Origin of the sequence: Mesorhizobium sp. M0701, assembly GCF_040320365.1 — a bacterium.
Lineage (GTDB): Bacteria > Pseudomonadota > Alphaproteobacteria > Rhizobiales > Rhizobiaceae > Mesorhizobium.
In genome coordinates this window covers 50404-161162 of the sequence record NZ_JAMYPO010000008.1, presented here as the reverse complement: position 1 = coordinate 161162, position 110759 = coordinate 50404, and the positions used below count along the sequence as shown (strand labels likewise).

Here is a 110759-nt window from a genome sequence, read left to right as displayed (position 1 = left end):
AGCGGATGTGGTCGTCGGCCATGTGGCTGTCGGGTTCCGTTGAATCGTCCTGATAGCTGTAATCAAGCTTGAGCGCGGCGTAAACCGGATATAGATCGCCGGCGTGCGGAAGCGAAGCCCATTGGCGACGATTTGATCGTCAAACGGCTTTGATCGTCAAGCGCTGGCGAGCGCGCCCTGTTTGCTCGCCCGGGCCAAAGGCTGCCGCTTGCCGAAGGCGCGCAGGAAGGTGCGCACGCCATTTGTCGCCGATTGCACCACCTCGTCCTCGGTCGGTGTACCGCCGAGCATGAACGTCGTCTGCAACTCGGCATTGGCAAGCGCCATGAACTGGCGCGCTGCGACATCGGGATCGTCGATATCAAGGAAGCCGGCATGAGCGAGGCGGGCGAAGCGGGCGGCGATCGCCGGCCATGTCCTGCCCGGTCCTTCTTCGCGCCATTCGGCGAACAACTCGGGATAGCGCCCGCCCTCGGTCTGGATCAGCTTGCGCAGGAATTTGCCGTCGCGGTTGCAGATGCAGTTGTGGTTCATCCGCACAGCAAAGGCGATGAGGTCGGCCTCGAGATCCTTCGGCTGATCGGGAAAAGTGGAAATCGTGGCAAAGATGCCGGCATTGCAACGTTCGGTGAGGTCGCGGACGATGGCAACGAAGAGTTTCTCCTTGTCGCCGTGATGATTGTAGATGGTCTGGCGGGAGACGCCGGCCTCGGCGGCAATCATGTCGATATTGGCACCGGCAAAGCTTTCGCGGCAGAAGACCGAGGCGGCGGCATCGACAATCGACATGCGCTTGGCCTCGTGGCCTCGCGGCGGGAAAATGTCAGGAGAGACGTTGGCCTTCATGCAAAACTATATAGAGGTGGTTGACGAATTAGACAAGCCTGTCTAAATTTGTGGACTTGTACGAAGGGGGTTTCGTTCCGCAGAAGAGTCGGAACTCCACGGGATGGAACGTCCTAGGGTTACACGTCGGTCCTCGGCGGCAACCAGAATTCGAAAGAGCCTGCTATCATGAACGCCAAATTCCTCCGCATTGCGGTCGTGCTCGGCCTATTGTCCGCGATCGGCCCGTTTGCCATCGACATGTATCTTCCGGCCCTGCCTTCAATCGGTGAGGATCTGCATGCCGGCACTGCCGCGGTGCAGATGAGCCTGCTGATCTTCTTTCTTTCCATGGGCTTCGGCCAGATCGTCGTCGGACCGATCTCCGACATGGTCGGCCGCAAGCTGCCACTCTACGGCGGCCTGGCGCTGTTCATGGTCGGCGGCGTCGGCTCGGCGCTGGCTCCCTCGATCGAATGGCTGATCGCCTTCCGCTTCCTGCAAGGGCTCGGCGCCAGCGCCGGCATGGCCGTGCCGCGCGCGATCGTGCGCGATCTGCATACCGGCACCGAGGCCGCCAAGCTGATGTCGCTGCTGATGCTGGTGTTTTCGGTGTCGCCGATCCTGGCGCCGCTGACCGGTAGCCAGATCATCGAGGACTTCGGCTGGCGCGCCGTGTTCTGGACGGTGACGGGCGCGGCCGTGCTCGCCACCATCCTGCTGGCGACCTCGCTCAAGGAGACACGGCCGGTCGAGGAGCGCGCCGGGTCGTCCTTCGGGACGGCACTTTCCGGCTACCGCTTCCTGATGGGCGACCGCAACTTCCTTGGCCTGACGGCCATCGCCGGCTTCGGCATTGCGAGCTTCTTCGTCTATCTGTCGAGCTCGTCCTTCATCCTGATCGACCATTATGGCCTGTCGCCTTCGGTCTATAGCGTGTTCTTCTCGATCAATGCGGTTGCCTTTATCGGCATGTCGCAGCTGACCGGGTTGCTGTCGGAGCGGTTCGGGCTGCAGCGCGTGGTGCGCGTCGCGGTGACCGGCTATGCGACGACGATGGTGGTGCTGTTCGCGGTGATGGCATCGGGTGTCGACCGGCTCGACGTGATGGCGGCGCTGCTGTTCATCGGCTACGGCTTTCTCGGCCTGGTCATCCCGACGACGTCGGTGCTGGCCATGGAAGAGCATGGCGAGATCGCCGGTACCGCGTCGGCGCTGATGGGCACGCTGCACTTCGCCATCGGCGCGGTCGCCATGGGCGTCGCCGGCGTGTTTTTCGACGGCACGCCGCTGCCGATGGTGGCGGGCATCACGCTCTGCGCGGCGATCTCCTTCACACTGGCCAAAATAACGCTCGGCCGCAGCCGGGACGTCGCGGAAGCGCCGGCGGAGTAAACTTCGCCTATCGAGACAAAAAGGCCGGGCGATGTTCCCGGCCTTTTCACGTTTGCGGTCCCGGTTCAAAGCAGCCTATGCCTATATGACGGGTTCAGGACATGCAGCTTCGACATCTCAAAACCTTCGTGGCGGTCGCCACCACCTTGAACATCACACGCGCCTCCGAGCGGGTTCATCTTGCCCAATCGAGCGTGACCGAACAGATCCAGGCGCTGGAAAGCGATCTAGGCACGTCGCTGTTCGACAGATCACGGCGTGGCTTGAAGCTGACGGCGGCGGGACAACGCCTGCTGGACTATGCAAACGATCTCCTCGACCTCGCGGACGAAGCCCGTTCCGCTGTCGCCGACGCGAGCGGCACGGTTGCCGGTCGCCTGACTGTCGGCGGCCTGGAGACGCTTTGCTCGACACGCTTGCCAGCTGTGCTGGCGGAATTCCATCGGCGCCATCCCGATGTGGAACTGAACCTCAGGGCGGACGATAGCAGTGGGTTGCGTGCCGGCGTGACAAGCGGGGCGCTGGACGTATCTTTCCATTTCGGAGCCGTCCCGGCGGCGGCGCCGGAGCTGCGAAGCGAGCAAGTGGCGTTAGAAGAGCTCGTCACCATAATGCCGGCAAATCACCGGTTGGCCGGATATTCTGCCATAACGCCCGACGATCTGGCCGACGAGGCCTTCCTCGTCACCCAGCCCGGTTGCGTCTATAGGCGGATGTTCGACGAAACGTTTGCCGCAACATTGCCTGACCGTCCAAAACTCGTCGGCGAGTTCGCCAGCATGGGCGCGATACGGAGCCTTGTTGAAGGCGGTCTTGGATGCGCGCTGGTCCCGCGTCTCGTGGCTTCCGCGGCTGACGCCAATATCGTCGTGCTGCCCTGGGTCGGAAGCAGCCCGGTGACGCCGGTCACCATGGTATGGCGCCACCGGCGCATTCAAGCGCCGGTGCTGCGGCTGTTCCTTGCAATGGTCCGCGAAATCTGGCCATCGCTAGACCAGTCGCTGGCCACCATCGACATGAAGCACGGTTCCGGTGATGAAGCCGTTGTGCATGAGGGACGTGATGGCTTGGGCAATGTCGGCTCCCTGGCCGATCCGGCCGACGAGCAGACGCTTTGCCATGGCGTCCAGCGCGGCTGTCTTTCCGCTGCCGACGACGGCATCCCAAATCGGCGTGTCGACCCAGCCCGGCGAGACGACGTTGACGCGGATCGGCGCCAGTTCGACGGCAAGCGCGTAGGCGAGTGAGCCAAGTGCCCCATTAACGGCTGCCACCACCGAGCCTTTCGCCGCCGGACGATAGGCGGCGATGCCCGAGGTCAGCGTGATTGATCCCCTAGGCGTCAGACGAGGCGCGCCATGTTTGGCAAGAAGAAGCGGTCCGACGACTTTGGAATCCATCACTTTGCGCGCCACCGAGATATCCATCTCGGGAAGCAACTCATAGACGCCGGTAACGTCGGCGGCGGTCGAGACGATGTGGTCGAGCGTGCCGACATCCTGGAACAGGCGCTGGACCTCGTCCTCGCTTGTGACGTCGGCTGCGATCGTCCTCAGCCTTTCCGGGTGAGGCACGCGCTGCCGTGCGGTCAACAACCGGTCCTCGGAGCGGCCGACGATCGTAACCTCGGCGCCGGCGGCAAGCTGCTGTTCGGCCAGCGACAGCCCCATACCGGAACTGCCGCCAACGATCAGGATGCGTTCGTGTTTTGGTGTGGTTTCCTGGTTCATCTTATCTCTCCATGAGGCAGCTCGCCGGGCATGACCACGCGGCGAGAAACTGAGGCCTTGTCCCGCAAAGGCGTGGAAGAAGGGAAACGGGAAGAAACGAATGCTGCCATCGGAGGTTCCGATGATGGGAGGCCCTTGGGCTTTCGCCTCAGCCTGAGACGCCTCAGCCTGAGACGTTGACGATGCGCGATTTTCTGTGTAGCAGCGATCATCATGAAGATCGCAATGGTTCTTGCAGTGGTAGGAAAGCGCACGGGCAGGATGGTGTAACCATCCGGCGACAGCCACCCGTGCGCGACAAACAGGCTCCCGACGGGGCCTTTTTTTATGCCCGAAATTCTTCTTACGCCCGATTTCGGCGACGCCCCGTCAACCCATCCTCATCACGCTACGGGACAGAACCATGACAAGCGATAATTCCATTCAGCATACGAGCAACCGCATGACAGGAGCGGAGATCGTTCTCCGCGCACTCAAAGACAATGGTGTGGAGCATATTTTCGGCTATCCCGGCGCGGCCATATTGCCGATCTACGACGAGATATTCCAGCAGGACGACATCAAGCATATCCTCGTGCGCCACGAACAGGGCGCCGGCCATGCCGCTGAGGGTTATGCCCGGTCCACGGGCAAGGTCGGCGTGATGCTGGTCACATCAGGCCCAGGCACGACGAATGCCGTGACGCCCCTGCAGGACGCGCTGATGGATTCAGTACCGATCGTCTGTCTGTCCGGACAAGTGCCGACAACATTGATCGGCTCCGATGCCTTTCAGGAATGTGACACGATTGGCATCACGCGATCCTGCACCAAGCACAACTCTTTGGTCAAAGACGTCAATGACTTGGCGTCAGCAATCCATAGGGCGTTCCACATCGCCCGGTCGGGGCGACCGGGGCCTGTTCTCGTCGACATGCCAAAGGACGTTCTGTTTGCGTCCGGCGTGTATACGCCGCCATCGGGTGTTGCTGCGCTGAAAAATTATCAACCGAAGCTTCAGGGTGATATCGGCAAGATCGGCCAGGCGATAGCACTGATGGCCAATGCCAGCCGTCCCGTTATCTATGCCGGCGGCGGCATCGTCAATTCCGGCCCGGAAGCATCGAGATTGCTGCGGGAGCTGGTTCAACTGACCGACTTTCCGATCACCTCGACGCTTATGGGCCTTGGGGCTTACCCCGCCTCCGGCAAGAACTGGCTCAAGATGGTCGGTCTGCATGGTTCCTATGAGGCGAACATGGCGATGCACGATTGCGACGTCATGATCTGTGTCGGCGCGCGCTTTGATGACCGCGTGACCTCGCGTGTGGATGCTTTTTCGCCGAACTCCAGCAAGATCCATATCGATATAGATCCGTCCTCGATCAACAAGAACGTCCACGTCGATATCGGCATGCAAGGCGATGTCGGCAATGTTCTGGATGACATGGTTCGTCTATGGCGCGCATTGCCTCGCAAGCCGGATGAAGGCCGCCTCCAGGACTGGTGGAGAAGGATCGCCGGCTGGCGCGCGCGCAATTCATTCTCCTATGAGATGAACAAAGACGTGATCATGCCGCAATATGCGGTGCAGCGTCTCTACGCGCTGACGAAGGATCGCGACACATACATCACCACTGAAGTGGGCCAGCATCAGATGTGGGCGGCCCAATTCTACGGCTTCGAAAGGCCGAACCGCTGGATGAGTTCCGGCGGCCTCGGGACGATGGGCTACGGCCTGCCGGCGGCGCTGGGCGTGCAGATCGCACATCCGGACAGCCTCGTCATCGATATCGCCGGCGACGCATCGGTTCAGATGACCATGAAAGAGATGTCGACGGCAGTCCAGTACGACGCGCCGATCAAGGTCTTCATCCTGAACAACGGATATATGGGCATGGTTCGCCAGTGGCAGCAAATTCTTCACGGCAACCGCCTCGCGCATTCCTATTCCGAGGCTTTGCCCGATTTTGTCAAATTGGCCGAGGCGTTCGGAGCGGTCGGCCTGCGCTGCGACAAACCAGCCGACCTTGATGATGCGATCCAGGAAATGATTGATGTGGACCGGCCGGTGCTTCTTGACTGTCGTGTTGCCAAGCTCGCCAATTGTTTTCCGATGATCAGGACGGGCAGGGCGCACAATGAGATGCTTCTGTCACATGAGGCTGCCGACGAAACCTTTGGCAGCGCGATCGAAACGATCAGCCAGGGACTGGTATGAACGCCGCGGCGCCAGCGCGTATCAGGGCGTGAAAACCCCAGGCCTGCAGCTGCACATATCGGCCGAGCCTGCGGCTGCGCATATCAAAAAGGGGGAGAAATGGAGGTTTCTGTTGCCAGGTACCTCCGAACCCCGCCTAGAAGTGCGAACCACTAGGGCTTGAATTGAAGCTATCGCACCGCTTACGCGGCGAGACGTGCTTCCGCATAGTTGTCGTTGGCAACTATAAGTTTAGCCCGATAACGGTGGTACAATGCCGGGCAAAAGTACGATCTTTACACCTTCGTCGATCCTATTTCGCCCCCAGCAAAAGCCGCTCCTGAGCAGCGGTTTTTGGTGGAGGCGCCGGGTACCGCCCCCGGGTCCGAACGGCTTATTTCATCGCCTGTTTATCGCCATAGTCGGTCGAGCCGACGAAGCGAATATAGGGACTGGCGGTGGAAAATGAAAGGCCGGAATACCACTTTCGTCCGTGCCAAAGTGGATCATCAAGGGGTTGACTTGCAGCCGGTCTCAACCGAAGCTTTGTGGCGGTGAGGAGACCTAGCGCATTATTTGCGGCAGCGCGCCACAATCCTCACTGACCGGATCCCGTGGCGCCGACGAGGGGAAATTCGATGGCCGATTATCTCGCAGACGTAAAGAAGTATGATGCGGCGGCCGATGCCGACGCGGTCGCCAAGATCGTCAAGCATCTGGGCATCGCGCTCAGGAACCGCGATTCCTCGCTGGTGTCCTGCACCGACCCGGAGGAACTGAAGCGTGTCAGGAACAGCTGGGTCGCCGGCAAGCTCGGCGTCACCGACGGTGCCAAGGCGGATGGGGCTATCGAAAAGACCTGCAAGGCTATGGCGGCCGACAACAGCAAGAGCCGGGTGACATTCTATTACCTCGTCGCCAAGGATCTGGGCATGCTCGGCTCGCTCTGAGCAACCTCGCCGCCGGTGCTGGTGAGGCTTCTGCTGGAATCGTCTCGCTTTGCTGTGTTCGGCCGACGGTCATTCGGCTATGATGGCTGACAACCCGAATCGGACCGGAGCCGATGCGCCAGTATCTCGACCTTCTGAAGCATGTGCTGGAAAACGGCGCCGATCGCGGCGACCGCACCGGCACCGGAACGCGCTCGGTATTCGGCTACCAGATGCGCTTCGACCTGGCCCGCGGCTTTCCGGTCACCACCACCAAGAAGCTGCACCTGAAGTCGATTATCCACGAGCTTTTATGGTTCCTGGCCGGCGACACCAACATCAAATATCTCAACGATCACGGCGTCTCGATCTGGGATGAGTGGGCCGACGAGAACGGCGATCTCGGCCCGGTCTATGGCAAACAATGGCGGTCGTGGCCGGACGGCCATGGCGGCGCCATCGACCAGATTGCGAATCTTCTGAAGGAAATACGCAAAAATCCTAATTCGCGGCGGCTGATTGTTTCGGCGTGGAACCCGGCCGAGGTGGAGGCCATGGCGTTGCCGCCCTGCCATTGCCTGTTCCAGTTTTATGTTTCTGAAGGCAAGGTTTCCTGCCAGCTCTATCAGCGGTCGGGCGATATCTTTCTCGGTGTGCCGTTCAACATCGCTTCCTATGCGTTGCTGACGCTGATGGTGGCGCAGGTGACCGGATTGAAACCCGGCGATTTCATCCACACGCTCGGCGACGCGCATCTTTACTCGAACCATTTCGAGCAGGCGCGCGAACAATTGCGGCGCACGCCCAAGGCGTTGCCGACGCTGTGGATCAATCCCGAGGTGAAGGATCTCTTTGCCTTCCGCTTCGAGGATTTCCGGCTCGAGAACTATTTCGCCGACGCGACGATCAAGGCGCCGATCGCGGTCTAGCACCATAGCCGACCGTGCATATCGACATTGCCTACTGCGGCTGCGCCCTCGGGCCTTGTCAGCATCCATCTTGATTGGCCGACGTCGACTTGACGGGCAATCCCTGGTCGCTGATTTTCATGTGAATATTTCCTTCGGCTTCGACGCCGCTGTATCCAACGACGATTATCGCAGGCCGGGAAAACCTCGGTTCAGAATGCCGTCGCCGGTAAAGAGCCTTTCCTTGTTATGTTCGCACGGATATATCGATGGACGGCTTCGGGCGATCCGGGACGAGGAGAGTTTCATGCTGGCGCGCAAAGGTTCGACGACGATTGCCATCGCGGGTCTCGCCGCCATGCTGATGGCCGCGGTGCCGGCGGCCCATGCCGATGACAAGGTGGTCGTGTTTGCCGCGGCGAGCCTGAAGGATGGGCTCGATGCCGTCAACAAGGCCTGCGAGGCCGATGTCGGCGAGGCGGCGACCATTTCCTACGCGGCGAGCTCGGCGCTGGCCAGGCAGATTGAAAGCGGCGCGCCAGCAGACCTGTTCATCTCGGCCGATCTCGACTGGATGAAATATCTTGCCGACAGGAAGCTGACCAAGCCCGAAACCCAAGTGAAACTGCTCGGTAACCAGATCGTGCTGGTTGCGCCGCGGGATTCCAAGGTTGAAACCAGGATCGAAAAGGGTTTCGATCTTGCCAAGCTCGTCGGTGACGGCAAACTTGCCATGGGCGATGTCAAAGCTGTGCCGGCAGGCAAATACGGCAAGGCAGCCCTCGAATCGCTCGGTGCCTGGTCTTCGGTCGAAGGCAAGGTGGCGCAGGCCGAGAATGTCCGCGCCGCGCTAAAACTGGTATCGACCGGCGAGGCAGCACTCGGCATCGTCTATGCCACGGATGCGCATGCGGAGCCCGGCGTCAAGGTGATCGGCACTTTCCCCGCGGGTACCCATCCGCCGATCATCTATCCAGTCGCCCAGCTTGCGGATTCGAAGAGCAGGGATACCCCGGCGTTCCTGAAATGCCTGCAATCCGCCAAGGCTGGCGAACTCTTCAAGGCGCAAGGTTTTACAATCCTCGCGCCGAGCAACTGACGTACGGCACCGCACATGAACTGGCTGCTGGATCTCGCTCCCGACGAATGGAATGCGGTCCGGCTGTCGATCAAGGTGGCGACCGTCGCGATGATTGCCAGCCTGCCGCCGGGCATTCTGATCGCTCTTGTGCTTGCCCGCGGCCAGTTCTGGGGCAAGACGCTGCTCAATGGTCTGGTGCATCTGCCGCTGATCCTGCCGCCGGTGGTGACCGGCTATTTGCTGCTTTTGACTTTCGGCAAGCGTGGTCCGGCCGGCGCTTTCCTGGCCGAACATTTCGGCATCGTTTTTTCCTTCCGCTGGACTGGCGCCGCGCTCGCCTGCGGCGTGATGGGCTTTCCGCTGATGGTGCGGGCCATCCGGCTGTCGATCGAGGCCGTCGACCGCAAAATCGAGGCGGCCGCCGGCACGCTCGGCGCCAATCCGCTATGGGTATTTGGCACGATCACGCTGCCGCTGATCCTGCCCGGGCTGATCGCCGGTGCGATCCTCTCCTTCGCCAAGGCGATGGGCGAATTCGGCGCGACGATCACCTTTGTCTCCAACATTCCGAACGAGACGCAGACGCTACCGTCGGCGATCTACACTTTCACGCAGGTTCCCGGCGGCGACGCCGGCGCGCTCAGGCTGACGCTGATCTCGATCGTCATCTCGATGGCGGCACTTGTTGCCTCGGAAGTGCTGGCGCGGCGCGTCGGCCGGCGGATGGACATCGAATGACGGTTCAGGTCGACATCAGCCACCGGCTTGGCGGTTTCACCGTCAATGCCCGCTTCGAAAGCGCCGGGCGGCTGACTGCGCTGTTCGGGCCTTCCGGCTCCGGAAAGACGACGCTGATCAATTTGATTGCCGGGCTGATCCGCCCCGACAAAGGTCGTATCGCGGCCGAGGGCCGCGTGCTGGTCGATAGCGATGCCGGTCTGTTCGTGCCGAAGCACAAACGGCGGATCGGCATGGTGTTCCAGGATGCGCGGCTGTTTCCGCATATGAGCGTGGCGAGCAATCTGCGCTATGGCCGCTGGTTCACGCCGGCTGCTGAGCGTTACGCGGATATCGATGGCGTGGTCGAACTGCTCGGGATCGGCCATTTGCTCGACCGGCGGCCGGCAAAACTCTCCGGTGGCGAGAAGCAGCGTGTGGCAATCGGCAGGGCGCTGCTTGCCAGTCCGAAATTGCTGCTGATGGACGAGCCGCTGGCTTCGCTCGACGAGGGGCGCAAGGCCGAGATCTTGCCTTATATCGAGCGGCTGCGCGACGAGACGAAAATCCCGATCGTCTATGTCAGCCACTCGATCGCCGAAGTGGCGCGGCTGGCGAGCGACGTCGTGGTGCTGATGCAAGGAAAGGTCGCAGCTTCCGGTCCGACCGGAGCGATCATGCAGCGTCTGGATCTATTGCCGGCCGAAGAGCGCGGCGAGGGCGGTGCCGTGCTGGATACCGCGGTTCTGCGCCACGACGAAGCCTTTGGCATGACGGTGCTAGGCTCATTGGCGGGCGAGATCCGGGTGCCGCTTCTGGCAACGCCAGTCGGTGCGCCGGTGCGCGTCCGCATCCGTGCCCGCGACGTGATGATCGCCACCGAGCAACCGGTTGGCCTCAGCGCGCTCAACATATTGCCGGGCATGATCGTGGCGATAGAGCCGGGCGAAGGACCTACGGTCGAGATTGGCCTCGACTGCAATGGCGCAACCGTGCTTGCCCGCATCACCGAACAGTCGCGGCAGACACTGGGGCTTCGGCTTGGTCGACAGGTCTTCGCCGTGGTCAAGACGGTGAGCTTCGACCGGGCGAATACCGGCGCCGGCCTGCCCGCCGAGGCGGATGAGTGAACGGCCGATGATTCGCTATATCGTTTTGGAATAGCGGTATCGCTGGAGAACTTGTAGAATAGCGTGACCGCGGAGGAGCAAATGCCGTCGCTGAGTTTGCGGATAAATCTCGATCCAGATGGCCGCATCGGACCGGGCAAGATCGAGCTTCTGGAACAGATCGCCGCCTTCGGCTCGATTTCGGCCGCAGCACGCGGCATGGAGATGTCCTACAAGCACGCCTGGGATCTGGTCGAAGACATGAACCGCGTGTTCGGCAAGCCGCTGGTTGCGGCACAGACGGGCGGCAAAAAAGGCGGTGGCGCCCAGTTGACGTCGGTCGGGCTTGCTGTGGTCAGCCGCTTCCGCGCGATCGAGCGGGCTGCGTCTTCAGCAGCGGCGGCGCATATGGAGGCGCTGCAGGCCGAGATCGACGCAGCGTGACGCCGGCGGAATTCATGCCGCGTGTGATCCCTGTTACTTCTTTGGCTCGCCCGGCTTGCGCAGCAGATAGGTGTCCATGATCCAGCCTTTTTTCCGGCGGGCCTGCTCACGGGTGCTCACGATCTTGTCGCCGACGTCGCCAATCCGGCCCGAGATGACGATCTCGTCGGGCGTCCCGAGATAGGCGCCCCAGTGGACGGTGACGTCGTTGTCGTCCAGCGTGTTGAAGGCGCATTTGCCGTCCAGCATGACGATGGTGCTGCCGGCGTTTTCGGGCAGACCTTCCTCGGCGAGCCGGCGGCCGGTGGTGATCAAAATGGCGTCGCCGATCCGGTTCAATGCCATTTTGTGGCTGGCTGCGAGTGCCTGGATGGCGGTGATGCCAGGGATGACCTCCAGCTCGAACGCTACATTGCCTCTGAGGCGCACGCGCTCGAGGATGCGCAGCGCACTGTCGTAGAGCGACGGATCGCCCCAGATCAGGAAGGCGCCGCAGCCATCTTCAGGGAGTTCGTCGCGGATCAGGCCTTCGTAGATCGCGGCGATCGCCTCGTGCCAGTCGTCGACGGTCGAGCGGTAGGAAGGCGCCGGCTCGGCGCGCACCGGCACCTCGAATTCGACACGGCGCGAGTTCGGATTAATGACGAAGCGGTCGCAGATCTGGCGGCGCAATTCGGCGAGATCGTTCTTCTTGGCGCCCTTGTCGGGAATGAACAGCACGTCGGCCCGATTGAGACCGTTAATGGCCTGGACCGTCATGTGCTCCGGATTGCCGGCGCCGATGCCGATGACGAGAAGCTTGCGCATGGGCGAACTCCTGCCCGATCGGGACCGGCGTGTCTAGACCGACACGACATGCCGGCAGGCGCCGGCACATTTGCCGAAAGGCTTTGAAACGCCACATTGAACAGCTAGAGTCATGTTGGCATTCTCGCCGGGGGAGTTTCCATGTTCCGTTACGTCCTGACCGCAGCCTTGGCGCTCTCGGCTACGCCTGCGCTCGCCAATGATTCGGTGGCCGAACTCGGCACTGGTGGGCTGATCCTTTCGCGCAGCGATGCGGTGGCGATGGAAAGCGAGGATCTCTACATCTCGCCGGAAAAAGTGATGGTCGATTACGTCTTCCGCAACAACACCGACAAGGATGTCGATGCGATCGTCGCCTTTCCGATGCCCGACATCGAAGGCGACCCCGAAGAAATACCGGCGATTCCGGAGGCACAGAGCGACAATTTCCTCGGCTTCGAAGTGACGATCGACGGGGTACCGGCAAAGCCGCAGCTCGAGCAGAAGGTGTTCGCGCTCGGCATCGACATCGGCGCTGACCTGAAGGCGCAGGGCGTGCCGTTCTATCCGTTCGGCGATGCGGCCAAGGCAGCGCTGGCAAAGCTGCCGCAAGCGGTCGCCGACGACTGGGTCAACCGCGGCATCATCATCGAGGACACTGCCGACGACGGTTCGGGCATGAAGACCGTCTATACGCCGTTCTGGCAATTGCGCTCGACCTATTGGTGGCGCTCGACGTTTCCGGCCAACAAGGCGGTCCATGTCTCGCATCGCTACAAGCCGAGCGTCGGCGGCACCTCCTCGGTCAGCTTCTTCTATGACGGCCAGTTCCAGGGTCAGTATGCCGCCTACAAGACACGCTACTGCATGGACGATGCCTTCGAGAATGCCGTGCGCAAGGCAGCCAAGGACGATCCCGACGGCTACCCCAAATATTTCGAGAACCGCATCGCCTATATCCTGACCACGGGCGGCAACTGGGCGTCGGGAAACATCGGCAGTTTCAAGCTGACCGTCGACAAGGGCGATGCGAAGAACCTGGTCTCGTTTTGCGGCGAAAACGTCAGGAAGATCGGACCGACGACGTTCGAGATGAAGGCGCAGAACTTCTACCCCGAGCACGATATCGACATATTGCTGCTGGAGCCATCCGATGGCGGAAACGGCGGCTGATGGACCTCGCGATTTATGTCGCCATCGCCGAGAACGGCGTGATCGGGCGCGAGGGTGGGTTGCCGTGGCGGCTGTCCACCGATCTCAAGCGGTTCAAAGCCGATACGATGGGCAAGCCCATCATCATGGGCCGCAAGACCTATGAAGGCATCGGCCGCCCATTGCCGGGCAGGCTCAACATCGTGGTGACACGAGACAGGGCATGGCGCGCCGAGGGCGTCGAAGTCGCGCACTCGATCGAGGACGCAATCGCGCTGGCGACGGTGCGCGGGCGCTGCATGGCCGGCGCCGACGAGATCTGCGTCATCGGCGGCGGCGAGATCTACGCTCAGGCGCTGCCGTTGGCCGATCGGCTGCACGTGACCCATGTTCTGGCCGCGGTCGACGGCGATGCCCATTTCCCGCCGATCGATCCGGCGCTGTGGCGGATCGTCCGCTCGCAGGAGGTGGAGGCTGGCGAAAAGGACAGCCATGCGACACGCTATTCGGTTTACGAGCGGCGCCGCGACGTGCATTGAAGGCGACAAAGGGGTCGCGACAGGTCTAGATGGACCCAAAAGGCGGACAGTGGCGGCAGCCGATCGCGTTGAAAGCGTGCCGCTGCATCCCTATAGAATAATAATATTGGATTTTGCGCCGGTGAGCCGGCGCTTGAGGGAATTCCAAGCGAAAGGACATTCATGCCCTGGAACGACAAGAGCGGCGGCGGCGGCCCGTGGGGCGGCGGCAACAATCAGGGGCCTTGGGGTCAGGGACCAAAAGGACCCAGCGGCCCGCAGGGCTCGCCTCCCGATCTCGAGGATATCATCCGGCGCGGGCAGGACAGGTTGCGGCGCGCGCTGCCGGGCGGCGGTGGCGCGAGCCCTGCCGTGTTCGGGCTGATTGCCGCGGCGCTGGTGGTGCTATGGGCGTTCAAGGCGGTCTACACCGTGCAGCCCGACGAAGTTGCGGTGGAACTCAGGTTCGGCAAGCCGAAGGCGGAGCTATCGCAGCCTGGCCTGCATTTCCATTGGTGGCCCATCGAAACGGTCGAGACCGCCAACATCGCCGAGCAGCTTGTCAGTATCGGCGGCGGCAGTTCCAGCGGCAATGGCCTGATGCTTTCCGGCGACCAGAACATCGTCAATGTGCAGTTCTCTGTGGCCTATCAGGTCTCCGACCCTAAGGCCTATCTGTTCGACGTGTCCGACCCGGACGGCATGCTGCAGCAGGTCGCCGAAAGCGCGATGCGCGAAGCGGTCGGCCGGCGCCCGGCGCAAGACATTTTCCGCGACGACCGGCAAGGCATCGCGGCGTCGGTGCGTGAGATCATCCAGACGACGCTGGACGGTTACAAGGCCGGCCTCAACGTCAACGCCATTTCGATCGAGGACGCCGCGCCACCGCGCGAGGTGGCAGACGCGTTCGACGAGGTGCAGCGCGCCGAGCAGGACGAGGACAAGTTCGTCGAGCAGGCCAATCAGTATTCCAATCAGAAGCTCGGCCAGGCACGCGGTGCGGCCGCACAGATCCGCGAAGACGCGGCCGCCTACAAAAACCGGGTCGTGCAGGAGGCCGAAGGCGAGGCGCAGCGCTTCATCTCGGTTTATGACGAATATGCCAAGGCGCCGGAGGTGACGCGCAAGCGACTCTACCTGGAAACGATGGAGAGGGTGCTGAAGGATTCGAGCAAGGTCATCGTCGAGCAAGGCAACGGGCAAGGGGTCGTTCCCTACCTGCCGCTGCCGGCATTGCAGCAGAAGGCGCCGGCACCGGCCACCGGAGGAAACCAGTGATGGCCAACCGTCTTCCCGTCATTGCGGTCATCGCCGCGGTCATCCTGTTCCTGCTCTATTCGTCGGTCTTCGTCGTCAATGCGCGCCAGCAGGCGCTGGTGCTCAGGTTCGGCGAAATCGTCGACGTCAAGAACCAGCCGGGCATCTATTTCAAGGCGCCATTCTCCTTCTTCGATGCCGACACCGTCCAGCTGATCGAAAACAGGGTCCTGCGCTTCGACCTCGACAACATCCGTGTCCAGGTTTCGGGCGGCAAATTCTATGAGGTCGATGCCTTTATCGCCTATCGTATCTCGGACCCGCGTGTGTTCCGCGCCGCGGTCTCCGGCCAGATCGAACTGGCCGAGGCCCGGCTGAGGACGCGTCTCGACGCTGCCTTGCGCCGCGTCTACGGCCTGCGCGACTTCGAGGCGGCACTCTCGGAAGAGCGCGCGGTGATGATGCGCGAGGTGCGCGATCAACTGAGGCCCGATGCCACCTCGCTTGGCCTGCAGATCGAGGATGTCCGCATCCGCCGCACCGATCTCACGGCCGAAGTCTCGCAGCAGACCTTCGACCGCATGAAGGCCGAACGTCTCGCCGAAGCCGAGCGGCTGAGAGCGCGCGGCAACGAGGCAGCGCAGCGGATCAGGGCTCGCGCCGATCGCGAAGTGGTCGAAATCGTCGCCGAAGCGCAAAAAGAGTCTGAAATCCTGCGCGGTGAAGGTGAAGCCCAGCGCAGTGCCACGTTTGCCGGGGCCTATCAGCGCGATCCGGCCTTCTTCGATTTCTATCGGTCGATGAATGCCTATGGCACGGCGCTGAACAGCGCCGGAACGACGATGGTGCTGTCGCCGAATTCCGAGTTCTTCCGCTTCTTCCGCGACCCGGACAGCAAGGAAACGCCTGTGGCACCGGCGGCACCAGCGCCAGCACCTGCCGCTCCCGCCCCACCGGCAGCGCAGCCAAGCACCGGCCAGTAGGGCCGGTGCAGGGATAGCCGGCGTAACGGAGGATTTATCCTCTGGCGGTAGCCATAGCCGCAAACGTGCCTTATTTCTTGCCAACATGACGCGGACCGGCATTTTTGCCGAAGCGGTTTTTTTTCAGAACACCCGGAGGCCTTTCGATGACATCCACCACCCTTCTGCGTGCAGCGAGGCGGACGTTCATCGCCGGGGCCGCTGCGCTTCTGGTCGGCGCCGTTGCCGTTCCGTCGTTCGTGACGCCGACGATGGCAGCCGACGGGCCGCCCTCGGTTGCCGATCTCGCCGCCGGCCTGCTTGGCGCCGTGGTCAACATCTCGACGTCGCAGACTGTTAAAGGCACTGAGGGGCCGGGCGCAGTGCCGATGCCGCAGCTGCCGGAGGGCTCGCCCTTCCAGGACTTCTTCGACGATTTCTTCAAGAACCGTGGCGGCGACAAGGGCGGCGGCGGGCAAAAGGTGCAGTCGCTGGGCTCCGGCTTCGTGGTCGACGCCGAGCAGGGCATCGTGGTGACCAACAACCACGTCATTGCCGATGCCGACGACATCGAGGTGAATTTCTCCGATGGGGTGACGCTCAAGGCGACGCTGGTCGGCACCGACACCAAGACCGATGTCGCGGTGCTGAAGGTCGATCCGAAAGGGCACAAGCTGACGGCGGTGAAGTTCGGCGATTCCAACACGATGCGTGTCGGCGACTGGGTGATGGCGATCGGCAATCCGTTCGGTCTCGGCGGCACGGTGACGGTCGGCATCGTCTCGGCACGCAATCGCGACATCAATTCCGGCCCGTATGACGACTTCATCCAGACCGATGCCGCGATCAACCGCGGCAATTCCGGCGGACCGCTGTTCAACAGCAGCGGCGAAGTCATCGGCATCAACACGGCAATCATCTCGCCATCGGGCGGCTCGATCGGCATCGGCTTCTCGATCCCGTCGCAGCTTGCCTCGGGCGTCGTCGACCAGCTTCGCCAGTTCGGCGAGACGCGGCGCGGCTGGCTCGGCGTGCGCATCCAGCCGGTGACCGACGACATTGCCGAAAGCCTGGGCATGGCGACCGCCAAGGGCGCGCTGGTCGCCGGCGTCATCAAGGGCGGGCCGGTCGACAACGGCACAATCCAGGCCGGCGACGTCATCATCAAATTCGACGGCAAGGACATCCATGAAATGCGCGACCTGCCGCGCGTCGTGGCGGAGAGCCCGGTCGGCAAGGCGGTCGACGTGATCATCGTGCGCAAAGGGGTCGAGCAGACCGTCAAGGTGACGCTCGGCCGGCTCGAGGACGGCGAAAAGCTTGCCAGCGGCGGTGAAAACGGCAACACCGACCAGGACGATGCCGACAAGGCGCCTGCGGTTTCGACGGCTGCCGTGCTCGGCATGACGATCGGCGAGCTCAATGAGGAGACGCGCACGAAGTTCGGCATTGCCGCCGACGTCTCCGGCGTCGTCGTGACCGACGTCGCCAAGGATTCGGCGGCTGCCGAACGCGGCATCCAGCCGGGCGAAGTGATCACCGAGATCGCGCAGGAATCGGTCGCAACGCCCAAGGACGTCATGGACCGGATCGGCGCGCTGAAGGAGCAGGGGCGCAAGAACGCGCTTTTGATGCTGGCGTCGAAGACCGGCGAGCTGAGGTTTGTGACAATCCGGATGGATTGAGTCCGGAAGAGCCTGCCACACTCTGATCTTGAAACGAAAAAGGGCGGCTAGCGGGCCGCCCTTTTTCTTGCCTGCCAGTCTGTGCGTGGCAGCCTGTAGAAGACATGTCGCCTGAGTGCGGTGTGGCTGTCCGGAACACCGGGATGGTCGAAGTCGGAGGCCGGGTCGGCGATCATGCCCAGGCGCTCCATGACGGCAGTGGACCGGCTGTTATCCTTGACTGCGAAGGACACGATTTCGTCGAGGCCAAGTCTTTCAAAGCCATAGGTCAGCCAGGCTTCGGCTGCTTCGGTGACATAGCCGCGGCCCCAGAATTCGGGTGCCAGCCGCCAGCCGATCTCGATCGTGCCGGGCGGCAGGAATGGCAAATGATCGGTTCGGGTTATGCCGACGAAGCCGATGCATTCACCTGTGGCTGCGATCTCAGCGGCCGCGAAGCCGAAGCCGTCGCGATCGATAGCCGCGCGCAACTCCTCCATCTTGGCGTCCGACTGGGCACGGTCGCGCCGAAACGGAAAGAATTCCATGACGCGCTCGTCGGAATTGATGCGATGGAAGAGCTCGCGGTCACGATCTCCCCAGTTGCGCAGGATCAGGCGCTCGGTGCGGATCGGCGTCATTCGACAAATTCCTCCCGGCGATAACCCTGCAGATAAAGCAAGGCGGTGAGGTCGCCGTGGTCGATGCGGATCTTTGCCTCGGCTGCCACGGCCGGCTTGGCATGCAAGGCGACGCCGATGCCGGCAAGACGGATCATGTCGAGATCGTTGGCGCCGTCGCCGACGGCAATGGCATCGGCAGGCGTCAGGCCGAGGCGGGCGGAAATCTCGATAAGGGCTTCGGCCTTGGCGGCGCGGCCGAGGATCGGTTCGGCGACCAAGCCGGTGAAGCGGCGATCCTGCTCGATCAGGCGGTTGGCGCGATTTTCGTGAAAGCCGAGCAATGCTGCGATGCGGGTGGTGAAGATGTCGAAACCACCGGAGATCAGCGCCGTCCAGGCGCCATTGGCCGCCATTGTCTGGACGAGCGTGCGGCCGCCGGAGGCTAGCGTCAGGCGATTGTCGATGATGCGGTCGATGATTGCGGCATCGAGACCCTTGAGCAGCGCCACACGCTCGCGCAAGGCCGGCTCGAATGCGATCTCGCCGTTCATGGATAGCGCCGTGATGGCGGCGACCCGATCCTTGACGCCGATCTCGTCGGCAAGCTCGTCGATGCATTCCTGGTCGATCATCGTCGAATCCATGTCGGCGATCAGGATCTTCTTGCGCCTGTTCTCAGCCGGCTGGACGGCCACGTCGATCGGTTCGGAAGCAAGCGCGGCCTGCAGGCGCGCCGTTATTTCGGAAGCGTCGGCGGTCTCCGGCAAGTCGAGTTCGCAGGCGATGCCTTCGGCCAGCCAGCGAACAGCGCTTGCGCCGACCGACCGCGAGGCCATATTCGCTAGCGTCGGCGTCAATGCGCGGCCGGCGGGATGGGATAGAAGCGTGGCGATCAGCGGCATCGAAAATTCCAGCGGACAGGCGGGCGAAGGCCGCGTGAAGAACGCGATCCTGATAGCCGGGCCGACCGCCAGCGGCAAGTCGGCGCTCGCACTCGACCTCGCCGAGCGCAATGGCGGTGTCATCGTCAACACCGATTCCATGCAAGGCTATTCGGTGCTCGACGTGCTGACGGCGCGGCCTGGTCCTGCCGAACTCGCCCGCGTCCCCCACTTTCTTTATGGACACGTCGATCCGTCCACCGCCTATTCCACCGGCGCCTGGTTGCGTGATGTCACGAAGCTGATCGACGACGGCACGCTCTCGGAGCGGCCAGTGATTTTCGTCGGCGGTACCGGGCTTTATTTCCGGGCTCTCACGGAAGGTATCTCGGAGATGCCCGACATTCCGAAGTCGATCCGCGATCGCTGGCGCTACGAGCTCCAGGAACAGGGCGCAGTGAGATTGCACCGCATCCTGCTGCGCGAGGATTCTGCGGCCGGCATGATGCTGAAGCCGACGGATGGCCAGCGCATCGTGCGGGCGCTGGAGGTGCTCGACGCGTCGGGGCGTTCCATCCTGGACTGGCAGGCCGCGCGTGGCCGGCCGTTGATCGACAGGAGCAGCGCGCGCTTTTTCGTCATCGAGCCGGAGCGAGCGGCGCTGGTGGAGCGGATCGATGCTCGCTTCGACCGCATGCTGGACAAGGGGGCACTGGACGAGGTGAAACAGCTTTCAGCGCTCGGCCTCGATCCCGACCTGCCGGCGATGAAAGCAATCGGTGTTCGCGAGCTTCAGGCCGCGCTGGCCGGCGCCTTCAGTTTTCCCGAGGCCATCGAGCGCGCGAAAATCGCGACGCGGCAATATGCCAAACGGCAGGCGACCTGGTTCAGGCACCAATTGGGCCCGGAATGGCAGAGATTGCGTCCTGGTGAGGGGATCGACTCGATGCACTCACTCCCTCATTCGAGCGCAACCTGAAAAGTCGACACCGAGGGGACATTTCGCGTTGAAGTTGTCCAGGTTAACTGTCCGTAAGTTCCCGCATGCCATAAGATCGTTACGAACTTTCCAACGGGGAGCAGATGCGTTTCCACAAGGCGGAATCAGCCTTTTTCGTCTTTATTTTTGTGATCCTGGCCGCCGGCCTGGTGACGCTTTACGCCTATGGGCTCCTGCAAACCCTGGCCGCCGACATTAGCAATACGCCTTCGGAACTCGATGAAATCGTCTATCTCAACAAGCTGCTGTTTGCGACGGGCGTGCTGCTGGCGACTGCGCTGTTCTTCGGCATTTTCTTCATCTACCCGCTGATCCGAAAGCAGGCGACGGAAGAAGGCAAGCTGCGCGCCATGACCGTTTCGCTCAGCGCGCGTTCGGAGACGCTAGAGCATGCGGCGCTCACCGACAGCCTCACCGGCATGCAGAACCGGCGTTATTTCGACGATGCGCTGAAGGAATATCTCGAAGAGTTCCGTCGCATCGAGAAACCAGTAGGGCTGATGATCCTCGACCTCGACCATTTCAAGCAGGTCAACGACAGCCACGGCCACGATGTCGGCGACGAGGTGTTGCGGGCGGTCGCCAACTGTCTCAAGGACATGACACGCTATCACGACGTGGTGGCGCGCCTGGGCGGCGAGGAGTTCGCGGTGGTCACGCCCAATATGGACGCCGAGCTGCTATCCAAATTCGCGGAGCGCATCCGCAAGGCGATCGCCAACATGTCGGTGCTGACGGGCAATGTCCGACTGAAAATCACCACCAGCGTCGGGCTTGCCGTCTGGGATCGCAAGGAAACCGCCGAGGAGTTCTATCGCCGCGCCGATCGCCAGCTCTATGAGGCGAAGAGGCAAGGGCGCAACCGCGTCTGTGCCTGAAATTCCGTCATTGAATTCCTGATGCCGGCCGTCTGGTATCGTTTTCTGCGTTTCCGGTGCACGCAGACCGACGTCACCCAGTCAAGCTGAGATGCTGCTGCCTTTGCGGGGCTTGCCGGAAATAGAGGTGTTGCCGTGACTAAATCCGATCTCTCCGGTCTTTACCGAGGCTATATTGCATGCCTGAACAAGCAGGATTGGCCAAATCTGGGGCGGTTTGTTCATGATGAAGTGACCCACAACGGTCGCAAGCTCGGATTGTCCGGCTATCTCGAAATGTTGGTGAGAGACTTCGACGAAATTCCGGACCTTTACTTCGACATTCAGCTATTGGTTGCCGATCCGCCTTATGTAGCGAGCCGGCTAAGCTTCGACTGCGCGCCAAGGGGAACGTTCCTTGGGCTCGATGTAAGCGGGAAGAGAATTTCGTTTGCCGAGAACGTATTTTATGAGTTTCAGAGAGGGAAAATTCGCCAGGTGTGGTCAGTTATAGACAAGACAGCCATCGAAACTCAGCTTTGATATCTGCGAGCGCTGCCTAAAAGTCGCTCGGCTCAATCATTCTGGGGGACGCAGGCCGAAGGTCGCCGGCTTGAGGCCGTAGCGCAAGTCGAAATCGTCGTTTCGCTGGGTGCGTGCGGCCGACGGCTTGCGATAGTCCGAATCGCCGGCCTGCCGGCCCGAATCGACGACTTCCGCGAAAGGCATTGCCTGTCGTGATTTCGGCACGTTGCGCAGCCGTTCGACGATCGCCACGAGGTCGACCTCGTCGCCGGTTTCGGACGGCAAGGCGTCCTCGCGCTTGGCCGTGCCGGGGATCAAATCCTCGGAGAGCTTTTCAAACTTCATCCGCATCGTCGTCGCCACGCCTTCCCCGAAGGCGATGGCCTCGCGCTGGCCCATGGAAGACAGGAACGCCAGCGTCGAAGCCGAGGAATCGGCAATCGCCGACCGGATGATCGCCTGGTCCTGATCGTTGGCGAGCCGCATAGCAAAGAACGTCGAGCACTGCGACAGGATGGTCGGGTCGAGTTCGCCCGGGCGCTGGGTGACGACGCCGAGATAGCAGCCATATTTGCGGCCTTCCTTGGCGATGCGCGACAGCGCGTGCCGCGTCGGCGCGAAACCGAGGCGCGGATCGGCCGGCATATAGCGATGCGCTTCCTCGCACAGGAAGAGCAGGCGCAGGCGGCCTTCGCTCCACAACGCCAGGTCGAAGGCCAGCCGCGCCAGCACCGAGCATACGGAATTGACCACCTCGGACGGCATGCCGGCCATTTCGAAGCAGGTCACAGGGCGGCCGTGATGTGGCACGCGGAAGATGTTGCCGATCGTCTCGTGGATGGTGTCCTCGATCAGGCGCGAGTTGAACATGAAACGGTAGCGCGGATCGGATGCCGCCGATTCGATACGTGTCTTCAGTGACCTGAGGGTCGGGCGATCGTTCTTGCTTTCCAGCAATCCCATGCGTTCGTCGACCAGCTTGATGAGGTCGGCAATGCGATAGGGCACCGGCGCGTCGGCGGTCAGCGCATCGGTGCTGCGCCGTAGATAGTTGCCGGAGTTGGGATTGCGGTAGAGATTCTTGGCCGCGGGAATGAGATCGCGCAAGGCGTCGACCTCTTCCGGAACCGTCTCGCGGCCGCGAAACAGCACCTCAGCAAATTCCTCTAGCTTGAACATCCAGAAGGGCAGGTCGAGCGTCGTCGAATCGACCCTGACGCAATATTCGGCCAACGACGCGGCGAACTCGTTGTGTGGATCGAGGATGAGCACGCGCAGGTCGGGCCGGGCGGCGATCGACTTGCGCAAGAGCAGCGACACGGCGGTCGATTTGCCAACCCCGGTGGTGCCGACAATGGCGAAATGGCGCGCCAGCGTATCGTCGATGGCGATATTGGCGTCGATGGCCTCGTCCTGCGACAGCGTGCCGATGGTGATCGAATGACGACCGGCGAGATCGTAGACGGCCTGCAGGTCGCGGCTGCGGATACGATGGGCAATGGCGCCGATATGCGGATAGGTCGTGATGCCACGGTCGAAGATCGGCTTCGCGCCGGGTTCGGCACCGTCGCGCACCTCGCCGATCAATTCGATGCTGACCTCGATCGGATTCTGGCCCTCGCTGCTCCAGGCACGATCCGACTTGGCGATTTCATAGACCAGGCCGACGGTTCGCGATGTACCGAGATTGATCGAGATCATCTTGCCGACGCTCCACAGGCCGGTGACCGTGCCTTCGATATCGTCGGCATAGGCGCTGATGGTGGCGCGCGCGCCGTCGCATTGCACGACATTGCCCAGAATGCGCTTGTCGTTCTGCTCCGCCCTGCGGCGCTCCAGCAAAGTCGGTTCCCCAATGGAGGCTTCGCGTTCAACGAGCATGGACACGCCGATCCCTTTTTCCAAGCGATGAGCCTAGGCGAACGGGGTTAAGGTGGGATGAGGCCGGATGGTTTAGCGGACATTAAGGAGTTTGCGAAAACTGGATGAAACGGCCGTTGCTCCGTAGAAAAATTTCGATATATTGGATTAATGGATGATATAGCGAACGACATCTCCTCGACCATCGGCAGAAGAATACATGCCGAAAGAGTGGCTCGAGGGTGGTCCCTGGCAGCGCTGGCGGAGCGGTCCGATGTTTCGAAAGCCATGCTGAGCACGGTAGAACGCGGCATGACCAGCCCGACGGCGGCGCTCCTTGTGCGCATTGCGGCCGCCTTCGGCATGACGCTGTCCACATTGATCGCAAGGGCGGAATTGCAGGGCGGTGGCCTGCTTCGCGAACGTGACCAGCCGCTCTGGCGCGATCCGGCTACGGGTTATGTGCGTCGGCATCTTTCGCCGGTCTCCGACATACCCCTCGAACTGATCCGGATCCAGTTGCCGGCCGGCGCCAAGGTAAGTTTCCCGGCGGCGTCCTATGCCTTCATCAGGCAACAGATATGGCTGATCTCCGGGGGGCTGGAATTCACCGAGGGGGACATCGTTCACCGGCTCGAACCGGGCGACTGCCTGGCGCTCGGCGCGCCATCCGATTGCGTCTTTCACGCTCCGGGGCCGGACGCCGCCGACTATCTGGTTGCGTTGGCCAGGAGCTGAGGTGAAGGCGCGCCGTCCAAAACGCTCCGACAATGGGGGTCCGCCGCTCGACGACTATGACGGTCCGCCCTGGGGCAAGGGTGAGCCCTATGTGTTTCTTGCCTGGCGGACCGCCCATGCCCAGGCATGGAAAGTGTCGAGCCGCGAGATCATGCTGATGCGGCTGGACAAGGCCGAGCGGCTGGGCCTGACCTATGAGGAATACACGCTCGAACTGCTGGAACGCGGGCGACATCTGCAAGAGGAAGACGCCGATCGCATCGCGGAAATCCGGCGGGCCAGGAAGCGGAAGCGGATCAGTCATTTCGATTGACGGACGGCGCAGGGGAACCACATGAGTTCGATCGAAATCAGGCCACTCACCAGGACTGACGGAACGCAAAAAATGCTGGCGGATCTGCTGATCGGGACAGTCGCTGCCGGCGGCTCGGTCAGCTTCATGCATCCGCTGGCGCCGGAGATGGCCGCGGCCTTCTGGAACAGGTCGCTTCAGGCGGCCGCCAGAGGCGAAAGGGCCGTGCTTGGGGCCTGGAACGGTGAGGCTCTGGTCGGCACCGTCACCTTGCTGCTCGACTGCCCTCCCAACCAGCCGCACCGGGCCGAGATCGCCAAGCTGATGACCCGCCTCGATTATCGCGGCAAGGGCATCGCAACCCGCCTGATGGAGGCGGCGGAAGCCGTTGCCGTGGAGAAAGGCCGCACGCTGTTGGTCCTCGACACGGCAAAAGAGGAGGGGGCTTCCGGCCTCTATGAAAAGCTCGGCTTCACGCTGGTCGGCGAAATACCGGATTATGCGCTGAAGCCGCATGGCGGGCTCACAGGCACCCTCATCTACTGGAAATGCGTCGGCCGGACACGGTGATGGCGACAACGATGCACCTTTGCAACACCCGTCAGACCATCGCGGGCATGGAAAGAATAGCTCTTGCGTCAAATTGGCGGCGAGCTTAGAGAAGCCGCCCATTCTGATCCGTCGTCCTGAAAGGAGACCTGTCAATGACCCGGCGATCCAGATCGACACATTCCGTGCCGACGCTGGAATTGCGTGCGGCTGACAGGGTTCCAATCAGGAAGAACGCCCATGGCAAAGTCCATGATCCAGCGCAGGCAGGATGCCGAGCGCGAACGCATTGAAGCATATGCCGTAACGCTGCGGCGGGTTTTTCCCGTCCCGCGTCCCGCTCCGGATTTCGAGCGGGCGCTCGACGAGGCACGTCGGGGCTTTGCCGGCATGGCGATCCGCGACGGCGCGCTGTGGCGTCCAAAGCTGAAGACGCGCGACCCCGCGCGGCTGCGGCTGGCCGCGGCGCGTCATCTCTATGCGCGCTACCCGGTTACAGCCGCGCTCGAGGGGATCTGGCTGGACAGCTCGGGGTTGCATGCCGGCGAGATTGCGCTTCGCAAGGCTTGGTATATCGCAGTGGCGCGTGGTGACTCGCTCTACAAGGCGGGCGCCTGTGCGTGGCTGTCTCGCAAGGAGGTGCATTGCTTCTTGAACTTGCCCGGCGATTTCACGTTCGACGAGGCGTTTTGGGTGGCGATCGCCCGGTCCTACACGGATGATTCCGGGTTGGCGGCCCGACTTGCCAAGTCGAAAATTGCGCGCACGCCACGTAACGATCTGGGCTTCTGGCGCGAGGTGACACGGTTCTTCTGCGGGCAACCCGCGTCGAAGGAGGAGATCGACGATCTATGCGACTATATCGGCGCCGTGCACCAGCGCGATGCGGCGTACAGCCTGAAGGGTCGCACGCTCGCCTCGCTGCGTCGGCAGATGCTGGAATGGCATCGAGACATTGCCGCGATCGAACGCATCGAGGCAATGCGCCGCCGCGCTGCCGGGCGAGCCGCCACGCGTACTGCCGGGACGCAGTCGCAGGGTCGCGCCTGGGACGGCTCGTGCCTGGACGACTGGGACTGGCAGCCGTCGACCAAGGAGGCAAAGGCGCATGGCGAGCGTTTCTTCATCCGTCAGTTGAAGACAGCTGAGGATCTGGTCGCCGAGAGCCGGGCGATGCATCATTGCGTCTCGATATACGCGGCCAAATGCATCGCCGGCAATGCCTCGATCTGGGTGCTGCGGCGCTCGGCGCTGGGCAAGATCGAGCGGTTGCTGACGATCGAACTCGACCGGCAAAACCGTGCGGTGCAGGTGCGCGGTTTCGGCAATCGTCTCGCCTCGCTCGAGGAGCGCAAGATAATCGAGCGCTGGGCCAAGGCGAGGGGTGTGGTGCTCTGCGCCTGAAACGGAAGACCCGCGCGGCGGAAAGGCGGCGCGGGTGCATAATGGGCGGATGTGCCGACGTCAGGCCAAGTGCACATTCGCCGTTGACAGCGGCGTCAAACCAATTCTATTGTTCGCCACCATGAAAAAGGCACTCATTCTCGTAGGAAAGCGCGTGGGCAAGGCGGTGTAACCGCCGGGCGATGACCTCCCATGCGCAAGACACAGGCTCCCTCGGGGGCCTTTTTTATTGCCCGAAATACGACTAAACGACCAGCAATCGCCAGATGGCGAACAGTACGGGACCAGACCGATGAGCAGTGGACAGAATGAGCGGCGCGAAATGCCAAGAACTGAAATGCCAAGGAGCGAAATGACGGGCGCCGAAATGGTGGTGCAGGCGCTGAAGGACAACGGCGTCAAGCATGTTTTCGGCTATCCGGGCGGCGCGGTTCTGCCAATCTACGATGAAATCTTCCAGCAGGACGAGGTCGAGCACATCCTCGTCCGCCATGAGCAGGGCGCGGGCCATGCGGCGGAAGGCTATGCGCGCTCGACCGGCAAGGCCGGCGTCATGCTGGTGACCTCAGGGCCGGGCGCCACCAATGCGGTGACGCCATTGCAGGACGCGCTGATGGATTCGATCCCGCTGGTCTGCCTGACCGGCCAGGTGCCTACTTCGCTGATCGGCTCGGATGCGTTCCAGGAGTGCGACACGGTCGGCATCACGCGGCCCTGCACCAAGCACAACTGGCTGGTGAAGGACGTCAACGAGCTCGCGGCAACGATCCACGAGGCCTTCCATGTGGCAACCACAGGGCGCCCCGGTCCGGTCGTCGTCGACATTCCGAAGGACGTGCAGTTCGCCAAGGGTATCTATGTCCCGCCGCAGACGGCGCCGCGCACCAGCTACCAACCGAAGGTCCAGGGCGATCTGGAAAAGATCAAGGCGGCAGTCGAGCTGATGGCCGGCGCCAGGAAGCCGATCATCTATTCGGGCGGCGGCGTCATCAATTCCGGCCCGGAGGCGAGCCATTTGCTGCGCGAGCTGGTCGACCTCACCGGCTTTCCCATCACCTCGACGCTGATGGGCCTCGGCGCCTATCCGGCGTCGGGCAAGAACTGGATGGGCATGCTCGGCATGCACGGCACGTATGAAGCGAACATGGCGATGCACGATTGCGACGTCATGCTCTGCATCGGCGCGCGCTTCGACGACCGCATCACCGGGCGGCTGACGGCGTTTTCGCCGAATTCGAAGAAGATCCACATCGACATCGACCCGTCGTCGATCAACAAGAACGTCCACACCGACGTGCCGATCATCGGCGATGTCGGGCGTGTGCTGGAGGATCTGGTGCGGCTGTGGCGGGCAACCGCCAAGGCCGACAAGAAAGCGCTTCACCCGTGGTGGGAGCAGATTGCCAAATGGCGCGCGCGCGATTCGCTCGCCTACAAGATGAACCACGAGGTGATCATGCCGCAATATGCCGTCCAGCGGCTCTATGCGCTGACCAAGGACCTCGACACCTACATCACCACCGAGGTCGGCCAGCATCAGATGTGGGCGGCACAGCACTATCATTTCGAGAAGCCGAACCGCTGGATGACCTCCGGCGGACTGGGCACGATGGGCTACGGCCTGCCGGCCGCGCTCGGCGTGCAGATCGCGCACCCGGATGCGCTGGTCATCGATATCGCCGGCGACGCCTCGGTGCAGATGACGATGCAGGAGATGAGCGCCGCGGTGCAGCACGAGGCGCCGATCAAGATCTTCATCCTCAACAACCAATATATGGGCATGGTGCGGCAGTGGCAGCAGCTGCTGCACGGCAACCGGCTGTCGCACTCCTATACCGAGGCGATGCCGGATTTCGTCAAGCTCGCCGAAGCCTATGGCGGCCACGGCATTCGCTGCGACAAGCCGGACGAGCTCGACGACGCCATCAAGGAGATGATAGCGGTCAAGAAGCCCGTCCTGTTCGACTGCCGCGTGGCGACGCTCGCCAACTGCTTCCCGATGATCCCGTCCGGCAAGGCGCATAACGAGATGCTGTTGCCGGACGAGGCGACGGACGAAGCTGTGGCCAACGCGATCGACGCCAAGGGCAGGGAACTGGTGTAGTCTGGTTGGAGGAAGCTGTGCGGAAACAGCAGATTAGCGCAAAAGTTTGAAATCGAGATTTATGTCATGAACGCACAGTTGCAACCGACCGGCTCCGCCTATTTCATCGCCAAGGAGACGGAAAAACCAGAGAACCACACGCTTTCGGTCCTGGTCGACAACGAGCCGGGCGTGCTTGCGCGGGTCATCGGCCTGTTTTCCGGACGTGGCTACAACATCGAGAGCCTGACGGTCTCGGAAACCGAGCACGAAAAGCACCTGTCGCGCATCACCATCGTGACGCGCGGCACGCCGCACGTGCTGGAGCAGATCAAGCACCAGCTCGAGCGCATCGTGCCGGTGCACCGCGTCGTCGATCTCACCGTGCGGTCGCAGGAATTCGGACAAGAGCGGCCACTGGAGCGGGAACTCGCGCTGGTCAAGGTCGCCGGCACCGGCGAAGCCCGCGTCGAGGCGCTCCGGCTCGCCGATGCATTCCGCGCCAGCGTCATCGATGCCAACACCGAGCATTTCATCTTCGAGATCACCGGCAAGGGCTCCAAGCTCGATCAGTTCATCGCCATCATGAAACCGCTCGGGCTAGTTGAAATCTGCCGTACCGGAGTGGCGGCGATGAACCGCGGCCCACAAGGGATGTGATCATGATGCTCGCGGCGGCAATTCTAGCAGGCGCCGGCGCAATCGTTCTTGCGGTCACGACGGCGGCGGCCAGCCAGGAGCCGGTATTCGACAAGTCAGTGCTGCCGAAATTGTTTGAAGAAATCGACCGCAGGGGCACACCGAGCTATTATTTCCAACAATGCCCGGCCGATATTTGGCGCAGGGCGTCGGGCGTCGATGACGCGCTCTTTTCCACGCCGGGAATAGATTACCAAGGTTGTGAGAAAGACGTCTTGGCCTGTGCCAAGCGGTGTTTCGACGGACGCAGGGGCGAAGCCTGTTTCGAGACGGCCAGGGTCATCCAGGAGCACTCGCCAGAAGACAAGCAATGGACCGAGGAGATGTTCGCCCAGGCCTGCGCTATTGGCAGTATCGGCGGCTGCACAAATCGCGGCGCGGGAATTCTCTTGGTCGGCTTGGGCTAAACAAACTGCTTGCCGCCGGTAGTGCCAATGAATCTTGCCCTTATCGCACATTCAAGCTGAGCTGCAATGAGGGCGATGCCTGGGGTTGCACCATGTATGGCAGCGCCCTTCAGCATGGTGAAGGCGTCTCTGTGGACGAAGCCGAGGCGATGGCCGCTTACAAAAAGTCTTGCGAGATCGCTATGGAATTTGACGCCTGCCGATACGCCAAGGCGCTCATGAAAACGATGCAAAGCCGCTAGGGCTTTTCAGATTTGCGCAAGTGCGATCTTTGCGCTGCCTCGCCTCGACCAAGTACTTTGCTTTCTCTCTTGATAGGGCGCGATACCGGGCAGACATCCTGAACAAATCCATTCAGCGTGTTCACAAGATTGTTCTGGACCAGAGAGTAGTGGATGAACTGTCCGTGCCGCTCCTTGGCGATGAGCCCGGCCGTCTCGAGAATGCTCAAATGCTGCGAGATCGACGGTTTCGACATCTCGAAGCGCGCCGCGATCTCGCCCGCCGTTAGGGAAGAGTGCGCAAGATAGGCGAGGATCTTGCGCCGGGGCGCTGAAGATAGCGCTTCAAACACGCGCTGTATCGCGCCATTTGCGTGAGCAGCCGTTTCGGCATCCGCTGCGTGCTCTGCATCTTCGATCACTGTCTGCCACCTTGTGATGCCGAGGCGTTGGCTGCGCCTCGGTCCGCTTTTCTCATTTTAATTTAGACTATTGCCTAAATACCTAATTCGTAGTAGTAGACGATTAGCTTACTGCCTAAGTAACGGAAGACGCGCCAGAAGGCAAGCCTGTGGTCCGGAAATGTTCATGCAGGAGGAGGGGTACCGATGAAAACCATATCCACGGGCAGAATGATTTCCCAACAGGACAGTGACGCCGAAGACGGCAAAGTCGTGTGGGTGCCGGCAAAGTCGATCTGGGTCGGGGCGATGACGATAGCCGCCATTGTGTTGGGACCGATGACATTTAGCTGGAGTGCCTTCGCCTTATTCGTTGCGACAACGGCGGCGACAATCTGCGCCGGACACTCGGTGGGGATGCACCGTCTGCTCATCCACCGGTCGTTCAAGGTTCATATCTGGGTCGAGCATGCGCTGGTCTACCTTGGCGTGCTCGTCGGCATGGCCGGTCCTTTTGGGATGATCTATGCTCACGATATTCGTGACTGGGCTCAGCGCCAGACCGCATGTCACGATCTCCATGCCCATCGTCGGCCATTTTTCACCGATGCCTTCTGGCAGATGCATTGCGCGGTCGCTTTGCGCAATCCACCCACCTTCGTCATCGAACCCTCGATCAGGAATGACCGGTTCTACAAGTTCGTCGAACGCACCTGGATGCTGCAACAACTGCCCTGGGCGATCCTCTTTTTCGCACTTGGCGGCTGGGATTGGGTGGTATGGGGAATCGCGGTGCGCGTTTCAGTGTCGCTTACCGGGCATTGGTTGGTTGGGCATTTTGCGCACCGGGATGGGGAGCAAGGATGGCGCGTCGACGACGTTGCCGTGCAAGGATACAATTTGCCGCGTTTCGGGCTGGTAACGTTCGGCGAGAGTTTCCACGGCAACCATCACGCGTTTCCCGAGTCTGCACGGCTTGGTCTGGAACACGGACAGATCGATCTCGGCTGGCTATTCATTCAGGTTCTGGCGATCCTGGGTCTGGCGCACAGCGTCAAGATTCCGGAGAATACGCCGAGACGCAAAGGGCTGCGACGCGTGCGCCGTCAGCGCGAAACTGCCCCGGATTCAGATCTATGGTCGGTGCAGCCCTACCGCAGATAGATGTTCTCAGCGGATATTGGCCTAAGATATGAATGAACGCTTGGGGCGCGTGGACCAACGAATTGCATTTGCACTCAGCACCTCATCGATTTAAGTCAGTATTTCAGTATTGTTGATCTTTGCGATCCTCCATGACCTTCGATGCATTCCTTGCTCTGCTGGTCTATGCCTTCGTGACCTCGATCACGCCGGGTCCGAACAATTTCATGCTTTTGGCCTCGGGCGTGAATTTCGGCTTGGTCAAAACCGTGCCACACATGCTCGGCATCGGCATCGGCTTCCTCGTGCTGTTGCTTGCCGTAGGCTTCGGGCTTGGCGCCGTGTTGACGGCCTTTCCGGTGCTGCATACCGGGTTGAAGATCGCTGGCGGCCTCTACCTGCTTTATCTCGCCTGGAAGATCGCCATGTCGCGCTCGCTCGGCGGCGAAGGCGAGGCGAAGGGCCAGCCGATGCGCTTCATCGAGGCTGCGGCTTTCCAGTGGGTCAATCCCAAAGCCTGGGTGATGGCGATTACAGCCATGGCCGTCTATACGAACCCGGAACGCCCGTTTGTGTCGGTGGTGCTGATCGCAGCCGCTTTCGCCGTCGTCATGCTGCCGAGCATTTCGACCTGGGCCGGTTTCGGCATGGCGCTGCGCGGCTTTCTGGCGGATGCGGTGCGGCTCAAATGGTTCAACATCGCCATGGGTGCGATGCTTGCGGCGACGCTGTGGCCGATGCTGCGTTAGCTGCCGTTCTATTGTGCACTGCACATTAAATCTTCGTAATGACGGGTTTTGGCCCTTTTTCGCCTTCGGCATCCTCTATTATCTGGCAAAAGCGCGGCAAGAGGCTGCGAGTTGAGCTAGACTACGGCCACCGGATAGCGGCGTGTCGGATCGAGAGGTCTTTTGTCGATGCGCGGAAAGATCGTATTAGCGGTGATCGCTGCAGCCTGCGTTGCCGCGGCGTGGCTCTATCTTTCGCCCAGCGCAATGAGCGGTCTTCAGCAGATGCTGTCGGCGAATCAGACGGCGACGGCGGACAAGCCCGCTGCAGCGGCAAATGCCGCGCGTACGACTTCGGTGGTTGCCGCCACCGCTACGACGGCCGATTTCCCGGTCCGGCGCTATGCCATCGGCTTTGTGTCCTCTCCTGCCGTGGTCAGCATCAACGCGCGGATATCGAGTCAGATCGTCGCAATCGCGGTCAAGGACGGACAGATGGTGAAGGCCGGCGACCTTCTGTTCTCGCTGGACGATCGCTCGTTGAAGGCACAACTGGCACGCGATCAGGCGACGCTCGCGAAAGACCAGGCGCTGCTTGCCAGCGCCACGGCCGATCTTCAGCGCGCCAAAAATCTCGTCGCCAGGCAGGCCGGAACACAGCAGACCTACGATCAGGCCGTCGCGGCGCAGAAATCCGCTGCGGCCACCGTCGACGCCGACAAGGCAACGATCGATGCGGACCAAATCCAGCTTGGCTTCGCCACGATCAGGGCGCCGATCTCCGGCAGGCTTGGCGCAGTCAGCGTCGCCGTCGGCGATCTCGTCACCACCAGCAACGGCAGCAGCACGTCGACTCCACTGGTGACGATCACGCAGGTCGACCCGCTGCAGGTGAACTTCAATCTCCCCGAAAGCGATCTTGCCTTGCTGCACAAGGCGCTGGCAGCGCCGCAGCAAGGTGCGGTGACGCTGACCAAGGACGGCGACCCGAAGCCGATCGGCAAGGGAACGCTGGATTTCGTCGATTCCAGCGTAGACACGGCGTCCGGCACGATCGCAACGCGGGCCAGTGTGCCCAACGCCGATCTTTCGCTATGGCCGGGCCAATACGTCAACGTCGTGCTCGATGCCGGCATCATGCCACAAATGACGTCCGTTCCGACGGTCGCCGTCCAGCCCAGCCAGAAGGGCCCGTTCGTCTATGTGATCAAGCCGGACAACACCGTTGAAATGCGGCCCGCGCAGGTCGCGCTGACAGAAGGCACCAACACCGCAATTAGCCAAGGATTGAAAAGCGGCGAGCGTGTCGTCGTCGAGGGTCAGACCAAACTGAAGAACGGCGCGGCGGTGCGCGAAGGCAAGGCTTCGACCGGCACCGGCGATCAGGCGGCTCCGAAGGTTGCCGAGGCTGACCGGACGGCCGGAACACAGCCATGATTTCCGAATTCTGCATCCGTAGGCCCGTCGCCACGCTGCTCATGTCGTTCGCCCTGGTTCTGGGCGGGCTATTTGCTTACAAATTTCTGCCGGTCGCGGCGCTGCCAAGCGCCGAATTTCCGGTTGTCAACGTCTCGGCCTCGCTGCCCGGGGCTTCGCCGGAAACCATGGCGACCTCGGTGGCAACGCCTCTGATCAAGCAGTTTGCCACTATCGCAGGCATCGATTCGATCTCGACGACCAACTCGCTCGGCTCGACCTCGATCGCCATTCAGTTCGTGCTCAACCGCGACATCGATGCAGCCGCCGCCGACGTGCAGGCAGCGATCGCACGCACGCAACGACAATTGCCGCCGGAGATGACCAGCCCGCCGAGCTACCGCAAGGTCAATCCAGCCGACGCGCCGATCCTCCTGATGTCGCTGGTCAGCGACACAATTCCGCTGACCGATCTCGACGCGTTTGCCGAGAATGTGATTTCGCCGTCGCTGTCGACGATCGACGGCGTTGCGCAGGTTTCGATCTACGGTCAGCAGAAATACGCCGTCCGCGTCCAGATCGATCCGACGGCGCTCGCCGCACGCGGCATCTCGATCGACCAGCTGCAGACGGCCATCGCCTCGGCCAACAGCAACACGCCGCTCGGCGTGCTCAAGAACAACAAACAGCAGCTGACGATCACCGCGAACACGCAGCTGACCGATGCGGCGGGATTCTCCAACATCATCATCGCCACCAAGAACGGCCATCCGGTGCGGCTCGGCGAGGTGACCCGCGTCATCGATTCGGTCGAGACCACGACGACGGCAAGCTGGTATGACGGCACCCGCGCCATCATCATGGCCGTGCAGCGCCAGCCGGATGCCAATACCGTCGACGTCGTCGACCGCGTCAAGGCGATGCTGCCTTCCTTCGACGATCAGATGCCGGCAGCGGCGAGCATCCAGTTGCTAAACGACCGCTCGACATCGATCCGCGAGGCGGTCGATGACGTGCAGTTCACGCTCCTGCTCACCATCGCGCTGGTGGTGATGGTGATCTTCCTGTTCCTGCGCCGGGTAACGGCGACGATCATCCCGGCGGTGGCGGTACCGATTTCGCTCATCGCCACGCTGGGCGTGATGTACCTGTTCGGCTTTTCCATCGACAACGTCTCATTGATGGGGCTGACGCTGGCGGTCGGTCTTGTCGTCGACGATGCAATCGTCATGCTCGAAAACATTTTCCGCCACATGGAGGAGGACGGGCTCTCTGCCCTCGAGGCGTCGCTCAAGGGCGCGCGCGAAATCGGCTTCACCATCATCTCGATCTCGATCTCGCTGGTCGCTGTGTTCATTCCGGTGCTTTTGATGGGCGGCGTGATCGGGCGCATCTTCAACGAATTCGCAGTGGTGGTGACGGTCGCCATCCTGGCGTCGATGTTCGTCTCGCTGACGCTGACGCCGATGCTGTGCTCGCGGCTGTTGTCATTATCGAAAGCCGAGCAGAAAGCAGCGCATGGCGGGGACCCTAGACAAAACGTCTTCATGCGGGGCTATGACAGGCTGCTGACATTCTGCCTGCGCCACAATTTCCTTGTCTTCCTTGTCTTCCTCGTGACCGCCGGGCTGTCGGTGTGGCTGATCCAAATTTCGCCGAAGGGCTTCTTCCCGCAGGAGGATATCGGCCAGGTCTCGGTGACGACCATCGCGCGCCAGGACATTTCGTTTGACGCGATGGTGAAGCTGCAGGGGCAAGTGGCGGATGTCTTCACCCATTCGCCCTACGTCGCGCATGTCGGCTGGTCGGCGGGCAGTGGAAACAATGCGCTCAACCAGGGCCAACTGTTTGTGCAGCTGAAAGACAAGGACCACCGACCCAACATCGACAAGGTGCTTACGGACCTGCGGCGCCAGCTGGCCAATGTGCCCGGCATCGAAACCTACATGCAGCCGGTGCAGAACCTGCGGCTCGGCGCGCGTTCTTCGGCGAGTGCCTACCAGCTTGCCGTTCAGGGCCTCGATACCGGCCTGACGAACGTCTGGGCGCAGAGGCTGACGGACGCGATGGCTGCCGATCATGCCGCCTTCACCGACGTCACCAATGACCTGCAGAACAACGCGCTACAGGCGACGCTGGTGATCGACCGCGACAAGGCGGCGAACCTCGGCGTCGATACCGACACGCTGCGCTCCAGTCTCTACGGCGGTTTCGGCACCCAGCAGGTGTCGACCATCTTCGGTTCGGCCGACAGCTACGACGTGATCATGGAGCTCGATCCGAAGATCGAGTGGTCGCCCGAGCGGATGCTGGCCATCAAGGTGAGAACGGCGAGCGGCAGCCTGGTGCCGCTCGGTGCGTTCGCCCGCGTCGATCGGACCGCCGGTGCTTTGACTGTCAACCAGCTCGGCCAGCTTCCGGCAGTGACCATCTCCTACAATCTGCCGCAAGGCGTGGCCCTCGGCGACAGCTTGAGCCACATCAACGCGCTGAAGGACAAGATCGGCATGCCGCCGACGATCTCGACCGCCTTCTCGGGCACGGCGAAGACGTTCCAGGATTCGCTTTCCAACCAGGGGCTGCTGATCGGCGGCGCGATTCTGACCATCTATATCGTTCTCGGCATGCTCTATGAGAGCTTCATCCACCCGCTCACCATCCTGACCGGGCTTCCGTCGGCGGTGCTCGGCGCGCTGGTGGCACTGCGGCTGGCGGGGATGGATCTGTCGGTGATCGCGGTGATCGGCATCCTGATGCTGATCGGCATCGTCAAGAAGAACGGCATCATGATGATCGACGTGGCGCTGGAACTCAGGCGCGAGGGGATATCGCCTGTCGAATCCATCCACAAGGCCTGCCTGATGCGCTTCCGGCCGATCATGATGACCACGCTTGCGGCGCTGATGGGCACCATCCCGATCGCGCTCGGCACCGGCGCCAGCGCGGAATTGCGCCAGCCTCTCGGCGTGGCGGTGGTCGGCGGTCTTGTCGCCTCGCAGGCACTGACGCTGTTCGTCACGCCCGTCATTTACGTCTACATGGAGCATTTTTCCGGCTGGCTGGTCAGGCTGTGGGCACGGCGTCGGGGCGAGCCGAGCCCGGTCGAAGCGGTCGACCAGCCGTCACTGTTCGACGAGGAGGAAGAACCGGTGCCGCAGAAGGCGGCAGCGGAATAGCGCTGGCCCAAGCCGTGGTGCTTGCGGCCCGGGGGCCGCGATCGTAATTTGACGTCATGCCGCATAATCACGACCACGACAACGAGCTTGATCCTTCTGCGGCGCGGGTGCGCGCGCTGGAGACGATTCTCACCCGCAAAGGCCTGATCGATCCGGCGGCGATCGATGTTATCGTCGACACCTATGAGACCAAGATCGGGCCGCGCAACGGCGCAAAGGTGGTGGCGAAGGCCTGGGTTGATCCCGGGTTTGCCGCATGGCTGAAGCGTGATGCGACGGCGGCCATCGAATCGCTCGGCTACACCGGCCGGCAAGGCGAGCACATGCAGGCGGTGTTCAATACGGCCGACACGCACAACCTCGTCGTCTGCACGCTATGCTCCTGCTATCCGTGGTCGGTTCTCGGCCTGCCGCCGGTCTGGTACAAGGCGCCGCCTTACCGTTCGCGCGCAGTGATCGATCCGCGCGGCGTGCTCGAGGAATTCGGTCTGACCTTGCCGGCGAGGACGACAATCCGGGTGTGGGATTCGACCGCCGAGCTGCGCTATCTGGTGGTGCCGATGCGCCCCCGGGGTACGGAGGGCTGGGATGAGGCACGGCTCGCCGATCTGGTGACGCGCGATGCCATGATCGGCACCGCGTTGGCGCGGGAGCCGGCATGAACGGGCCGCAGGATCTCGGCGGCCAGATGGGTTTCGGGCCGGTCGCGCCCGAACCGGACGAACCCTATTTCCATGCCGATTGGGAAAGGCGGGCGCTGGGCGTGACGTTGTGCGCCGGCGCCATGGGCGCCTGGACCATCGACGAGAGTCGGCACGCGCGAGAATCGCTGCATCCAGCGGATTATTATGCCTCCAGCTACTACCAGATATGGATCAAGGCGCTGGAGGTGCTGCTCAAACGCCATGGTTTCGTCAGCGACCGCGACCTGGCTACGGGCGACGCAGTCGACCCGGCAGCGACACCCAAACGGGTGCTGAAGGCTAAGGACGTTCCGGCGGTGCTGGCCAAGGGCGGGCACTGCGACCGGCCTGTCGCCGTGCCTGCGCGGTTCAAGGCGGGCGACCCCGTGCGAACCAGGAACTTTCATCCGACCGGCCACACCAGACTGCCGCGCTATGCACGCGGCAAGCGAGGTGTCGTCGAGGCTGTGCGCGACGGCTTTGTCTTTCCCGACACCAATGCGCACGGCCAGGGCGAAAACCCGCAATGGGTCTATACGGTGGCCTTCACCGGCGGCGAAATCTGGGGCGAGGGCGCCGATCCGACACTCGTCGTGTCGATCGATGCCTGGGAGAGCTACCTTGAGCCGGCGTGAGACGGGCTCAGTCGCCGCCATGCTGCCCGCCGGTGTCGAGGCGCCTGTGTTTGCCGAGCCGTGGCAAGCAGAGGCCTTTGCCATGACGGTAGCACTGCACGACAACGGGCTGTTTTCGTGGAGCGAATGGGCGGATGCTTTGTCGGCAGAGGTGAAGCGGCCGGGCGCCGCGCGCGACGGTCACGATTACTACGAGCACTGGCTGGCAGCGCTGGAAAAGCTGCTTTTGGCCAAGGGCGTTGCCGGAAAGCGCGACGTCGATGCGCTCGCCGCTGCCTGGGAACGCGCCGCGCATGCAACGCCGCATGGCAAGCCGATCCAGCTGGAGAACGATCCACAGCGGGCCGGGTAAGCTGCGGTCGCCTGGCCTTGTTCTCTTTACGTTCCTGTTCGTCACTGATAGCCTGACCCTGTCGCAGCGGCGTGATTGCCGGCGATGAAAATTGATGGTGACGGCAGTCACCTTGTCTTTCCCTCGCGAATCCGGTCTGTCGCGCTGATGGAATTCTCCCCTCAACAGGACGAAGCGCTGAAGGCGGTGGCCGGCTGGCTGAAAGCCGGCAAGCCGCAGCTGTTCCGGCTGTTCGGCTATGCCGGCACCGGTAAGACGACGCTGGCGCGCTATTTCGCCGAGCATGTCGACGGCCAGGTGCAGTTCGCCGCGTTTACGGGTAAGGCGGCGCAGGTGCTGCGTTCCAAGGGCGCGGTCAATGCCCGCACCATCCATTCGCTGATCTACCGGCCGAAGGGCGAAGAATCGGTAGCGGACGAGGTAACCGGCAAGACATCGATGTCGCCGACATTTTCGCTCAACCGGCAGAGCCCGATCTCGCGCGCCAAGCTCGTCGTCATCGACGAATGCTCAATGGTCGACGAGCAACTCGGCCGTGACCTGATGAGCTTCGGCACGCCGATCCTGGTGCTCGGCGATCCCGGCCAGTTGCCGCCAATTTCCGGCGGCGGCTTCTTCACGGACCATGAGCCGGACATTCTGCTCACCGAAATCCATCGCCAGGCGCGAGACAACCCGATCATCCGGCTTGCGCTTGACGTGCGCGAGGGCCGCGAGTTCATGCGCGGCGACTATGGCGCGGCGCAGGTGATCGGCAAGGAAGACGTCACCCAGGAACTGGTGCTGAAGGCGGACCAGGTGCTGGTCGGTACCAACCGCACGCGCCGCCGTTATAACCAGCGGCTGCGCGAGCTGAAGGGGTTCAACGCCAATTATCCGCAAGCCGGCGACAAGCTGGTCTGTCTGCGCAACGATCCGGCCAAGGGACTGCTCAACGGCTCGCTGTGGAAGGTGATGACCTCGTCGCGCGAGACGGTCAAGCCCGGCATCAATCTGCTGGTCTCACCGGAGGAAGATGACCCGGATCGCGGCGTCGCCAAGATCAAGCTGCTCAAAGCCGCATTCGAGGATCCCGACGCCGACATTCCCTGGCAGCAGAAGAAGCGCTTCGACGATTTCGATTACGGTTACGCGCTGACCGTGCACAAGGCGCAAGGGTCGCAATGGAACGAGATCGTGCTTTTCGACGAAAGCTGGGCATTCAAGGAAACTCGCCAGCGTTGGCTCTACACCGCGATCACGCGCGCGGCCGAACGGCTGACGATCGTCCGATAGGGCTGTCAGGTCCGTCGTATCAGCGCTGGGCGATCGGTCTGGCGTCAAGCCATTCCCAGGCGGCGGCTTCGTCCTTGGCCTCGAAATGCCGGAGTTCGATAGGCAAAGAGGCAGGCAAAAAGGCTCTTGCCTCCGGTATCCAGTTCGGCTCACCGATCGCCGCGCAGCGGCCGATATGCTCCACTGCATGAGCTATGCCCTGTTCGACCGTCTCGTCCGATACGTCGGCCCAGTCGACACCCTCATGGTCGATCAGGCGCACCAGCACGTCGATTTTCGGATGCAGCGCATAGGCCGCCTCCAGCAATCCGAACAGGTTTTCGGCGTCAGCCGCTGCGACATGGCCGACGACATCGATGGCGAAAAGATCTTCGCGATCGGTGTCGATGCGGCGAACCGCCGGCACGGCCTCGAGAAAATTCAACAGGGAACTCCTTGGGCTCGATTTTCTTCGCACACCTTGGAACACCTGAAACCCTCTGTCTGTTCCCGTTAAAGGCGGTATAGATGCGCGCCAAGATCAGCCTGGAGCCGTGCAAATGCCTGCAAAGCTTTCCGTCAACCTTAATGCGATCGCCATGCTGCGCAACCGACGCGACCTGCCGTGGCCAAGCGTGACCGGGCTTGGACGCATCGCGCTTGCTGCCGGCGCGCATGGGCTGACGGTGCACCCGCGACCCGACGAGCGGCACACCAGGCATTCCGATCTGCCTGAGATCAGGGCGCTGATCGACGACGAGTTCCCGAATGCGGAATTCAACATCGAGGGCTATCCGACCGAGGAGTTCCTGGCGCTTGTGGAAAAGCACCAGCCGGAGCAGGTGACGCTGGTGCCCGACGACCCGGCGCAGGCGACTTCCGACCATGGCTGGAACTTCGCCGCCGAGGCTGCGTTTCTGACACCGGTCGTCAAGCGCCTGAAGAAGGGAGGCTTTCGCGTATCGCTGTTTTCCGATCCGGACCCCGCTGGCGTGAACGCCGCTCGCGACACCGGCGCCGACCGGATCGAACTCTATACGGGTCCATATGGCAGCTATCATTCCGATTCGGCAAAAGCGGCGAAGGAATTGGAGAAATTGGGAAAAACGGCGGATGCCGCACTGGCTGCAGGGCTCCAGGTCAATGCCGGGCACGACCTTGTGGTGAGCAATTTGCCGGCGCTGGCCAGGCGCATCCCGGCATTGGCCGAAGTGTCGATCGGACATGGGTTGACAGCCGATGCGTTGGAGTATGGCATGGCCGCAACGGTCAGGCGGTTTCTGAAGGCTTGTGGCTGGTAGAGAAAGGCGAGCCGATAGGCCATGCGTTCCCGGCACGGCAGCGCGTCCTTTCCATCCCGCAGCATAGAGCGCCGCACGTCTATGGGAGTGTCGTCCATGGCCCTTGCCCACGCTGGTAGCGAGGCAGAACCCATCGAACAATCCAGCCACTCCAAGGCCGAGCAGCACAGCACCAGAGTTTTGATGCTGGGCGCGTTGGGCGTGGTTTACGGCGATATCGGCACGAGCCCAATCTACGCGTTTCGGGAAGCGCTGCACGCATCGTCGGGACCGGTAGCGCGCAACGACGTCCTTGGCGTGCTGTCGCTTATCGTCTGGGCGCTGACGATCATCGTCACGATAAAGTACGTCGCTTTCGTGCTCAGAGCCGACAACAAGGGTGAGGGCGGCACGCTGTCGCTGATGGCGCTTGCGCGCAACGCTTATCCAAAGGGAGCCCGGTTCATTCTGGGGATCGGACTTTGCGGCGCGGCGCTGTTTTTCGGCGACGCCATCATAACGCCGGCCATCTCCGTGCTTTCGGCGGTCGAGGGCCTGGAAGTGGTGACCCCGACGCTGGAAACTTATGTTGTTCCGATCACGCTGATCATCCTGGCAATACTTTTTGCCGTGCAACGCTTTGGCACCGGCAGGGTGGCGGCCGTGTTCGGACCGGTGACGGCAGCGTGGTTCCTGGCGATCGGCGCCGCCGGGGTCTACCATCTGCTGGACGACCCGTCGGTCCTGCTGGCGATCAATCCCTATTACGCGGTCGCTTATCTGGCCAATACGCCCACCGGTGCGTTCGTCACGGTCGGGGCGGTGTTCCTGGCGGTCACCGGGGCCGAAGCCCTTTATGTCGATCTCGGCCATTTCGGCCGCAGGCCGATCGTGCTGGCGTGGTTCTCCGTGGTGTTCCCTTGTCTGCTCCTCAACTATTTCGGACAAGGCGCGTTCGTTCTGGCCAACGGCGGCAAACCCACCAATCCATTCTTCCAGATGCTGCCGGATTGGGCGCTAATGCCCATGGTTGGGCTGGCCACGGCAGCGACGGTGATCGCAAGTCAGGCGGTGATCTCCGGCGCTTTCTCGCTGACGCGGCAGGCGGTGCAGCTCAATCTGCTGCCACGTATCGAGGTGCAGCATACTTCCGAGATGCAGTCCGGCCAGATCTACATGCCGCGGGTCAATCTGGTGGTCGCGCTGGGCGTGATGTTGCTGGTGGTCGGCTTTGGCAGCTCGAGTTCGCTGGCTTCCGCATATGGCATTTCGGTGACTGGCGAAATGCTGATGACAACCATCCTGCTGTTCGTGGTGATGCGGTTCCGGTGGAAATGGCAGCTTGCACTGGCAGCCGCGCTCACACTGCTGTTCGGCACGATCGATACCGGATTTTTCCTCGCAAACGTCGTTAAGATCCTCGAAGGCGGGTGGGTGTCGATCACGGTCGCTTGCGGCATGGGGCTGATCATGTCCACATGGATACGCGGCACCCGCTATTTGTTCGACAAGACGCGCCGGAACGAGATCCCGCTGGATTTCCTCGCCGGCAATCTGCTGAAGAAGAAGCCGCATCTGGTGTCGGGCACCGCGGTGTTCCTGACCAGCGACCCGCTGAGCGCGCCGACGGCGCTGATGCACAGCCTCAAGCACTACAAGGTGCTGCACGAGCAGAACGTCATCCTTTCGGTGGTGACGGCACCGCAGCCGGTTGTGCCCGACAGCGAGCGCGTCAAGATGGAAATGGTCAACGAGCTGTTCATGCGGGTGACGCTGACCTTCGGCTACATGGAGCAGCCCAACATCCCGCGTGCGCTGGCGATCTGCCGCAAACAGGGCTGGAAGTTCGACATCATGACGACTTCCTTCTTCCTGTCGCGGCGCTCTCTCAAGGCCTCGCCCAATTCCGGCATGCCGGTCTGGCAGGACAAGCTGTTCATCGGGCTGGCGCGCTCGGCGGCCGATGCAACGGAATATTTCCAGATCCCGACCGGACGGGTGGTCGAGATCGGGACGCAGGTGGCTATTTAAAAACGTGGCCGTTGCGACATTCCAGGTGGTCTGCCGATCAGACTGAGTCTGCCAAGTCGTGGAGGACTCGCAATATCGGGACGGAGCCATTACGTGACGGCACTTGATATTGCAGCGCAGCAAGCGTAGAGCACCGCCCGCTTACCGGAGTGTCATCCATGGCCCTTACCAATGCTGGTAACGAGGCAGAACCTGTCGAACAATCCAGCCATTCTGAGGTCGAGCAGCACAGCACCAAGGTGCTGATGCTGGGCGCGCTCGGCGTGGTTTACGGCGATATCGGTACCAGCCCGATCTATGCATTTCGCGAGGCGTTGCATGCATCGGCCGGTGGCAACGTCGCCAACCGTGGCGACATCCTCGGCGTGTTATCGCTGATCATCTGGTCGCTGACGATCACCGTCACCATCAAATACATCATGTTCGTGCTCCGCGCCGACAATCGAGGCGAGGGCGGGGTGCTGTCGCTGATGGCGCTGGCGCGCAACAGTTTCCCGACGCGCTCGGCGGTGATCCTCGGCATCGGCATCGTCGGCGCGGCGCTTTTTTTCGGCGACGCAGTCATTACGCCGGCGATCTCGGTGCTATCGGCGGTCGAAGGTATGAATGTCGTCACGCCGACATTCCAGCCCTATGTGGTGCCGCTGACACTGGCCATCCTGGCGATCCTGTTTGCGGTACAGCGATTCGGCACCGGCGGCGTAGGTTTGGTGTTCGGGCCAGTCACGGCTCTGTGGTTCCTGGCCATCGGCCTTTCCGGCATTAACCACATCATCGCCGATCCGGAAATCCTGCTGGCGATCAGCCCGCATTACATCGTGTCGTTCCTGGTCAACTCGCCCGATGTCGCGTTCGTCACGGTTGGTGCGGTCTTCCTCGCCGTCACCGGCGCCGAGGCGCTCTATGCCGACCTCGGCCATTTCGGCCGCAAGCCGATCGTACTCGCCTGGCTGGCAATCGTGTTCCCTTGTCTGTTGCTCAACTATGTCGGGCAAGGCGCCTTCGTGCTGGCAAATGGCGGCGTTGTCGGTCATCCATTCTTCGAGATGAACCAGGGCTGGACGCTTATTCCGATGGTCGTGCTGGCGACGGCGGCGACCGTCATCGCCAGCCAGGCGGTGATCTCCGGCGCTTTTTCGCTGACCAGACAGGCGGTGCAGCTCAATATGCTGCCGCGTTTCGTTATCCAGCATACGTCGGAAAAACAGTCGGGCCAGATCTATCTGCCGCGCATCAACCTGATGCTGGCGCTGGTGGTGATGTTGCTGGTGGTCGGCTTCGGCGAATCCAGCCGCCTGGCCTCGGCCTACGGTATTTCGGTGACCGGCAACATGCTGGTGACGAATGTGCTGCTTTTTGTTGTGATGACGCGCATCTGGAAATGGCCGCTCGGCGTCGCGATCGCCTTGATGGCCGTGTTCGCCTTCGTCGATACCGGCTTCTTTGCCGCCAACATAGTCAAGGTGTTTGAAGGTGGCTGGGCATCGCTTGCCATCGCCGCAGTTATCGTGATGACTATGTGGACCTGGATCCGCGGCAGCCGCTATTTGTTCGACAAGACGCGCCGGAACGAGATCCCGCTGGATTTCCTTGCCGGCAATCTGCTGAAGAAGAAACCGCATCTGGTGTCGGGCACCGCGGTGTTCCTGACCAGCGACCCGCTGAGCGCGCCGACCGCGCTGATGCACAGCCTGAAGCACTACAAGGTGCTGCACGAGCAGAACGTCATCCTTTCGGTGGTGACGGCACCGCAGCCGGTTGTGCCCGACAGCGAGCGCGTCAAGATGGAAATGGTCAACGAGCTGTTCATGCGGGTGACGCTGACCTTCGGCTACATGGAGCAGCCCAACATCCCGCGTGCGCTGGCGATCTGCCGCAAACAGGGCTGGAAGTTCGACATCATGACGACTTCCTTCTTCCTGTCGCGGCGCTCTCTCAAGGCCTCGCCCAATTCCGGCATGCCGGTCTGGCAGGACAAGCTGTTCATCGGGCTGGCGCGCACGGCGGCCGATGCGACGGAATATTTCCAGATCCCGACCGGACGGGTGGTCGAGATCGGGACGCAGGTGGCTATCTGAACAAATGGCCGTGCCCTTTGAGGGCACGGCCATTGTGAGGCTCAGCTCACCAGAGCCGCCTTGTTTGTTTCAAGAAATTGCTTCAGCGGCTGCGGCTTCCTGCCGGACAGCGTCTCGACCGCGTCGGTCACCATGCCGATCCGGCCGGAGCGGGTGTTGGTGTCGAAGGAAACGATGACAGGCGCAAAAGCTTCGGGAACGCCGGCTGCCTTCAATCCCTCGGTCAGCGCTTCATCCGAAAGCTGGACGACTTCGATCGGGTTGCCGGTGACCTCGGTGACGAGGGCCGCAATCTCGGCCATCGTGTGGGCCTTGGGGCCGGTCAGTGTGTATGTCGTGCTTTCGGTTGCACTCGAAGCGAGGCCGGCGGCGATTGCCGCGGCCATATCGTCGCGCGCGCCGTGTGCAATGCGGCCGTCTCCAGCGGATGTGTACCACTGCCCCGAGGCGATGGCGTGCGGCAGCGCCATGAACAGGTTCTCCTGGTACCAGCCGTTGCGGAAGATGGTGTAGGGAATGCCGCTCGCCTTGATAGCCTGCTCGGTGCCGTGGTGATCGGGCGCAAACAGCACCGGCGATCCTGGTTCCGGATTGGGCATCGATGTGTAGAGCAGGTGCGAAACGCCGGCGCTTTTTGCGGCGGCGACCGCGGCCTCATGTTGTTTCAGGCGCTTGCCCGGAATGGCGAGCTCGTTTGTCGAAATGATCAGAACCCTGTCGGCGCCGGTAAATGCACTGGCCAACGACGCGGTGTCGTCGAAGTTGACTGCCCGGATGGTGACGCCTCGGGCTGCCAGATCGGCCAGATTTTCCGGATTGCGGGTGGCGGCGATGATGCGCTGAGGGGAGACCTTGAGCGTGTCAAGCAGATGATTGATGACGCCGCGGCCAAGCTGGCCGGAGGCGCCGGTGACGAGAAGGGTGTCGGTCATGAGATGTCCTGACGTTGCGCCGGAGCGGCGGGTGCATATGTTAGTCTCAAAAAGAGACCAGCACTAAAATAGGAATTGACCCATCCTCGTAAAGAAGGCAGTTTTGCGGGAGGTAGGCACATCCAGGGAACCAGCCATGGACGGCAAGATCGTCAATCTGAGATCGAAGCTCGAGATCTACAAAGCAGGCAGCGGTGGCGGAAACCTTGCGGATTGCCCGGTTCGCGACGTGATCCAGGGCATAAGCAATAAATGGAGTTCACTGCTGATGGAGGCCTTGGCCGAGAAGCCGTACCGCTTCGGCGAATTGCGGCGGCTGGTGCCCGACATATCACAGCGCATGCTCACCCAGACGCTGCACGATCTGCAGCGCGACGGCTATGTGCATCGCCAGGTGTTTCCGACCAAACCGCCGAGCGTCGAATACAGCCTCACCGATCTCGGGCGCTCGATGTTTGGACCCTTGCATCAGCTGATCCAATGGGCCGAGCTCAATCACGGCGCTGTACGCGAGGCGCGGAAGGTTTTCGATACTGCCGAGGGCTGAGCCTCAAGGCCGAGACAGCGGCTTCCATGGTTACAGGAACGGTGCTCAATCCATTCAAGCCGATCGGGCTTGCGGAAGCGCTGTGGCCGGATCGTTTTGGCGGATGATTTCCGAAAGGTGCGAACCCTTAGCCTGCAAGAATGCGTGGAGGCGTTGCGGATAATCGGGAGCGACCGCGTCCTTCACGGATGGGCGTTCGTGCAATGCCTTGCGCCAGGCCGAGACAAACGGCTTTCGGTCCAGGATGCCGAAATCGCCGATCCGGTCGAAGATGTCGAAATAGCGGAAGATCGGCCCGTAGACCGCGTCGACCAGTGAAAAACGCTCGCCGTCGAACCATGATCCAGCCGCGCCGTTCGCCAGTTCCACTTCCAGGCGATCGAACATTGCCGATAGCGCCTCGCTTTCAGCGAGCAGCGCGGCTTCCGTAGGCGCTGAATAGAAGCGGCCGATGCCGCTCAGGATTGCCGAGCCGAACTCGATCCAGGCGCGATGCCGGGCACGGGCATAGGGGTCGGTGGGATGCAGCGGATTGGGCTGGGTTTCCTCGAGGAATTCGAGGATGACGAGCGATTCGAAGATCACCGTTTCCTGGCCGTCATGCTCAACGCGGAGCAGCGGCACCTTGCCGAGCGGCGATATCGCCTTGAACCAGGCAGGCTTGTTGGCGAGATCGACCGTGATGCGCTCGAATGGCACGTCCTTTTCGCGAAGTGAAATCGCCGCGCGCTGCACATAGGGACAAAGATGGTGGCTGACGAGGATGAGCTTGTCGATCATCTCACTCTCCCCAGACATAGTTCAATGCGCCGTCCTCGACGCGGGTGGAGAGGAACATCAGGCGGGAGCCCTTCGGCGCCGGGCCTTCGAGGCGATCACCGTTGGCCATGTCGAACGAGGCGCCGTGCCATTGGCAGACGAGCTTGCCGTCCTTGCAGTCGAGCGGGCCACCGAAATGCAGGCAGACGTTGGCGGCGGCGCGGATACGCTCGCCGCTGCGATAGACATGGACCTCGCGGCCGAAGAACGGAGCGATCAGGCTGCCTGTTTCCGGAATGTCGGCGATCTTGCAGATTTCATGCTTCATCGGAATTGCCTCTCATGATTGATGCGATTGCATCTATATAGATGCATTTGCATCGATCGTCAAGCTTGATGCAATTGCATCTATCGCCTACGATGCAATCATGACCGGGATTCCTTCACCTCCAGCCATCAAGGCCTGGGCCCGCCTGATGCGGGTTTCGCGCCAGTTGTTGGAACGAGCCGAGGACGCGCTGAAGGACAGTGGCCTGCCGCCGCTTGCCTGGTACGACGTCCTGCATGAGCTTGCCGAGGCGGGCGAGGCCGGATTGCGGCCGTTCCAACTCACCGAGCGCACCCTGTTTGCGCAGTACAACATCTCCCGGCTGCTGGCGCGGCTCGAAGCCGACGGGCAGGTCGAGAAGCTTCCAGTTGCCGATGACGGCCGCGGGCAAACGGTCCGCGTCACAGACAAGGGACGCGAGACGCGCCGCCGCATGTGGGCTGTCTACGGCCGGTCGATCGCGGAGTTGGTCGGCTCCCGGCTTTCCAATGATGAGCTCGATGTGCTGTCAGCTCTGCTTGGGCGCCTGCGAGATCCGCCCGCCCTGGAGTGACACGCCTTCATGACGAAGATGGCACCGATTGGCGAGGTCAGGCACTGCCCAAGAGGAATGCCAACGTCGCCAGAACGCCAAGCCCGACGCGGACCAGATGCAGATTGCCCCATTTGGCGATCAATGTCCGAGCTTCAGGATTGACGGAGTTCGCGTCCATCGCCTCCAGCAACCTATTTGCCGGCATCATCACCAGCAGCGTCCATGGCCAAGGCAGGATGATCAGCAAGGCACCGACCAGATAAGCGAGATTGCCGGTCAGCCACCAGGCGACGAGGCCTAGAATACAGGCGATGACGGCGATCGAGGCCTGCATGGCGGCGCCGCGCTTGTAGGAAGGCTGCCATTCCTGCAGCAATGCCTTGTCATCGAGGCGAAGCCGCGCCGGCTGTTCGGCGACGCTGACGTAGATAGCCGCACCCGCGAACACTGCGGCAACGGTCAAGGCAAGCAATCCGGCGAGCATGATCCGTGTCTCCCGTGATGCCCCGCATGGAGCAAACAGAAATAAAGGCTTGCGTCGGGTCGGGCAATACGCCATAAAGCCGAACCGTAACGTACGGTACGCCATCGAGCTCGTATCTGAACTGCGGGTGAGTTTGCCCCCTGAGGAAAAACTGTGTTGCACGCTGTGACCGACATCGACACCGGCGAGGCGCTGACGGAGCGGCAGAAGGACGTGCTCGACGCCGCCCTTCGCCTGCTGGTCGAAGAGGGCGATCAGTTGACCATGACCGCCGTGGCGCGGCGGGCGAGCTGCTCGAAGGAGACGCTCTACAAATGGTTCGGCGATCGCGACGGGCTGTTGACGGCAACGGTACAATGGCAGGCGTCCAAGGTGCGGGTAGTGCCGGTCGACCGCAAGGGGCTCGACCTTGCTTCGCTGACGGCGAGCCTCGAACGCTTCGCTTCGGACTGGCTCAAGGTAATTTCGAGCGACACCTCGATCGCGCTGAACAGGGTGGCGGTCGGCCATGCTAGTTCGGGGAAGGACGATCTCGGCGCCATCGTGCTGGAGAACGGCCGCTTCGCACTGGCCCGGCGCCTTAAACCGGTGCTGGAGGCCGGGAGACAGGCCGGGTTCCTTGAATTTTCGGACGCGGAGACGGCGTTCCGCACCTTTTTCGGGCTGGTCGCCCGTGACGTGCAGATCCGCTTGCTGCTTGGCGACCGGCTGGAATTGACTGATGCGGCGATCGGCGGCGATGCCGTCCGGGCGACGCAGCAGTTTCTCGCTCTTTTCGGGGCAAAAACCGGGCCGCAGGGCCCATAGAGCCGGATGATTTCAGGTCAAATCGACCTGAAATCTGAATCCGGCTCTACACTAAAAGATGGAGCATGATGTCGTCCGAAAACCGCTTCACACTTTTCGGCATCATGCTCTGGTTCAAAACGGGAAGGAAGAAAAATGCGTGTCTATTACGATCGCGACGCCGATCTCAACCTGATCAAGGGCAAGAAGGTCGCCATCATCGGCTATGGCAGCCAGGGCAGGGCGCATGCGCTCAACCTCAAGGATTCCGGCGTCAAGGACATCGCCATCGGCCTCAAGGCCGGCTCGGCGACCGCCAAGAAGGTCGAGGCCGACGGGCTCAAGGTGATGAGCGTAGCCGATGCCGCCAAATGGGCCGACCTGATGATGATGGCGACGCCGGATGAGCTGCAGGCCGACATCTACAAATCCGAGATCGCGCCAAACATCCGCGATGGCGCGGCAATCGCCTTCGCCCACGGCCTCAACGTGCATTTTGGCCTGATCGAGCCTAAAGCTTCGGTCGACGTCGTGATGATCGCGCCGAAGGGGCCTGGCCATACGGTGCGCGGCGAATACCAGAAGGGCGGTGGCGTGCCGTGCCTGGTCGCGGTCAACCAGGACGCTTCGGGCAATGCGCTCGACCTGGCGCTCTCCTACGCCTGCGGCGTTGGCGGCGGCCGCTCGGGCATTATCGAGACCAATTTCCGCGAGGAGTGCGAGACCGACCTGTTCGGCGAGCAGGTGGTGCTGTGCGGCGGCCTGGTCGAATTGATCCGCGCCGGCTTCGAGACACTGGTGGAAGCCGGCTACGCGCCGGAAATGGCCTATTTCGAGTGCCTGCACGAGGTCAAATTGATCGTCGACCTGATCTATGAAGGCGGCATTTCCAACATGAACTACTCGATCTCGAACACCGCCGAATGGGGCGAATATGTCTCGGGCCCGCGCATCATCACCGCCGAGACCAAGGCCGAGATGAAGCGCGTGCTGAAGGATATCCAGACCGGCAAGTTCACCTCGGAATGGATGCAGGAATACCGCGCCGGCATGTCGCGCTTCAAGGGCATCCGCCGCAACAACGACAGCCACCAGATCGAGGAAGTCGGCGCCAAGCTGCGCGCGATGATGCCGTGGATTTCGAAGAACAAGCTGGTTGATAAGGCCAAGAACTGAAGGACATCCACGTTCGTTTCGTTACCCGTCCTCGGGCTTCGCCCTGCGGGCGCGTGGGAATTTCCATGAACAAGCTGGTCGACAAGGCCAAGAACTGATCGCGATTTCATTGCCGATCAAGAAAGGCCGGCGGAGCGATCCGCCGGCCTTTTCGCATCAAGATTGTGTGGTTTCCAGGCTTCTGGACAGGCGCACTATCCTCATCACCGTGATATGCCTGTGCGGGGCATGGCACAAAAGTGCCAAGGGGGTGAGAGTTGGAACTCAAATTTCTGTTGGTCGGGTTTGCCTGCGCGGTTGCCGGCATGCTCTCCCTCGTCACCTTGCTGAAGTGGTGGGAGGTGAGGGCGGTCAGCCGCTGGTCTCCGACGCCGGGAAAGATCATCTCGTCGCGGGTCGAGGCTCGCGAGGTGACCAGTTCGGGATCCGGTTCGGACAGCAGAGGGTCGACCGAAATCCGCAACTTCCCGGCAATCACCTTCGAATACAAGGTGAACGGCAAGACATTTCGCAGTTCGCACTACAGCGTGCAGGAGAACCTTGGAAACTTTGCCGTGGCGGAAACCCTTGCGAAATTTCCAAACGGGGCCGGCGTAACCGTCTTCTACAATCCGGCCGATCCAGCCAAGGCCGTGATCGAACGCACCATGCCCGACGGCTCCTTCAAGTTCATGGTCCAGCTTTCGGCCGGGCTGGTGGTCGGCGCGCTTGTATTGGTCTTCTCCGTCGGCGGCGTCCTCGAAGCGGTCCGGCCGTTCTTGCCCAGGCCGCAGAACCTCGGCGCCGCGGCCCTGCTGCTTTTCATGGGATTGTTTGTCTTGCGCATGGGCTTTGCCCAGAAGTCACTTGCGGAACAGGCGGCCAAATGGCCGATCACGGCAGGACGCATCGATGCTTCAGGCCTGCAGAAATTCGAGACCCGCGACAGGTCCGGAGGCGGCTATCGGCCCTGGCGGACAGTCTTCAAATCCCGCGTCGTCTACAGCTATAGCGTCGCCGGCCAGCGCTACGCCGCCGATCGCATCGCGTTCGGCGCAAACGTGACGGCTTCGCTGCCGAGCCTCGTCAGCGGTCGATCGCAGCGCTACCTCCAGGGCGACAAGGTCGAGGTCCACTACGATCCCGACAACCCAGTTGCAGCGGTTCTCGAATGCAGGGTGAGCGGGCTTTGGCTCCTGTGGGTCTGCGCAGTTGGCCTCCTCGGTGGAGCTGCGCTGCTGGTAGGCGTCATCTGAAGCTGCTGTCCTATGCTGCATATCCAGCGGAAGAAGACGCCTGTCTTCAGCATCTGACAAGAACTCCGCTGTCGAAGCCAGGCCATGTCAATCTCACCGTCGCCCCGTCGACCACAATATGGATGACACGGGAGAACGGCCCTTCGGCCGACGGGTCGGATCCGTAGCATTGGCTGGCCCGAGCCACCCAGCCCGTAGGCGTCTTGAGGAACGTTGCGTGTTCGCAGCCGAGAGCAGGGACCGACAGCGCGTCGCGGTACAATGTGTAGACAGTCTGGCGTTGAACATCCGCAACGGCGGTACAGTTCGATCTGTCCCCGGACCATGTGCCCACATAGGGTTCCGTGGCAAAGGCGTGGCCGCACGAAAATGCTAGGATCGAAATGAGCATCAAGAGATTTCGCATCATCGATTCTTTCTTTTCGACGTGGCCTTGGGCCATGCTAAAGCATCGATGCTCAGACTTCACAATGATGCTGCTCCAAGGGACTTAAATGATCATCCGCAAAGCAGCAGCTATTTTTCTGAGCATGCTGAGCCTGTTGCAAGCAGCGAACGCAACAGAATGTCCGCTCAGCCATGCGACCTATCGCGAGCCGCGTTCGGGAGCAACGATACAGTTCCGGCCAACCAACAACGAGCCGGCCGCGCTGACGACCGAGGTCTTTTCGCTGATCGTGCCGAACACCGACCTTCGCCTGCCGTCGGACATTACCTGGACCAATGGCAAGTACTCGTTTCCTGTGGGCACGATCCGGCACACCTGCACCGACGACGATCGTGAGGCGGGTCTCGAGGACGGCACCGGGCTGTGCAGAGTGTGGGATGGGCAGGTCTATGCGTTCAATGCAGGCGGTGCCGAGCAGTTGAGCTCCCGCCAAGCCTCGCCGGCACCGGCAGGGTTGCTGTTGCCTGACTTCGGCGCGATTTTTACCGAATGGCCCGATTTCGCCAATGCCAATCCCGATGGTTCAGCCTGGGATGCCTTTACCTTGTCGGGTTGCAGCGATGAATAGCAAGAGACTGCCGGCCTGCATCTGCGCCCTGCCGGTCCTTATGGCCATGGCTACGGGCGCTCGTGCCGACCAAGGCAAGCCGTCGCGTCCGCCTGTCGACAAATGCAGCTGGGAACGGCTGGCGGACAAGGATGTCGGGCTGGCTGCCTGGGTGCAGCGCTGCGATTTCGGTTTTCGCCGGATTCATTTCGAGCTTGGCGGCAATGCGCTTGCCATCAAATACAGCGACGGCGGGCCGGCCGATCCCGTCGTCGAAGTCTTCGATATGCTGCCGGGCGAAGCCGCCGACGCTGCGTTGCAGCGCATTTTTACAGAGAAGACCGAGAAAGCCATCAGCACACGTTGCGTGCTCACGCCTTACACCGACGCGGCGACGCCCGCGCGCATCCTCCGGTATGTTTTCAGGCCCGATGCCGCCTATCGTGAGCAATTGAAGACCGTCGCTAACCCTGACGAGGTCGGCGAACCGCCTTGCGGCGAATGGGGCGAAGCCCCGGACGGCATTCAGTATTTCGAGGTGCAATCACTCGACCTGCGAAAGCTTCTGTTCGTTCGCGTCGGCCAGGAAGAGCCGCTGTTTGACGAGCAGACACTGCAAGTCCTGCCACCCGGATAGCGCAGGTGAGATCTCAGCCGTAATGCCAACTGGGCTTTGGCTGGGTGCCGGTGAACATCACGCCGATTCGGTCCTCGCGGCGCCAGCGGACCACCGCTTTGTAGGCAACGCCGTCGGTCGGAACATAGAGCAGGAACTCATCGGGCACGCGCGCATCGATCGAGACCTTCAATTCGGCGCCGCCGGCATGCATGTTGCGCAGCGTGCAGGTGACCTCGGAATTGCTCATGCCGGTCAGGATCGTCGCGCCCTTGAAGACGCGCTGCCGGCGTTTGTCCCTCTGTTCGTCCTCGGCCATCGCACGCAATCCAGCCATTTTTCGCGTCTCGGGCGTTCTGATCGGGAGGATTATTAGACCTGCCTGATAAAAATAGCGTTATCAGCAGTCGGGACTGGGCGATGTTCGCGGTTCCTGGCTGGAAGAAAAAGGCGCCGCGAAGCACGGCGCCGAATGATGCTTGTTGTCAGCCTGCTTACATATAGGGCGAGTAGCATTGCTGGCGCGGCCCGTAATAGGGCTGGAAGGTGTTGTCCCAGGCGCGGTACGACCGGTAGCGATTGTAACACCATTGGACATGTGCACTGGAAAGCCGCCCTGCGCGATAATAGCGGCGCGGTGGCGGCGCGTCGTAGTAGTTGTAGCTGTTGTACAGGCTGCCAAGGCCGAGCCCCAGGCCCAAGCCAAGAATCGCGGCACCCGCACCATCATCATAGTAGCCGCCGCGGTAATGGCGGCGATGGTGGCGCCAGCGCCAGCTGTCGTCCCAGCCGCCATTGTCCCAGTGTCTCGAAAAATGACGGCCGCGGAAATTGTGGGACCGCCATCTCCAATCGTCGCCGCCGTGCCATTGCCGAAAGCCGTGGTTGCGCCAACGCCATATCTGCCTGTCGTTGCCGCCGGCCCAATCTTCACGAATTTGCACGATGTCGGCGGCATTGCCCGCCACCGGCAGCAGAGGTTTGGGCATCGGCCCGGCAAGCGACGGGGCCGAGAGGCCGGCGATCAGACCGAGGGCCATCAGCCCGGATCTGGCGGAAGATAAAAAGAGCGGTTTCATCGCACTCTCCGAAGATTCAGGCCCCACGCCCAGAATACCCCGGGGAAGGGCCTATTGATGGAACTTTCCATCTGAACGGAAGATGAACAAAAAGGTTCCGTCAACCATAGGGCGCGCGCGATCAATCAGAGCCGCCTGGTTTCTGCGCCCTTGTTTTCGGGCGCGCTTGCGGGCAAAGGTCAAAGCCATGTCGCTGCGCCTTGCCACCTTCAACGTCGAAAACCTGATGAACAGGTTTGATTATTCCGGATACCGCAATCAGCTCAACGAAGATCGCACGTTGGCGCTTTTCGACATTCAGAGCGAGGCCGAATACAAGATGCTCGAGCAGGCGCGGGCCATCGCCCAATCCGACGACACGCGGCAGTTGACGGCGCTGGCGATCGCGGCCACCCGCGCCGACATCATCTGCATGCAGGAGGTCGACAATATCGAGGCGCTGAGGGCCTTCGAATATGGCTATCTGTTCAAGATGGTGGGGCAAGGCTACCGCCAGAAATACACCACCGCCGGCAATGATTCGCGCGGCATCGACGTCGCCGTGATGATGCGCAACGAGACCGCGCAGGGCCAGCCAATCGAATTCGTGCGCATGACCAGCTACGCCTATGTCACGTTCGAGCAATTCGGCCTGCACACGCCGGAATTGGCAGCGCTTGGATATCAGGCCAATGAGCGCATCTTCCGGCGCGACTGCCTGGAAATCGATCTGACGGTGGCTGGCGCGCCGTTGACGCTCTATCTCGTGCATTTCAAATCGATGGGCTCGCCCCGCAACGGCCTCGACGGCCGTGAAGCAACAATGCCGCTGCGCATCGCCGAGGCGCAAGCGGTTCGCCTGATCATCGAGGAGCGCTTCGGCAAGGACCATGCCGCCGACAAGCGCTGGGCAATCTGCGGCGACATGAACGACTACCGGCAGCGCGTGAAGATTACCGGCGATGCCGTCGACGGCTACCGTTTCGAGGTCATCGACGAGAGCCGGTCCTGCATCGATGTGCTCACTGCCGGCGGCTTTTGTGAAAACGCGGTCGAGCGGCGGCCGGAAATGGACCGCTGGACTTTCTATCACACACGCGGACCGGAAGAGCGGCATCTCTGCCAGCTCGACTACATCCTTTTGTCGAGGGCGCTGGCCAGGCAGAACGCCACCGCGGTTCCCGATATCATCCGCAACGGCCAGCCTTGGCGCACCATATTTCCAGCGGGCCAGGAGGTCGAGCGCTTCCCACGTGCCGGATGGGACCGGCCGAAGGCATCCGACCATTGCCCGGTAGCAATTGCCCTCGACATGGTGTGAGACAGGCGTGAGTTTCGACCTGCCGCGCAATGTCATCCTGCCGGTCGATGCCATCGACGTCAGGCTCGATTCCGGCCCGCATCCGTTCGAGCGCGATCATGCCGACGCGATCGCCGAGAACTGGCGGCGTGAGACCGCGGCCAAGCCGGCGCTTTTCGACGGCACCGTGGTGCTGCTTTCCGCTCTCAGCTATCGCGACAATCGCCTAGTCGGCCGTTGCCATGCGGTGCGTTATTCGACCTTCATGCTTTGGCGCAGCAATCGACAGGTGCCTGGCGCCGAACATGCCTACGCCCATGCCATGCTGGTCGCCGGCGACAACGCGTTGGTGGCGATCCGCATGGCGCCGCATACGGTCCATGCCGGGCGCGTCTACTTCGCCGCCGGTTCGTTCGAGCCAACCGATTTCCGCGACGGCCTTGTCGACGTCGACTTCAACATGATCCGCGAGGTGCGGGAAGAGACCGGCCTCGACCTGTCAGGCGCGACACGCGGCAGGCGCCATTACGCCCTGTCGACGGCAAGCGGCACGGTGATCTTTCGCCGCTACCGCGAGACGGCCTCCGCCGACGACCTGGCACAGCGGATCAGCGCTTTCGTCGCGGCCGAGTCAGAGCCTGAAATCGAAGGCCCCGTAATCATCCGCAATGCAGCCGACCTGCCGGACGGGCTGATGCCGCATATGAGACCGCTGATCGAATGGCACTTTGCGAGCGAGCAAGGTTTCCAACTCTAACGTCGTAGCCTACCTTCAATAGCCTTGCGGTCGTTGCGGGCGGCAACAAAATACAACAGCACGCCGAGACCCAGGAGCGCGCCCATCGCCGTTCCCATCGTCTGCCCAATTACCTGCTGGAAGTCAGCGGTGACGCGATCGGGATTCTCCATCCCATAAAGGATCAAATTCCACCAAAGCCCTGCCAAGGCGGCTTCGACGATTACAATCGCCAGAGCCAGTCGCGCTTTCTTGCTCATCCATTGTTCCCCCCTTAGTCCCCAACAGCATTGTTATCATTGCAGAATGTGCTGCGGCAAGGGCAGGTTGCATAAAAAATTGGCAGCGTCTGGAGGCGACACTTGCTGCAATGCCTATTCATGCCTCAGCGCGTCGATCGGGTTAAGCCGCGCGCCGCGCAGCGCCGGGAAGAAGCCGAACACCATGCCGATCAGCGCGGAAAAGCCGACCGCAAGCAGGATGACCGCCGGGCTTGGCGCAAACGGGATCGTCAGCGTTAGCGAGGCGAGGCCGGCCAGCGCCAGGCCGATCAGGATGCCGATGATGCCGCCAAGCAGCGACAGCACGGTTGCCTCGACCAGAAACTGGATGAGGATATGCTTTTCGTGGGCGCCGATGGCGAGCCTGATGCCGATCTCGCGCGTGCGCTCGGTTACCGACACCAGCATGATGTTCATAATGCCGATGCCGCCGACGAGCAGGCTGACGCCGGCGACGGCACCGAGCATGCCAGTCATGGTGGTGGTCGCGCTGGCCATGGCATCGGCGATTTGGGTCATGTCGCGGATCGAGAAATCATCGTCGCGGTCGGGCGTGATGCGGCGTGTGTCGCGCAAGATGTCCTCGACGCGCTGCTGCAGCACCGTGGTTGGCGTACGGTCGTCGGCGGCGACATAGATCGAGTCGATGTCGCGATTGCCGGCAATGCGACGCTGATAGGCGGCGAGCGGCATCAGCACGACATTGTCCTGGTCCTGGCCGAAACCGGTATAGCCCTTCGGTTCGAGCAAGCCGATGATCTTGCAGGAGGTGCGGTTGACGCGGATGATCTCGCCTTCAGGGTCGCCGGCGCCGAAGAACTGCTGGCGCACCGTCTCGCCGATGAGGCAGACGCCGGTCCCCGAGCGGGTTTCCGAATCGCTGAACGGGCGGCCCGAAACCAGCTTCCAGTCGCGGGCATCGAGATAGGCGCTGTCGGTGCCGGTGACGCCCGAGGTCAGGCTTTCGGTGCCGAAAATGACGCGCACCTGCTTTTGCGACGCCGGCGAGATGGCACGCGAGCCGTCCAGATGCGCGGCAAGCGCTGTGAGGTCCTTGTAGGCAAGAGGCCGGACCACCTGGTCGAGCCCTCCCGGGCCGCCGGGCCCGGCCGGTCGGCCGGAACGAATGACAAGCAGGTTGCTGCCGAGCTTGGAAATGTCGGACTTGACCTTTTCGGTGGTGCCCGAGCCGATGGTCAGCATGGCGATGACGGCGGCAACGCCGATGACGATGCCGAGCAGCGTCAGGAACGAGCGCAGCACGTTGCGGCGGATGGAGCGGAGCGAGAGGCGAACGGTTTCCCAGATCATGGCTAGGCCATCTCGAGATTGGCTGTGTCCAAGGCAACATGGCCATCGAGGAAACGGATCGTGCGCTGCGCATAGCCGGCAACATCGGCTTCGTGCGTGACCATGGCGATAGTCAGCCCGAGCTCGCTGTTCAGCTGCGTCAGGAGTTCCATGATCTCGTGCGTGCGGGCGGTGTCGAGATTGCCGGTCGGCTCGTCGGCAACGAGCAGCGTCGGCCTGGTGACGATGGCGCGGGCGATCGCCACGCGCTGCTGCTGGCCGCCGGACAGCTCGGCCGGCGTATGATGCTCGCGGCCGACAAGGCCGACCTCGGCAAGTGCCTGCATGGCAAGGCCGCGGCGCTCGCGGGCACCGACGCCGCGATAGATCAGCGGCAGTTCGACATTCTCGGCGGCCGTGGTGCGCGGCAACAGATTATAGCCCTGGAAGACGAAGCCGACATAGAGGTTGCGCAGCTGAGCGCGGCGGTTGCGATCGAGACGGCCGGCGTCGATGCCTTCGAAGCTGTAGGTCCCAGCGGTCGGCGTGTCGAGGCAGCCAATGATGTTCATGGCCGTCGATTTGCCCGAACCGGACGGGCCCATGATGGCGACGAATTCGCCGCGCCTGATGGCGAGGTCGACGCCGGCCAGCGCATGCACCCGGGCTTCGCCCTGGCCATAGCTTTTCCAGACCTTGTCGAAGCCTATGAGGGTGGTCGCGCCCGATGCCACGATCAGCTCCGCTGCTGCGAGGCGGTAATGACTTGCGCGCCTTCCTCCAGGCCGGAGACGATCTCGGTCAGTTCGCCATCTGTCGAGCCGACCCTGACGTTGACCGGATGCGGCCGCCCATTTTCCAGCACGTAGAGCGTGCGCGAGCCGTCGGTGGGCTTCGTCGCCGCCTGGCGCTGGCGGTTGCCGCCGGGGCGTCCCATGCGGCCGGTGAACACGTCGGTGAGGCTCCAGCCGCGCTCCGCCGTCTGCGCCGGCCGGTAGCGGAAGGCGATCGATGGCACGGTGAGCACGTTTTTGGCCTGCTTGGTGACGACCGAGACGGTGGCAGTCATGCCGGGCCGTAACAGAAGCTCGCTATTGTCGACATCCAGCCTTGCATCGTAAGTGACGATGCCGTCGGTGGTGACCGAGGCATAGGAAATGTCGCGGATTTCGGCGTCGAATGGCCGTTCGGGGAACGCGTCAACGGTGAAGCGCGCATGCTGGCCGGTTTTGACGGCGCCGATATCGGCCTCGTCGACCGCAGCTTTCAGTTCCATGTTCTTCAAGTCCGCTGCGATGACGAACAGCACCGGCGCCTGCAGCGACGAGGCGACCGTCTGGCCGGGATCGACCGAGCGCGTCAGTATGATGCCATCGATCGGAGCGTAGATTGTGCTCTTGGCAAGATCCGTCTGCTGCGCCTTGAGATCGGCACTGGCCATGGCGAGGTTGGCTTTGGCAATATCGAGCGCCGCTTTCGAGCGGTCGCGCGTGGCGGTTGCCGCTTCGAGCGACTGGTCCGTCGCCATGCCGCGCTTGGTCAGTTGCGCCGCGCGCACCAGCGCCTTTTCGTTTTCGGCCAGGGTCACGGTGGCGTCCTCGACGCTCGCCGCCGCTGCCTTGGCGGAGGCCTGGGCGCGCTCGATCTGCACCTCCAGCTTTGCGGTGTCGAGCGCGGCCAGCACATCGCCCTTCTTCACCAGCTGGTTCTCGTTGACCGAAACCGAGCGGACGACGCCGGAGAGTTCGCTGGAAATATCGACCTGGGTGAGAGGCTGCAGCGTGCCGGTAGCCGAAACCGCGACGGTAAGGTCGGCCATGGCGGCCAGTGTCGTGGTATACTCGATCTTGGCGGGCGAGCCCGCATACCACTGGTAGCCGACGACAGTCGCGGCGACGGCAAGCAGTGCGAACACTGCGTAAAGCCAACCGCGACGGCGTTTTGTCTTCAGGCCCTGGTGGTCGAGCCCGAGCGCCGTCTCGATGGCGGAAGCGGATTCCGTCTTTGGCAGATTGACAATCTGGTCCACGCCGGACCCCTATGTTCAGTGGTATCCCATCAGTGCACAAATCAGGCCTTATGGTGCAAAATTCAAATTAAATTTCGCTCATGTTGGGAATGAGGCAGAGGACTTACTGAGATGCAGCCGCGGAATTACTTGCTTTACGACGTATTCACCACCAACCGGCTGGCCGGCAATCCGCTGGCCGTCGTGCTCGACTGTGACGGGCTCAACGTTGCGGCGATGCAGGCGGTGGCGCGCGAGTTCAACCTGTCCGAAACCGTCTTCGTGCTGCCGCCGGACAACCCGAAGCACCGGGCCCGCATCCGTATCTTCACGCCCGACTATGAAATGCCGTTCGCCGGCCACCCAACCGTCGGCTCGGCGATAGCGCTCGCCGAAATGGCGGGAGAGGCCGCCGGCATCTTCGTGCTCGAGGAGAATATCGGTCCGGTGCGCTGCGCTGTCAGCAAGCACGACGGTTCGACCTTTGCCGAGTTCGACCTGGCGAAACTGCCGGCGCAGCTGGCATTGTCGGCCGATCCCGAGGCGATCGGCGCGGCCCTTGGCCTTGGGCCGCACGAGATCGGCTTCGAGAACCACCGCGTTTCGTTCTGGTCGGCGGGCGTGCCCTACGTGGCCATCCCCGTCGCCAATCTGGAGGCGGCCGCCCGGATCAGGCTGGACAATCAGGCCTGGTCGGAGCTCGCACCACGCAAGAGCGATTGGGCCTTCGCCAGCCCCTATGTCTATTGCCGCGAGACGGTGCACCACGACAGTGCCTTCCATGTCCGCATGATGGTGCCCGGCAATCCGTCCTACGAAGACCCGGCGACCGGCTCAGCGGCGGCCGCCTTCGCTGGCGCGATCATGCATTTCGACGGCCCGACGGACGGCGTTTCACAACTGTGGATCGAGCAGGGGCTGGAGATGGGCCGGCCTTCGCGCATTCGCCTCGAACTGAATGTCGAAGGTGGCAAACTGACCGCCGCCCGCATCGGCGGCCATGCGGTGAAGGTGGCTGAAGGCAGGCTTTTTGTTTGACGGCTGCGGCACTTCGGCGATTTGTCGGGAAATGAATCCCACGGGGCTGGACATGGCGGATGTCGGCGGCTATATGCCCGCCAACGCCGGTTTTGCCGGCCGAGTGGGTGCGTAGCTCAGTTGGTAGAGCAGCTGACTCTTAATCAGCGGGTCCACAGTTCAATCCTGTGCGCACCCACCAAAAATCTCCGGGATTTGGTGGAAAGACCTTAACGCGGCGCGAGACAGCTTTTGCCCGTCGCACATGTCGGCAAGCGGCTAGCTGACTCGCCCGACTATTGGATAGTGGGCTTCAGATAGGTCAGGATTGCTCGCGTTATGGCTATCACGCCGTCGACGGCATCGAAGTTTGTTTTGCTCTTGCTTGCGATCCATTCGAGTTCAGGATGCCTGGGCAGTCGAAGTGCATGGAATAGCGCCTCGCCCGAGAGACCGCCCAGTTCAAAGGATGTAGGTTCATCGTCTGCGTAGTAAGGAAAGTGAAAATCCAGCCGGATAGGCCCACCATATCCAAGCTTAAAGGTCATTCTGACTGTAACATTGTGACCAAATCTGTCCTCAAAAATTCCGCAGAACCTAAGGTCCTTGGCATCATAGCTATGCCATTGCCTCGCCAATCCCAAAGAACTCCATACCTTCAGGGTATGGGCTTTCAGTTCTTTGCGATTAGGGAATTTCGTCAATTCCGGGGTCAGATGGATGGGCGGATCACTGTAACCTGTCTCTGTTCTCCACTCTTCCGCAGCACTGCGAAGATCTTCAAAAATTTGGATGATTGGCGGATTCGTCGGATTCCCAGAGCGAACCGAAATCCGGCATTGAGAAATCATCTCGCATAGCTCTTCGACCGTATGGACCGATCGCTCTGCCCAATCCTCGGTGGCGAGTATCCACGGCGAATTGTATTTCAGCCCGGCAAAAGCGCCGCTCTTGCTGTCGAAATCTGTGATGATCCGAGCAAGAATATCGCGAAGCCCGTGCTTGGGGTCTCCGAAAATCTGTGAGGGTTTGTTCATCAACGCGATCCGCGCCTGGCTCCGCCTTACTTCTCCGAAACACCAGCCTCGGCAAAGCTTGCCATGCGCGTATGGCATTCTAGGGCTGAACGAACAATGTTGACTGCGAGGCAGGCGCCGGAGCCTTCGCCGAGCCGCATGCCGAGGTCGAGCAAGGGCGGCAGGCCGAGCGCCTCCAACAGACGACGGTGGCCGGATTCGGCCGAGACATGGGCTGCCAGTGTGTGCGCGAGGCCGGCAGGATGCAATCTCGCCAATGGTGCCGCGGCGGCGGTGCCGACGAAGCCGTCGAGCAATACCGGCACGCCGAGATGACGCGCTGCCAGCGTCGCACCAAGGATCGCCGCGAGCTCGCGGCCGCCGAGGGCTGCCGCTACCTTCAGGGGGTCGGCTAGCGCCGGGGCGTGGCGCTTCAGGCCGGCCTCGATGGCGACGATCTTGCGCACGAGGCCGGCGTCGTCGACGCCGGTGCCGCGTCCGGTCCATCTTTCCGCGCCGCCGCCGAACAGCGCGGTCGAGATGGCCGCGGCCGGCGTGGTGTTGCCGATGCCCATTTCGCCGAAGCAGACGAGGTCGAGTTCCCTGCTGACCGCGCCGTAGCCGGCCGAGACGGCGGCAAGGAAGGCCTTGTCGTCCATTGCGGGCTCTTGCGTGAAGTCGCCGGTCGGGCGGTCGAGGTCGAGCGGGATGACGTCGAGTTCGGCGCCGGCCACGCGGGCAAGCTGGTTGATGGCGGCGCCGCCGCCGGCGAAATTCGCCACCATCTGCACGGTGACTTCCGAAGGGAAAGCCGACACGCCTTGCGCGGTGACGCCGTGGTTGCCGGCGAAGACGAAGACCTTGACGCGGTCGAGTTTTGGCACGTCGCGGCCCTGCCAGCGCGCCAGCCAGGCGGCAATTGTCTCCAGCCGGCCGAGGCTGCCTTGCGGCTTGGTCAGCGTGTCCTGGCGCCGGGCGACGGCATTTGCGGCGGCATCGCTGCCACTGGGCAGGTCGAGGCAGGCGGCGCGCAGTTCATCGAGTGATTTGAAAGGCATGGGGGCGAAATCTCCGAAACAGAGTCAGGAAAGGGAAACGGAAGCGACGAGCAGGATTGTGATCTCGCCCAGCTGCTGCAGGGCACCGACGGTGTCGCCGGTCTGGCCGCCGACCTGGTTCAGGCAAAGCGCCCGGAACGCGGCAAACAGAAACGCAAGCAGGACGAGCGCCAAGATGGCAGCGCCGACCCCAAGCGTTAGCAGCGCGATCGCACCGAGCGCGGCACCGAAACCCGCGGTTTCGGTGGTGACTAAGCCTGCATCAGCCGAGAGGCCGTCGGTGCGGGCCGGCGGCAGCAGGTGCATGAAGGCGCCGAGCAGGCCGCGCGAGGCCGCATGCGCGGCAATGAGGGCCCAGAAGACATGAGCCGGGCCGGCGAATCCAGAGAGTACGCTCCAGCGGATCAGCAGCGAGACAGCAAGTGCACAAGCGCCGTAGGCACCGATGCGGCTGTCGCGCATGATCTCCAGCTTTCTGTCGCGCGTCTTGCCGCCGCCAAAACCGTCGGCGACATCCGAAAGCCCGTCCTCATGCAGGCAGCCGGTAGCGAGCAAGATCGCGGCAAGGGCCAACGCTGCAGCAGGACCTGCGGCTAGGCCGAGCCTTGTCCCGATGGCGTAGACCAGCGCACCGGCCAGAGCGACGGCGAGACCGGCAACGGGTGCAGCCCAGATCGCAGCGGCAAGGCTGCGGCCACGGAAGTCGGCTCTCGGCAGCGGCAGCCGGGTAAAGAAGACGAGGCAAAGCGCGATATCATCGAGAATTTGCTGTTGCGAGGCCTTCATCCGCCCCTCGCAATGGCATGGAAGAACGTGCCGCTGACATTGCCGCGCCGGTAGCCCGAGGCGCCGAGCGGATTTCCTTGACCGTCGGCGAGGTCGGCCAGCGGCTCGTCATTGCCGGTCGCAATCATCTGTGCGTAGTGGAATTCGTGGCCGCGGATCAGCGTGCCTTGGCTGCCGAGCGGACAGCCGGACCGCAGCCGCGCCTCGCGGTAGCCGAGATTCATCCTGCGCTTGGCGAAGCTGGTCGAATGGCCGAGGAGGCCAAGCATCCGATGCGTCTCGCCCGACGCGTCCTCGAGCGCTTCGCCCAACACCATGAAGCCGCCGCACTCGCCGTGCACCGACCGCCTGGCGGCGAACCGCGCCATGCCGGCCCTGAAATTCGCCGCGGCCGCGAGGCGGCCGGCATGAAACTCGGGATAGCCGCCGGGCAGCCAGCAGACATCGCAATCGTCGCCTGGCGCCTCATCGGTGAGCGGCGAGAACGGAACGATCTCGGCGCCGGCCTTGCGCCAATGCGCGGCAACGTGCGGATAGAGGAAGGTGAAGGCGGCGTCCTCGGCCAATGCGATGCGCTGGCCGGGCGGCGGCAGCGCGTCGTCGAAATTGCCCGGCGCGGGCGTGAATGGCGCCGCCAGCGCCATAATGGAGTCGAGGTCGAGCGACCGCTCGACCATGTCGGCCAGCCGGTCGAGATGCGCCATCAGATTCTCATATTCGCCGGCCTGGACGAGGCCGAGATGGCGCTCGGGCAGGTTGAGCGAGGGATCGCGCAGGATGGCGCCGACGACAGGCAGGCCGAGTGCTTCGATGGCATCGCCGCATAGCCGGCGGTGGCGCTCGCTGCCCAGCCGGTTGAGCACGACCCCGGCCATGCGCACATCCGGATCGTAGGTGGCAAAACCCTTGGCGACGGCCGCAGCCGTGGTCGATTGGCCGGAAACGTCGAGCACAAGCAGCACCGGCAGACCATAGAGCCGTGCGAGATCGGCCGCCGAGCCGGAACGGCCTGGAGCAGCAGGGATCCCGTCGAACAGGCCCATGGCGCTTTCGAGGAAGATAAAATCGGCATCTTCGGTCGCTTCGCCGGCCAGTGCGTTGAGCAGGGCGGGCGGCATTGCCCAACTGTCGAGATTGACACCGGACAGGCCAGTGGCTGCGGTGTGGAAGCCAGGATCGATATAGTCCGGGCCGGATTTGGCGCCGCGCACTTTCAGGCCGCGCCGGGCAAGTGCGCGCAAAATGCCGATGGTGACGCTGGTCTTGCCCGAGCCCGAGCGCGGCGCGCCGATGATGATGGCGCGGGTCATGGCTCACCCGCCAGTGCCGCGCGCATCCCGACGATGCCGCCGACGACGATCAGCGCCGGCGAGGTCAAGCCGGCTGCGGCCGTTTCCTCCGCAATCGTGGCGAGCGTGGCGACGACGATACGCTCCTGCGGCGTCGTCGCGGCAACGATGACCGCGGCGGGCATCGAAGACGGCAGGCCGCCCTCTAGCAACGAAGCGGCGATCAGCGGCAGATTGGCCATGCCCATATAGATGACCACCGGCTGGCCGGTGCGGGCGATTGCCGCCCAGTCGAGATCGTCATCGGTGCCGGCGGCATGGCCGGTCGCCAGGATCAGCGCCTTGTTGATGCCGCGCATGGTGCCGGGAATGCCGGTCGCGGCCAGCGCGCTGAGGCCGGACGTCAGGCCAGGCAGGATGCGGAAGGGGATAGTTTCCCCGGCCAACGCCAGCGCCTCTTCGCCGCCACGCCCGAAAATATAGGGGTCGCCGCCCTTCAGCCTGACGACGCGCCGGCCCGCGCGCGCCAGCCGGACCAGCAGAGCGGTGGTGTCGTCCTGCTTCATCGACGGCTTGCCGCCGCGTTTGCCGGCATAGAACAGTTCCGCGCGCTCGGCGACAGCGACGACTTCTGGCGAGACCAGCGCGTCATAAACCAGCGCGTCGCACTGTCCGAGGGCGGCCAGCACTTCCAGCGTCAGGCAGCCGGGATCGCCAGGGCCGGCGCCGGCCAGCCAGACATGCCCGGGCTCAAGCTGGCGCGGCTTGAAGTTGAGCCGGGTGAGCGCTTGCTCGACCGTAGTGTTTCTGTTGCTGCCGCTCACAATCCGTCCCGTCCGCGAAAGCGTCGCTGGTAGTGCGCGTCGTACAGTGAACTTTCGCCAAAACCCTCCGCCGCCAGCGAGCGGCCGACGAAGATGATTGCCGTGCGTTCCATCGGATCGGCGGCCAGTTGCGCCTCGATGGTGGCCAGCGTGCCGGTCAGCACGCGCTCGTCCGGCCAGGAAGCACGGAAGACGACCGCCACCGGGCAATCGGCGCCATAGAACGGCGTCAGTTCGGCGACGATGCGGTCGATAGCGTGGATGGCAAGGTGGATGGCCAGCGTGGCGCCGGTGCGGCCGAAGCCGGCCAGCGTTTCGCCCGGCGGCATTTTCGAGGCGCGGCCGGAGATGCGGGTCAGCACCAGGCTTTGCGCGACTTCTGGAATGGTCAGCTCGCGGCGCAGCGCTGCCGCCGCAGCGGCGAAGGACGGCACGCCCGGCGTCAGCGTGTAAGGAATGCCGTGCTTTTCCAGCCGGCGGATCTGCTCGGCAACGGCGCTCCACACCGAAAGATCGCCGGAATGCAGGCGGGCGACATCATTGCCGGCCGCGTGGGCGGCCAGATATTCGGCCTCGATCTCGTCGAGCGACATCGGCGCGGTGTCGATCAACCTCGTTCCGGGCGCGCAGTGCTGCAACAGCTCCGGCGCGACGATCGATCCGGCATAGAGGCAGACGGGACAACTGCCGAGCAGGCGGCTGCCGCGCAAGGTGATGAGGTCGGCAGCACCCGGGCCGGCACCGATGAAGTGAACGGTCATGCCGCATCTCCGCTGATGGCGATGGCGCAAGTGACAGCACCGAGCACGGTGCGCGGCCCGAGCAGTTTTGCGCCTTTGCCGGCGGCGGCAAGCGCCGAGGCTTCGGAAACCGACGGCGTGCCGGCATGCTCCTGCGATAGGTCGGAACGGCTGGTCGTAGATGCGGCTTTGAGTTCATCCTGCTCGACGACGATCACCGGAAGGCGGAGTTCGCGTCCGGCGGCGAAGATTGCCGCTTCATCCTGCTTGAGAGACGCGGTCGCGAGGGCTGAAAGCGCGGGCAGGGCAAGCCCGTGCGCTTCCAGGGCGGTTTCTACCGCGGCAAGCACGTCGCGCGCGCTGACGCCTTTGCGGCTGCCGATGCCCGCGACCATCATGGCTTCACCCAGCTCCATTGAGTGACCGGCATAGCCGGCCGCCACGCCTGCATCGAACCGACCGGCGAAGCACGGGATACAGCGATGCGGGTGAGCTGGCCGCCGAGCGCGGCGTGACGGGAAAGCAGCAGCGCCTCCATCTCCAGGGTCACCGCATTAGCGACAAGGCGGCCGCCGGCAGGCAAGGCATCGATGGCTCCCTCCGGCACGCCGGCATCGCTGCCGCCGCCGCCGATAAAGATCGCCGCGGGCGTCTCCAGCCCGGCAAGAGCTTGCGGTGCCGAACCTTCGACGACGGTAAGACCAGGAACGCCGCAAGCCGCGGCGTTGCGTCGGATGCGCGCGGCGCGGGCCGGATCGGCCTCAACGGCGATCGCACGCATGGAAGGATGGGCCAGCATCCATTCGATGCCGATGGAGCCCGATCCGGCGCCGATGTCCCACAGCAGTTCGCCGCGTCTTGGCGCGAGAGCGGACAGGGTGACGGCGCGCACTTCGCGCTTGGTGATCTGGCCGTCGTGCTCGAACAAATGATCGGCAAGTCCCGCTGTCAGCGGCAGGATGCGTGCTTGCGAAGTCGATTCAACTTCGATCGCGAGCACGTTGAGCGGGTTGATCTTTTCGAGGTCGAAAGTGCCGGCGCTCGCCGAGCGCAGCCTTTCGTTCGGCCCACCCAGCGCCTCCAGCACCGTCAACCGCGAAGCGCCGAAGCCAAGTTCGGTCATGAGACGGGCAATCGCTCCCGGTGCATCGCTGTCTGAGGTCAGCGCGAGAATGCGGGTGCAAGGATGCAGCAACGGCCGGATCAGGTCGAGCGAGCGGCCATGCAGCGAAATGGTCTCGACGTCCTGCAGTGCCAAACCCAGGCGTGAGGCGGCCAGCGAAAAGGCCGAGGGCGCGGGAATCACCCGCATACCCTCTGCCGCGACCTTGCGGGCGAGGGTGACGCCGACACCGTGGTAGAGGGGATCGCCGGAGGCCAGCACGCAGACGCGTCTGCCGGAGAGCGCCAGCACGCCGCGCATCTCGGCATCGAAGGGTGTCGGCCAGGCGCGCGCTTCACCTTTGGCGAGCGACGCGACGAGGGCAAGGTGGCGCTTGCCGCCGAAGACGAATTCGGCCTCCGCGATCAACCGCTTGGCCTCGTCGCCGAGACCCGCTACACCGTCCTCGCCGATGCCGATGATCGTGAGCCACTTTGAGGTGAGCTTAGCGCCGCGCGGAGCTTCAGCAGGCATGATGACCCACCGCATACTGATCCTCGGCGGAACCACCGAAGCCCGGCAAATGGCCGGAAAGCTGGCCGCGCGCGCGGATATTTCGGTCATACTGTCGCTGGCCGGCCGCACCGAAAACCCGGCCGCGCAGGGGGTGCCGGTGCGGGTCGGCGGCTTCGGCGGTGCCGGCGGGCTGGCGGCGTATCTCCGCCAGAACAAGATCGACCTGCTGATCGACGCCACGCATCCCTATGCGGCGCGAATCTCCGCCAATGCGGCGGAAGCAGCGCGCATGACCGGCGTGCCTATCGTTGCGCTCAGGCGTCCCGGATGGGAGGCGGTCGAAGGTGATCGCTGGATGTTGGTCGACACCGTTGCCAGCGCGGTGACGGCTTTGGGATCGGTGCCGCGCCGCGTGTTCCTGGCGCTCGGGCGACAGGAGGTCGCTGCCTTCAAGGCCGCTCCCCAGCATCATTATCTCATCCGCAGTGTCGACCCGGTCGAGCCCAGGCTCGCTGTGCCCGACGCGACCTATCTCTTGGCGCGCGGGCCGTTTCGGGAAGTCGACGAACATGCATTGCTTCTGCAACACCACATCGAAGTCGTTGTTTCCAAAAACAGCGGCGGGGAGGCGACCTACGGCAAGATCGCGGCGGCGCGAGCGCTGGGAATCGAGGTGGTGATGATCCGCAGGCCGGCGCTGCCGGACGTCACGTCGGCTGAGACCGTCGAATGTCTTGCCGCGATGGTCGATCATTTTCTGGTCGGTCATGTTCTTGGGCCTGCTGCCGAACGCGGCGTGTAGACCAGCGCGGCCTTGTCACCCCGTTTGATGATCCTGGTTTCCGGCGAGCCGATGATGATGCAGGTCGACATGTCGGCCTTCGCGGCATCGGCGTCGGCCAGCAGAAAAACCTCGATGCGCTCGTCGGGACGGCCGGCGGCACGGCCGAAGATCACCGGCGTGGTGCCGGGCAGGATCGCAGCAAGGCATTCGAAAGCGCGGCCTAGCTGCCATGGGCGCGCCTTGCTGATCGGATTGTAGAGCGCGATTACGAAGCCGGCGCCGGCTGCCGCCAGCAGGCGTAGCTCGATCAGGTCCCACGGCTTCAGATTGTCGGACAGCGAGATGGCGCAGAAATCATGGCCGAGCGGCGCGCCGATGCGGGCGGCGACGGCGAGCATGGCGGTGATACCGGGCACGATGGCGATGTCGACCGCGCGCCATTCGGGTGGGCCCGCCTCGATCGCCTCGCAGACGGCCGCGGCCATGGCGAAGACGCCGGGATCGCCGCCCGACACGACGGCGACATCGTGGCCTTCCGCAGCCTTGAACAGCGCGTCCCTGGAGCGCGCGAGTTCCTCGCGATTGTCGGAAGCGACGCGAATCTGGTCGGGGCGCAGATCGAGCCGGTCGAGATAGGGTTTATAGCCGTAGAAGAATTTTGCCTCGGCAACGGCGCGGCTTGCCTCTGGCGTCACCTGGTCGGCGTTGCCGGGCCCGAGGCCGATGACAGTGAGGCGGCCGCTCATGCTTCGGCTTTCAATGCGCTTGGCCGGCCCGACCAGCCGGCCACCAGCACGATGGCGAAATAAGGCGCCTGGTCATCCTTTTTGTCGGCAAGCCGCATCGAGACACCGCCCGGCATGGTGCCGCGCTCGACATAGATGGCCCGCGCCAGCTTGTCGGTTGCCTCCAGCGCGCGCTTGATCTTGGGCAGGTTGCGGCCGACCTTCATGATCACCGCAGCGTCGGTATCGGCGAGGCGACGCGTCAGCTCGAATTCGCTCATGGTGCCCGGCAGCACCGTCAGCACGTCGTCGCCTTGGACGATAGGCAGGCCGGTCGCCGACCAGCAGCCGGACATGGCGGTGACGCCGGGAATGACTTCGCTCGGAAAGCGGTGCGCCAGCCGGACATGAAGATGCATGTAGGAGCCGTAGAAAAGCGGGTCGCCCTCCGAGAGCACCGCGACCATCCTGCCGGCGCTGAGGTGCTCGGCGACCTTTTCGGCCGATTGCTCATAGAAATCGGTGATCTGCGAGCGGTAATCGCTGTGATCCTTGTCGATTTCGGTCGTCACCGGATAGAGCAGCGGCAGTTCAATCAAATCGGGGCGAAAATGGGTTTCGACGATGGCCCGGGCGTTGCTGTTGTTGCCGCGCTTGGCGAAATGCGCGACGACATCGGCCTCGGCCAGCGCGCGCACTGCCTTCAGCGTCAAGAGTTCCGGGTCGCCAGGACCGGTGCCGACGCCGACAAGCCTGCCTTTTGCAATCGCATTCATAGGCCCGGCCTCGCCAATGCATTGAGGGCGGCGGCGGTCATGGCGCTGCCGCCCAGCCGGCCGCGCACGATGGCGTAAGGCACGCCATAGGAATTTTCGGCCAGCGCATCCTTCGATTCAGCGGCGCCGACAAACCCGACCGGCATGCCGATGATCGCCGCCGGCTTCGGGGCGCCGTCGCGCAGCTTTTCCAGCAGATAGAAAAGGGCTGTCGGCGCATTGCCGATGGCGACGACCGAACCGGCCATGCGCTCGCCCCACAGGTCGATCGCCGCGGCCGAGCGGGTGTTGCCGATCTTTTTCGCGATGTCGGCTGTCCGCGGATCGCGCAGCGTACAGATCACCTCGTTGCCGGCCGGAAGCCGGGCGCGCGTGACGCCGTGCGAGACCATCTGCGCGTCGCAGAAGATCGGCGCGCCGGCCCCCAACGCCGTGCGCGCGGCGGCGACGAAATCGCTCGAGAAAACGAAATGTCGCGCTGCCTCGACCTGGCCGCAGGCGTGGATCATGCGGATAGCGATTTCGGCCTCGGCTTCGGAAAAGCGCGACAGGTCGGCCTCGGCGCGGATGATGGCGAAGGAGCGCTCGTAGATCGCCGTGCCGTCATGGATGTAGTCGTAGGCGTTCTGGGCGGGCATGCTCATTCCTGTCGGTAGATTTCGGTGATGCCGGCCGCGCCGAGCCTTGCCAGGCAGGCGGCAGCGGTTTCGCCGGGATGTCGTGCGCTGCGGATCACCGCTGCAACGCGGCCGATGCCGTGCGCGGCGTCGTAGCCCGGCCTGTATCCGGCGGGCAATGCCTTTGCCGTCCCGTCCACGACAAGTCCGGCTCCGTTTTCGCCACCGACCAGGGTCAGCGCCGCCGGGCCGGGATGGGCACAGCCCTTGGCGCAGCCGGAGATGTGCAGCGTTAAGGAGGAATCGAGGATATCGCGGTTTTCCACGGCGATGGTCTCGGCGATGTCGCGGGTGGCGATGCGGCCGGAGGCGCAGGCGGGTGCGCCGGGGCAGGCGGCGATCCTGGTGCTCGGATCGGCTGCGTCGGTGACAAAGCCGAGGGCTGCGGCTGCGTCTTGAAGGGACGAGCAGGCGGCTGGCGCAAGGCCGAGGAAAAGCAGCGCGCGCTGCGGCGCCGGGCGGACTTCGGTCGCGCCGAGGGCGAGGGCACTCCGCACGAGAGTGACGATGTGGTCCGCCGGCATGCTGCCGAAGGGCAGACCGATGCCGAGGGCGGCACTGCCGGCTGCCAGATCGAAAACTCCGATGGGCCGGCGATCCTTCGCGCCCCCCTCTGTCCTGCCGGACATCTCCCCCTCTAGGGGGGAGATTGCGCCTTCGCCTCCGCTTTCGCCAATCGCCGAAGGTGCTGGGGGGAAGCCGCCGGCGAAGCTGCCGATCTCCCCCCTTGTGGGGGAGATGTCCGGCAGGACAGAGGGGGGCGCGAAGGATCGCCAACTTGCGAGAGATCTCAGCTGCCTCGCCGTCAAATCCCGCGCATGGGCATCGCGGCCCTTTTCGGCAACCATCCTGAGAATGGCGACGGCGATGTCACAAGCCGCATCTTCCTCGGACATCGCCAGCGGCGTGGCACCCTGCGCATCTCCGGCGAGCGATACCCGCCACTTAATTCCGTCGGCGGCCCGCACCCCGACCAGCCTGACATCGGCCGTAACCGCATCCATTGTCAGCTGCCCGCCGCCGTCGACGATCACCGAAACCTTCGGGCCAAGGCGTTGCGTAACACCGGCGTCCTCAATTGCCGCCCGAATCCGCTCCGCCATCGGGCGCGGGTCGGCTATCTCCTCCAGGTCGAGCCCAGCCAGCGGGCCGGTCTCTACCGGCACGCCGGTGCGCACCGCGATGCCCAGCGCATCGACCTCCATCGCCAGCAGCCGCGCGCTTGCCGGCGTCAGGCCGCGGATCTGCAGGCTGCCGCGGGCGGTCACTTCCATGATGCCGTTGCCATGGCGCAAGGCGGATTCGCAGAGTCCGATCAACGATTTCGGCAACAGTCCTCCAGCGACCGGATTGAGCCGCACCAGCAGCCCGTCGCCGGTCTGCATCGGCGCCGACAAAGCGGGGCAGGCGCCACGGCGCGAGAGAGCGTTCATGCCGCCACTCCCAGAGCTTGCGCTTCGGCAATCAGTGCGGCGAGATCGTCATCGATGGAATTGCGCAGCGGATGCCAGAGCCCGCGCCGCCGTGCCGAGAGAAAACGCTCGGCGATGACTTTTGCGGCTGAAGGGTTTTCGCGCAGGATGAAGGCGCGGACCACGGGGTCGCCGAGATAGGCGTCGTGCACGGCCTCGATAAGCGTGCCCGATATGGCATGGGTAGTCTCAGCAAAGCCGACAAGCCGGTCGACCGTCTCGGCGAATTCCGAGGCGCCGCGCGGGCCATGACGCATCTGGCCGGCGATGAAGCGCGGATTGACGGCGCGTGCCCGCACGACGCGCGACACGGCCTCACTGATAGAGCGCGGCTTCGGTCTTTGCGGGTCCGTGGTGTCGAGCACGATTACGTCGGCGTTTTTGCCGAGCGCGGCAAGTGCTGCCGAAAAGCCGCCGATGAAGGCGACGTCGGCCGAGCCTTCGAGGATGTCGCGGCCGGGGTCGTCGCCGGTATGAACCAGAAGGTCGGCCTCGGCGAGGCGATCCTCGAACGCGCCGGGCGCCGAAATGCCTTTGCCCTCGGAGCCGCCATAGGCGTGCGAGGTGGCGCCGAGATAGGTGCGGCCGATCTCTTCGCGCGCGGCCCAGTCGCCGCTCGACAACAAGTCCTCGACGCCCGCGCCGTAAGTGCCCGGCGAGGTGCCGAAAATGCGCGGGCTGATCTTGCCGTCGATGCGGGTCCTAGCGGCGAGCGGGTTTTCCGAATCGTCCTCGTCGCGGGTCGCCACCGCGTTGGCCGCGGCGTCGATCAGCGCGATCTGGGTCGGGAACATGTCGCGGAACAGGCCCGATATGCGCCAGGTGACATCGATGCGCGGACGGCCGAGTGTTGCCGGCGGCAGCACGTCTATGCCGGTGATGCGGCCGGTGGCGGAATCCCATTGCGGCCGGCAGCCCATCAGCGCCAGGCCTTGCGCGATCTCCTCACCGCCGGTGCGCAGCGAGGCCGAGCCCCACAGGTCGATGACCAGCGAGCGCGGCCAGTCGCCATGCGATTGCCTGTGGCTGCGGACCACTTCTTCCGCTGCCACCTTGCCCAGATCATAGGCGGTCGGCGTCGGCATGGTGCGTGGGTCGGCGGTGAACAGATTGCGGCCGGTCGGCAGAACATCGCGCCGACCCCGTGCCGGCGCACCGGCCGGACCGGCAGCGACGTGGCGGCCGTCGAGGGCGGCAAGCAGCGCGGTTTTTTCAGCTGCCGCGCTTTCCCGCCGCAACGGATCAGCCTCGCCTTCCGGCGAGCGGCCGTAAATGTGCAGGCCGTCCTTGATGGCGAAATCCTTGAGATCGCAGAGCCAGGCGTCGATGCGGCGCAAAGCCTCGTCGGCTGCGTCGGTCCTGGCGACGCCTGCCTCTGAGGCGAGGCCGGTCTTTTCCGCCGTCTCGACGATCAGCTTCGCCAGGCGGTCGCGGCGGCGGCGGTCGAGCCCGTCGGCCTGGGCATATTCGTCAACCAGTCGTTCAAGCCTATGCTGGTTTTCGTCCAGCCCGGCGCCGGTCAGCGGCGGCGGCAGATGGCCGAGCGTGACGGCGGCAATGCGCCGCTTGGCCTGCGCTGCCTCTCCCGGGTTGGAGACGATGAAGGGATAGATGACGGGCAAGGGACCGGTGACTATCTCGGGAAAGCAGTTTTCGCTGAGCGCCACGGTCTTGCCGGGCAGCCACTCCAGCGTGCCGTGGGCGCCGACATGGACAATAGCATGGATGCCGAGCGACTTGCGCAGCCAGAGGCCAAAGGCGACCAGCGCATGGCGCGGCGGCAGCATCGGGTCGTGATAGTCGGCGCGGCGGTCGGCTGAGCGCCCGCGGTCAGGTGCGAGTGCCACGGTGACGTTGCCGAAGGTGGCTGCGCGGAAGGCGAATTTTGCGGCGCTAGGCGCCTGAACACCCCTCTCTGTCCTGCCGGACGTCTCCGGCAGGACAGAGGGGGGTGCCTCGCACAAACTTGTCTCACCTGCCGCATTCCCCCATGCGGCCGTCACGGCAGCTATCGCTTCAGCAGGCAATTCCGCCGAGTACCCGAGATAGTCCTCAATCCCCAACCCTTCACCTCCACGCTCCAGCGTCTCCAGCAACTCGCGCGGCGTTTGCGGAATCCTCTCAACGGCGTAGCCCTGTTCGCTCAGGTCGTGCAGCATTGCCAGCACGCTGGACGGCACGTCGAGACCAACCGCGTAGCCGGTGCGACCGGGGGCGCTCGGATAGTCGGGGATCAGGATGGCGAGCTTGCGCTCCGCACGCGGCGTCCGCTGCAGGCGCACGAAGGCCTCGACACGGTTCGCCACTTGCGCCACGCGGTCGGGCTCAGGCCGGTTGGCGAAGGCGCGGAAGGCCAGCGCCGGGTCGGTTTCGCTTTCGCCCTTGAATGAAATGGCGCCGGCCAGGATGCGGCCGTCGAGCTCGGGCAGGACGACATGCATGGCAAGGTCGGCGGGCGCCAGGCCGCGCTGATTGGTTTGCCAGATGTCGCGGCGGGTGGTCGCGACGATGACCTGGAACACCGGCACGCCGGCGCGGTCGAACAGGGTTTCGACACCGGGCTCGGCACCCGAGGCGAAAGCCGTCGCAGTGATGATGGCGGCAGGCTTCAGGGTTGCGAGCGCGGTTTCGACAAAGGCGAGCGACGCCGGGTCCTTGAGGCTGGAGACGAACATAGGCACGGGAGCCATGCCGCGGTGGCGCAGGGCTTCGAAAAGCGCGTCGATGGGCGCGACATCGGCCGCGAGCAGCATCGAACGGTAGAAGAGAATTGGCACGACGTCCCCCTCCCCCTCGAGGGGAGGGTGGCCCGCAGGGCCGGGTGGGGTCGTCACGGCAGTGCGCGACGTTTTGTGTAGGCGCGCTTCGGAGAGGACCCCACCCCCGGCCTGCGGCCGGACCCTCCCCTCGAGGGGGAGGGGGACGCCGCGTTCTACGACCCCCAGTCCCGGCTCGTAAAATCCCGCCTTTGGCACGCTAACAGGTTCGGCTACCGCCGCACCCGATCCAGCGAGACTTGCCAGCCTCTGCACCAGCGCCGTCATATTCGCCGGTCCACCCTCGCGGAAATAGCCAAGCAGGCCGTCCAACTCCTCGCGCGGCAGCGTCGAGCCTTCGATCAGCCGCAAATCCTCGTCGTGGCTCTCGCCCGGCAGCAGCGCCAGCTTGATACCGCGATTTCGCGCGATAACGGCGAGCTGGTCGCAGCCATAGCGCCACCACTCGTAGCCGCCGAGGATGCGGACCAGAATGACCTTGGCGTGGCGGGCGACACTGTCAATCCACAGGTCGACGGACATCGGATGGCGCAGGTCGCGCAAGGCGGCGAGCCGCATCGACGGCAGGCGGTGCGCATCTGCCTTCCACGCCGCCGCCAGCCCGGCCAGGTCGCTGTCGGTGAAGGACAGCGCCACGACATCCGCAGGCGTTTGCCTGAGATCGACAGGCTCGGCGAGATCGTCGAGCGAGGCGGATGTGGTGGTGAGGATGTGCATCGCGGCTCGTACCTGGGGTCAGCCGGCGAGGATACGCTCGATGGCCGGGCGGTTCAGCCCTTTCAGGCCGATGACGACTAGGCGCGAGCGGCGGTCGTCTTCAGCGGTCCAGGCGCGGTCGTAATAGTGGTTGACGCGCGGACCGACGGCCTGCAGCAGGAGCCGCATCGGCTTGCCGCCGACTTCGACGAAACCCTTGACGCGCAACACGTTTTCTTCCTCCGCCGCCGTGGCGACCCGTTGTGCGAGCTCGTCCGGGTTGGACACGGACGCGATGTCGATGACGAACGAGTCAAAATCGTCATGTTCGTGGTCGAGCTCGTCGTCGTGGTGGGTCTTGCGGTTCTCGATGTCGTCCTCGACGGCGAGGCCGAGGCCGAGCAGCACCGACGGGTCGACCTTGCCTTGCGAAGTCGGTACGATCTTCACCGCCCGCGCAACGTGCTTGCCGATGACGGCATTGGCACGGGCCGCGCCGGCTGCGTCCATCAGGTCGCTCTTCGACAGGATGATCAGGTCGGCGCAGGCGAGCTGGTCTTCGAACACTTCCTCGACCGGATCGTCATGGTCGAGCGTCTCGTCCTGCGCGCGCTGCGCCTGCAGGGCGTCCATGTCGTTGGCTACGCGGCCATCAGCCAGCGCCGGTCCGTCGACCACGGCAATGACGCCGTCCACCGTCACGCGGCTTTTCACCGACGGCCACTGGAAGGCCTGGACCAGCGGCTTGGGCAAAGCGAGGCCGGATGTCTCGATCAGGATGTGGTCGACCCTCGGCGTCAGCGACAGGATCTGGTCCAGCGCCGGGACGAAATCATCGGCGACGGTGCAGCAGATGCAACCATTGGCCAGCTCGACGATGTTTTCCTCGGGGCAGGTGTCGATGGCGCAGCCCTTCAGGATCTCGCCGTCGATGCCGATGTCGCCGAACTCGTTGACGATGATGGCCAGCCGCTTGCCTTTGGCGTTTTCGAGCAAATGGCGGATCAATGTCGTCTTGCCGGCGCCGAGAAATCCGGTGACCACGGTGCAGGGAACGCGCGAAAGGGAGGCAGCGGTCATATCAAGTCCTTCAGAAGGTCAAGGGGAGGGATGCGGGCAACGAGGCCGCGCTTTAGGCAATCGGGACGGCCGCGCCATGGAATGAGCCCATCCGTCGAGGTGGCGAACAGCTTTGCCCCGGTGACGAGATCGGCGCCGCTGGTCGTGGTCAGATCACCGAAGACGTAGCTCCAGCAGCCGTCGCGCAGCATGGCCGCGCTGAGCCGGCGCTTGCAATTGCCGAGGCATTCGACGGTGCGGATTTTGATGTTTTCGCTGGAAGCGGCGCGGCGCGTGTCCTCTGCGAGCAGTTCGCCGGCGCGCGGATGAGCGTCCGAACCGGTCTCGTCACGGCAGGACGAGCAGACGATGACGGTAACGCCGGCCGGGGAATCACCATGGCCGGACAATAAATCCGCTGTCTCAGCCGGAAAACTGCTGTCGCGTTCCAAATCAGGCTCCTTGCCCGGAAAACCCGCCAGGCGATCGGATTCTTATGTCCTAGACGGCAGGTCTCCTGGCTCGCGGGTCATCGCCTGGGTGCCGCCTTCCCGGGAATATCCCAGTGGTTTTCGGCCGAGGCTCGTCGCTTACAGTTGCGGGGACAGCCGCGGATTTGAAATCGAGATTTCGCACCGCATTCCCTCTTGGCCCCTGCCGTTGCGGGCAGGGGACCGTCTGGAACGGATTTAGGCTTGTGGAGGCAGTCGTGTCAACGCACGTCTATGCCGCGGCGATATCCGCGAGCGGCCGGCCGAGGTCGCCGGCAGCGGTCACCTCGATGCGTTCCAGGCCGAGCCAGCCCTGCATCTGCTTCAATTCTTCGAAAAGCTCGGCAGCGGTTTGTGGCGGGGCGCCGGGCTCCGCATAGGCGGCATGGACGCGCAATACGCCGGCCGGACGGTCGGCCCTGAGGTCGACGCGCCCGACGATGCTGTCGCCGAGCAGGAATGGCAGCACATAATAGCCATACCGGCGCTTTTCGGCCGGCGTGTAGATCTCGATGCGGTAGTGGAAGTCGAACAAGCGCTCGGTGCGCGACCGCTCGAAGACGACGGGATCGAACGGCGCGAGCAAGGCGCGCGCCTCGATCCTGCGCGGCAAACGGGCGTCGTTGTGGAGATAGGCTGTTTTGCTCCAGCCTTCGACGCTCACCGGCAACAGGTCGCCGGCCTCGACCAACTCCTCGATGCGGCCCTTGATGTCGGCGGGCGAGAGGCGGAAATAGTCGCGCAGGTCGCCTGCCGTGGCGATGCCGTGGGCGCGGGCCGAGATGCGCAGCAATTCGCGGTGAGCATCCTCGGGACAGGGAACCGGTAGCGCGAGTACCGCCGGCGGCAGCACGCGCTCCGGCAGATCGTAGAACCGCTCGAAGCCGCGGCGATGCGCCGTGGTGATGCGGCCGGCCCAGAACAGCCACTCGAAGGCATGCTTGGCATGGCTCCAGCCCCACCAGCCGCCCGAACCCTTCTGGCCTTCGAAAGCCGACGCCGCGATCGGGCCTCGTTCGGCGACCTCGCGATAGATGTCTTCGATATAGGCGGCGTGCTCGCGGCCCCATTTGGCCAGTCCGCTGTACATTTCGTCGCCGCGTTCGGCCCGCTGCATGCGCCAGCGCATCAGCGGATAGGTCTCGACCGGCAAGAACGAGGCTTCATGCGCCCAATACTCGAAGACCATGCGCTTGCGCGTGACGGCGGCGTTGTCGAGCAACGCCAGCTTGTAAGGGCCAAGCCGCGAATAAAGCGGCATATAGTGGGCGCGCACCACGGCGCTGACGGAATCGATCTGCAGCAGGCCGGTACGGGCAAGCACGCGGGCCAGATGCCGGCGGTCAGGCGTGCCGGTGGGGCGCGGGTCATTGAATCCCTGTGCCGCCAGCGCAATGCGGCGGGCCATGGCAAGCGAGATTTTTTCCTTCATGAAGGCGGCATCCGGACGATTTTGGACAGAGAAAATGACCTGCGATTCCGTGCCATGCTAGCAGGGTTTTGGCGGCATCCATGTCAGGAGAGAAAAGTGGAGTAAAAAGTGAAGGAAATCAAACAGGAGCGGATCGGACCAGTTTTCCCGGATATGCCGTCCAGCACCGCGATTTGAACAAGGTTTGACTTGCTTCGCCGAAAGCGCTGCGCTAACCCTCGCCGCGTTGCAGCATAGAGCCCCCTTAAAACGGTTCAGTGGTTAAACTGTCACGCTTCCGCAAGTGGGTCCGGTGCTGTAATCAGAGTGGATTGGCCGCAACGGAAAGCTGCAGAATGAACGCATTGTTGAGTTCGTACCTGCCCATCGTCCTGTTCATCGGCGTGGCGCTGGTCGTCGGACTGGCGCTGCTCGCCGCACCCTTCCTGGTGGCCTATCGCAACCCCGATCCGGAAAAGCTTTCGGCCTATGAGTGCGGCTTCAACTCGTTCGACGACGCCCGCATGAAATTCGACATCCGCTTCTACCTGGTGTCGATCCTGTTCATCATCTTCGATCTGGAGGTGGCCTTCCTGTTTCCGTGGGCGGTGTCGTTCAGTCAGATCGGCATGCTCGGTTTCTGGTCGATGATGGTGTTTTTGGCGGTGCTGACCATCGGCTTTGCCTATGAATGGAAAAAAGGAGCGCTGGAATGGGATTGAACGACAGTTCCGGTACGCTCGTCGCGCCGAAGCCCAAGGGCCTCATCGACCCCAACACCGGCAGGCCGGTCGGGTCCGACGATCCATTCTTCCTGGAGATCAACAACGAGCTCGCCGACAAGGGCTTTCTCGTCACCTCGACCGAGGCGCTGATCACCTGGGCGCGCAGCGGCTCGCTGATGTTCATGACCTTTGGCCTCGCCTGCTGCGCCGTCGAGATGATCCATACTTCGATGCCGCGCTATGACTCGGAGAGGTTCGGTGTCGCGCCGCGCGCGTCCCCGCGCCAGTCCGACATCATGATCGTCGCCGGCACGCTGACCAACAAGATGGCGCCGGCGCTGCGCAAGGTCTACGATCAGATGCCGGAGCCGCGCTACGTCATCTCGATGGGCTCCTGCGCCAATGGCGGCGGCTATTATCATTATTCCTATTCGGTGGTGCGCGGCTGCGACCGCATCGTGCCGGTCGACATCTACGTGCCCGGCTGCCCGCCGAGCGCCGAAGCGCTGCTTTACGGCATCCTTCTGCTGCAGAAGAAGATCCGCCGCACCGGCACGATCGAGCGGTGAGCGGCATGACCCAGGCGTTGAATGACCTCTCGACCTATCTCGGCGAGAAGCTGATCGGCCGGATCGGCGCGGCGGTGTTCGCCTATGGCGAACTCACCATCTCGGTCGAGCCGCGCGACCTGATCGAGGTGGTGACCTTCCTGCGCGACGACCCGAAATGCCAGTTCATTTCGATCATCGACGTCTGCGGCGCCGATTATCCATCGCGGGCGAAGCGCTTCGACGTCGTCTATCATTTGCTGTCGCCGAGACAGAATATCCGCATCCGAATCAAGGTCCAGGCCGACGAAGAGACGCTGGTGCCGTCGATCACCGGGATTTATCCCGGCGCCGACTGGTTCGAGCGCGAGACCTATGATCTCTATGGCGTGCTGTTTTCAGGCCATCCCGATCTGCGGCGGATTCTGACCGATTACGGCTTTGAAGGCCATCCGCTGCGCAAGGACTTTCCGCTGACCGGCTTCGTCGAGGTGCGTTACGACGACGAAGCCAAGCGCGTCATCTACGAGCCAGTGGAGCTCAAGCAGGAATTCCGCAATTTCGATTTTCTGTCTCCGTGGGAAGGTACGGATTACGTGCTTCCGGGGGATGAAAAGGCAAAGCAGTAAATGGCTGAAACCTCCGTTCGCAACTTCAACATCAATTTTGGCCCGCAACATCCAGCGGCGCACGGCGTTTTGCGCCTGGTGCTGGAGCTTGACGGCGAAGTCGTCGATCGCGTTGACCCGCATATCGGGCTGTTGCACCGCGGCACGGAAAAGCTGATCGAGGCCAAGACTTATCTGCAGGCCGTGCCCTATCTCGACCGGCTCGATTATTGCGCGCCGATGAACCAGGAGCATGCCTTTGCGCTTGCCGCCGAGCGTCTGCTCGGCATCGAGGTGCCGAAGCGCGGCCAGTTGATCCGAGTGCTCTATTCGGAAATCGGCCGCATCATGTCGCATATCCTCAATGTGACGACGCAGGCGATGGATGTCGGCGCGCTGACGCCGCCGCTGTGGGGCTTCGTCGAGCGCGAAAAGCTGATGGTGTTCTACGAGCGCGCCTCGGGTTCGCGCATGCACGCGGCCTATTTCCGCCCCGGCGGCGTGCATCAGGATCTGCCGCAGAAGCTGATCGAGGACATCGGCAAGTGGATCGACCCATTCCTGAAATCGGTCGACGACCTCGACTCACTCTTGACCGGCAACCGCATCTTCAAGCAGCGCAATGTCGACATCGCGACGGTGTCTCTGGCCGACGCCTGGGCCTGGGGTTTTTCCGGCGTCATGGTGCGCGGCTCGGGCGCGCCGTGGGACCTGCGCAAATCGCAGCCCTACGAATGCTATGCCGAGCTGGATTTCGACATTCCGATCGGCAAGAACGGTGACTGTTTCGACCGCTATCTGGTGCGCATGGAAGAGATGCGGCAGTCGGCGAAAATCATGCGCCAGTGCGTCGATCTGTTGCTCGGTAAGGAGGGCAGCGGGCCGGTGTCCAACCTTGACGGCAAGGTGGTGCCGCCGAAGCGCGCGGCGATGAAGCGCTCGATGGAAGCGCTGATCCATCATTTCAAGCTCTACACCGAAGGCTACCGCGTGCCGGCCGGCGAGGTCTATGCGGCGGTCGAGGCGCCGAAGGGCGAGTTCGGCGTCTATCTCGTCTCCGACGGCACCAACAAGCCCTATCGCTGCAAGCTGCGCGCGCCCGGCTTCGCGCATCTCCAGGCCATGGACTTTTTGTGTCGCGGCCACATGTTGGCCGACGTCACCGCCGTGTTGGGTTCACTCGACATCGTGTTTGGTGAGGTCGATCGGTGATGATGGGAATGGCTCGACCGTCAAAGGCGTTTCTGGCCGCGGCATGCCTTGCGGCTTCCGCTGAAGTGTCGCTTGCTGGGTCCCGTGAGGGTCTCTCGTCGGCCGATCTTCTCAAAGAGGGGTTCAAGCTTATTGCAGAAGGCGATCTGCTTACAGTCCGTGGCTTGAGCACCCAGACCCCAGCAATGGATGAGGGCATTCTTGTCCATGGCCGGCCGTCGACATCGTCCAACTGCGCGGTTCATGACAACCTCGTAGCGTCATTGATCCCCGAAGAATATCGTTGCAAGCCAATAGCTTGGGTGTATAGCCGCTATGACGGATACATCCGCCTGAAGCGTGGAAATGAAGAGTTCGTATGCGTTTTGGGGCGATCCGAGGATTGCTATCGCGCCTACAACTCTAACCAGTAGAAACATAGAAGCGAAATCGTAATGTCAGTCCGTCGTCTCGCAGAAGCCAGCCTCCAGCCAGCCTCCTTCGCCTTCAACCGGGCGAATGCGGCGGCGGCGAAGCAGTGGATCAAGAAATATCCGAAGGGGCGCGAGCAGTCCGCCATCATTCCCTTGCTGATGCTGGCGCAGGAACAGGAAGGCTGGGTGACCAAGGCGGCGATCGAGACGATCTCCGACATGCTCGACATGCCCTATATCCGTGGGCTGGAAGTCGCCACCTTCTATACGCAATACCAGCTCAATCCGGTCGGCACCCGCGCTCATATCCAGGTCTGCGGCACCACGCCCTGCATGCTGCGCGGCTCGGAAGCGCTGATGGATGTGTGCCGCTCGAAAATCCATCACGACCAATTCCACACCAACGACAAGGGCACGCTGTCGTGGGAAGAGGTCGAATGCCTCGGCGCCTGCGTCAACGCACCGATGGTGATGATATTCAAGGACACCTATGAGGATTTGACGCCGGAGCGGCTTGCCGAGATCATCGACCTCTATGACGCCGGCAAAGGTGCTTCGGTGACGCCAGGACCGCAAAACGGCCGCATCACCTCTGAGCCGGCCAGTGGCCTGACGACCCTCAAGAGCGAAAAGGCGATCCTCAAGGCGACCCGCGACCGGGAAACCAGGGCGGCGACCAAGGCCACCAAGGATGCAGAGCCGGCGGCTGCCGTCGCAGCATCAGTTCCGCCAACTGCTCCTGCCGCGCCGGCGCCGGTTGCGCCCTCGAATGCCAGCAAGCCGAAGACCGACGCGGTCGAGACCAACCCGGCGCTGAAATCGCCGTCGGCGACGAAAGTCGCGCCCGCGGCGGAAAGGGCGGCGAGCGTCGCAGCGCCTCTGCATTCGGCCGCCAATGCCAACAAGGCCGAACCGCAGGTCGAGGACGTCTCGAAACAGCGCAAGGGCCCCAAGAACAAGGCCGAGCCGGCGTCTGCTTTCAAAGCGCCGGAGGCCAAGGTCAAACCGGCGAAGACTGTCGCCAAGGCGGCCAAGCCGTCGCCCGGAAACAGGAGCCGGCCGACCGGCAAGAAGCCGGTCTGAGGAACGAGCAATGCTTCAGGACAGAGACCGCATCTTCAACAACATCTACGGCCGCTTCGACAAGTCGCTGGCCGGTGCCATGGCGCGCGGCGCCTGGGACAACACGCCCGGCATCGTTGCCAAGGGGCGCGAGTGGATCGTCAACGAGATGAAGGCATCGGGCCTGCGCGGCCGCGGCGGCGCCGGTTTCCCGACCGGGCTCAAATGGTCGTTCATGCCCAAGCAAAGCGACGGCCGGCCGAGCTATCTCGTCGTCAATGCCGACGAATCCGAGCCCGGCACCTGCAAGGACCGCGACATACTGCGCCATGACCCGCACACGCTGGTCGAAGGCTGCCTGCTTGCCGGCTTCGCCATGGGCGCGGTCGCCGCCTACATCTATGTGCGCGGCGAGTTCATCCGCGAGCGCGAGGCGCTGCAACGCGCCATAGACGAGGCCTATGCGGCCAAGCTGATCGGCAAGAACAACACCTCCGGCTACGATTTCGACATTTACATGCACCATGGCGCCGGCGCCTATATCTGCGGCGAGGAAACGGCGCTGCTCGAAAGCCTCGAGGGCAAGAAGGGCCAGCCGCGGCTGAAGCCGCCATTTCCGGCCAATGTCGGCCTCTATGGCTGCCCGACGACGGTCAACAATGTCGAGTCCATCGCGGTGGCGCCGACCATCCTGCGCCGCGGTGCCGCCTGGTTCTCGTCCTTCGGCCGGCCCAACAATGTCGGCACCAAGCTGTTCTGCATCTCCGGCCACGTCAACAATCCGTGCACCGTCGAAGAGGCGATGTCGATCCCGTTCCGCGAACTGATCGAGACGCATTGCGGCGGCATTCGCGGCGGCTGGGACAACCTGCTGGCGGTCATTCCGGGCGGCGCCTCGGTGCCGCTGGTGCCGGCCGAGCAGATCATCGACGCGCCGATGGATTTCGACGCGCTGCGCGACCTGAAATCGGGCCTCGGCACGGCGGCTGTCATCGTCATGGACAAATCGACCGATATCGTGAAAGCGATCGCGCGGCTGTCCTATTTCTACAAGCACGAGAGCTGCGGCCAGTGCACGCCCTGCCGTGAGGGCACCGGCTGGATGTGGCGGGTGATGGAACGGCTGGTGCGCGGCGAGGCGCAGAAGCGTGAGATCGACATGCTGCTCGACGTGACGAAGCAGGTCGAGGGCCACACGATCTGTGCGCTGGGCGATGCGGCAGCATGGCCGATCCAAGGCCTGATGCGGCATTTCCGCGGCGAGGTGGAGCGGCGCATCGACGAGTTTTCGCGCAACGCGCACCGCGCCGAACCGGTGCTGGCGGCGGCGGAATAGAAGAATTCAAAATGCGGACGAATGTCTGACACGAGGAAACGAGCGCGGGGCAGACGGAAACGACCAGGAGACCACCTATGTCGCTGTTTTCGACACCCGACGATTTTACGCCCGATATGGACCCGTTGTTGAAGATGAACCAGGATCTGACCAGGATGATGCCGAAGGAGATGGCCAATGCCGCCAATCTCCTGGCGCATCCTGTCGCGGGCGCGGCGGCGATGACGGCACTCGGCATCGGCCTTGCCAACCACGCCTTTGGTATCTGGATGGGCGTGCTTTCAGGCGCGGCCGAGTCCTCGCAGCGGCTTTGGCAGCCGGTCGCCGAGGATTTCGAGGCTCGAACGGAACGCTTTTCCGCGACCGGCAAAAGCTCCTCGACCAAGGCACGCGCTGCGACCAAAACCCTGATTGCCGAGGCGCAGTCCTTCGCCAACGATGTGACCGACATTGCCACGAGCACCGCTGCGCGGAGCTTGGCGAATGCCAGCACCGTTGCAGCGGATGCGTCGGCCGGGCTGATGCCGGAGGATTTCAAGCAGCCCAAGCCGATGGATCGGCCAGCCGAGCCGGCTGACCTCAAGGCGATATCGGGCATCGGGCCGAAACTGGAAAAGGTGCTGAACGGCCTTGGCATCTGGACATACGCCCAGATCGCCGCGTGGACGCCGCAAGAGATCGCCTGGGTCGAAGATTACCTGTCGTTGAAGGGCCGCATCGGCCGTGACGGCTGGATCGGTCAGGCGGCCGCGTTGGCCGGGGCCAAAAAGTGAATTCAATATCGTGCGCGGTCTCGGCTGCGCCCGGAAGGAAAGATTGCGGAACGTCCGCAGGGGTTTGAGGCGAAATGGCAAAGCTCAAGGTCGACGGGAAAGAGATCACTGTACCCGACCATTACACGCTGCTGCAGGCGGCCGAGGACGCCGGCGCGGAAGTGCCGCGCTTCTGCTTCCACGAGCGGCTGTCGATCGCCGGCAATTGCCGCATGTGCCTGATTGAGGTGAAAGCCGGCCCGCCCAAGCCGCAGGCGTCCTGCGCCATGGGCGTGCGCGACCTGCGCCCCGGCCCGAACGGCGAGCCGCCGGAAATCTTCACCAACACGCCGATGGTCAAGAAGGCGCGCGAAGGCGTGATGGAATTCCTGCTGATCAACCATCCGCTGGACTGCCCGATCTGCGACCAGGGCGGCGAGTGCGACCTGCAGGACCAGGCGATGGCGTTCGGAGTCGATTCCTCGCGCTACCACGAGAACAAGCGGGCGGTCGAAGACAAGTATATCGGGCCGCTGGTCAAGACCATCATGAACCGCTGCATCCATTGCACGCGCTGCGTCCGCTTTACCACCGAGATTGCCGGCATCTCCGAGCTCGGCCTGATCGGCCGCGGCGAGGATGCCGAGATCACCACCTATCTCGAAAGCGCGATGACTTCGGAACTGCAGGGCAATGTCATCGACCTTTGCCCGGTCGGCGCACTGACCTCCAAACCTTACGCCTTCCAGGCACGGCCGTGGGAACTAACCAAGACCGAATCCATCGACGTGATGGACGCCGTCGGCTCGGCGATCCGCGTCGATAGCCGGGGCCGCGAAGTGATGCGCATCCTGCCGCGTACCAACGAGGCGGTGAACGAGGAATGGATTTCCGACAAAACCCGCTTCATCTGGGACGGCTTGCGCACGCAGCGCCTCGACCGCCCTTATGTCCGCAAGGACGGCAGACTGGCCCCGGCAAGCTGGGCCGAGGCTTTTGCCGCGATCAAGGAAGCGGTGTCGAATGCGGCACCTGAAAAGATCGGTGCCATTGCCGGCGATCTCGCAGCCGTCGAGGAGATCTACGCGCTGAAGCTTCTGATGGCTTCGCTCGGCTCGAAGAACACCGACTGCCGCCAGGACGGCGCCGCACTCGATCCGTCGCTCGGCCGGGCGAGCTATGTGTTCAACCCGACCATCGAAGGCATCGAACAGGCCGATGCGGTGCTGATCATCGGCGCCAATCCGCGCTTCGAGGCATCCTTGCTCAACGCCCGCATCCGCAAGCGCTGGCGGGCCGGCAATCTGCCGGTCGGCGTCATCGGCGATGTCGGCGATACGCGCTATGATTACGAGCAGGTCGGCGCCGGGCCGGAATCGCTGAAGGATCTGGCCGACGGCAACGGCAAGTTCTTCCAGCTGCTGAAGAAGGCGACGCATCCGCTGATCATCGTCGGACAGGGTGCGCTGGCGCGTCCGGACGGGGCGGCCGTGCTCGGCCAGGCGGCGAAGCTCGCCGTCGCCGTCAACGCTGCCAGGGCCGACTGGAACGGCTTTGCCGTGCTGCACACCGCCGCGGCACGCGTCGGCGGCCTCGATGTCGGGTTTGTGCCGGGCGAGGGCGGCAGGAACGTCGCCGGCATGCTGGGCGAGACCGATGTGCTGTTCCTGCTCGGCGCCGACGAAATCGATATGGCCAAGACCGGCGGCGCTTTCGTCGTCTATATCGGCACGCATGGCGACAAGGGCGCACACCGCGCCAACGTCATCCTGCCGGGTGCCGCCTATACCGAGAAGTCGGGCACCTTCGTCAACACCGAAGGCCGCGTGCAGCAGACCAACCGGGCCGGCTTCGCGCCCGGCGAGGCGCGCGAGGACTGGGCGATCCTTCGGGCACTGTCGGATGTGCTCGGCAAGAAGCTACCTTTCGATTCGCTGCCGCAGCTACGCGCAAAGCTCTATGCGGAATACCCGCATCTTGCCCGCATCGACCATGTCGTGGCCGGCGACCCGGCCAACATCGCCAGGGTTGCCAAGCTCGGCGGGCGGCTGAACAAGGGCACCTTCACCTCGCCGGTCAAGGATTTCTACCTGACCAACCCGATCGCGCGGGCTTCCGCGGTGATGGCCGAGTGCTCGGCTTTGGCGAAGAACGGCTTCAGGCAGGCGGCGGAGTAGACATGGACACCTTCTTCTCCTTCTACGTGCTGCCGGCGCTGCTGATCCTTTTGAAGTCGGTCGTGCTGATCGTCGTTCTGTTGATCTTCGTCGCCTATGTGCTTTACGCCGACCGCAAGATCTGGGCGGCGGTGCAATTGCGCCGCGGACCGAACGTCGTCGGCCCGTGGGGCACGCTGCAGGCGTTCGCCGATCTGCTGAAATTCGTCTTCAAGGAGCCGGTCATCCCGTCCGGCGCCAACAAGGGCGTTTTCCTGCTGGCGCCCTTGGTGTCGGCGGTGCTGGCGATCTCTGCCTGGGCGGTCATACCGGTCAATGAAGGCTGGGCGATCGCCAACGTCAATGTCGGCATCCTCTATGTCTTCGCCATCTCCTCGCTCGAGGTCTATGGCGTCATCATGGGCGGCTGGGCGTCCAATTCGAAATACCCCTTCCTCGGCGCGCTGCGCTCGGCGGCGCAGATGGTGTCCTACGAAGTCTCCATCGGTTTCGTCATTGTCACCGTGCTGCTTTGCGTCGGCTCGCTCAACCTGTCCGACATCGTCTTGTCGCAGCAGGACGGGCTGGGCACGCGGCTCGGCCTGCCCAACACCTTCCTCGACTGGCATTGGCTGTCGCTGTTCCCGATGTTCATCGTCTTCTTCATCTCGGCGTTGGCCGAGACCAACCGGCCGCCCTTCGACCTTGTGGAAGCCGAATCGGAACTCGTCGCCGGCCATATGGTCGAATATTCCTCGACGCCGTTCCTGTTGTTCTTCCTCGGCGAATATGTCGCCGTCGTCCTGATGTGCGCGCTGGCCACCATCCTGTTCCTTGGCGGCTGGCTGCCGCCCTTCAACTTCGCGCCGTTCACCTGGGTGCCGGGGCTGATCTGGTTCGTGCTCAAGGTCTGCCTGGTGTTCTTCATGTTCTCCATGGTGAAGGCGTTCGTGCCGCGCTACCGCTACGACCAGCTGATGCGGCTCGGCTGGAAGGTCTTCCTGCCGATCTCGCTGTTCATGGTGGTCGCCACCGCCGCCTTCCTCAAGATCACGGGGTTTGCGTGATGGGCAGTCTGATCGTTGGTTTTCTAGGCGCAGCTGTCGGCGTGCTTGTTGCGCTCTTTGGCAACGTCGTTGTGCTGCCCTACGTTTTGCGGCAACAGGACCAAAGGTTGGCAGCAAACTACCGAGTGCCGGTGTTTGGCTGGGACAAGCAGATATTGGCGTCGATGACGAGACTTGCATACCGTTTCCTGATGCCTGTCTTTTTCGGATTTATCGGCGCAATCGCTGCAACACAGATCTTTGGGGGTGCTGAATGAGTACGCTATCCCAGGCCGCCAAGTCACTGCTTTTGCAGGACTTCGTCAGCGCTTTCTTCCTGTCGATGCGCCAATTCTTCGCGCCGAAGGAGACCATCAACTATCCGCATGAAAAGGGGCCGGTCAGCCCGCGCTTCCGTGGCGAACATGCGCTGCGCCGCTACCCGAACGGCGAGGAACGCTGCATCGCCTGCAAACTATGCGAGGCGATCTGCCCGGCGCAGGCCATCACCATCGAAGCCGGCCCACGTCGCAATGACGGCACGCGGCGCACCGTGCGCTACGACATTGATATGGTGAAATGCATTTACTGCGGCTTCTGCCAGGAAGCCTGCCCGGTCGACGCCATTGTCGAGGGCCCGAATTTCGAATTCGCGACGGAGACGCGCGAGGAGCTTTATTACGACAAGGACAGGCTCCTGGCCAATGGCGACCGCTGGGAGCGTGAACTGGCGCGCAACATCTCGCTGGATGCGCCTTACCGCTGATATTTGACGCATGGACGGGGCGAGGGCCCTCGTTTAAGGAACACGCAACTTGCCGACCGGAGGCGGTGGCAAAAAACAGGACGAACGTCCTGTTCTGACAGGAAACCCGGGGGAACCCATGCTGAGTGGACTAGAGGCGGCCTTTTTCTACCTCTTCGCCTTTGTCGCGGTGGCATCGGCGTTCATGGTCATATCGGCGCGCAATCCCGTGCATTCGGTGCTGTTCCTGATCCTGACCTTCTTCAACGCCGCCGGCCTTTTCATGCTGACCGGCGCCGAGTTCCTGGCGATGATCCTGCTCGTCGTCTATGTCGGCGCGGTGCTGGTGCTGTTCCTGTTCGTCGTCATGATGCTCGACGTCGACTTCGCCGAAATGAAGGAAGGCGCCCTGCAATATGCACCGATCGGCGCGCTGGTCGGGCTGATCCTGGCGGCGGAGCTGATCGTGGTGCTCGGCGGCTATACATTCGCGCCGAAACTGGCGGCGACGGTCGCCAAGCCCATTCCGGACCTGGCCGCGCGCTCGAACACGGCAGCGCTCGGCGACATCCTCTATACGGATTACCTCTATTACTTCCAGGTGGCGGGGCTGGTGCTGCTGGTCGCCATGATCGGCGCCATCGTGCTGACGCTGCGCCACAAGCCGGGCGTCAAGCGGCAGTCGATCGCCGCCCAGGTCGGCCGCACGGCGGCAACCGGAGTGGAAATCCGCAAGGTCAAGACGGGCGAAGGAGTCTGAGATGGTCGTCGGCATCGCGCACTACCTGACCGTATCGGCGATCCTGTTCACGCTCGGCGTGTTCGGCATCTTCCTGAACCGCAGGAACGTCATCGTCATCCTGATGTCGATCGAGCTGATCCTGCTTGCGGTCAACATCAATTTCGTCGCCTTTTCGGCGGCGCTCGGCGATTTGGTCGGCCAGGTGTTCGCACTGTTCGTGCTGACGGTCGCGGCGGCCGAAGCGGCGATCGGCCTTGCCATTCTCGTCGTCTTCTTCCGCAACCGCGGCTCGATCGCGGTCGAAGACGTGAACATGATGAAGGGTTGACGGAACCACCATGTATCAGGCCATCGTCTTCCTTCCGCTGCTCGGCTTTCTGATCGTCGGCCTGTTCGGCACCTCGCTCGGGGCCAAGGCTTCCGAATACATCACCTCGGGCTTCCTGGTGATCGCGGCCGTGCTGTCGTGGGTCGCCTTCTTCTCGGTTGGCTTCGGCGGCGGCGAGGTGTTCACCGTGCCGGTGATGCGCTGGATCCAGTCGGGCGGGCTGGAGGCGTCGTGGGCGCTCAGGATCGACACGCTGACGGTGGTGATGCTGGTAGTTGTCAACACGGTGTCGTCGCTGGTCCACATCTACTCGATCGGCTACATGCATCACGATCCGGACCGGCCGCGCTTCTTCGCCTATCTGTCGCTGTTTACCTTCGCCATGCTGATGCTGGTGACGGCCGACAACCTCGTGCAGATGTTCTTCGGCTGGGAAGGCGTCGGCCTTGCCTCCTATCTGCTGATCGGCTTCTGGTACAAGAAGCCGTCGGCCAATGCGGCTGCGATCAAGGCCTTCGTCGTCAACCGCGTCGGCGATTTCGGCTTTGCGCTCGGCATATTCGGCGTGTTCGTGCTGTTCGGCTCGGTCAATCTCGGCACCATCTTCGCCAATGCGGCGACGTTCATTCCGGCGGAAGGCGCGCCGCAAGGTGCGGCCGTGCTGACCTTCCTCGGCTATGCACTCGATAAGCAGGCTGCGATGACGGTCGTCTGCCTGCTCCTGTTCATGGGCGCTATGGGCAAGTCGGCGCAGGTGCCGCTTCACACCTGGCTGCCGGATGCCATGGAAGGCCCGACGCCGGTCTCGGCACTGATCCATGCCGCGACCATGGTGACGGCAGGCGTGTTCATGCTGGCGCGGTTGTCGCCGCTGTTCGAGCTGTCGCATTCGGCATTGACGGTGGTCACCTTCATCGGCGCCTTCACGGCCTTCTTCGCGGCGACCGTCGGTCTCGTCCAGAACGACATCAAGCGCGTCATCGCCTATTCGACCTGTTCGCAGCTCGGCTACATGTTCGTGGCGCTCGGCGTCGGTGCCTATGGCGCAGCGATTTTCCATCTGTTCACCCACGCCTTCTTCAAGGCGCTGCTGTTCCTCGGCTCTGGCTCGGTCATCCACGCCGTCTCCGACGAGCAGGACATGCGCAAAATGGGCGGCCTGAGGACGCTGATCCCGACGACTTACTGGATGATGGTGATCGGCACGCTGGCGCTGACCGGTGTCGGCATTCCGGTAACGATCATCGGTACGGCCGGCTTCTTTTCCAAGGACGCCATCATCGAAGCGGCCTTCGCCGGCCACAATGCGGTCGCCGCGTTTGCCTTCATATTGCTGGTCATTGCTGCCTGCTTCACCTCCTTCTACTCCTGGCGGCTGATCTTCATGACCTTCCACGGCGAGCCGCGGGCCAGCCACGAGGTCATGCACCATGTCCATGAATCGCCACCGGTCATGCTGGTGCCGCTGTTCATCCTGGCGGCGGGCGCGCTGTTCGCCGGCGTGATCTTCCACGGCGCCTTCATCGGCGAGGGCTATGCCGAATTCTGGAAGGCGTCGCTGTTCACGCTGCCGGACAACCACATCCTGCACGAAATCCACGAAGTGCCGTTGTGGGTCGAGCTGTCACCGTTCATCGCCATGCTGATCGGCTTTGCGATTGCCTGGCAGTTCTATATTCGCGCGCCGGAAATGCCTCGGAGCGTCGCCGCCAACCATCGCCTGCTCTACGCCTTCCTGCTCAACAAATGGTATTTCGACGAGCTCTACGACTTCCTGTTCGTGCGGCCGGCAAAGCGCCTCGGCAGCTTCCTGTGGAAGACCGGCGACGGCACCGTCATCGACGGGCTCGGGCCGGACGGCATTTCGGCGCGCGTCGTCGACGTCACCAACCGGGTCGTCAAGCTGCAGACCGGCTATCTCTACCACTATGCCTTCGCCATGCTGATCGGCGTTGCCGCACTCGTCACCTGGATGATGCTCTGATGACCGCCTGGCCGATCCTATCGCTGGTCACCTTCCTGCCGCTGGTTGGTGTGCTGCTCATCCTTTTCGTGCGTGACGACAGCGAGAACGCGCGCCGCAACATCCGCGCCATAGCACTGTTCACGACCGCGTTCACGTTTGTGATTTCGCTGTTCATCTGGACCGGCTTCGACAATTCGCAGCCCGGCTTCCAGTTCGTCGAGAAGTTTGCCTGGCTGGATTCCGGCATCTCCTACCATATGGGCGTAGACGGCATCTCCATGCTGTTCGTCATCCTGACCACCTTCCTGATGCCGCTCTGCATCCTCGCCTCGTGGGAATCGATTGAGAAGCGCGTCAAGGCCTATATGATTGCCTTCCTGCTGCTCGAGACGCTGATGATCGGCGTGTTCTGCGCGCTCGACATCGTCTTGTTCTATGTCTTCTTCGAAGCCGGCCTGATCCCGATGTTCATCATCATCGGCGTGTGGGGCGGCAAGCGGCGCGTCTATGCCTCGTTCAAGTTCTTCCTCTATACGCTGGCCGGCTCGGTGCTGATGCTGCTCGCCATCATGGCGATGTTCTTCCAGTCCGGCACCACCGACATCCCGACGCTTCTGACCCACAACTTCCCGGCCAATATGCAGACCTGGCTATGGCTTGCCTTCTTCGCGTCCTTCGCGGTGAAGATGCCGATGTGGCCGGTGCACACCTGGCTGCCGGACGCGCATGTCGAGGCGCCGACGGCCGGCTCGGTGATCCTGGCCGCCATCCTGCTCAAGATGGGTGGGTACGGCTTCCTGCGCTTTTCGCTGCCGATGTTTCCGATCGCATCCGAAATGTTCGCGCCGCTGATCTTCACGCTCTCCGTTGTCGCCATCATCTACACCTCGCTGGTGGCGCTGATGCAGGAGGACATGAAGAAGCTGATCGCCTATTCGTCGGTCGCTCACATGGGCTTCGTTACCATGGGCATCTTCGCGATGAACCAGGAAGGCGTCCAGGGTTCGATCTTTCAGATGCTGTCGCACGGCCTGGTCTCCGGCGCGCTGTTCCTCTGCGTCGGCGTCGTCTACGACCGCATGCATACGCGTGACATCGATGCCTATGGCGGGTTGGTCAACAACATGCCGAAATATGCAACCGTGTTCATGATCTTCACCATGGCCAATGTCGGCCTGCCCGGCACCAGCGGCTTCGTCGGCGAGTTCCTGACCATGCTCGGCGTGTTCCGGGTCAACACCTGGGTAGCGTTCTTCGCCGCCACCGGCGTCATCCTTTCGGCGGCCTATGCGCTCTGGCTCTACCGCAAGGTGATCTTCGGCGCACTGACCAAGGAAAGCCTGAAAGGCCTGCTCGACCTGTCGACGCGCGAGAAGGTGATCATCTATCCGCTGGTCGCGCTGGTCATCTTCTTCGGCGTCTATCCGGCGCCGATCTTCGACGCGACCGCCGAATCGGTCAAGGCGCTCGTTACCAATGTCACCGCATCCATCGGCGCCGCGCAGACCGCGGCGGCGAACTGACTGGGGGTTTTGCGAACCATGACGCCGGACCTTCTCTCAAGCCTGTCGCTCTCGACGCCAGAGCTGATCCTCGCCATCGGCGCCTTGGCGCTGTTGATGCTCGGCGCCTATTCGCGCGCCAACACCACTGTCACGGTGAGCGGCCTTGCCGTCGCCGTGCTGGTGATCGCCGGCGCCTGGCTGGTCTTTTCGCCGGGACAAGGCAACGCCTATGGCGAAGCCTTCATCCAGGATCCGTTCGCCCGCTTCATGAAGGTGCTGGCGCTGGTCGGCTCGGCGGTGACGCTGGTCATGTCGGTCCGCTTTGCCCAGGCGGAGCGTTTCGACAAGTTCGAATATCCGGTGCTGATCCTGCTCTGCACGCTCGGCATGATGCTGATGATCTCGGCCAACGGCATGATCGGGCTCTATCTCGGCCTCGAGCTGCAATCGCTGGCGATCTACGTGCTGGCGGCGATCAACCGGGACAATCTGCGCTCGACCGAGGCCGGGCTGAAGTATTTCGTCCTTGGCGCGCTGTCGTCAGGCATGCTGCTTTACGGTATCTCGCTGGTCTACGGCTACACCGGCAACACCGGCTTCCAGGAGATCGCCACGGCGCTGAGCGGCGGTGAGCGCCAGCTCGGCCTCGTCTTCGGCCTGGTCTTTGTGCTGGCCGGCCTTGCCTTCAAGATCTCGGCGGTGCCGTTCCATATGTGGACGCCCGACGTCTATGAGGGCGCGCCGACGCCGGTGACGGCTTTTCTGGCGGCGGCACCAAAGATGGCGGCGATGGCGCTGATGGTGCGCGTCACCATGGGCGCCTTCAAGCCGATCGCCGCCGACTGGCAGCAGATCATCGTCTTCATCTCGATTGCCTCGATGGCGCTTGGTGCCTTTGCGGCCATCGGCCAGACCAACATCAAGCGGCTGATGGCCTATTCCTCCATCGGCCATATGGGTTATGCTCTGGTCGGCCTTGCCGCCAACAGCCAGGACGGCGTGCGCGGCGTCGCCATCTACATGCTGATCTATCTGGTGATGACGCTCGGCACCTTCGCCTTCATCCTCGCCATGCGGCGAAAGGAGGGCAATGTCGAGCAGATCAGCGATCTCGCCGGCCTGTCGGCGACCAATCCGATCATGGCGACGATCCTCACCATCCTGATGTTCTCGCTGGCCGGCATCCCGCCGCTCGCCGGCTTCTGGGGGAAATGGTACGTGTTCCTTGCCGCCATCAATGCCAACCTCTACGCGCTGGCGATCATCGGCGTGCTGGCCTCTGTGGTGGGCGCCTATTATTATCTGCGCATCATCAAGATCATGTGGTTCGACGAACCGGTCGGCGGCTTCGTGCCGATGGCGACCGAACTGCGCGTCGTGCTCGGTGTCTGCGGCGCTTTCGTGCTGTTCTACGTGCTGATCGGCGGCACGATCGGAACCTACGCAGCAGCCGCGGCCAAGACCTTCTTCTGACGGAATGACGTTCAGGCTGGCTCCAACCGCGGCTTCGGACGGGTTCCGGCTCGAGGCGCACGACACGGTCGGCTCCACCAACGCGCTGGCGCTGGAGCACGCACGGGCCGGCGATCCGGGCAAACTCTGGGTCGTCTCCAAAAAGCAGGAAGCCGGGCGTGGCCGCCGTGGCCGCGCCTGGGCGACGCCCGAGGGCAATCTGGCAGCGACGCTGCTGGTGATCACCAACACCGAGCTTCGGCTTGCCGCGACGCTCGGCTTCGTTGCCGGACTGGCGCTGGCCGACGCGCTCGATGCTGTCGTGCCGAAGGGCAGGATCGCGATCGGCCTCGATGGTGCGAGCCAAGGCAAGAACCGTTTCGAACTGAAATGGCCGAACGATGTGCTTGCCTCGGGCGCCAAGCTCGCCGGCATCCTGCTGGAATCGGCGATGCTGGATGGTGATCGTTCGGCGGTGGCTGTCGGCATCGGCGTCAACGTGGTGGCATACCCTGAGGATTTGCCTTATCCAGCGACGTCGCTCAGCGCGCTGGGGTCTGCTTGCGATGCCGAGACGCTGTTTCTGGCGCTGTCGGATGCCTGGAGCGAGAATGCGCGGCTGTGGAACGAAGGGCGTGGGCTTGCCGCCGTCAGGCGGCGGTGGCTGGCGCGTGCGGCGGGGCTTGGCGGCCAGGTTGCTGTCAGAATTGACGGTAATGTGGTGCGCGGCACCTTCGAGACCATTGACGAGGACTGCCGTTTCGTGATCCGCGACGATCAAGGTTCGGTTCTGACGATCGCCGCCGGCGACGTGCATTTCGGCGCGGTTGCCTCGGCCGGTGTTTGACCGGCCAATACGTTTGACTGGCCAGGTATTTGACCAGCTTGAATTTGACCGGCCCACAATTTTGACCGGCAAGGAAGGAAAGATCATGGCGACAGCGGAAAACGCCGAACTTGTCTTCGTGCCGCTCGGCGGTGTCGGCGAGATCGGCATGAACTTCGCCCTCTACGGCTATGGGCCGGCCAATGCGCGCGAATGGATCGTGGTCGACGTCGGCGTCACTTTTCCCGATGCAACCCTGCCCGGCGTCGACCTGGTTCTGCCCGACACGCGTTTCATCGAGGAGAACGTCGCCAATCTGCGCGGCATCGTCATCACCCATGCGCATGAGGACCATTACGGCGCGCTCCACGATATCTGGCCGAAGCTCAAGGCGCCGGTGTGGATGACGCCGTTCAGCGCCGGCCTACTGGAAGCCAAGCGGCAGGGCGAGCAAGGGGCGCCGAAGATCCCGGTGACGATCTACCGTGCCGGCGAGAAATTCACCGTCGGCCCGTTCGAGATCGAGGCCATCCCTGTTGCGCACTCCATTCCCGAACCGATGTCGCTGGCGATCACGACGCCGGCCGGCGTCGTCATCCATACCGGCGACTGGAAGATCGATCCGGCGCCGACGGTCGGGCCGATGACCGACGAGGCGCGCTTCCGAGCCTATGGCGACAAGGGCGTGCTGGCGCTGGTCTGCGATTCCACCAATGCGATGCGGGAAGGGGAATCGCCGTCCGAAGTGGCGGTGGGCGAGGGCCTCAAGAGCGTCATCCAGAACGCCAAGGGCCGGGTCGCCGTCACCAGCTTCTCCTCCAATGTCGGACGTATCGTCTCCATCGCCAAGGCGGCGCGGGATGCCGGCCGCCAGTGCCTGGTGATTGGCCGCTCGATGAAGCGCGTCATCGATGTGGCTGATGAACTCGGCTATATGGACGGGTTGCCGGAATTCATCGCCGAGGAGGATTACGGCTTCATCCCGCGCGAAAACCTCGTCATCATCTGCACCGGCAGCCAGGGCGAGCCGCTTGCCGCACTTGCCAAGCTGTCGCGCGACGAGATGAAGTCGGTGGCGCTGACGGCCGGCGACACGGTGGTGTTTTCCTCGCGCACCATTCCCGGCAACGAGAAGGCGATCCTCGAAATCAAGAACCGCCTAATCGATCTCGGCATCAAGATCATCGAGGACGGCGATGCGCTGGTGCATGTCTCCGGCCATCCACGCCGCAGCGAATTGCGCAAGATGTATGAATGGGTGCGGCCGCAGATCGGCGTTCCCGTGCATGGCGAAGCGGCGCATCTGGTGGCGCAGGGCTCGCTGATGTCGACGTCCGGCATCGGCCAGGTCGCGCAGGTGCGCGACGGCGACATGCTCAGGCTGTATCCGGGTGCCGCCGCCATCATCGACCAGGTGCCGTTCGGCCGCATCTACAAGGACGGAAGGCTGATCGGCACCGACCAGGCGATGGGCATTCGCGACCGCCGCAAGCTGTCCTTTGCCGGCCATGTCGCCGTCAATGTCGTGCTCGACGACAAATACGAGCTTGCCGGCGATCCCGATCTCGTCGCCATCGGCGTCGCCGAGGCCGACGGCAGCGGCGAGAGCCTGGAAGACCTGATGATCGATGCGGCAATCGGCGCCGTGGACTCCATCCCCCGCCAGCGCCGAAAAGACCTCGACCTGGTCCAGGAGGCGGTGCGGCGCGCGGTGCGCGGCGCGGCCAACGAAGCCTGGGGCAAGAAGCCGCTGGTGACAGTGTTCGTCACGCGGTGACGAACAAGGGAGTAGGGGAGTAGGGCAGTAAGGGAGTAGGGAAGTAGGAAGTAGGAGCGCAAACAGATGCACTTCTAGATCCTTTTTTCCATACTCCCTACTGCCTTACTCCCCTACTCCCCTAACCCGGGAGTACGCTATGCTCGGACGCCTCAACCATGTCGCGCTTGCCGTGCCGGATCTGGCCGCGGCTGCGGCGGTCTATCGCGATACGCTTGGCGCGCGCGTGACCGCGCCGCAGGCGCTGCCGGAGCATGGCGTTACGGTGGTGTTCGTCGACGTCGGCAACACCAGGATCGAGTTGCTCGAGCCGCTCGGCGAAGCCTCGCCGATCGCCGCATTCCTCGCGAAGAATCCGTCCGGCGGCATGCACCATGTCTGCTATGAGGTGGACGACATTGTTGCGGCGCGCGACCGTCTCAAGGCCAGCGGCGCGCGCGTGCTGGGCGACGGCAATCCGAAGATCGGCGCACATGGCAAGCCGGTATTGTTTCTGCACCCCAAGGATTTCTTCGGCACGCTGGTCGAACTGGAGCAAGCATGAGTTGGGTTTCGTTTGTCGCCCTGTTCTTCGCCACATGGTGGGTGGTGTTGTTCGCCGTCCTGCCGTTCAGCATGCGGACGCAGGACGAGGATCGGGACGTGACGCTTGGCACGGTTCCGAGCGCACCGCGCGGACCGCACATGCTGCGCGCGGCGCTGCGCACGACGATCGTCACGCTGGTCCTCATGGGTATCTTCTACGGCATCACGAGAGGGCTTGGCCTCGGTATCGACGACATCCCGCACATCGTGCCGGATTTCAACCAGAGCCCAGCGCATTAGCCGGCTACCTACCGTGTCCGACTATCCCAGCCTAGCCGAGGCTCTGAAATCAAGCCGAGCCAGCAAGGTCAACCCAAAGTAAAGGCCGGGGCGAGTTTGGGCTGACGCAACGTCATGTAGTTTGGTAATCTGTCGTGCTAACCAGATGATTGCACAAAAAAAATGCAAGGCGCGAGGCCTTGCAATTTAAACGCGTCCGATCTGTTTCCGGTGTCCGGCGGCAGCGAGTTACCGCGCCTAGATCGCATCCTCCCAAGACTTTGACCGCGTAGGAGGGCAGATTTTTCTCCGCCCTCTCGGTTATGGGGGCACACTAGCCTAAGGCGGGTGAAAATGTCACGAAGAATTTTGCCCGGAAACAGGCAATCTCGTGCTGCAGTGCACAATAGTACGGCAGGCGTTGCTTGCGAAACGCCCAGCAAGCCGTGTGCGGCAATTGCGGCGTCTATGCAGCGCCTGGGCCGGGTTTCCATTCCGCCATGAAATGGCTATGAAGCCGGGGCAAGCAAGCCAGCGCTGCGCCGATTCCGGCGCCGCCATCCTCTCTCACGGACCAGTCCATGCGTTTGTCGCGCTATTTCCTGCCCATTCTCAAAGAAAATCCGCGCGAGGCCGAGATCGTCTCGCATCGGCTGATGCTGCGCGCCGGCATGATCCGCCAGCAGGGGCAGGGCAGCTTTTCCTGGCTGCCGCTCGGCAAGCGGGTGCTGGACAAGGTCTGCCGGATCATTCGCGAGGAGCAGAATCGCGCCGGCGCACTCGAAATCCTGATGCCGACCATCCAATCGGCCGAGCTGTGGCGCGAAAGCGGCCGCTATGAAGACTACGGCAAGGAGATGCTGCGCATCAAGGACCGGCAAGACCGCGATATGCTCTACGGGCCGACCAACGAGGAGATGGTCACCGAGATCTTCCGCTCCTATGTCAAGTCCTACAAGGACCTGCCGCTCAACCTCTATCACATCCAGTGGAAGTTTCGCGACGAGGTGCGCCCGCGCTTCGGCGTCATGCGTTCGCGCGAGTTCCTGATGAAGGACGCCTATTCCTTCGACCTCGATTATGAAGGCGCCAAGGCCGCCTATAACCGCATGTTCGTGTCCTATCTCAGGACGTTTACGCGCATGGGGCTGCAGGCCATTCCGATGCGCGCCGACACCGGGCCGATCGGCGGCGACCTCAGCCATGAGTTCATCATCCTGGCCGACACCGGCGAGAGCCAGGTGTTTTGCCATCGCGACTATCTCTCGCTTGAGGTGCCGGGGGCGGATACCGACTTTTCGAACGACGCCGAGATCGCCGAGATCGTCAAGACGTGGACGACGCCCTACGCCGCCACCGACGAGATGCATGACGAGGCGGCATGGGAGAAGGTGCCCGCGAGCGACCGGGTCTCTGCGCGCGGCATCGAGGTTGGGCATATCTTCCATTTTGGCGACAAATATTCCAAGCCGATGAGTGCCAAGGTGACCGGCCCGGACGGCAAGGATCATTTCGTTTCTGGCGGTTCCTACGGCATCGGCCCGTCGCGGCTGGTCGCGGCGATCATCGAAGCCAGCCATGACGAAAACGGCATCATCTGGCCGGAAGCGGTGGCGCCGTTCGATGTCGGCCTGATCAACATGAAGGCTGGCGATGCCGAATGCGACCGCGTCTGCGGCGAGCTGAATGCCGCCTTTGCCGCCGCCGGCAAGGAGGTGCTCTACGACGACACCGACCAGCGGCCGGGCGGCAAGTTCGCCACCGCCGACCTGATCGGGCTCCCGTGGCAGGTGATCGTCGGGCCGCGTGGTGTCGCCGCCGGCGAGGTCGAGATCAAGAACCGCAGGACCGGCGAGCGCGAGACGCTGCCGATCGCGGACGTGAAGCAGCGCTTCGGTGCCGCCGCATGAGTGAAGCGGCGGCAGCAAGACCATCGGGCGCCGGACCTTTTTCCGGCTTCGAGCGCTTGGTGGCCTGGCGCTACCTGCGCTCGCGCCGCAAGGAGACGGTGATCTCGGTGATCGCGTCGATCTCCTTCCTCGGCATCATGCTAGGCGTGGCCACGCTGATCGTCGTCATGGCGGTCATGAACGGCTTTCGCGCCGAACTGCTGACGCGCATCCTCGGCGTCAACGGACACCTGATCGTGCAGCCGCTCGACATGCCGCTGGAGGACTATGGCCAGGTCGCCGGCCGCATCAACGGCGTGCCCGGCGTCAAATATGCCATTCCGCTGATCGACGGGCAGGTACTGGCGCAAGGCAATGTCGGCGGCGGCACCGGCGCGCTGGTGCGCGGCATACGCGGCGAGGATCTCGGCAAGATCACGATCGTCGCCAACAACATCAAGGCGGGCTCGATCGTCGGCTTCGACACCGGCGAGGGCGTCGCCATCGGCAGCCGCATGGCCGAGAATCTCGGCCTTGTGCTCGGCGATACGATCACGCTGATCTCGCCCGAGGGCGACGTCACGCCGCTCGGCACGACGCCGCGCATGAAAGGCTATCCGATAACCGCGATCTTTGAGGTCGGCATGTCGGAATATGACAGCTCCATCGTCTATATGCCGTTTTCGGAAGCGCAGCTTTATTTCAACATGGAAGGCAGGGCGCAGACGATTGAGATCTACGCCGACAATCCCGACAATATCGACGCGCTGAAGCCAAAGGTCGAAGAGGCGGCGCAACGGCCGATCACCCTCGTCGATTGGCGGGAGCGTAACAAGACGTTCTTCGACGCGCTGCAGGTCGAGCGCAACGTCATGTTCATGATCCTGACGCTGATCGTGCTGGTGGCGGCGCTCAACATCATTTCGGGCCTGATCATGCTGGTGAAGGACAAGGGCCACGACATCGCCATCCTGCGCACCATGGGCGCCACGCGCGGCGCGATCCTGCGCATCTTCCTGATGACCGGGGCTGCGATCGGCGTTGTCGGCACCATCGCCGGCGTGCTGCTCGGCATCGTGATCTGCCTCAACGTCGAGCGCATCCGCCAGTTCTTCTCCTGGCTGGCCAACGAGCGGCTGTTCAATCCCGAGCTTTATTTCCTGAGCCAGCTGCCGGCGCGCATGGATGCCAGCGAGACGATCTCGGTCGTTCTCATGGCTTTGGCGCTGTCGTTCCTGGCGACACTGTTTCCGGCGTGGCGCGCTGCCAGGCTCGATCCGGTCGAAGCGCTGAGGTACGAATGATGGCCGAGGCCATTATCGAGCTGAAGAGCGTCGAACGCCATTATGTACAGGGGCCGCGCAAGCTGACTATCCTGAACGGCGCCGATTTTTCGCTGAAGCGTGGCGAGATGGTGGCGCTTGTGGCGCCGTCGGGCACCGGCAAGTCGACGCTGCTCCACACCGCCGGGCTGCTGGAGCGACCGGACGCCGGCGACGTGATCCTGGCGGGGCGCGCCTGCGGCCGGCTTTCCGACGACGAGCGCACGGCGATCCGCCGCAACGATGTCGGCTTCGTCTACCAGTTCCATCATTTGTTGCCTGAGTTTTCTGCGCTGGAAAACATCATGATGCCGCAGCTGATAAAAGGGCTGCCGCGCAAGGAGGCGGCCGAGCGGGCGGCGCAATTGCTCGACTATATGCAGATCGGCAAGCGGGCACAGCATCGCCCCTCCGAGCTCTCCGGCGGCGAGCAGCAGCGGGTCGCCATCGCGCGTGCCGTCGCCAATGCGCCGCTGGTTCTTTTGGCCGACGAGCCGACCGGCAATCTCGACCCGGTGACCGCTTCCTATGTGTTCGAGGCGCTGGCAGCATTGGTCCGGCAATCGGGCCTGGCGGCGCTCATCGCCACCCACAATCACGAGCTCGCCTCGCGCATGGACCGCCGCGTGACGCTGGCCGACGGCAAGGTTGTGCCGCTTTAGGGTGCGCTGCAATTGAGGCGATGACGGCCTGCGAGCTGCCGTGCGCCGTCCCGCCGCTTTCGCGCGCCTGTCGGCCCCGAACGCTCGGCATCTCCCTCTCAACCCTTTCTTAACCCTGTCGAAATGACCGAGCGCAATTCCGGCGACGCCCGGACCGCGATCGTTGACATTCGAACAAAATTAGAACAAAATACGAACATACTAACAACAGGAGAGAGTTATGACCGATCTTGTTCAGGATGTCGTCTCGCTGGTGTGCATGAGCACGTTCCTCATTTCCATGGCAATCTGGATCGGCGCGATGTGAGGATTGAGCTCAAGGGCGGGCTCGATGCTGATGAGCGAGGGCCGCCTTCGCATATTGGCGCAGGCATTGGGGCGACTGTTTCAGCCGGCCTTGCGGGACACTTCGACAGGCGACACCGCGGCGGGCCCGAACACGTCCTCGAAAGCGGATTTCAGCGCCAGGTCGAGGTCGGCCATGGTCACGGGAAGGCCGAGGTCGACAAGGCTGGTGACGCCGTGATCCTGGACGCCGCACGGCACGATGCCGCTGAAATGGCTAAGGTCCGGCTCGACATTGATGGCGATGCCGTGAAAGCTCACCCAGCGCCTCAGCCTGATGCCGATGGCGGCGATCTTGTCCTCGGCCGCCGAGCCGTCGGGCAAAGCGGGGCGGTCCGGCCGAACCACCCAGACGCCGACGCGGTCCTCGCGGCGTTCGCCGCGTACGTTGAAGGCGGCCAGCGAGCCGATGATCCATTGTTCGAGTGCGGCGACGAAGGCGCGGACATCCTCGCGCCGCCGCTTCAGGTCGAGCATGACGTAGGCGACGCGCTGGCCCGGCCCATGATAGGTGTATTCGCCGCCACGCCCGGCGGCAAAGACCGGGAAACGGTCCGGCTCGATCAGGTCCTCGATGCGGGCGCTGGTGCCGGCGGTGTAGAGCGGCGGGTGCTCGACCAGCCAGACCATCTCGCCGGCGGCGCCGCTGCGGATTGCCTCGGCGCGCGCCTCCATCACGGCGAGCGCATCGGGATAGGCGGTGAGCCCGGGCTCGATGCGCCATTCGACCGGCGCCGAGCCGGGCAAGGGCAGGAACGACGTGGCGATCTGGCTGCGTTCTGTCATGATATCTCGTCTCGCCATTCATATGGCGGCAATTGGTACAAACGTCCAGTTCCGGCACGTTCGGCCCTTGAAGAGTTATGCCGATGTCCGGCCGATTATTGCTGGCCGCGCACTTGTTTCACCGGAAACGATTTGCTACACGCCGCGGGCCGGTTGGTTCCGGCTCCTACCACGTGCGGTCGTGGCGGAATTGGTAGACGCGCAGCGTTGAGGTCGCTGTGGGGCAACCCGTGGAAGTTCGAGTCTTCTCGACCGCACCAACTGATTTTCTAGCCTTTGAAATCATTGGGATCTTTCAGACTTTCCCCGCACCACCTCTGCCTGGTGCGGGCGTTGGGCGTTCTCGATCTTTTCCGAAGCCTGCATTGCAAGACGCTTCCGATCGGCCGTCTTGGTGTAGAGCGAGGCCATCGTTCCGCCCGTCCATCCGAACAACGCTTCGAGTTCGCGCATCGTCACGCCGGCTTCTGCCGCTCTGACAGCGCCGATCTTGCGGACGCCATGCGCTGATTTCTTCACGCCGGCTTCATTGCAGGCTGCCCGGAACATATTTCCGAACGATTCCTTTGTCAGCGGTCGGCCATTCTCGCCGACGATGAATGCCAGATCCCCAGTTGGCCCTTTCGCCAGCGTCTCGGCAAGGGCGGGCAGCATCGGGATGTTGACCTCTGTTCCGGTCTTTTCGGTCTTGAGCGTGGCGACACCGTTGCGAACGTGCTGCCGGCCAATGGTCACTGCGTCGCCGCGGCGAAGGCCGGTGTAAAGCAGGACATGCAGCCAGACGCGTTCCTTGGTGCCCGCCGCCCAGCGGTTCTCATATGCTTCGACGTCGTCTTCCGTCCAAGCTTCGAACCCGCCGCTCTTCGGTCGGCTCGGGTTCTTAACGCCGGCCGTCGGATCGATTGCCACCATCTCGGCCTCGAGCGCCCAGCGGAATAGTCCGCGCATGGCGTCAAGGAAGTTCCTGGCCTGCGCTGGCGTTGACGAACGGTCCTCGCGGCCATCCACGATCTTCTTGCGCGTCACAGCCTTGTAAGGAGCGTTCCCGGCCTTTTCGACAACTCCCTTGAAGATGTTATCGCGTTGGCGCCGCGTTGCCTCCGAGAGACCACGGTAAGCGCCTGTCTCGCGGTAACGGGCGATCAGCCACTTGAGGGTGTTGACGCCTGCCTCAGCTCGTTTTTGTGGCGCCGCCCCAGCAAGGGCGTCCTGATATGCCTGATCAAACTCGGGAGAGCCGAGCAATGGAAGACGGACGCGCGGTCCCTTGTCCTTCCGGAAGTAGAAAACAAGCTTCCCATGCCGGGAGCGTTCGCGCGTCACGAATGGAGGCAGCTTGCGGGGCATGTCCTCGGTCAAAGCCGGAAGTCCTCTTCCTTGTCTACTGGCCGCTCGTCCTGTGCATTCGCAGCGGGGATAAGTCGGATAACCACGTCGCCGATCTTGACTTCTGGAATATAGCCAGCCTTCGCGGCTCCCTTGCATAGAGCCGTGACCTGGCGGGCCGGTAGTGCGAGTGGCCGCGTCATCGCAGCGTCTCTCCGGTTTGGCGATCGACAACCGTCCCGTCCATCCGCTTCTTCAAACGGCTGTTCGAGAGACTCGACTTGGGCTTCATGGCGCGCGTGAACTTGTCGCGCTGGCGATCGGCCTTGCGAATGCGCCGGATGTCATCTGCCGTCTTCGGTGCGTGGCAGCAGGCCTTTCCAAGCAGCTTTCCATCGGCGGCCGTAAGCGGCGCGCGGCGGGTGTGATCGCGCAATGCTTCCGGCAAAGTGTGGTCGACCTCGAAAGGTTTTTTGCCCAGCACCAGGCCACAGCCCTCGCATGTCACGATGCCGGCGGTGTTCGTGGCTCGGAGGATGATTTCGGCGCGGACCTTGCGCGAAAACTCGCAGCGGGGCATCAGCGCGGCTCATCAATATTGCGCTGATCGACCGCGAATGACACGGCGACGACCCATGGATCGACGTCCCAGCCGAAGCCGCGCGGCTCGTTTAGGCCGTTCCACAAACGACTATATTGATTGCGAGGTCCGCCCGGCCACCATCCGCCGTCTATGTCGACGTCCTGCCCGGCAACGGCACCGTTCTGGTCGACGCCTTCGGCGACCGCGTCTTCGTCATTTATCTCCTGCAGCCGCTGCACTCGAATGTCGGAGACGGTCAGAGTGAGACGCGAAGCCCAGCGCGGCATGTGCATGCCGGGGCGGAGACGGCCGACCGATTTATTGAGCGACCAGTCTGCATCGGCTTCGTAGATCACCGGGTAGTCTGCATCCATCACCGATGGTGCCAGATCGTCATAGGCGCGGCTCTCGGTCCGCCACGCCTCGCGGACATAGAGCTTGTCACCAACTCGCCATGGATAGGCCTGATCGCGCCAAGTCTGGTTTCCTGGGTCAAGAACATAGCTTTCTGACCATGTGCCGTCGAAGAGGTTCACCTTTCGGCTAGGCTTGGTGCTGATCACGCGGCGCGTCTGTGTCTTGGTGCCGGCGAGCAGCGCACGGACCATCGGCGCGCTGAAAAGGATTGGCCTGTCGGTCATTGCTCACCTCGCTTCGGCGCCGGCAAGAGCGGCTGCATCGGGTTCGTCTGGTAGGCGATGGCGATGTTAGGCTTCACGTGCTCAGCGACAGTCATGCCGTCCGGCATCTGGATATGCGCGAGGAACGCATCCTCAAAGCTTTCAATTCCGCTATCAATGCTCTCGAGCTTAGCTTTGATGCAGAGAAACAATGCGCGCCAGCGGGATCGGCAAGCCTGCTCCCATGCCTGCATTGCCGCCTCGGCCGTGCGCCGCTGGCCGCGTGCTGTCACGACGAACTGCTTGTTCATTTGGTTCGGCAGTGGCAGCTCGAATCGAATGCGGCGCTCCTGCATCTGAAAGACCAGCAGCGCGCGGTTCTGCTCCTCGAATGACCCGAACCCGGTAGCGCGGTGCTTGCGAAGCAGACCGTCAATCTCGCCTTTGGTCTTCGAGACCGAGACGCTGGTGTTCTCGGCGTAAGCCATCACCGCGCCCCGCTTGGAACATTTCCGGCGCCGAGCGGTTGCTCCCGACACGAGAAAGGTGCGACCACATGGCCAAAATCAAAGATCCGAAGAATACAAACGCTATTGTTCGCGAGCCTGAGGTGGCGGGCACCGAGATTGAGCGAAAGGACATGACCGGCAAGGATAGCAGCGAGGCTCCGGTCAATCCCAAGACATCTGGCGCACCAGAAAAGAGCAAGGATCCGCTTCCCGATCCGTTCGCCGGCCGCAAGAGCGATGCATAGGCTGGAAAGACGCCACGCCCAACTGACAAGCCTGCGGAGTAACGCGGTCATAGCATGCTCTCCAGATAGCGCCGCGCCGCATCGGCCTGCAGCTCGCCTTTGACGATCTTGTCTGCTGTCTCGAAGCAGGCCTTCACGAAGTCCAGCCGAGCTGGCAACGCTTCTTTCCATGCGTTCTTGGCGAACTCGACATTCGCCCGGCGTTGCTTGGCGTCGGGCACACTGGCGTCGACGGCGAGCGCCATGAACTTGTCCAGGCACTCGATCATGAGGTTGCGGATGATGAGATCGGAGGCCGACGACGCGTTGGGTTCTTCCCGCGCTTCAATGTCATCGGCCTCCACAGGCCCGCCAACGGGCTCTGGTTGATCGGCAGCGACTTGGCCGGGGACGGGGCCTCCTCGCTGCCTACGTCCGACGAAGGGGCAACTACTTCGGACGGTTCGTCATCTCGAATATTCTCAACGTGCTTTCGCCAAACGCTCACATCGACGCCGGTCACGTGGTAAATCACGTCGATCATGCGCTCGACGGCTTCGGTCAGTTCTGGGTCATCCAACTCGGTCAGGCTCTTCGGATAGGCCATGAAGTCGCCGCCGACGGTCTTGGACAGGTTCACGATGCCGAGCGCCAGCTTGATCGCCTCGGATGCCTGTTCCTTGTTCTGCCAGGGCGTCTTGCATTCCTTCACGGCGCGGCCAAGGATCGCCCACCATTTCCGGACCATCGGGCGGTCCTTCTCTTCAGTGAAGGTCACTCGAACTTCAGTCCCGCGTCGATATGTGTCGAGGCGTTCGGCATCGAAGGCGGTCGCCGGGACAAGCTTGCCTGGCTCGATCACCATTCGGAAAGGAGGGAATTCATGCTTTCCCATTGCTGCCTCCGATGCGCTTCTCGGCGCGCTTGCGGATTGCCAGGGCGATCGACTGGTTGATCTCCGCGGCAGGCTTTCCTTCGAACCGCGCCAATGTGTCGAAGTCTGTCCAAATCTCTTCGACAGTGGCCAGGTCGGAAACGACGGCCAGCGCCTCCTCGAGCCGCTCAAAGAATGTGTTGTCGTCTAGGGCCTCGTCGACAATGGCGTCCGTGGCCTCACCGGTTTCGGTCACGATCTCACGCTCGTCGAGGATCTCGCCGGTTTCGGCGTCGATGGTTTCGACTGGCGCGGATGCTTTTGCCGATGGCGGGACAGGCGGGCGTGGCGGCTGCGGTGCGGCGGCGTGTTCGATCACGGCGCCGTCGAGAGTGCGACCTTCCATCTCTTCCGCGGCGTACGTGTTGCCGAGCTCCTCGGGGAACGCCTTGCGCAGCGCGGCCGCCTCGACGCACTTATCCAGCTGGCCGCGCGGGCGCTTCGCCCACATGTCATTCGGAACCTCGGATTTGCCGATCGACGCGTAGGTTTCTTCCCAGAACACCTTGGCGTGATAGGCGCACTTCTGGCCGGCAACGATGCGGTAGACCACGACGCTCGCGTATTCCGGGAAGCGCACCTTCTTGGTGATCGTATCTGTGTTGTTGCCGCCGGTCTGGCCGGAAAAGCTACGCTCGATCATCGGGCCGAACTCGACCGCATCGATCCCGGCATACTCTCCGGTGCGGCTTGCCGTCGTGCGGATCTCGGCGATGCCAGGCCAGACGGTCTCGACCATCTGCTTTTTGGCCGACGACCACATAGGTACGATGTGAACGGGCTTCTTGAAAATGTCGAGATTGCGCTTGCGGCAGTAGGCCAGCGCCATCATCACGGCTTCCACCGATTTGGCGGACGGGAAGATCTGGTCGACCAGAACACGCCACTCGGCCGGCGCTATCTCGAATTCCTTGGCGACCGCGGCCGGTATCGGCATGCGGGACGGCTGGATGGTTATGGCGTTCATGATCAGTCGACCTCGGGTTTGGGCTGAATTTCTGATTCAACGATGCGCAGGATCGATGCCGACGCCTTGTCGCTTTCGGTCTTGATCTCAAAGATCTCGACCTTGGCTTCGCCGCGTTTGGTCGCGACGAAAACCTTCGTGCCTGGCTCGACTTCCAAGCCCTCGGGAACGAGGTAGTCGTAGGTCTTGTCGCTGAAGCCGAATTTGACGGCGACGATGGTGCGGGCGGGCGTGAAAAGGTCGCTCATGACACACTCACCCGCTCTTCGAGCTCGATGCCCGGCACAGTGCGTCCGGCGTCGACGGCGCGCTGGGCGAGCTTCATGAGCAGATCGCGGATCTCAGGATGATCGAGCATGTAGGCTGACAGCGCCGCCCAGTCCGTCACCGTGGACACGACCTGTTTGACCTGGCGACTGGCTGCCTTGCCGTATGTGCCTTTGATCGGTGCCGGAGCGGCGGCTACGGGCGCGGCGACGGGTTCCGGCGTCGGGACCGGCTTGCCAGCTTCTGCGGCCTTCCTTGCATGTTCCTCGGCGGCCTGGCGTGCCAGTTCGGCCTTGCGCTCTTCCTCGCGCTGCTTGCGCAGCTTTTCCGTCTCGTAGGCGCTCATCGCGGCGCGGATGCCGTCAGCGGCAGCCTTCGCTTCCTTGACCAGCGGCTGCCATTCCTTGTCGATCTCCTTACCGGCCTCGAGATGAGGGCGCTTCAGCGCCTCACGCTTCTTGTCGGCTTCGCCCGACAGCTCATTGAGCCGGGCGCGCAGCGACTGCGCCTTGGTAAGGGTCGCGTCGTCGGTGATCTTGGCGTAGGGACTGGCGCCCTTCTTGGCCGCTTCGATCTGGTCTCGAAGGACTTCGATCTCGCTGACGTCGCCGCTGTTGTGGCCTGGAGGCGGCGGAGCGATCTGCTCCGCGACGGTTTTGTCATCATCTGCCCAACCGCCGCCGGAGACGGCGCGCTGATAGGCTTCGTAGCTGATCGGATTACGACATGCCCAATTCCACGTCTCGGCGGCGTCTACCTCGCGGTTGTTGCGATAGGCCAGCCACTGGCCGGTCGCCTCGTCGCGCCAGATCGCGACGGCCTCGTAAGGCTTACCCTTGAAGCGGTTGCGGTAGTAACCCTGCTCCGGGCTGTCGACGGAAACCGGCAAGCTCTTGCCGATCTCGGCCGGGTTCTTCAACGCGGCGAAGTACCAGGTCCAGGGATCGACGATCTTTGCGGCGGCTGCGCCGATGCTCTGCATGGTCATGATGGATTCCTTTCGGCGCGGATGATCTGTTCAAGGTCGCGGATGACTTCTCGGGCTTGGCGAGGGAGTTGCGATGCCAA

General features: G+C 62.9%; 116 protein-coding genes, 2 tRNA genes, 1 other RNA gene, 1 pseudogene and 1 riboswitch (2 of these 121 only partly in view). Of the genes and pseudogenes, 73 read left to right on the top strand and 47 right to left on the bottom strand.

The genetic code is table 11. The features are described from left to right. A protein-coding gene (locus NKI24_RS10905; protein WP_352450077.1) for an SspB family protein crosses the window boundary here: on the bottom strand, positions 1–22 show its start. It extends 515 nt beyond the left edge of the window; 22 of the gene's 537 nt are visible here — the first part of the coding sequence; it begins with the start codon at positions 20–22; its stop codon lies off the left edge, out of view. Between the two features lie 134 nt (positions 23–156). Next, positions 157–846 carry a TetR/AcrR family transcriptional regulator gene (locus NKI24_RS10900; protein WP_352745169.1) on the bottom strand — a complete coding sequence of 230 codons (690 nt, stop codon included), beginning with the start codon at positions 844–846 and terminating at the stop codon, positions 157–159. Positions 847–1014: 168 nt separating this feature from the next. Between NKI24_RS10900 and NKI24_RS10895 the strand changes: the two genes are divergently transcribed. After that, positions 1015–2220 carry a multidrug effflux MFS transporter gene (locus tag NKI24_RS10895; RefSeq protein WP_352745166.1) on the top strand — a complete coding sequence of 402 codons (1206 nt, stop codon included), beginning with the start codon at positions 1015–1017 and terminating at the stop codon, positions 2218–2220. A gap of 101 nt (positions 2221–2321) precedes the next feature. Further along, positions 2322–3137, top strand: a pseudogene (locus NKI24_RS10890) (LysR family transcriptional regulator); the annotation flags it as partial. Positions 3138–3209: 72 nt separating this feature from the next. Here NKI24_RS10890 and NKI24_RS10885 read toward each other — a convergent pair. Then, complete coding sequence (locus NKI24_RS10885) at positions 3210–3950, bottom strand: SDR family oxidoreductase (protein WP_352745163.1); 741 nt, start codon at positions 3948–3950, stop codon at positions 3210–3212. Positions 3951–4353: 403 nt separating this feature from the next. Between NKI24_RS10885 and NKI24_RS10880 the strand changes: the two genes are divergently transcribed. Then, positions 4354–6150, top strand: coding sequence for an acetolactate synthase 3 large subunit (locus NKI24_RS10880; protein ID WP_352745160.1), 1797 nt, complete (start codon positions 4354–4356; stop codon positions 6148–6150). Between the two features lie 98 nt (positions 6151–6248). Here NKI24_RS10880 and ssrA read toward each other — a convergent pair. Further along, positions 6249–6604: a transfer-messenger RNA gene (gene ssrA, locus NKI24_RS10875) on the bottom strand. 163 nt (positions 6605–6767) lie between these two features. On the opposite strand from ssrA, the gene NKI24_RS10870 reads away from it, so the two are divergent. From NKI24_RS10870 to NKI24_RS10845, 6 genes are all read left to right on the top strand, one after another. Then, the gene (locus NKI24_RS10870; protein ID WP_352705123.1) at positions 6768–7079 is read left to right on the top strand and encodes a DUF2853 family protein; all 312 of its coding nucleotides are present in this window, start codon (positions 6768–6770) and stop codon (positions 7077–7079) included. 113 nt (positions 7080–7192) lie between these two features. Beyond that, a complete protein-coding gene (locus NKI24_RS10865; protein ID WP_352705121.1) occupies positions 7193–7987 on the top strand; it encodes a thymidylate synthase in 795 nt (264 codons plus the stop codon). Positions 7988–8273: 286 nt separating this feature from the next. Continuing rightward, positions 8274–9065: a molybdate ABC transporter substrate-binding protein gene (gene modA / locus NKI24_RS10860; RefSeq protein WP_352745157.1), complete on the top strand. Its 792-nt coding sequence runs from the start codon at positions 8274–8276 to the stop codon at positions 9063–9065. A gap of 15 nt (positions 9066–9080) precedes the next feature. After that, positions 9081–9785 carry a molybdate ABC transporter permease subunit gene (gene modB, locus NKI24_RS10855; RefSeq protein ID WP_023676699.1) on the top strand — a complete coding sequence of 235 codons (705 nt, stop codon included), beginning with the start codon at positions 9081–9083 and terminating at the stop codon, positions 9783–9785. After that, positions 9782–10894 (top strand): molybdenum ABC transporter ATP-binding protein, encoded by a 1113-nt coding sequence (modC, locus tag NKI24_RS10850; RefSeq protein WP_352724763.1) that lies wholly within the window; start codon positions 9782–9784, stop codon positions 10892–10894. The genes modB and modC overlap by 4 nt, the downstream gene beginning before the upstream one ends. Before the next feature lie 81 nt (positions 10895–10975). Further along, positions 10976–11317, top strand: a complete 342-nt coding sequence (locus NKI24_RS10845; RefSeq protein ID WP_023676697.1) for a winged helix-turn-helix domain-containing protein — start codon at positions 10976–10978, stop codon at positions 11315–11317. 33 nt (positions 11318–11350) lie between these two features. Here NKI24_RS10845 and cobF read toward each other — a convergent pair whose 3' ends face one another. Then, complete coding sequence (gene cobF / locus NKI24_RS10840) at positions 11351–12124, bottom strand: precorrin-6A synthase (deacetylating) (protein WP_352680226.1); 774 nt, start codon at positions 12122–12124, stop codon at positions 11351–11353. 141 nt (positions 12125–12265) lie between these two features. Here cobF and NKI24_RS10835 point away from each other — a divergent pair, with 141 nt between their 5' ends. The 5 genes from NKI24_RS10835 (at position 12266) to NKI24_RS10815 (ending at position 17677) form a co-directional block, all read left to right on the top strand. Beyond that, positions 12266–13276 carry a DUF4424 domain-containing protein gene (locus NKI24_RS10835; RefSeq protein WP_352539564.1) on the top strand — a complete coding sequence of 337 codons (1011 nt, stop codon included), beginning with the start codon at positions 12266–12268 and terminating at the stop codon, positions 13274–13276. Beyond that, on the top strand, positions 13276–13794 hold the full coding sequence (locus tag NKI24_RS10830; RefSeq protein WP_023676694.1) for a dihydrofolate reductase: 519 nt from the start codon (positions 13276–13278) through the stop codon (positions 13792–13794). The genes NKI24_RS10835 and NKI24_RS10830 overlap by 1 nt, the downstream gene beginning before the upstream one ends. A gap of 162 nt (positions 13795–13956) precedes the next feature. Next, positions 13957–15051 (top strand): FtsH protease activity modulator HflK, encoded by a 1095-nt coding sequence (gene hflK, locus NKI24_RS10825; RefSeq protein WP_023676693.1) that lies wholly within the window; start codon positions 13957–13959, stop codon positions 15049–15051. Further along, on the top strand, positions 15051–16013 hold the full coding sequence (gene hflC / locus NKI24_RS10820) for a protease modulator HflC (RefSeq protein WP_023676692.1): 963 nt from the start codon (positions 15051–15053) through the stop codon (positions 16011–16013). The genes hflK and hflC overlap by 1 nt, the downstream gene beginning before the upstream one ends. A gap of 146 nt (positions 16014–16159) precedes the next feature. Beyond that, complete coding sequence (locus tag NKI24_RS10815) at positions 16160–17677, top strand: DegQ family serine endoprotease (protein WP_352745152.1); 1518 nt, start codon at positions 16160–16162, stop codon at positions 17675–17677. 47 nt (positions 17678–17724) lie between these two features. On the opposite strand, the gene NKI24_RS10810 is transcribed toward NKI24_RS10815, so the two are convergent. Continuing rightward, a complete protein-coding gene (locus NKI24_RS10810; RefSeq protein ID WP_023676690.1) occupies positions 17725–18297 on the bottom strand; it encodes a GNAT family N-acetyltransferase in 573 nt (190 codons plus the stop codon). Continuing rightward, a complete protein-coding gene (gene serB / locus NKI24_RS10805) occupies positions 18294–19181 on the bottom strand; it encodes a phosphoserine phosphatase SerB (protein ID WP_352450067.1) in 888 nt (295 codons plus the stop codon). Before serB ends, NKI24_RS10810 begins: the two co-directional genes overlap by 4 nt. Between serB and miaA the strand changes: the two genes are divergently transcribed. The 3 genes from miaA to NKI24_RS10790 all read left to right on the top strand — a co-directional run bounded on the left by miaA (position 19171) and on the right by NKI24_RS10790 (position 21560). Then, a complete protein-coding gene (gene miaA, locus NKI24_RS10800) occupies positions 19171–20139 on the top strand; it encodes a tRNA (adenosine(37)-N6)-dimethylallyltransferase MiaA (RefSeq protein WP_023676689.1) in 969 nt (322 codons plus the stop codon). The two genes, serB and miaA, sit on opposite strands and share 11 nt — an antisense overlap. A gap of 104 nt (positions 20140–20243) precedes the next feature. After that, positions 20244–21038: a GGDEF domain-containing protein gene (locus NKI24_RS10795; RefSeq protein WP_023676688.1), complete on the top strand. Its 795-nt coding sequence runs from the start codon at positions 20244–20246 to the stop codon at positions 21036–21038. Between the two features lie 135 nt (positions 21039–21173). Further along, entirely contained in the window at positions 21174–21560 is a 387-nt protein-coding gene (locus tag NKI24_RS10790; protein WP_023676687.1) for an ester cyclase, read from the top strand. A 36-nt stretch (positions 21561–21596) separates the two neighbouring features. Here NKI24_RS10790 and NKI24_RS10785 read toward each other — a convergent pair whose 3' ends face one another. After that, positions 21597–23423 carry an ATP-binding protein gene (locus NKI24_RS10785; protein ID WP_352450066.1) on the bottom strand — a complete coding sequence of 609 codons (1827 nt, stop codon included), beginning with the start codon at positions 23421–23423 and terminating at the stop codon, positions 21597–21599. Between the two features lie 150 nt (positions 23424–23573). Here NKI24_RS10785 and NKI24_RS10780 point away from each other — a divergent pair, with 150 nt between their 5' ends. The 8 genes from NKI24_RS10780 (at position 23574) to NKI24_RS10745 (ending at position 29816) form a co-directional block, all read left to right on the top strand. Further along, positions 23574–24140, top strand: coding sequence for a helix-turn-helix domain-containing protein (locus NKI24_RS10780; protein ID WP_352450065.1), 567 nt, complete (start codon positions 23574–23576; stop codon positions 24138–24140). 1 nt (position 24141) lies between these two features. Continuing rightward, positions 24142–24453, top strand: a complete 312-nt coding sequence (locus NKI24_RS10775; RefSeq protein WP_352450064.1) for a hypothetical protein — start codon at positions 24142–24144, stop codon at positions 24451–24453. 21 nt (positions 24454–24474) lie between these two features. After that, entirely contained in the window at positions 24475–25002 is a 528-nt protein-coding gene (locus tag NKI24_RS10770; RefSeq protein WP_352745148.1) for a GNAT family N-acetyltransferase, read from the top strand. Between the two features lie 219 nt (positions 25003–25221). Continuing rightward, complete coding sequence (locus NKI24_RS10765) at positions 25222–26385, top strand: PcfJ domain-containing protein (protein ID WP_352745147.1); 1164 nt, start codon at positions 25222–25224, stop codon at positions 26383–26385. Between the two features lie 352 nt (positions 26386–26737). Then, positions 26738–28489 carry an acetolactate synthase 3 large subunit gene (locus tag NKI24_RS10760; protein WP_352644617.1) on the top strand — a complete coding sequence of 584 codons (1752 nt, stop codon included), beginning with the start codon at positions 26738–26740 and terminating at the stop codon, positions 28487–28489. Positions 28490–28555: 66 nt separating this feature from the next. After that, complete coding sequence (gene ilvN, locus NKI24_RS10755; protein WP_023676680.1) at positions 28556–29128, top strand: acetolactate synthase small subunit; 573 nt, start codon at positions 28556–28558, stop codon at positions 29126–29128. 2 nt (positions 29129–29130) lie between these two features. Then, a complete protein-coding gene (locus NKI24_RS10750) occupies positions 29131–29574 on the top strand; it encodes a hypothetical protein (protein WP_352745145.1) in 444 nt (147 codons plus the stop codon). 92 nt (positions 29575–29666) lie between these two features. Next, positions 29667–29816, top strand: a complete 150-nt coding sequence (locus NKI24_RS10745; protein ID WP_352745143.1) for a hypothetical protein — start codon at positions 29667–29669, stop codon at positions 29814–29816. On the opposite strand, the gene NKI24_RS10740 is transcribed toward NKI24_RS10745, so the two are convergent. After that, positions 29813–30217: a metalloregulator ArsR/SmtB family transcription factor gene (locus NKI24_RS10740; RefSeq protein WP_352450059.1), complete on the bottom strand. Its 405-nt coding sequence runs from the start codon at positions 30215–30217 to the stop codon at positions 29813–29815. The genes NKI24_RS10745 and NKI24_RS10740 overlap by 4 nt on opposite strands. 186 nt (positions 30218–30403) lie before the next feature. On the opposite strand from NKI24_RS10740, the gene NKI24_RS10735 reads away from it, so the two are divergent. The 8 genes from NKI24_RS10735 to NKI24_RS10700 all read left to right on the top strand — a co-directional run bounded on the left by NKI24_RS10735 (position 30404) and on the right by NKI24_RS10700 (position 39604). Continuing rightward, on the top strand, positions 30404–31360 hold the full coding sequence (locus tag NKI24_RS10735) for an acyl-CoA desaturase (protein WP_352705109.1): 957 nt from the start codon (positions 30404–30406) through the stop codon (positions 31358–31360). 131 nt (positions 31361–31491) lie between these two features. Beyond that, on the top strand, positions 31492–32088 hold the full coding sequence (locus NKI24_RS10730) for a LysE family translocator (protein WP_352745140.1): 597 nt from the start codon (positions 31492–31494) through the stop codon (positions 32086–32088). Between the two features lie 168 nt (positions 32089–32256). Next, entirely contained in the window at positions 32257–33504 is a 1248-nt protein-coding gene (locus tag NKI24_RS10725) for an efflux RND transporter periplasmic adaptor subunit (RefSeq protein ID WP_352745138.1), read from the top strand. Further along, positions 33501–36659 carry an efflux RND transporter permease subunit gene (locus NKI24_RS10720; RefSeq protein ID WP_352745135.1) on the top strand — a complete coding sequence of 1053 codons (3159 nt, stop codon included), beginning with the start codon at positions 33501–33503 and terminating at the stop codon, positions 36657–36659. Before NKI24_RS10725 ends, NKI24_RS10720 begins: the two co-directional genes overlap by 4 nt. Before the next feature lie 56 nt (positions 36660–36715). Next, on the top strand, positions 36716–37321 hold the full coding sequence (gene nthA / locus NKI24_RS10715; RefSeq protein ID WP_352745132.1) for a nitrile hydratase subunit alpha: 606 nt from the start codon (positions 36716–36718) through the stop codon (positions 37319–37321). Beyond that, a complete protein-coding gene (gene nthB, locus NKI24_RS10710) occupies positions 37318–37977 on the top strand; it encodes a nitrile hydratase subunit beta (protein WP_352680213.1) in 660 nt (219 codons plus the stop codon). Before nthA ends, nthB begins: the two co-directional genes overlap by 4 nt. 19 nt (positions 37978–37996) lie before the next feature. After that, complete coding sequence (locus NKI24_RS10705) at positions 37997–38329, top strand: nitrile hydratase accessory protein (RefSeq protein ID WP_156937343.1); 333 nt, start codon at positions 37997–37999, stop codon at positions 38327–38329. Positions 38330–38476: 147 nt separating this feature from the next. Next, positions 38477–39604: an ATP-dependent DNA helicase gene (locus NKI24_RS10700; protein ID WP_352745234.1), complete on the top strand. Its 1128-nt coding sequence runs from the start codon at positions 38477–38479 to the stop codon at positions 39602–39604. A 19-nt stretch (positions 39605–39623) separates the two neighbouring features. Here the strand turns inward: NKI24_RS10700 and NKI24_RS10695 are convergent, their stop codons facing one another. After that, on the bottom strand, positions 39624–40028 hold the full coding sequence (locus tag NKI24_RS10695; protein WP_352745129.1) for a SpoIIAA family protein: 405 nt from the start codon (positions 40026–40028) through the stop codon (positions 39624–39626). 115 nt (positions 40029–40143) lie between these two features. Here NKI24_RS10695 and NKI24_RS10690 point away from each other — a divergent pair, with 115 nt between their 5' ends. The 3 genes from NKI24_RS10690 (at position 40144) to NKI24_RS10680 (ending at position 44972) form a co-directional block, all read left to right on the top strand. Further along, positions 40144–40884, top strand: coding sequence for a pyridoxine 5'-phosphate synthase (locus tag NKI24_RS10690; RefSeq protein ID WP_352471639.1), 741 nt, complete (start codon positions 40144–40146; stop codon positions 40882–40884). A 96-nt stretch (positions 40885–40980) separates the two neighbouring features. Next, a complete protein-coding gene (locus tag NKI24_RS10685) occupies positions 40981–42894 on the top strand; it encodes a potassium transporter Kup (RefSeq protein WP_352745125.1) in 1914 nt (637 codons plus the stop codon). Between the two features lie 158 nt (positions 42895–43052). Further along, on the top strand, positions 43053–44972 hold the full coding sequence (locus NKI24_RS10680; RefSeq protein WP_352450049.1) for a potassium transporter Kup: 1920 nt from the start codon (positions 43053–43055) through the stop codon (positions 44970–44972). A gap of 41 nt (positions 44973–45013) precedes the next feature. On the opposite strand, the gene NKI24_RS10675 is transcribed toward NKI24_RS10680, so the two are convergent. Further along, the gene (locus NKI24_RS10675) at positions 45014–45904 is read right to left on the bottom strand and encodes an SDR family oxidoreductase (protein WP_352745122.1); all 891 of its coding nucleotides are present in this window, start codon (positions 45902–45904) and stop codon (positions 45014–45016) included. 136 nt (positions 45905–46040) lie between these two features. Here NKI24_RS10675 and NKI24_RS10670 point away from each other — a divergent pair, with 136 nt between their 5' ends. Then, complete coding sequence (locus NKI24_RS10670) at positions 46041–46451, top strand: winged helix-turn-helix transcriptional regulator (RefSeq protein WP_352456496.1); 411 nt, start codon at positions 46041–46043, stop codon at positions 46449–46451. A gap of 54 nt (positions 46452–46505) precedes the next feature. Here the strand turns inward: NKI24_RS10670 and NKI24_RS10665 are convergent, their stop codons facing one another. Both NKI24_RS10665 and NKI24_RS10660 read right to left on the bottom strand, forming a co-directional pair. Further along, the gene (locus tag NKI24_RS10665; RefSeq protein ID WP_352745119.1) at positions 46506–47231 is read right to left on the bottom strand and encodes a glutathione S-transferase family protein; all 726 of its coding nucleotides are present in this window, start codon (positions 47229–47231) and stop codon (positions 46506–46508) included. 1 nt (position 47232) lies between these two features. Then, on the bottom strand, positions 47233–47538 hold the full coding sequence (locus NKI24_RS10660; protein ID WP_352470198.1) for a Rieske (2Fe-2S) protein: 306 nt from the start codon (positions 47536–47538) through the stop codon (positions 47233–47235). A 100-nt stretch (positions 47539–47638) separates the two neighbouring features. Here NKI24_RS10660 and NKI24_RS10655 point away from each other — a divergent pair, with 100 nt between their 5' ends. Next, on the top strand, positions 47639–48091 hold the full coding sequence (locus NKI24_RS10655; protein ID WP_352450046.1) for a MarR family winged helix-turn-helix transcriptional regulator: 453 nt from the start codon (positions 47639–47641) through the stop codon (positions 48089–48091). A 37-nt stretch (positions 48092–48128) separates the two neighbouring features. On the opposite strand, the gene NKI24_RS10650 is transcribed toward NKI24_RS10655, so the two are convergent. Continuing rightward, complete coding sequence (locus tag NKI24_RS10650) at positions 48129–48557, bottom strand: anthrone oxygenase family protein (protein ID WP_023676664.1); 429 nt, start codon at positions 48555–48557, stop codon at positions 48129–48131. A 153-nt stretch (positions 48558–48710) separates the two neighbouring features. Here NKI24_RS10650 and NKI24_RS10645 point away from each other — a divergent pair, with 153 nt between their 5' ends. The 5 genes from NKI24_RS10645 to NKI24_RS10625 all read left to right on the top strand — a co-directional run bounded on the left by NKI24_RS10645 (position 48711) and on the right by NKI24_RS10625 (position 53386). Beyond that, the gene (locus tag NKI24_RS10645) at positions 48711–49364 is read left to right on the top strand and encodes a TetR/AcrR family transcriptional regulator (RefSeq protein WP_352745115.1); all 654 of its coding nucleotides are present in this window, start codon (positions 48711–48713) and stop codon (positions 49362–49364) included. Between the two features lie 135 nt (positions 49365–49499). Beyond that, positions 49500–50519, top strand: coding sequence for a ketol-acid reductoisomerase (ilvC, locus tag NKI24_RS10640; protein ID WP_352450043.1), 1020 nt, complete (start codon positions 49500–49502; stop codon positions 50517–50519). Positions 50520–50776: 257 nt separating this feature from the next. After that, entirely contained in the window at positions 50777–51754 is a 978-nt protein-coding gene (locus NKI24_RS10635; RefSeq protein ID WP_352470202.1) for a DUF3592 domain-containing protein, read from the top strand. A gap of 494 nt (positions 51755–52248) precedes the next feature. Next, positions 52249–52770, top strand: a complete 522-nt coding sequence (locus NKI24_RS10630; protein WP_352450041.1) for a hypothetical protein — start codon at positions 52249–52251, stop codon at positions 52768–52770. Further along, positions 52763–53386 carry a hypothetical protein gene (locus tag NKI24_RS10625; protein WP_352450040.1) on the top strand — a complete coding sequence of 208 codons (624 nt, stop codon included), beginning with the start codon at positions 52763–52765 and terminating at the stop codon, positions 53384–53386. The genes NKI24_RS10630 and NKI24_RS10625 overlap by 8 nt, the downstream gene beginning before the upstream one ends. Before the next feature lie 13 nt (positions 53387–53399). On the opposite strand, the gene NKI24_RS10620 is transcribed toward NKI24_RS10625, so the two are convergent. Together NKI24_RS10620 and NKI24_RS10615 are read right to left on the bottom strand one after the other, a co-directional pair. Beyond that, positions 53400–53684 (bottom strand): PilZ domain-containing protein, encoded by a 285-nt coding sequence (locus NKI24_RS10620; protein WP_352450131.1) that lies wholly within the window; start codon positions 53682–53684, stop codon positions 53400–53402. 175 nt (positions 53685–53859) lie between these two features. Beyond that, positions 53860–54444, bottom strand: coding sequence for a BA14K family protein (locus NKI24_RS10615; RefSeq protein WP_352745111.1), 585 nt, complete (start codon positions 54442–54444; stop codon positions 53860–53862). 187 nt (positions 54445–54631) lie between these two features. Between NKI24_RS10615 and NKI24_RS10610 the strand changes: the two genes are divergently transcribed. After that, positions 54632–55744, top strand: coding sequence for an endonuclease/exonuclease/phosphatase family protein (locus tag NKI24_RS10610; protein ID WP_352450038.1), 1113 nt, complete (start codon positions 54632–54634; stop codon positions 55742–55744). Between the two features lie 7 nt (positions 55745–55751). Continuing rightward, entirely contained in the window at positions 55752–56480 is a 729-nt protein-coding gene (locus NKI24_RS10605) for a hypothetical protein (RefSeq protein WP_352745107.1), read from the top strand. Here the strand turns inward: NKI24_RS10605 and NKI24_RS10600 are convergent. The 4 genes from NKI24_RS10600 to NKI24_RS10585 form a co-directional block, all read right to left on the bottom strand. Next, positions 56477–56719, bottom strand: coding sequence for a hypothetical protein (locus NKI24_RS10600; RefSeq protein WP_023720771.1), 243 nt, complete (start codon positions 56717–56719; stop codon positions 56477–56479). The genes NKI24_RS10605 and NKI24_RS10600 overlap by 4 nt on opposite strands. Positions 56720–56833: 114 nt before the next feature. Further along, the gene (locus NKI24_RS10595) at positions 56834–58051 is read right to left on the bottom strand and encodes an ABC transporter permease (protein WP_352450036.1); all 1218 of its coding nucleotides are present in this window, start codon (positions 58049–58051) and stop codon (positions 56834–56836) included. Positions 58052–58053: 2 nt separating this feature from the next. After that, the gene (locus NKI24_RS10590) at positions 58054–58764 is read right to left on the bottom strand and encodes an ABC transporter ATP-binding protein (protein ID WP_352742378.1); all 711 of its coding nucleotides are present in this window, start codon (positions 58762–58764) and stop codon (positions 58054–58056) included. A 2-nt stretch (positions 58765–58766) separates the two neighbouring features. Next, complete coding sequence (locus tag NKI24_RS10585) at positions 58767–60059, bottom strand: efflux RND transporter periplasmic adaptor subunit (RefSeq protein WP_352745102.1); 1293 nt, start codon at positions 60057–60059, stop codon at positions 58767–58769. A 111-nt stretch (positions 60060–60170) separates the two neighbouring features. Between NKI24_RS10585 and NKI24_RS10580 the strand changes: the two genes are divergently transcribed. Next, the gene (locus NKI24_RS10580; RefSeq protein ID WP_352450033.1) at positions 60171–61076 is read left to right on the top strand and encodes a PhzF family phenazine biosynthesis protein; all 906 of its coding nucleotides are present in this window, start codon (positions 60171–60173) and stop codon (positions 61074–61076) included. Positions 61077–61181: 105 nt separating this feature from the next. Beyond that, positions 61182–61257, top strand: a tRNA-Lys gene (locus tag NKI24_RS10575). A gap of 94 nt (positions 61258–61351) precedes the next feature. Here NKI24_RS10575 and NKI24_RS10570 read toward each other — a convergent pair. Genes NKI24_RS10570 through cbiE form a run of 8 tightly spaced genes read right to left on the bottom strand, consistent with a single transcriptional unit; the run spans position 61352 to position 68404 of the window. Then, positions 61352–62092 (bottom strand): hypothetical protein, encoded by a 741-nt coding sequence (locus NKI24_RS10570; RefSeq protein WP_352450032.1) that lies wholly within the window; start codon positions 62090–62092, stop codon positions 61352–61354. A 26-nt stretch (positions 62093–62118) separates the two neighbouring features. Beyond that, positions 62119–63129, bottom strand: a complete 1011-nt coding sequence (cobT, locus tag NKI24_RS10565) for a nicotinate-nucleotide--dimethylbenzimidazole phosphoribosyltransferase (protein WP_352450031.1) — start codon at positions 63127–63129, stop codon at positions 62119–62121. A gap of 24 nt (positions 63130–63153) precedes the next feature. Further along, positions 63154–63915, bottom strand: coding sequence for an adenosylcobinamide-GDP ribazoletransferase (locus tag NKI24_RS10560; protein ID WP_352450030.1), 762 nt, complete (start codon positions 63913–63915; stop codon positions 63154–63156). Further along, on the bottom strand, positions 63912–65225 hold the full coding sequence (locus tag NKI24_RS10555; protein ID WP_352450029.1) for a cobyrinic acid a,c-diamide synthase CobB: 1314 nt from the start codon (positions 65223–65225) through the stop codon (positions 63912–63914). The genes NKI24_RS10560 and NKI24_RS10555 overlap by 4 nt, the downstream gene beginning before the upstream one ends. Beyond that, a complete protein-coding gene (gene cobA / locus NKI24_RS10550) occupies positions 65222–66028 on the bottom strand; it encodes a uroporphyrinogen-III C-methyltransferase (protein WP_352450028.1) in 807 nt (268 codons plus the stop codon). Before cobA ends, NKI24_RS10555 begins: the two co-directional genes overlap by 4 nt. Then, a complete protein-coding gene (cobM, locus tag NKI24_RS10545; RefSeq protein WP_352450027.1) occupies positions 66025–66789 on the bottom strand; it encodes a precorrin-4 C(11)-methyltransferase in 765 nt (254 codons plus the stop codon). Before cobM ends, cobA begins: the two co-directional genes overlap by 4 nt. Further along, positions 66786–67166 (bottom strand): cobalamin biosynthesis protein, encoded by a 381-nt coding sequence (locus tag NKI24_RS10540; protein WP_023676642.1) that lies wholly within the window; start codon positions 67164–67166, stop codon positions 66786–66788. The genes cobM and NKI24_RS10540 overlap by 4 nt, the downstream gene beginning before the upstream one ends. Continuing rightward, entirely contained in the window at positions 67163–68404 is a 1242-nt protein-coding gene (gene cbiE / locus NKI24_RS10535) for a precorrin-6y C5,15-methyltransferase (decarboxylating) subunit CbiE (protein ID WP_352450026.1), read from the bottom strand. Before cbiE ends, NKI24_RS10540 begins: the two co-directional genes overlap by 4 nt. Position 68405: 1 nt before the next feature. On the opposite strand from cbiE, the gene NKI24_RS10530 reads away from it, so the two are divergent. Continuing rightward, positions 68406–69188: a cobalt-precorrin-6A reductase gene (locus NKI24_RS10530; RefSeq protein ID WP_352450130.1), complete on the top strand. Its 783-nt coding sequence runs from the start codon at positions 68406–68408 to the stop codon at positions 69186–69188. Here NKI24_RS10530 and NKI24_RS10525 read toward each other — a convergent pair. The 8 genes from NKI24_RS10525 to NKI24_RS10490 all read right to left on the bottom strand — a co-directional run bounded on the left by NKI24_RS10525 (position 69152) and on the right by NKI24_RS10490 (position 79275). Then, positions 69152–69916, bottom strand: coding sequence for a precorrin-3B C(17)-methyltransferase (locus tag NKI24_RS10525; protein WP_352450025.1), 765 nt, complete (start codon positions 69914–69916; stop codon positions 69152–69154). The genes NKI24_RS10530 and NKI24_RS10525 overlap by 37 nt on opposite strands. After that, on the bottom strand, positions 69913–70671 hold the full coding sequence (locus NKI24_RS10520) for a precorrin-2 C(20)-methyltransferase (protein ID WP_352450024.1): 759 nt from the start codon (positions 70669–70671) through the stop codon (positions 69913–69915). The genes NKI24_RS10525 and NKI24_RS10520 overlap by 4 nt, the downstream gene beginning before the upstream one ends. Next, positions 70668–71315, bottom strand: coding sequence for a precorrin-8X methylmutase (locus NKI24_RS10515; RefSeq protein ID WP_502894830.1), 648 nt, complete (start codon positions 71313–71315; stop codon positions 70668–70670). Before NKI24_RS10515 ends, NKI24_RS10520 begins: the two co-directional genes overlap by 4 nt. Further along, positions 71312–72781 carry a precorrin-3B synthase gene (cobG, locus tag NKI24_RS10510; RefSeq protein WP_352745093.1) on the bottom strand — a complete coding sequence of 490 codons (1470 nt, stop codon included), beginning with the start codon at positions 72779–72781 and terminating at the stop codon, positions 71312–71314. Before cobG ends, NKI24_RS10515 begins: the two co-directional genes overlap by 4 nt. Further along, positions 72778–76314, bottom strand: coding sequence for a cobaltochelatase subunit CobN (gene cobN / locus NKI24_RS10505; RefSeq protein ID WP_352745090.1), 3537 nt, complete (start codon positions 76312–76314; stop codon positions 72778–72780). The genes cobG and cobN overlap by 4 nt, the downstream gene beginning before the upstream one ends. An 18-nt stretch (positions 76315–76332) precedes the next feature. Next, positions 76333–77373 carry a cobalamin biosynthesis protein CobW gene (gene cobW, locus NKI24_RS10500; protein ID WP_352742351.1) on the bottom strand — a complete coding sequence of 347 codons (1041 nt, stop codon included), beginning with the start codon at positions 77371–77373 and terminating at the stop codon, positions 76333–76335. Beyond that, entirely contained in the window at positions 77370–77804 is a 435-nt protein-coding gene (locus NKI24_RS10495) for a DUF1636 family protein (RefSeq protein ID WP_352699360.1), read from the bottom strand. The genes cobW and NKI24_RS10495 overlap by 4 nt, the downstream gene beginning before the upstream one ends. A 38-nt stretch (positions 77805–77842) precedes the next feature. Next, positions 77843–78046, bottom strand: a riboswitch (cobalamin riboswitch). Between the two features lie 29 nt (positions 78047–78075). Next, positions 78076–79275 (bottom strand): winged helix-turn-helix domain-containing protein, encoded by a 1200-nt coding sequence (locus NKI24_RS10490; protein ID WP_352450018.1) that lies wholly within the window; start codon positions 79273–79275, stop codon positions 78076–78078. Positions 79276–79610: 335 nt separating this feature from the next. Between NKI24_RS10490 and NKI24_RS10485 the strand changes: the two genes are divergently transcribed. The 23 genes from NKI24_RS10485 to NKI24_RS10375 all read left to right on the top strand — a co-directional run bounded on the left by NKI24_RS10485 (position 79611) and on the right by NKI24_RS10375 (position 103130). Then, the gene (locus NKI24_RS10485; protein ID WP_023798850.1) at positions 79611–79976 is read left to right on the top strand and encodes an NADH-quinone oxidoreductase subunit A; all 366 of its coding nucleotides are present in this window, start codon (positions 79611–79613) and stop codon (positions 79974–79976) included. Beyond that, entirely contained in the window at positions 79967–80548 is a 582-nt protein-coding gene (locus NKI24_RS10480) for a NuoB/complex I 20 kDa subunit family protein (protein WP_023670824.1), read from the top strand. Before NKI24_RS10485 ends, NKI24_RS10480 begins: the two co-directional genes overlap by 10 nt. A 5-nt stretch (positions 80549–80553) precedes the next feature. Next, a complete protein-coding gene (locus NKI24_RS10475) occupies positions 80554–81156 on the top strand; it encodes an NADH-quinone oxidoreductase subunit C (RefSeq protein ID WP_352745085.1) in 603 nt (200 codons plus the stop codon). Beyond that, positions 81157–82347, top strand: coding sequence for an NADH-quinone oxidoreductase subunit D (locus NKI24_RS10470; protein WP_352745082.1), 1191 nt, complete (start codon positions 81157–81159; stop codon positions 82345–82347). It abuts the gene before it with no gap. Positions 82348–82781: 434 nt separating this feature from the next. Then, positions 82782–83843: an NADH-quinone oxidoreductase subunit NuoE gene (nuoE, locus tag NKI24_RS10465; RefSeq protein ID WP_352745079.1), complete on the top strand. Its 1062-nt coding sequence runs from the start codon at positions 82782–82784 to the stop codon at positions 83841–83843. Between the two features lie 10 nt (positions 83844–83853). After that, complete coding sequence (gene nuoF / locus NKI24_RS10460) at positions 83854–85158, top strand: NADH-quinone oxidoreductase subunit NuoF (RefSeq protein WP_023676626.1); 1305 nt, start codon at positions 83854–83856, stop codon at positions 85156–85158. A 77-nt stretch (positions 85159–85235) separates the two neighbouring features. Further along, positions 85236–85931 carry a helix-hairpin-helix domain-containing protein gene (locus NKI24_RS10455; protein WP_352745076.1) on the top strand — a complete coding sequence of 232 codons (696 nt, stop codon included), beginning with the start codon at positions 85236–85238 and terminating at the stop codon, positions 85929–85931. Between the two features lie 74 nt (positions 85932–86005). Then, positions 86006–88087: an NADH-quinone oxidoreductase subunit NuoG gene (gene nuoG / locus NKI24_RS10450; RefSeq protein ID WP_352745073.1), complete on the top strand. Its 2082-nt coding sequence runs from the start codon at positions 86006–86008 to the stop codon at positions 88085–88087. Positions 88088–88089: 2 nt separating this feature from the next. Beyond that, positions 88090–89133 carry an NADH-quinone oxidoreductase subunit NuoH gene (gene nuoH, locus NKI24_RS10445; RefSeq protein ID WP_292663045.1) on the top strand — a complete coding sequence of 348 codons (1044 nt, stop codon included), beginning with the start codon at positions 88090–88092 and terminating at the stop codon, positions 89131–89133. After that, the gene (locus NKI24_RS10440) at positions 89133–89390 is read left to right on the top strand and encodes a hypothetical protein (protein WP_352745070.1); all 258 of its coding nucleotides are present in this window, start codon (positions 89133–89135) and stop codon (positions 89388–89390) included. The genes nuoH and NKI24_RS10440 overlap by 1 nt, the downstream gene beginning before the upstream one ends. After that, entirely contained in the window at positions 89387–89878 is a 492-nt protein-coding gene (gene nuoI / locus NKI24_RS10435) for an NADH-quinone oxidoreductase subunit NuoI (RefSeq protein ID WP_352745068.1), read from the top strand. The genes NKI24_RS10440 and nuoI overlap by 4 nt, the downstream gene beginning before the upstream one ends. Before the next feature lie 118 nt (positions 89879–89996). Next, positions 89997–90617 carry an NADH-quinone oxidoreductase subunit J gene (locus tag NKI24_RS10430; RefSeq protein ID WP_023676621.1) on the top strand — a complete coding sequence of 207 codons (621 nt, stop codon included), beginning with the start codon at positions 89997–89999 and terminating at the stop codon, positions 90615–90617. Between the two features lies 1 nt (position 90618). Next, a complete protein-coding gene (gene nuoK / locus NKI24_RS10425; protein WP_023676620.1) occupies positions 90619–90927 on the top strand; it encodes an NADH-quinone oxidoreductase subunit NuoK in 309 nt (102 codons plus the stop codon). A 10-nt stretch (positions 90928–90937) separates the two neighbouring features. Further along, positions 90938–92911: an NADH-quinone oxidoreductase subunit L gene (gene nuoL, locus NKI24_RS10420; protein ID WP_352450010.1), complete on the top strand. Its 1974-nt coding sequence runs from the start codon at positions 90938–90940 to the stop codon at positions 92909–92911. Then, on the top strand, positions 92911–94416 hold the full coding sequence (locus tag NKI24_RS10415; RefSeq protein WP_352450009.1) for an NADH-quinone oxidoreductase subunit M: 1506 nt from the start codon (positions 92911–92913) through the stop codon (positions 94414–94416). Before nuoL ends, NKI24_RS10415 begins: the two co-directional genes overlap by 1 nt. A gap of 18 nt (positions 94417–94434) precedes the next feature. After that, entirely contained in the window at positions 94435–95871 is a 1437-nt protein-coding gene (gene nuoN / locus NKI24_RS10410; protein ID WP_352450008.1) for an NADH-quinone oxidoreductase subunit NuoN, read from the top strand. A 4-nt stretch (positions 95872–95875) separates the two neighbouring features. Continuing rightward, a complete protein-coding gene (locus NKI24_RS10405; protein WP_352450007.1) occupies positions 95876–96697 on the top strand; it encodes a biotin--[acetyl-CoA-carboxylase] ligase in 822 nt (273 codons plus the stop codon). Positions 96698–96782: 85 nt separating this feature from the next. Continuing rightward, positions 96783–98453, top strand: coding sequence for a ribonuclease J (locus tag NKI24_RS10400; protein ID WP_352450006.1), 1671 nt, complete (start codon positions 96783–96785; stop codon positions 98451–98453). Positions 98454–98592: 139 nt separating this feature from the next. Then, complete coding sequence (gene mce, locus NKI24_RS10395; protein ID WP_352450005.1) at positions 98593–98997, top strand: methylmalonyl-CoA epimerase; 405 nt, start codon at positions 98593–98595, stop codon at positions 98995–98997. After that, entirely contained in the window at positions 98994–99278 is a 285-nt protein-coding gene (locus NKI24_RS10390; protein ID WP_023676613.1) for a DUF1467 family protein, read from the top strand. The genes mce and NKI24_RS10390 overlap by 4 nt, the downstream gene beginning before the upstream one ends. Before the next feature lie 560 nt (positions 99279–99838). Next, positions 99839–101167 (top strand): proline--tRNA ligase, encoded by a 1329-nt coding sequence (gene proS / locus NKI24_RS10385; RefSeq protein WP_352450004.1) that lies wholly within the window; start codon positions 99839–99841, stop codon positions 101165–101167. Next, on the top strand, positions 101164–102450 hold the full coding sequence (locus NKI24_RS10380) for a lipoprotein-releasing ABC transporter permease subunit (protein WP_352450003.1): 1287 nt from the start codon (positions 101164–101166) through the stop codon (positions 102448–102450). Before proS ends, NKI24_RS10380 begins: the two co-directional genes overlap by 4 nt. Continuing rightward, positions 102447–103130 carry an ABC transporter ATP-binding protein gene (locus NKI24_RS10375; RefSeq protein WP_254818120.1) on the top strand — a complete coding sequence of 228 codons (684 nt, stop codon included), beginning with the start codon at positions 102447–102449 and terminating at the stop codon, positions 103128–103130. Before NKI24_RS10380 ends, NKI24_RS10375 begins: the two co-directional genes overlap by 4 nt. Positions 103131–103517: 387 nt before the next feature. On the opposite strand, the gene lipB is transcribed toward NKI24_RS10375, so the two are convergent. Beyond that, positions 103518–104261 (bottom strand): lipoyl(octanoyl) transferase LipB, encoded by a 744-nt coding sequence (lipB, locus tag NKI24_RS10370; protein WP_352450002.1) that lies wholly within the window; start codon positions 104259–104261, stop codon positions 103518–103520. A gap of 175 nt (positions 104262–104436) precedes the next feature. Here lipB and NKI24_RS10365 point away from each other — a divergent pair. Beyond that, positions 104437–104521, top strand: a tRNA-Leu gene (locus NKI24_RS10365). Positions 104522–104543: 22 nt separating this feature from the next. Here the strand turns inward: NKI24_RS10365 and NKI24_RS10360 are convergent. From NKI24_RS10360 to NKI24_RS10345, 4 genes are all read right to left on the bottom strand, one after another. Then, positions 104544–105620: a tyrosine-type recombinase/integrase gene (locus tag NKI24_RS10360; protein WP_352745061.1), complete on the bottom strand. Its 1077-nt coding sequence runs from the start codon at positions 105618–105620 to the stop codon at positions 104544–104546. 166 nt (positions 105621–105786) lie between these two features. Beyond that, positions 105787–106167: a hypothetical protein gene (locus tag NKI24_RS10355; RefSeq protein WP_352745059.1), complete on the bottom strand. Its 381-nt coding sequence runs from the start codon at positions 106165–106167 to the stop codon at positions 105787–105789. Continuing rightward, a complete protein-coding gene (locus tag NKI24_RS10350; protein WP_352745056.1) occupies positions 106167–106811 on the bottom strand; it encodes a hypothetical protein in 645 nt (214 codons plus the stop codon). Before NKI24_RS10350 ends, NKI24_RS10355 begins: the two co-directional genes overlap by 1 nt. Further along, a complete protein-coding gene (locus NKI24_RS10345; RefSeq protein ID WP_352745053.1) occupies positions 106808–107278 on the bottom strand; it encodes a hypothetical protein in 471 nt (156 codons plus the stop codon). The genes NKI24_RS10350 and NKI24_RS10345 overlap by 4 nt, the downstream gene beginning before the upstream one ends. A gap of 68 nt (positions 107279–107346) precedes the next feature. On the opposite strand from NKI24_RS10345, the gene NKI24_RS10340 reads away from it, so the two are divergent. After that, positions 107347–107544, top strand: a complete 198-nt coding sequence (locus NKI24_RS10340; RefSeq protein WP_352745050.1) for a hypothetical protein — start codon at positions 107347–107349, stop codon at positions 107542–107544. A 47-nt stretch (positions 107545–107591) separates the two neighbouring features. On the opposite strand, the gene NKI24_RS10335 is transcribed toward NKI24_RS10340, so the two are convergent. The 6 genes in view from NKI24_RS10335 to NKI24_RS10310 are tightly spaced (at most 20 nt apart) and all read right to left on the bottom strand, a layout consistent with a single transcriptional unit that may run on beyond the window. After that, positions 107592–107789 (bottom strand): hypothetical protein, encoded by a 198-nt coding sequence (locus NKI24_RS10335; protein WP_352745047.1) that lies wholly within the window; start codon positions 107787–107789, stop codon positions 107592–107594. A 20-nt stretch (positions 107790–107809) separates the two neighbouring features. Then, positions 107810–108418 (bottom strand): hypothetical protein, encoded by a 609-nt coding sequence (locus tag NKI24_RS10330; RefSeq protein ID WP_352745044.1) that lies wholly within the window; start codon positions 108416–108418, stop codon positions 107810–107812. Further along, positions 108405–109424, bottom strand: a complete 1020-nt coding sequence (gene bet, locus NKI24_RS10325) for a phage recombination protein Bet (RefSeq protein WP_352745041.1) — start codon at positions 109422–109424, stop codon at positions 108405–108407. The genes NKI24_RS10330 and bet overlap by 14 nt, the downstream gene beginning before the upstream one ends. 2 nt (positions 109425–109426) lie before the next feature. Continuing rightward, the gene (locus tag NKI24_RS10320; RefSeq protein WP_352745039.1) at positions 109427–109672 is read right to left on the bottom strand and encodes a primosomal protein N' family DNA-binding protein; all 246 of its coding nucleotides are present in this window, start codon (positions 109670–109672) and stop codon (positions 109427–109429) included. Further along, on the bottom strand, positions 109669–110679 hold the full coding sequence (locus NKI24_RS10315; RefSeq protein ID WP_352745036.1) for a hypothetical protein: 1011 nt from the start codon (positions 110677–110679) through the stop codon (positions 109669–109671). The genes NKI24_RS10320 and NKI24_RS10315 overlap by 4 nt, the downstream gene beginning before the upstream one ends. Next, positions 110676–110759: the 3' portion of a hypothetical protein gene (locus tag NKI24_RS10310; protein WP_352745033.1), read on the bottom strand. Its footprint extends 93 nt past the window's final position; 84 of the gene's 177 nt are visible here — the last part of the coding sequence; the start codon falls outside the window, past its right edge; it ends in the stop codon at positions 110676–110678. The genes NKI24_RS10315 and NKI24_RS10310 overlap by 4 nt, the downstream gene beginning before the upstream one ends.

Bases quoted from the DNA above. Each gene is read 5' to 3' on its own strand.
- NKI24_RS10900 (WP_352745169.1), bottom strand. From the start codon at position 846: ATGAAGGCCAACGTCTCTCCTGACATTTTCCCGCCGCGAGGCCACGAG.
- NKI24_RS10895 (WP_352745166.1), top strand. From the start codon at position 1,015: ATGAACGCCAAATTCCTCCGCATTGCGGTCGTGCTCGGCCTATTGTCC.
- NKI24_RS10885 (WP_352745163.1), bottom strand. From the start codon at position 3,950: ATGAACCAGGAAACCACACCAAAACACGAACGCATCCTGATCGTTGGC.
- NKI24_RS10880 (WP_352745160.1), top strand. From the start codon at position 4,354: ATGACAAGCGATAATTCCATTCAGCATACGAGCAACCGCATGACAGGA.
- NKI24_RS10870 (WP_352705123.1), top strand. From the start codon at position 6,768: ATGGCCGATTATCTCGCAGACGTAAAGAAGTATGATGCGGCGGCCGAT.
- NKI24_RS10865 (WP_352705121.1), top strand. From the start codon at position 7,193: ATGCGCCAGTATCTCGACCTTCTGAAGCATGTGCTGGAAAACGGCGCC.
- modA (WP_352745157.1), top strand. From the start codon at position 8,274: ATGCTGGCGCGCAAAGGTTCGACGACGATTGCCATCGCGGGTCTCGCC.
- modB (WP_023676699.1), top strand. From the start codon at position 9,081: ATGAACTGGCTGCTGGATCTCGCTCCCGACGAATGGAATGCGGTCCGG.
- modC (WP_352724763.1), top strand. From the start codon at position 9,782: ATGACGGTTCAGGTCGACATCAGCCACCGGCTTGGCGGTTTCACCGTC.
- NKI24_RS10845 (WP_023676697.1), top strand. From the start codon at position 10,976: ATGCCGTCGCTGAGTTTGCGGATAAATCTCGATCCAGATGGCCGCATC.
- cobF (WP_352680226.1), bottom strand. From the start codon at position 12,124: ATGCGCAAGCTTCTCGTCATCGGCATCGGCGCCGGCAATCCGGAGCAC.
- NKI24_RS10835 (WP_352539564.1), top strand. From the start codon at position 12,266: ATGTTCCGTTACGTCCTGACCGCAGCCTTGGCGCTCTCGGCTACGCCT.
- NKI24_RS10830 (WP_023676694.1), top strand. From the start codon at position 13,276: ATGGACCTCGCGATTTATGTCGCCATCGCCGAGAACGGCGTGATCGGG.
- hflK (WP_023676693.1), top strand. From the start codon at position 13,957: ATGCCCTGGAACGACAAGAGCGGCGGCGGCGGCCCGTGGGGCGGCGGC.
- hflC (WP_023676692.1), top strand. From the start codon at position 15,051: ATGGCCAACCGTCTTCCCGTCATTGCGGTCATCGCCGCGGTCATCCTG.
- NKI24_RS10815 (WP_352745152.1), top strand. From the start codon at position 16,160: ATGACATCCACCACCCTTCTGCGTGCAGCGAGGCGGACGTTCATCGCC.
- NKI24_RS10810 (WP_023676690.1), bottom strand. From the start codon at position 18,297: ATGACGCCGATCCGCACCGAGCGCCTGATCCTGCGCAACTGGGGAGAT.
- serB (WP_352450067.1), bottom strand. From the start codon at position 19,181: ATGCCGCTGATCGCCACGCTTCTATCCCATCCCGCCGGCCGCGCATTG.
- NKI24_RS10795 (WP_023676688.1), top strand. From the start codon at position 20,244: ATGCGTTTCCACAAGGCGGAATCAGCCTTTTTCGTCTTTATTTTTGTG.
- NKI24_RS10785 (WP_352450066.1), bottom strand. From the start codon at position 23,423: ATGCTCGTTGAACGCGAAGCCTCCATTGGGGAACCGACTTTGCTGGAG.
- NKI24_RS10780 (WP_352450065.1), top strand. From the start codon at position 23,574: ATGGATGATATAGCGAACGACATCTCCTCGACCATCGGCAGAAGAATA.
- NKI24_RS10770 (WP_352745148.1), top strand. From the start codon at position 24,475: ATGAGTTCGATCGAAATCAGGCCACTCACCAGGACTGACGGAACGCAA.
- NKI24_RS10765 (WP_352745147.1), top strand. From the start codon at position 25,222: ATGGCAAAGTCCATGATCCAGCGCAGGCAGGATGCCGAGCGCGAACGC.
- NKI24_RS10760 (WP_352644617.1), top strand. From the start codon at position 26,738: ATGACGGGCGCCGAAATGGTGGTGCAGGCGCTGAAGGACAACGGCGTC.
- ilvN (WP_023676680.1), top strand. From the start codon at position 28,556: ATGAACGCACAGTTGCAACCGACCGGCTCCGCCTATTTCATCGCCAAG.
- NKI24_RS10750 (WP_352745145.1), top strand. From the start codon at position 29,131: ATGATGCTCGCGGCGGCAATTCTAGCAGGCGCCGGCGCAATCGTTCTT.
- NKI24_RS10745 (WP_352745143.1), top strand. From the start codon at position 29,667: ATGTATGGCAGCGCCCTTCAGCATGGTGAAGGCGTCTCTGTGGACGAA.
- NKI24_RS10735 (WP_352705109.1), top strand. From the start codon at position 30,404: ATGAAAACCATATCCACGGGCAGAATGATTTCCCAACAGGACAGTGAC.
- NKI24_RS10730 (WP_352745140.1), top strand. From the start codon at position 31,492: ATGACCTTCGATGCATTCCTTGCTCTGCTGGTCTATGCCTTCGTGACC.
- NKI24_RS10725 (WP_352745138.1), top strand. From the start codon at position 32,257: ATGCGCGGAAAGATCGTATTAGCGGTGATCGCTGCAGCCTGCGTTGCC.
- NKI24_RS10720 (WP_352745135.1), top strand. From the start codon at position 33,501: ATGATTTCCGAATTCTGCATCCGTAGGCCCGTCGCCACGCTGCTCATG.
- nthA (WP_352745132.1), top strand. From the start codon at position 36,716: ATGCCGCATAATCACGACCACGACAACGAGCTTGATCCTTCTGCGGCG.
- nthB (WP_352680213.1), top strand. From the start codon at position 37,318: ATGAACGGGCCGCAGGATCTCGGCGGCCAGATGGGTTTCGGGCCGGTC.
- NKI24_RS10705 (WP_156937343.1), top strand. From the start codon at position 37,997: ATGCTGCCCGCCGGTGTCGAGGCGCCTGTGTTTGCCGAGCCGTGGCAA.
- NKI24_RS10700 (WP_352745234.1), top strand. From the start codon at position 38,477: ATGGAATTCTCCCCTCAACAGGACGAAGCGCTGAAGGCGGTGGCCGGC.
- NKI24_RS10690 (WP_352471639.1), top strand. From the start codon at position 40,144: ATGCCTGCAAAGCTTTCCGTCAACCTTAATGCGATCGCCATGCTGCGC.
- NKI24_RS10685 (WP_352745125.1), top strand. From the start codon at position 40,981: ATGGCCCTTGCCCACGCTGGTAGCGAGGCAGAACCCATCGAACAATCC.
- NKI24_RS10680 (WP_352450049.1), top strand. From the start codon at position 43,053: ATGGCCCTTACCAATGCTGGTAACGAGGCAGAACCTGTCGAACAATCC.
- NKI24_RS10675 (WP_352745122.1), bottom strand. From the start codon at position 45,904: ATGACCGACACCCTTCTCGTCACCGGCGCCTCCGGCCAGCTTGGCCGC.
- NKI24_RS10670 (WP_352456496.1), top strand. From the start codon at position 46,041: ATGGACGGCAAGATCGTCAATCTGAGATCGAAGCTCGAGATCTACAAA.
- NKI24_RS10665 (WP_352745119.1), bottom strand. From the start codon at position 47,231: ATGATCGACAAGCTCATCCTCGTCAGCCACCATCTTTGTCCCTATGTG.
- NKI24_RS10660 (WP_352470198.1), bottom strand. From the start codon at position 47,538: ATGAAGCATGAAATCTGCAAGATCGCCGACATTCCGGAAACAGGCAGC.
- NKI24_RS10655 (WP_352450046.1), top strand. From the start codon at position 47,639: ATGACCGGGATTCCTTCACCTCCAGCCATCAAGGCCTGGGCCCGCCTG.
- NKI24_RS10650 (WP_023676664.1), bottom strand. From the start codon at position 48,557: ATGCTCGCCGGATTGCTTGCCTTGACCGTTGCCGCAGTGTTCGCGGGT.
- ilvC (WP_352450043.1), top strand. From the start codon at position 49,500: ATGCGTGTCTATTACGATCGCGACGCCGATCTCAACCTGATCAAGGGC.
- NKI24_RS10630 (WP_352450041.1), top strand. From the start codon at position 52,249: ATGATCATCCGCAAAGCAGCAGCTATTTTTCTGAGCATGCTGAGCCTG.
- NKI24_RS10625 (WP_352450040.1), top strand. From the start codon at position 52,763: ATGAATAGCAAGAGACTGCCGGCCTGCATCTGCGCCCTGCCGGTCCTT.
- NKI24_RS10620 (WP_352450131.1), bottom strand. From the start codon at position 53,684: ATGGCCGAGGACGAACAGAGGGACAAACGCCGGCAGCGCGTCTTCAAG.
- NKI24_RS10615 (WP_352745111.1), bottom strand. From the start codon at position 54,444: ATGAAACCGCTCTTTTTATCTTCCGCCAGATCCGGGCTGATGGCCCTC.
- NKI24_RS10610 (WP_352450038.1), top strand. From the start codon at position 54,632: ATGTCGCTGCGCCTTGCCACCTTCAACGTCGAAAACCTGATGAACAGG.
- NKI24_RS10600 (WP_023720771.1), bottom strand. From the start codon at position 56,719: ATGAGCAAGAAAGCGCGACTGGCTCTGGCGATTGTAATCGTCGAAGCC.
- NKI24_RS10595 (WP_352450036.1), bottom strand. From the start codon at position 58,051: ATGATCTGGGAAACCGTTCGCCTCTCGCTCCGCTCCATCCGCCGCAAC.
- NKI24_RS10580 (WP_352450033.1), top strand. From the start codon at position 60,171: ATGCAGCCGCGGAATTACTTGCTTTACGACGTATTCACCACCAACCGG.
- NKI24_RS10570 (WP_352450032.1), bottom strand. From the start codon at position 62,092: ATGAACAAACCCTCACAGATTTTCGGAGACCCCAAGCACGGGCTTCGC.
- cobT (WP_352450031.1), bottom strand. From the start codon at position 63,129: ATGCCTTTCAAATCACTCGATGAACTGCGCGCCGCCTGCCTCGACCTG.
- NKI24_RS10560 (WP_352450030.1), bottom strand. From the start codon at position 63,915: ATGAAGGCCTCGCAACAGCAAATTCTCGATGATATCGCGCTTTGCCTC.
- NKI24_RS10555 (WP_352450029.1), bottom strand. From the start codon at position 65,225: ATGACCCGCGCCATCATCATCGGCGCGCCGCGCTCGGGCTCGGGCAAG.
- cobM (WP_352450027.1), bottom strand. From the start codon at position 66,789: ATGACCGTTCACTTCATCGGTGCCGGCCCGGGTGCTGCCGACCTCATC.
- NKI24_RS10540 (WP_023676642.1), bottom strand. From the start codon at position 67,166: ATGATGGTCGCGGGCATCGGCAGCCGCAAAGGCGTCAGCGCGCGCGAC.
- cbiE (WP_352450026.1), bottom strand. From the start codon at position 68,404: ATGCCTGCTGAAGCTCCGCGCGGCGCTAAGCTCACCTCAAAGTGGCTC.
- NKI24_RS10530 (WP_352450130.1), top strand. From the start codon at position 68,406: ATGACCCACCGCATACTGATCCTCGGCGGAACCACCGAAGCCCGGCAA.
- NKI24_RS10525 (WP_352450025.1), bottom strand. From the start codon at position 69,916: ATGAGCGGCCGCCTCACTGTCATCGGCCTCGGGCCCGGCAACGCCGAC.
- NKI24_RS10520 (WP_352450024.1), bottom strand. From the start codon at position 70,671: ATGAATGCGATTGCAAAAGGCAGGCTTGTCGGCGTCGGCACCGGTCCT.
- NKI24_RS10515 (WP_502894830.1), bottom strand. From the start codon at position 71,315: ATGAGCATGCCCGCCCAGAACGCCTACGACTACATCCATGACGGCACG.
- cobG (WP_352745093.1), bottom strand. From the start codon at position 72,781: ATGAACGCTCTCTCGCGCCGTGGCGCCTGCCCCGCTTTGTCGGCGCCG.
- cobN (WP_352745090.1), bottom strand. From the start codon at position 76,314: ATGCACATCCTCACCACCACATCCGCCTCGCTCGACGATCTCGCCGAG.
- cobW (WP_352742351.1), bottom strand. From the start codon at position 77,373: ATGACCGCTGCCTCCCTTTCGCGCGTTCCCTGCACCGTGGTCACCGGA.
- NKI24_RS10490 (WP_352450018.1), bottom strand. From the start codon at position 79,275: ATGAAGGAAAAAATCTCGCTTGCCATGGCCCGCCGCATTGCGCTGGCG.
- NKI24_RS10485 (WP_023798850.1), top strand. From the start codon at position 79,611: ATGAACGCATTGTTGAGTTCGTACCTGCCCATCGTCCTGTTCATCGGC.
- NKI24_RS10480 (WP_023670824.1), top strand. From the start codon at position 79,967: ATGGGATTGAACGACAGTTCCGGTACGCTCGTCGCGCCGAAGCCCAAG.
- NKI24_RS10475 (WP_352745085.1), top strand. From the start codon at position 80,554: ATGACCCAGGCGTTGAATGACCTCTCGACCTATCTCGGCGAGAAGCTG.
- NKI24_RS10470 (WP_352745082.1), top strand. From the start codon at position 81,157: ATGGCTGAAACCTCCGTTCGCAACTTCAACATCAATTTTGGCCCGCAA.
- nuoE (WP_352745079.1), top strand. From the start codon at position 82,782: ATGTCAGTCCGTCGTCTCGCAGAAGCCAGCCTCCAGCCAGCCTCCTTC.
- nuoF (WP_023676626.1), top strand. From the start codon at position 83,854: ATGCTTCAGGACAGAGACCGCATCTTCAACAACATCTACGGCCGCTTC.
- NKI24_RS10455 (WP_352745076.1), top strand. From the start codon at position 85,236: ATGTCGCTGTTTTCGACACCCGACGATTTTACGCCCGATATGGACCCG.
- nuoG (WP_352745073.1), top strand. From the start codon at position 86,006: ATGGCAAAGCTCAAGGTCGACGGGAAAGAGATCACTGTACCCGACCAT.
- nuoH (WP_292663045.1), top strand. From the start codon at position 88,090: ATGGACACCTTCTTCTCCTTCTACGTGCTGCCGGCGCTGCTGATCCTT.
- NKI24_RS10440 (WP_352745070.1), top strand. From the start codon at position 89,133: ATGGGCAGTCTGATCGTTGGTTTTCTAGGCGCAGCTGTCGGCGTGCTT.
- nuoI (WP_352745068.1), top strand. From the start codon at position 89,387: ATGAGTACGCTATCCCAGGCCGCCAAGTCACTGCTTTTGCAGGACTTC.
- NKI24_RS10430 (WP_023676621.1), top strand. From the start codon at position 89,997: ATGCTGAGTGGACTAGAGGCGGCCTTTTTCTACCTCTTCGCCTTTGTC.
- nuoK (WP_023676620.1), top strand. From the start codon at position 90,619: ATGGTCGTCGGCATCGCGCACTACCTGACCGTATCGGCGATCCTGTTC.
- nuoL (WP_352450010.1), top strand. From the start codon at position 90,938: ATGTATCAGGCCATCGTCTTCCTTCCGCTGCTCGGCTTTCTGATCGTC.
- NKI24_RS10415 (WP_352450009.1), top strand. From the start codon at position 92,911: ATGACCGCCTGGCCGATCCTATCGCTGGTCACCTTCCTGCCGCTGGTT.
- nuoN (WP_352450008.1), top strand. From the start codon at position 94,435: ATGACGCCGGACCTTCTCTCAAGCCTGTCGCTCTCGACGCCAGAGCTG.
- NKI24_RS10405 (WP_352450007.1), top strand. From the start codon at position 95,876: ATGACGTTCAGGCTGGCTCCAACCGCGGCTTCGGACGGGTTCCGGCTC.
- NKI24_RS10400 (WP_352450006.1), top strand. From the start codon at position 96,783: ATGGCGACAGCGGAAAACGCCGAACTTGTCTTCGTGCCGCTCGGCGGT.
- mce (WP_352450005.1), top strand. From the start codon at position 98,593: ATGCTCGGACGCCTCAACCATGTCGCGCTTGCCGTGCCGGATCTGGCC.
- NKI24_RS10390 (WP_023676613.1), top strand. From the start codon at position 98,994: ATGAGTTGGGTTTCGTTTGTCGCCCTGTTCTTCGCCACATGGTGGGTG.
- proS (WP_352450004.1), top strand. From the start codon at position 99,839: ATGCGTTTGTCGCGCTATTTCCTGCCCATTCTCAAAGAAAATCCGCGC.
- NKI24_RS10380 (WP_352450003.1), top strand. From the start codon at position 101,164: ATGAGTGAAGCGGCGGCAGCAAGACCATCGGGCGCCGGACCTTTTTCC.
- NKI24_RS10375 (WP_254818120.1), top strand. From the start codon at position 102,447: ATGATGGCCGAGGCCATTATCGAGCTGAAGAGCGTCGAACGCCATTAT.
- lipB (WP_352450002.1), bottom strand. From the start codon at position 104,261: ATGACAGAACGCAGCCAGATCGCCACGTCGTTCCTGCCCTTGCCCGGC.
- NKI24_RS10355 (WP_352745059.1), bottom strand. From the start codon at position 106,167: ATGCCCCGCTGCGAGTTTTCGCGCAAGGTCCGCGCCGAAATCATCCTC.
- NKI24_RS10350 (WP_352745056.1), bottom strand. From the start codon at position 106,811: ATGACCGACAGGCCAATCCTTTTCAGCGCGCCGATGGTCCGTGCGCTG.
- NKI24_RS10345 (WP_352745053.1), bottom strand. From the start codon at position 107,278: ATGGCTTACGCCGAGAACACCAGCGTCTCGGTCTCGAAGACCAAAGGC.
- NKI24_RS10340 (WP_352745050.1), top strand. From the start codon at position 107,347: ATGGCCAAAATCAAAGATCCGAAGAATACAAACGCTATTGTTCGCGAG.
- NKI24_RS10335 (WP_352745047.1), bottom strand. From the start codon at position 107,789: ATGGCGCTCGCCGTCGACGCCAGTGTGCCCGACGCCAAGCAACGCCGG.
- NKI24_RS10330 (WP_352745044.1), bottom strand. From the start codon at position 108,418: ATGGGAAAGCATGAATTCCCTCCTTTCCGAATGGTGATCGAGCCAGGC.
- bet (WP_352745041.1), bottom strand. From the start codon at position 109,424: ATGAACGCCATAACCATCCAGCCGTCCCGCATGCCGATACCGGCCGCG.
- NKI24_RS10320 (WP_352745039.1), bottom strand. From the start codon at position 109,672: ATGAGCGACCTTTTCACGCCCGCCCGCACCATCGTCGCCGTCAAATTC.
- NKI24_RS10315 (WP_352745036.1), bottom strand. From the start codon at position 110,679: ATGACCATGCAGAGCATCGGCGCAGCCGCCGCAAAGATCGTCGATCCC.